Source organism: Bacteroides stercorirosoris (genome assembly GCF_900142015.1).
GTDB classification, from domain to species: Bacteria; Bacteroidota; Bacteroidia; order Bacteroidales; family Bacteroidaceae; genus Bacteroides; species Bacteroides stercorirosoris.
Map to the genome: position 1 here is coordinate 230,686 of NZ_FQZN01000001.1, position 115,343 is coordinate 346,028.

69 protein-coding genes and 1 pseudogene (2 of these 70 only partly in view) are annotated in these 115,343 nt (G+C 45.3%); 48 read left to right on the top strand and 22 right to left on the bottom strand.

Features of this window, described 5'->3' with window-relative positions; all coding sequences use genetic code 11:
- On the bottom strand, positions 1 to 829 hold the start of the coding sequence (locus BUC01_RS00785; RefSeq protein WP_007660848.1) for a SusC/RagA family TonB-linked outer membrane protein. The gene continues 2,426 nt to the left of window position 1, outside the view; only the first 829 of its 3,255 coding nucleotides appear in the window; it begins with the start codon at positions 827 to 829; its stop codon lies off the left edge, out of view.
- A 173-nt stretch (positions 830 to 1,002) separates the two neighbouring features.
- Positions 1,003 to 3,537, bottom strand: a complete 2,535-nt coding sequence (locus tag BUC01_RS00790) for a glycoside hydrolase family protein (protein WP_025830529.1) — start codon at positions 3,535 to 3,537, stop codon at positions 1,003 to 1,005.
- A 624-nt stretch (positions 3,538 to 4,161) separates the two neighbouring features.
- Between BUC01_RS00790 and BUC01_RS00795 the strand changes: the two genes are divergently transcribed.
- The gene (locus BUC01_RS00795; protein WP_007660853.1) at positions 4,162 to 5,223 is read left to right on the top strand and encodes a glycoside hydrolase family 2 TIM barrel-domain containing protein; all 1,062 of its coding nucleotides are present in this window, start codon (positions 4,162 to 4,164) and stop codon (positions 5,221 to 5,223) included.
- Between the two features lie 71 nt (positions 5,224 to 5,294).
- Here BUC01_RS00795 and BUC01_RS00800 read toward each other — a convergent pair whose 3' ends face one another.
- Positions 5,295 to 9,287, bottom strand: a complete 3,993-nt coding sequence (locus tag BUC01_RS00800; RefSeq protein ID WP_007660855.1) for a hybrid sensor histidine kinase/response regulator transcription factor — start codon at positions 9,285 to 9,287, stop codon at positions 5,295 to 5,297.
- Between the two features lie 287 nt (positions 9,288 to 9,574).
- On the opposite strand from BUC01_RS00800, the gene BUC01_RS00805 reads away from it, so the two are divergent.
- The 5 genes from BUC01_RS00805 to BUC01_RS00825 are packed head-to-tail and all read left to right on the top strand — an operon-like array spanning position 9,575 to position 16,246.
- A complete protein-coding gene (locus BUC01_RS00805; protein WP_007660857.1) occupies positions 9,575 to 9,991 on the top strand; it encodes a hypothetical protein in 417 nt (138 codons plus the stop codon).
- A gap of 47 nt (positions 9,992 to 10,038) precedes the next feature.
- Complete coding sequence (locus BUC01_RS00810; RefSeq protein ID WP_007660859.1) at positions 10,039 to 10,647, top strand: hypothetical protein; 609 nt, start codon at positions 10,039 to 10,041, stop codon at positions 10,645 to 10,647.
- Between the two features lie 8 nt (positions 10,648 to 10,655).
- Positions 10,656 to 13,523 carry a glycoside hydrolase family 2 gene (locus BUC01_RS00815; RefSeq protein ID WP_021966981.1) on the top strand — a complete coding sequence of 956 codons (2,868 nt, stop codon included), beginning with the start codon at positions 10,656 to 10,658 and terminating at the stop codon, positions 13,521 to 13,523.
- Positions 13,524 to 13,555: 32 nt separating this feature from the next.
- Entirely contained in the window at positions 13,556 to 15,109 is a 1,554-nt protein-coding gene (locus BUC01_RS00820; protein WP_007660862.1) for a glycoside hydrolase family 43 protein, read from the top strand.
- Positions 15,110 to 15,115: 6 nt separating this feature from the next.
- Positions 15,116 to 16,246, top strand: a complete 1,131-nt coding sequence (locus BUC01_RS00825) for an aldose epimerase family protein (RefSeq protein ID WP_021966982.1) — start codon at positions 15,116 to 15,118, stop codon at positions 16,244 to 16,246.
- A 119-nt stretch (positions 16,247 to 16,365) separates the two neighbouring features.
- Here BUC01_RS00825 and BUC01_RS00830 read toward each other — a convergent pair whose 3' ends face one another.
- Entirely contained in the window at positions 16,366 to 17,223 is an 858-nt protein-coding gene (locus BUC01_RS00830; RefSeq protein WP_021966983.1) for a helix-turn-helix domain-containing protein, read from the bottom strand.
- A gap of 219 nt (positions 17,224 to 17,442) precedes the next feature.
- Between BUC01_RS00830 and BUC01_RS00835 the strand changes: the two genes are divergently transcribed.
- From BUC01_RS00835 to BUC01_RS00875, 9 genes are all read left to right on the top strand, one after another.
- Positions 17,443 to 19,083 carry an alpha-L-fucosidase gene (locus tag BUC01_RS00835; RefSeq protein ID WP_007660866.1) on the top strand — a complete coding sequence of 547 codons (1,641 nt, stop codon included), beginning with the start codon at positions 17,443 to 17,445 and terminating at the stop codon, positions 19,081 to 19,083.
- 92 nt (positions 19,084 to 19,175) lie between these two features.
- Entirely contained in the window at positions 19,176 to 22,253 is a 3,078-nt protein-coding gene (locus tag BUC01_RS00840) for a SusC/RagA family TonB-linked outer membrane protein (RefSeq protein ID WP_073312435.1), read from the top strand.
- A 24-nt stretch (positions 22,254 to 22,277) separates the two neighbouring features.
- On the top strand, positions 22,278 to 23,963 hold the full coding sequence (locus tag BUC01_RS00845; RefSeq protein WP_025830527.1) for a RagB/SusD family nutrient uptake outer membrane protein: 1,686 nt from the start codon (positions 22,278 to 22,280) through the stop codon (positions 23,961 to 23,963).
- Positions 23,964 to 24,064: 101 nt separating this feature from the next.
- Positions 24,065 to 24,448, top strand: a complete 384-nt coding sequence (locus tag BUC01_RS00850; RefSeq protein ID WP_007660871.1) for an L-rhamnose mutarotase — start codon at positions 24,065 to 24,067, stop codon at positions 24,446 to 24,448.
- Positions 24,449 to 24,521: 73 nt separating this feature from the next.
- Positions 24,522 to 25,910, top strand: coding sequence for a family 43 glycosylhydrolase (locus BUC01_RS00855; protein WP_025830526.1), 1,389 nt, complete (start codon positions 24,522 to 24,524; stop codon positions 25,908 to 25,910).
- Between the two features lie 12 nt (positions 25,911 to 25,922).
- Positions 25,923 to 27,503: a glycoside hydrolase family 43 protein gene (locus tag BUC01_RS00860; RefSeq protein WP_025830525.1), complete on the top strand. Its 1,581-nt coding sequence runs from the start codon at positions 25,923 to 25,925 to the stop codon at positions 27,501 to 27,503.
- 104 nt (positions 27,504 to 27,607) lie between these two features.
- Entirely contained in the window at positions 27,608 to 30,424 is a 2,817-nt protein-coding gene (locus BUC01_RS00865) for a TonB-dependent receptor (protein WP_073312499.1), read from the top strand.
- Positions 30,425 to 30,443: 19 nt separating this feature from the next.
- Entirely contained in the window at positions 30,444 to 31,376 is a 933-nt protein-coding gene (locus BUC01_RS00870; RefSeq protein WP_034523877.1) for a metallophosphoesterase, read from the top strand.
- A 96-nt stretch (positions 31,377 to 31,472) separates the two neighbouring features.
- On the top strand, positions 31,473 to 32,762 hold the full coding sequence (locus BUC01_RS00875) for a WD40-like domain containing protein (protein WP_073312437.1): 1,290 nt from the start codon (positions 31,473 to 31,475) through the stop codon (positions 32,760 to 32,762).
- A 936-nt stretch (positions 32,763 to 33,698) separates the two neighbouring features.
- Here BUC01_RS00875 and BUC01_RS00880 read toward each other — a convergent pair.
- Positions 33,699 to 35,501 carry a mechanosensitive ion channel family protein gene (locus tag BUC01_RS00880; RefSeq protein ID WP_025830519.1) on the bottom strand — a complete coding sequence of 601 codons (1,803 nt, stop codon included), beginning with the start codon at positions 35,499 to 35,501 and terminating at the stop codon, positions 33,699 to 33,701.
- Positions 35,502 to 35,753: 252 nt separating this feature from the next.
- Between BUC01_RS00880 and BUC01_RS00885 the strand changes: the two genes are divergently transcribed.
- The 6 genes from BUC01_RS00885 (at position 35,754) to BUC01_RS00910 (ending at position 43,168) form a co-directional block, all read left to right on the top strand.
- A complete protein-coding gene (locus BUC01_RS00885) occupies positions 35,754 to 36,713 on the top strand; it encodes a calcium/sodium antiporter (RefSeq protein WP_073312438.1) in 960 nt (319 codons plus the stop codon).
- Between the two features lie 89 nt (positions 36,714 to 36,802).
- Positions 36,803 to 37,882 carry a helix-turn-helix domain-containing protein gene (locus BUC01_RS00890; RefSeq protein ID WP_025830518.1) on the top strand — a complete coding sequence of 360 codons (1,080 nt, stop codon included), beginning with the start codon at positions 36,803 to 36,805 and terminating at the stop codon, positions 37,880 to 37,882.
- Between the two features lie 74 nt (positions 37,883 to 37,956).
- Positions 37,957 to 39,096, top strand: a complete 1,140-nt coding sequence (locus BUC01_RS00895) for an N-acetyltransferase (protein WP_073312439.1) — start codon at positions 37,957 to 37,959, stop codon at positions 39,094 to 39,096.
- 94 nt (positions 39,097 to 39,190) lie between these two features.
- A complete protein-coding gene (locus BUC01_RS00900; protein ID WP_073312440.1) occupies positions 39,191 to 41,062 on the top strand; it encodes a DNA topoisomerase IV subunit B in 1,872 nt (623 codons plus the stop codon).
- Positions 41,059 to 41,514, top strand: a complete 456-nt coding sequence (gene coaD / locus BUC01_RS00905; protein ID WP_025830517.1) for a pantetheine-phosphate adenylyltransferase — start codon at positions 41,059 to 41,061, stop codon at positions 41,512 to 41,514. The genes BUC01_RS00900 and coaD overlap by 4 nt, the downstream gene beginning before the upstream one ends.
- A 31-nt stretch (positions 41,515 to 41,545) precedes the next feature.
- A complete protein-coding gene (locus BUC01_RS00910; RefSeq protein WP_025830516.1) occupies positions 41,546 to 43,168 on the top strand; it encodes a S41 family peptidase in 1,623 nt (540 codons plus the stop codon).
- Here BUC01_RS00910 and BUC01_RS00915 read toward each other — a convergent pair.
- Positions 43,165 to 43,767, bottom strand: coding sequence for a phosphatase PAP2 family protein (locus BUC01_RS00915; protein WP_073312501.1), 603 nt, complete (start codon positions 43,765 to 43,767; stop codon positions 43,165 to 43,167). The genes BUC01_RS00910 and BUC01_RS00915 overlap by 4 nt on opposite strands.
- A 105-nt stretch (positions 43,768 to 43,872) precedes the next feature.
- Here BUC01_RS00915 and BUC01_RS00920 point away from each other — a divergent pair, with 105 nt between their 5' ends.
- The 4 genes from BUC01_RS00920 (at position 43,873) to BUC01_RS00935 (ending at position 48,508) form a co-directional block, all read left to right on the top strand.
- Positions 43,873 to 44,790, top strand: a complete 918-nt coding sequence (locus BUC01_RS00920) for a helix-turn-helix domain-containing protein (RefSeq protein WP_025830515.1) — start codon at positions 43,873 to 43,875, stop codon at positions 44,788 to 44,790.
- A gap of 207 nt (positions 44,791 to 44,997) precedes the next feature.
- Positions 44,998 to 45,702, top strand: a complete 705-nt coding sequence (locus BUC01_RS00925) for a fumarate reductase (protein WP_025830514.1) — start codon at positions 44,998 to 45,000, stop codon at positions 45,700 to 45,702.
- 37 nt (positions 45,703 to 45,739) lie between these two features.
- A complete protein-coding gene (locus BUC01_RS00930) occupies positions 45,740 to 47,719 on the top strand; it encodes a fumarate reductase/succinate dehydrogenase flavoprotein subunit (protein ID WP_025830513.1) in 1,980 nt (659 codons plus the stop codon).
- A 33-nt stretch (positions 47,720 to 47,752) separates the two neighbouring features.
- Positions 47,753 to 48,508, top strand: coding sequence for a succinate dehydrogenase/fumarate reductase iron-sulfur subunit (locus tag BUC01_RS00935; RefSeq protein ID WP_025830512.1), 756 nt, complete (start codon positions 47,753 to 47,755; stop codon positions 48,506 to 48,508).
- Between the two features lie 164 nt (positions 48,509 to 48,672).
- Here BUC01_RS00935 and bglX read toward each other — a convergent pair whose 3' ends face one another.
- From bglX to BUC01_RS00965, 6 genes are all read right to left on the bottom strand, one after another.
- Positions 48,673 to 50,859, bottom strand: coding sequence for a beta-glucosidase BglX (gene bglX / locus BUC01_RS00940; RefSeq protein WP_139261777.1), 2,187 nt, complete (start codon positions 50,857 to 50,859; stop codon positions 48,673 to 48,675).
- A gap of 158 nt (positions 50,860 to 51,017) precedes the next feature.
- Positions 51,018 to 52,427, bottom strand: coding sequence for a hypothetical protein (locus tag BUC01_RS00945; protein WP_073312503.1), 1,410 nt, complete (start codon positions 52,425 to 52,427; stop codon positions 51,018 to 51,020).
- A gap of 6 nt (positions 52,428 to 52,433) precedes the next feature.
- Positions 52,434 to 53,981 (bottom strand): RagB/SusD family nutrient uptake outer membrane protein, encoded by a 1,548-nt coding sequence (locus BUC01_RS00950; protein ID WP_025830510.1) that lies wholly within the window; start codon positions 53,979 to 53,981, stop codon positions 52,434 to 52,436.
- Positions 53,982 to 54,039: 58 nt separating this feature from the next.
- On the bottom strand, positions 54,040 to 57,060 hold the full coding sequence (locus tag BUC01_RS00955) for a SusC/RagA family TonB-linked outer membrane protein (RefSeq protein WP_139261778.1): 3,021 nt from the start codon (positions 57,058 to 57,060) through the stop codon (positions 54,040 to 54,042).
- A 151-nt stretch (positions 57,061 to 57,211) separates the two neighbouring features.
- Positions 57,212 to 59,629 (bottom strand): glycoside hydrolase family 3 N-terminal domain-containing protein, encoded by a 2,418-nt coding sequence (locus BUC01_RS00960; RefSeq protein ID WP_025830509.1) that lies wholly within the window; start codon positions 59,627 to 59,629, stop codon positions 57,212 to 57,214.
- A gap of 90 nt (positions 59,630 to 59,719) precedes the next feature.
- Positions 59,720 to 62,026 (bottom strand): glycoside hydrolase family 3 N-terminal domain-containing protein, encoded by a 2,307-nt coding sequence (locus tag BUC01_RS00965; RefSeq protein WP_025830508.1) that lies wholly within the window; start codon positions 62,024 to 62,026, stop codon positions 59,720 to 59,722.
- 905 nt (positions 62,027 to 62,931) lie between these two features.
- Between BUC01_RS00965 and BUC01_RS00970 the strand changes: the two genes are divergently transcribed.
- The 5 genes from BUC01_RS00970 to BUC01_RS00990 all read left to right on the top strand — a co-directional run bounded on the left by BUC01_RS00970 (position 62,932) and on the right by BUC01_RS00990 (position 66,576).
- Positions 62,932 to 63,897 (top strand): IS1595-like element ISBun2 family transposase, encoded by a 966-nt coding sequence (locus BUC01_RS00970; protein WP_005825559.1) that lies wholly within the window; start codon positions 62,932 to 62,934, stop codon positions 63,895 to 63,897.
- A gap of 357 nt (positions 63,898 to 64,254) precedes the next feature.
- Positions 64,255 to 65,067 carry a uracil-DNA glycosylase family protein gene (locus BUC01_RS00975; protein WP_025830506.1) on the top strand — a complete coding sequence of 271 codons (813 nt, stop codon included), beginning with the start codon at positions 64,255 to 64,257 and terminating at the stop codon, positions 65,065 to 65,067.
- 7 nt (positions 65,068 to 65,074) lie between these two features.
- Positions 65,075 to 65,347: a hypothetical protein gene (locus tag BUC01_RS00980; protein ID WP_005825562.1), complete on the top strand. Its 273-nt coding sequence runs from the start codon at positions 65,075 to 65,077 to the stop codon at positions 65,345 to 65,347.
- A gap of 20 nt (positions 65,348 to 65,367) precedes the next feature.
- The gene (locus BUC01_RS00985; RefSeq protein ID WP_025830505.1) at positions 65,368 to 66,150 is read left to right on the top strand and encodes a hypothetical protein; all 783 of its coding nucleotides are present in this window, start codon (positions 65,368 to 65,370) and stop codon (positions 66,148 to 66,150) included.
- 183 nt (positions 66,151 to 66,333) lie between these two features.
- Positions 66,334 to 66,576 carry a hypothetical protein gene (locus tag BUC01_RS00990; protein ID WP_025830504.1) on the top strand — a complete coding sequence of 81 codons (243 nt, stop codon included), beginning with the start codon at positions 66,334 to 66,336 and terminating at the stop codon, positions 66,574 to 66,576.
- A gap of 138 nt (positions 66,577 to 66,714) precedes the next feature.
- Here the strand turns inward: BUC01_RS00990 and BUC01_RS00995 are convergent, their stop codons facing one another.
- Positions 66,715 to 70,617, bottom strand: coding sequence for a hybrid sensor histidine kinase/response regulator transcription factor (locus BUC01_RS00995; protein ID WP_083595418.1), 3,903 nt, complete (start codon positions 70,615 to 70,617; stop codon positions 66,715 to 66,717).
- An 87-nt stretch (positions 70,618 to 70,704) separates the two neighbouring features.
- Positions 70,705 to 73,056, bottom strand: coding sequence for a PAS domain-containing sensor histidine kinase (locus BUC01_RS01000; protein ID WP_073312442.1), 2,352 nt, complete (start codon positions 73,054 to 73,056; stop codon positions 70,705 to 70,707).
- 100 nt (positions 73,057 to 73,156) lie between these two features.
- Between BUC01_RS01000 and BUC01_RS01005 the strand changes: the two genes are divergently transcribed.
- The gene (locus BUC01_RS01005; protein WP_073312443.1) at positions 73,157 to 75,931 is read left to right on the top strand and encodes an outer membrane beta-barrel protein; all 2,775 of its coding nucleotides are present in this window, start codon (positions 73,157 to 73,159) and stop codon (positions 75,929 to 75,931) included.
- 18 nt (positions 75,932 to 75,949) lie between these two features.
- Here the strand turns inward: BUC01_RS01005 and BUC01_RS01010 are convergent, their stop codons facing one another.
- The 4 genes from BUC01_RS01010 to BUC01_RS01025 form a co-directional block, all read right to left on the bottom strand.
- Positions 75,950 to 76,795 carry a helix-turn-helix transcriptional regulator gene (locus BUC01_RS01010; protein WP_025830501.1) on the bottom strand — a complete coding sequence of 282 codons (846 nt, stop codon included), beginning with the start codon at positions 76,793 to 76,795 and terminating at the stop codon, positions 75,950 to 75,952.
- 129 nt (positions 76,796 to 76,924) lie between these two features.
- Positions 76,925 to 77,899, bottom strand: coding sequence for a fimbrillin family protein (locus tag BUC01_RS01015; RefSeq protein WP_025830500.1), 975 nt, complete (start codon positions 77,897 to 77,899; stop codon positions 76,925 to 76,927).
- Positions 77,900 to 77,938: 39 nt separating this feature from the next.
- A complete protein-coding gene (locus BUC01_RS01020; RefSeq protein ID WP_073312444.1) occupies positions 77,939 to 78,892 on the bottom strand; it encodes a DUF5119 domain-containing protein in 954 nt (317 codons plus the stop codon).
- A gap of 5 nt (positions 78,893 to 78,897) precedes the next feature.
- Positions 78,898 to 79,863: a DUF3575 domain-containing protein gene (locus BUC01_RS01025; protein WP_025830499.1), complete on the bottom strand. Its 966-nt coding sequence runs from the start codon at positions 79,861 to 79,863 to the stop codon at positions 78,898 to 78,900.
- 700 nt (positions 79,864 to 80,563) lie between these two features.
- Between BUC01_RS01025 and BUC01_RS01030 the strand changes: the two genes are divergently transcribed.
- The 17 genes and pseudogenes from BUC01_RS01030 to BUC01_RS01110 all read left to right on the top strand — a co-directional run.
- A complete protein-coding gene (locus tag BUC01_RS01030) occupies positions 80,564 to 81,163 on the top strand; it encodes an RNA polymerase sigma-70 factor (protein WP_025830498.1) in 600 nt (199 codons plus the stop codon).
- A 65-nt stretch (positions 81,164 to 81,228) separates the two neighbouring features.
- Positions 81,229 to 82,281 carry a FecR family protein gene (locus BUC01_RS01035; protein WP_025830497.1) on the top strand — a complete coding sequence of 351 codons (1,053 nt, stop codon included), beginning with the start codon at positions 81,229 to 81,231 and terminating at the stop codon, positions 82,279 to 82,281.
- A gap of 96 nt (positions 82,282 to 82,377) precedes the next feature.
- The gene (locus BUC01_RS01040) at positions 82,378 to 85,881 is read left to right on the top strand and encodes a TonB-dependent receptor (protein ID WP_034523874.1); all 3,504 of its coding nucleotides are present in this window, start codon (positions 82,378 to 82,380) and stop codon (positions 85,879 to 85,881) included.
- An 18-nt stretch (positions 85,882 to 85,899) separates the two neighbouring features.
- Positions 85,900 to 87,633: a RagB/SusD family nutrient uptake outer membrane protein gene (locus BUC01_RS01045; RefSeq protein ID WP_025830495.1), complete on the top strand. Its 1,734-nt coding sequence runs from the start codon at positions 85,900 to 85,902 to the stop codon at positions 87,631 to 87,633.
- Between the two features lie 75 nt (positions 87,634 to 87,708).
- Entirely contained in the window at positions 87,709 to 88,536 is an 828-nt protein-coding gene (locus BUC01_RS01050) for a glycerophosphodiester phosphodiesterase family protein (RefSeq protein ID WP_244895721.1), read from the top strand.
- A gap of 16 nt (positions 88,537 to 88,552) precedes the next feature.
- Complete coding sequence (locus BUC01_RS01055; RefSeq protein ID WP_073312446.1) at positions 88,553 to 89,449, top strand: glycerophosphodiester phosphodiesterase family protein; 897 nt, start codon at positions 88,553 to 88,555, stop codon at positions 89,447 to 89,449.
- Between the two features lie 79 nt (positions 89,450 to 89,528).
- Positions 89,529 to 91,034: a sulfatase gene (locus tag BUC01_RS01060; protein WP_025830494.1), complete on the top strand. Its 1,506-nt coding sequence runs from the start codon at positions 89,529 to 89,531 to the stop codon at positions 91,032 to 91,034.
- A complete protein-coding gene (locus tag BUC01_RS01065) occupies positions 91,027 to 92,373 on the top strand; it encodes an MFS transporter (RefSeq protein WP_073312447.1) in 1,347 nt (448 codons plus the stop codon). Before BUC01_RS01060 ends, BUC01_RS01065 begins: the two co-directional genes overlap by 8 nt.
- 138 nt (positions 92,374 to 92,511) lie before the next feature.
- Positions 92,512 to 93,828, top strand: coding sequence for an ATP-binding protein (locus tag BUC01_RS01070; protein WP_025830493.1), 1,317 nt, complete (start codon positions 92,512 to 92,514; stop codon positions 93,826 to 93,828).
- 554 nt (positions 93,829 to 94,382) lie between these two features.
- Positions 94,383 to 95,999, top strand: coding sequence for a DUF6377 domain-containing protein (locus BUC01_RS01075; RefSeq protein ID WP_025830491.1), 1,617 nt, complete (start codon positions 94,383 to 94,385; stop codon positions 95,997 to 95,999).
- A 378-nt stretch (positions 96,000 to 96,377) separates the two neighbouring features.
- On the top strand, positions 96,378 to 96,896 hold the full coding sequence (locus tag BUC01_RS01080; RefSeq protein ID WP_025830490.1) for a DUF5004 domain-containing protein: 519 nt from the start codon (positions 96,378 to 96,380) through the stop codon (positions 96,894 to 96,896).
- A gap of 14 nt (positions 96,897 to 96,910) precedes the next feature.
- Entirely contained in the window at positions 96,911 to 98,077 is a 1,167-nt protein-coding gene (locus tag BUC01_RS01085) for a hypothetical protein (RefSeq protein ID WP_025830489.1), read from the top strand.
- 21 nt (positions 98,078 to 98,098) lie between these two features.
- Entirely contained in the window at positions 98,099 to 101,032 is a 2,934-nt protein-coding gene (locus BUC01_RS01090; RefSeq protein WP_073312448.1) for a SusC/RagA family TonB-linked outer membrane protein, read from the top strand.
- 46 nt (positions 101,033 to 101,078) lie between these two features.
- The gene (locus BUC01_RS01095) at positions 101,079 to 102,599 is read left to right on the top strand and encodes a RagB/SusD family nutrient uptake outer membrane protein (protein ID WP_139261779.1); all 1,521 of its coding nucleotides are present in this window, start codon (positions 101,079 to 101,081) and stop codon (positions 102,597 to 102,599) included.
- Between the two features lie 25 nt (positions 102,600 to 102,624).
- Positions 102,625 to 103,854, top strand: a complete 1,230-nt coding sequence (locus BUC01_RS01100; protein ID WP_025830487.1) for a glycoside hydrolase family 99 protein — start codon at positions 102,625 to 102,627, stop codon at positions 103,852 to 103,854.
- Positions 103,855 to 103,914: 60 nt separating this feature from the next.
- Entirely contained in the window at positions 103,915 to 105,936 is a 2,022-nt protein-coding gene (locus tag BUC01_RS01105) for a glycoside hydrolase family 97 protein (protein WP_025830486.1), read from the top strand.
- A gap of 172 nt (positions 105,937 to 106,108) precedes the next feature.
- Positions 106,109 to 106,603: pseudogene (locus BUC01_RS01110) on the top strand (cupin domain-containing protein); the annotation flags it as partial.
- Between the two features lie 109 nt (positions 106,604 to 106,712).
- On the opposite strand, the gene BUC01_RS01115 reads toward BUC01_RS01110, so the two are convergent.
- The 4 genes from BUC01_RS01115 to BUC01_RS01140 form a co-directional block, all read right to left on the bottom strand.
- A complete protein-coding gene (locus BUC01_RS01115; protein WP_073312449.1) occupies positions 106,713 to 110,300 on the bottom strand; it encodes an alpha-L-rhamnosidase in 3,588 nt (1,195 codons plus the stop codon).
- Positions 110,301 to 110,881: 581 nt separating this feature from the next.
- Positions 110,882 to 113,401 (bottom strand): alpha-L-arabinofuranosidase C-terminal domain-containing protein, encoded by a 2,520-nt coding sequence (locus tag BUC01_RS01130; protein ID WP_025830482.1) that lies wholly within the window; start codon positions 113,399 to 113,401, stop codon positions 110,882 to 110,884.
- Between the two features lie 184 nt (positions 113,402 to 113,585).
- Positions 113,586 to 114,932, bottom strand: coding sequence for a BT_3987 domain-containing protein (locus tag BUC01_RS01135; protein WP_025830481.1), 1,347 nt, complete (start codon positions 114,930 to 114,932; stop codon positions 113,586 to 113,588).
- Between the two features lie 25 nt (positions 114,933 to 114,957).
- Positions 114,958 to 115,343, bottom strand: partial view of a RagB/SusD family nutrient uptake outer membrane protein gene (locus BUC01_RS01140; RefSeq protein WP_073312450.1) — the end only. Its footprint extends 1,630 nt past the window's final position; only the last 386 of its 2,016 coding nucleotides appear in the window; its start codon lies beyond the right edge, outside the window — the gene reads right to left on this strand; the stop codon is at positions 114,958 to 114,960.

Below are 115,343 nucleotides of genomic sequence, written 5' to 3' on the forward strand. Positions count from 1 at the left end.
TGGCTTGCTTCATGTAGTTACCCCATTTCCATTGGTAAGCATTCAGCAGTTCAGGATACTTTGTCCATCCTTGCCATCCCATGTGAGCATTCAGATTTATCTGAGGCTTCTGTCCTTTTTTACCGGTTTTTGTAGTAATCAAAACCACACCGTTGGCAGCCTTCACACCATAAATAGCAGCAGCACCATCCTTCAGAATAGATACATTCTCAATATCGTGAATATCCAAGGCATTGAATGCTGTCTCATCTTTCATGATACCGTCGATAACATAGAGAGGAGTACCCATGTTACGAATCTCAAGGTTAGTCGAAGTTCCCGGTTGACCAGACTTCTGACGTGCCGTAATACCTGATACTTTACCTACCAAAGCATTGGCAGCCGATGTTGATGTAGAACGGGTCAAATCTTTATTGTTCACCGAACTTACCGCTGCAGCCACTGTAGCTTTCTTCTGAGTGGCATATCCCACTACCACAACTTCGTCAAGCAACTCTGTATCTTCCTTCAGTGTAACATCCAGGTTTCGTTTTCCCTTTACGCTGATCTCCTGCGGTGCATAGCCCACAAAAGAAACTGTCAGAACTGCATTAGTTCCCTTAACAGAAAGTGTAAACTTACCATCGACATCAGTAATCGTTCCGTTGGTAGTTCCTTTCTCCATAATGTTTACTCCAGGCAAAGGTTCACCTGTAACATCTTTCACTATACCTGACACAGCTATGTTTTGTGCCTGAAGCATTGCGGAAGACACTAAAACAACTAATAATAAGAAGAAATTCTTCCTTCTATTACCAGCCGAGATTAACTCATTTAAAAAGTGCTTCATAAGTTATTATTTAAAATTAAACATAAATTAGTTCATCTGTATATTATTGAAAACTGAAAAATGAGAACTTATCTGAAAACTTATCATTTTACCTTAACTATGAATATCTTATATCATGCTTGTTTCAATGTTTTTTTTAACGCCCTCCTTTCTTGATCCTTAAAAGTGAATACTCATTTATTTTTATAAACTTTAAATGCTTTTTGTTCTCCTGAAACTAAACACACATTCAAAATATAAAACCCTGAAAACGTTCCATGCATCGGGAATGTGTATTCCTCATCTGTTACCTTCATATCTTCGGTCCATAACCGTCTTCCTGCCAAATCTGTAAGCTCTACCTTTGAAATATCTTCTTTACCTTTATTTACCAGAAAAAGCTGATCCCCTGAAATATATGCCGAAAGTGAATTTCCATCAATCGTTTCGATTCCGGTCTCCGGATCCTGCCCATAATCGGAAGACTGATATTTCGAATATCTATTATTCAATTCCTCTACCTTGGATTTCGGCATAGCTTCTACTTCCTCCAGATCATAAGTACCAAAAGCATCCTTAAAACGAATCATCGGATCCAAGTGAGCAGCAAAGTTCCACGTCAATGCTTCCATAATAGAATTCATTCTTCGACCCGCACCATTGCTTACCCTTACTTGGAAAGCTTCTTGCTGCAAGCCTTCAGGTTGTCCGGGATAAAGTTCCTGTCCCAGATTCATAGACTGTTTCGTATTGTGAGCACTGATACGTGCAACCTGGAGATAATGTTCTTTACCCGTCAACAGATACAGGCGATAGTACACAAATGAAGACCATGCAAAACCTAAATCCGTAGCAGAATGGCCAATAGCTATAATATGCTGTCCGACAATACTTCTGTCTTTAGGCCAATCTGTTCTAGCTGTCTGATCCTTTTCTACCGGTACTTCAAACATATAGCTCCAACTTTCGGTGTATGTAGCAGCTTGTTCTGCAGCAGCCAACCATTTCGGATCTTTTGTAAGGTCATAGATAGCAAGAAAACCATTGATAGCTTGCTGACCGGATTCACTGTCGATAGTCTGCGGATTGTCTACCACACAAGCCACATAGAGATATCTTTCATGAATATTAGCATAAGAAAACTCTGCAGCTTTCAAAGCAGCTGTCTTATAACGTTCATCATTGGTGGCGATATAAAGCTCTACCAGATAACGAACAGCGCAAATAGTCAGAAACTTATTCTGATTACCTGCCGGATGTTTACCACCTACAACACTGAAAGGGTCATATTCCAGATAGTAACTACCATCCGCATTCTGATTAGTCACCAGGAATTCACCAAACTTCTTACAGGCATTCAGCCATGAAGGGATATCTATTCCATTACGTTTGGCATAACACCATGCATTCAGCAATCCGGCCATTCCGTTACAAGCTTGGCGCATAGAAGTCTTTGCCCAGTTGTCCCATGTACCCCATAGTGCAGCATAACGTGTCTTGGGAAGTCCTAAATCTGTCAATCCTTGAGAAGCCCATAAATTCAGTACATTGCTTCCTCTTACCTTATATTCCTCATTACCAGTCTCCACACCTGCACGAAACAATGCATAGCCAGCTGTAGGTTGTGAGCCAACAAAACCGATCTCATAAGTATTCTTATTTAAGGAGAAATCTGTCAGTTTCACACTCCATGGGAATCCGGGACCTTTTATATCCTTATCAACCGAACTGTCCAGATAATAATGATTAACAGTTTCAATCAATCCCCGATAAGCAGAATTCAAGTTAACATCATAAATCTTTGGATTATACAGATTGAAAGCCAGTTTCCAAGCTTCATTTACAGCATTAGCATAGTCGGAAGTTTTATCTATTTTGAAATAGACATTATAAGTATGTTTATCAAATCCTTTTGTTATGGGATGCATACGTCTGCCCATTCCTCCGGTACGCAAGTCAGAACCTGGATAAGTAACTACAGCAGCAAAAGAGTCAGACTTCTTCCAGTTGACAACACCCACGCCACCAAACTGATAATTTTCGTCGACTACTACACCACGTGAATCATTCAGTACAGTTTCACATTTTGAATCTTTATGTACTAAAGTGAAAGTCAATCCACTTTCTTTTTGACGCATCATCACCACCGGAAGGGGAATGCGGTCTTCTCTATAAAGAAAACTCAAATCAGTAGCGACCGGAATGCCTGCAGGAATATTTCCATCTTTCTCAAAGTTACCTTTATACCAAACAGCAGGAATAAAGTATTCGCTATTTGCCAATACATCTTCCGGTGCAAACTGTAAGCCGAAAGAAGAAGAGAAGCCTTCATCATAAGGATTATCTCCCAACTCAACAACTTTCACGTTGCGTTTCAGTTCAAACTCACCGTTTCCCTTCGCTGTATATACGTCATTTATTTCAAAGACGGTGGTGCGAGGAGTGGTAGTCAGGCGTGCCATCAACTCTACTTTATCACCATCCTTTGTATAAGATGTATAAGTCGGGTAGAAAGTATTCATCTTGACGTCAATCAGTAAAGCAGGATTATGCTCTGTACCCGCATTAAATTCTTTGCCATAAGCAGAGAATGTAACACCATACGTGTTATCTTTCTGACGGGTAATATTCAGTGTTACTTCACCGGATGACAAAGTTGCTTCTTGTGAAAAAGCAAAAGAGGTATAAAGTAAGCAACTTAACAGGAAAAGAAGTTTTAGCGTTTTCATAATAGTACTTCGATTACAATGTAACATTCGTTTTGATGGTGCAAATCTAACGTGAAATAATATAAGAGGATATCCCTTGCGTACCAAAAAATTGCTCTAATTTGTCTATTTACAAAATTGCCTCAAACGGCCTCCAGAAAGGGGAAAAGAACAAAAATGCTCTATTCTTCCAAAAAAATGCTATTTCTGTTCAAAGAGGAAAAATTAGAGTTCATATCCACGTATTGTACGTATAGAAATAAATCAAAGATTGCTGATGGACATTTGTTAGTTTTCTGATAATCAGCTAATAGTATTTACCAATGGCTTACTGCAAAATGTAAACGCATTTACTGCCGTATGTAACGGCCTTTACTCCTTATTGTAACACCATTTACCTCGGCATGTAACGAGCTTTACCTCGGTGTGTAAATGGAGTTACCGTGTGGGGTTAACAAAGTTATCATTTGGGATAAATAGAATCTCCATGAAATGAAACAACGATATACTTATCGTTCACCTCACATAAGTAAAAATCGGCTTGCTCTTACAGATTGGTCAAATGCTGTTGTTTTCTGAAAAATTAGCATCATTCCAAAAGGAAAGTTTCGCCTACATTTGCATCGAACTTAAATATATAATATCATGAATATACAACGATTATTAATCTGCATCTGTGTGGTACTAACTGCCGCCATCTCCGCTACTGCTCAAAGCAAAGTATGGAGTACAGAACAAGCCCAGAAATGGGGCAAAGAAAATCCGTGGTATTGCGGAGTAAACTACATTCCCGCCACTGCCATCAACTACACTGCCATGTGGGATAAAACGTCCTTCTCACCCGAAGTGATAGAAAAAGAAATGAAGTTAATGAAGAGTTTAGGTATGAACTGCGCGCGCATAGTGATGCAATATGCGGTATATGAAGAAGATCCCGCATACTTCATACGTACACTCGACCGCTTTCTAAGTATCTGTGATAAGTACGGTGTAAAAGTAATGCCTATTTTCTTTGATGATTGCGCCTTCGGTGTCAATACAGACCCGACAGTAGGAAAACAACCCGAACCGCTGGAAGGCTGGTACGCCTGGGTCTGGTCTCCATCTCCCGGCTACTCAATGGTAGTAGATGAACGGACTCACGGTAAACTGGAAAAGTATGTAAAAGAAGTAATGAACCACTTCAAGAATGACCCGCGTATCTTTGTATGGGACTTATACAACGAGCCTACCAATACCACCATGCCGGAAAGAAGCTGGCCACTCCTCCGTAAAGTCTTCACATGGGCGCGTGAAGTGAATCCGAAGCAACCCATCACATCAGGACTCTGGAACGAAAACAAAGAGCTAAATGACTTCCTGGCATCAAATTCAGACATCATCACTTTCCATTGCTATGCTTCGAAAGAAGAAACTGAAAAAGTGATGAAAGAGCATCTTAAACTAGGTCGTCCTACCATCTGTACCGAGTGGATGAACCGTGTAGCTCACTCCACTATCCCGGAAATCCTCCCAATGTTGAAAGAAGCACATGTAGGCAGCATGATGTGGGGACTGGTAAATGGAAAGACGCAGACCCATCTATGCTGGGGACACCGTCCTGAACAATTGCCTTACACTGGAGTATGGCAACATGACATTTACAAAGGAGATTATACCCCGTATTCTGCTAAAGAAATTGAAATAATCAAGAAAACAACCAAGTAGATAGAAAGATTGTTTTTAAACTACGCAGGTCATTGAAAAGTTCTATTTTTCAATGACCTGCGTTTCTTTTATCACTGCTTCACATGACTCTTAGCAAAGTCTTTCGGCAGCACCCCAAACTGTTTTTGGAAGCTCTTTGAGAAGTACGACAACGAGCGTATTCCCACAATCATACAGATTTCATTAATCCTGTACTCCCCTTCCAGCAACAACTCAGCAGCTTTTTTCAAGCGGATAATACGAATAAAGTCACCGGGAGTCAATTCCGTAATCCCCTTTAGTTTCCGGTGCAGACTGGTACGGCTCATATTCACCTCCCGTGCCAAATCATCAATATTAAACGTATCATCATCCAGATTCTGCCTGATAACTTCCGTCAGTTTATTCAGGAAGTCCTCATCCGCTTTATTCTGTACCATACTATTGGTAGCAATATACGGGCTATTAGCAAAGTTCTGCCGGAGTTTACTTCTGTTTTCCAATAAGTTCTTAATCTGCACCAACAGATGAGGCATCGCAAATGGCTTCTCCATATACGCATCCGCCCCACTATTCAACCCTTCAATCTTATTGTTCAGTGTAGTCTTCGCCGTCAGCAGAATAATAGGAATATGGCAGGTTTCAAGATTCGATTTAATCTCATTACACAGTTCCAGTCCATCCTTCAACGGCATCATGATATCCGAAACAATGAGGTTTACAATATCTCCCTTGAGTACCTCCATTGCCTCCTCTCCATTATTGGCAGTGAGTACCTTGTAATATCTGCTCAACTGGACAGACAAGAAAGATTGGAGTTCTTCATTATCCTCAACCACCAGTATGGTTTCCTTAGCAGAGAAAGAGTCTTCAAGTACCACAGTCGAAATATTATCTTCGTCAGTTATTGCATCTTCAATCAAAACATCTTCCTCGGCCTGTTGAGCATCAGCCGATGCATTGGTAGGTATTTCCACCACAAAGGAAGTATCTTCCGCTTCTTCATCCAGATACAACTGTCCGTTATGCAGCTGCACCAACGAAGATGCCAACGTAAGTCCGATACCCGAACCCGGTTGCGTAGGATGAGCGCCTTTTATCTGGAAGAAAGCTTCGAAAATACGCTCCCGCATATCCGGTGGAATAGGCGTACCGTCATTCTTCACGGTAATCCGGAAAATACGACCATCCTCACTCACCGACAGTATGGCTTTAATGTATGTAGACGAATATTTAATAGCATTATTAAAGAGATTACTACATACCTTCGTTATAGCTTCTTCGTCCACCAGTGCCATCACTGCATGATCGGGACATTCCAGTATCATCTCCAGCTTCTTCCGCTTACCTGTCGGGACGAAGCGATTGAATGTATTAGCCACCAATACATTGATATTCCGTATCTTCAGAGACAACGTAAACGCTTTAGACTCTATCTTACGGAAATCCAGCAACTGATTCACCAATACCAGCAAACGGTCTGTATTCCGTTCCATTGTTATCAGGTTCTCCTTCGTTTCGTGCTCATCCGGATGGGAAGTCAGAATATAATCGAGAGGTGCCTTAATCAATGTTATCGGAGTTCGTATCTCATGTGCAACATTCGTAAAGAAGTCTATTTTAGCCTTATATATTTCCTCTTTCTTCTGCTGTTCCTGATGGGCCATTTTCTCATCTACCTGCCTCTTCTTCTTCCGTACATAGAATCGGATGACACCGAAAGACATACCCAGAATCAGCAAGGTATATAGTGCGTAAGCCCAAGAGGTCCGCCACAGCGGAGGAATGATATTGATATTCACTACAGTATTCGTATCACTCCAATCATGGCCATCCCTCGAGTATTTGATATGAAGTATATAATCACCGGGAGGAATACTATTATACGCTATTCTAAAGATATTGTCCACGTAATTCCATTTCTTATCAATCCCCTCCAGCATATAAGCATACTTCCCGTTTCCTTCGGTAGAATAATTCAATGCAGAGAAGCTGAAGCTGAAAGTAGCCTGGTCATAATTCAGGTTAATCGTATTTGCATACGGTATAGCCTTGTCTAATACATGATCAGAAGTTCCCACCTGAACTTCCTGATTGAATATGTAGAATCCTGTCAGGACAACGGAATACTTGTTTTCATTCGGATGGAAGTTTTTAGGATTGAAAGCTACAAAACCATCTATACTGCCAAAATACAGTGTACCATCTTCTGTCTTGATGCCAGAATTGTAATTGAACTGCTTACTCCGCAATCCATTAGGAAGATTATACAGCGCCTCAACACTCATCGTTTCAGGATTGAAGTTCGCCAACCCGTTACTGGTACTCAACCAGAAATGCTGATGATCATCTTCCAGAATCTTGTAGACCACATTGCTGGGAAGTCCTTGTTTCGTAGTGATACGCGTAAAAGTATCATCCGTCTCATTGTAACGGCAGAATCCACCGTCCTCGGATGCAAACCACAGGCGCTTTTTACTATCTTCAAAAGCACAGGTAATCCGGTCGTAACAGAGACTGTTAGGGTTCTTCACATCATGACGGAATCTCTTTATTTCCTTGGTATCCGGATTATATCTAGCTACTCCAAGGTTATAAGTTGTGAACCAGATATTTCCGTTCTTATCTTCCAGGATATCGCTGATGAACATGCCATTCATAGGCATGAATACCTTGAAACCATCTATTTCGGGCACATACGTATAAAGTTCCGTAGTCGAACTCACCCAAGTAGTATTCCGGCTATCTGTATAAATGGCAAATATATCATTATTGAGGATCGAATTTGGATGTCCGTCCTTCTCGTAATGTCTGCAATGATTTGTTTTTAAATCCAGTACATCTACTCCTTTAGTAAAGGTTCCGATCCACAACTTATCACCTACCAGATTCAGACATTGAATATTCGTAAAAGAAATATTCACCGGTTTAGTCTTATCGGATATATGTGTAAATAGCCCGGTATGGGTATCGTAGTAGTTCAACCCGTTATCTTCCGTAGCAATCCACAAATAGCCTTTCCGGTCACTCACAAATTCTCTGACTCTGTAACCGCTAATAGAGTTTTTATAGGCAATGGGATAGAAGTTCTCAAAATAAGAATATTGCTTAGGAATATAGTCCACACCGCCGAAGTAACTTCCAACCCAAATCCCCCCTTCCCTATCTTTAAAGAGGGCATAAATGGCATTATCAGAAATAGACAAATCATTGTATGCTTCATAAGTGATATGCTGAACCGCCCCATCTTTCAAGACGTAAATGCCGCTTTCCGCACCTACCCAATACTCATCTTTCGAGATCTTTTCAATATGCCGCACATAAATATCAGAATTTCGCGATTCGTCAATCTGGAGTTTCTTAGATTCTCCGGTTTCTTTATTGATAAGAAACAATCCCTTGTCCAGAGTACCCAGAAGAATATACTGTTCCTTATAAGCACAGATAGCGGTAGGAGTATTATCATTCCGCGCTAAAAAGGTTGTTTTATCTCCATCGATATCATATTTGATAACCCCTATATCGGGAAAGGCAAGATAAGCGGTTCCATCTTCATCCAGAAATAACGCCCGGGGGGCATAAGCTGTGTAGGGTGCAAACCTATCATGCATATTATAAAGTTTATCCTCCGATGGCTGGTAAATGAATAGTCCGTCACCGGAAAGTATCCATACCCTATCCGACTTATCAATATAAATCTTATTGATAAATCCGTCTACCCTTTCCTGCTTATCTGTTTGCTTATTGAAATTCGAGAAAGTCTCCGTAAAAGGATCATAAAGAGAAATCCCTTTATCCGTGGCAATCCACAAGGTTTTGTCCTTATCTTCAGTGATGCAGTATATCATACTGTTCCGAAGTTCATTAATAGAGTCACCACGTTGGTAGACCTTAAAGTCATGTCCATCGAACCTGTTCAGACCGTTCTTAGTTCCCACCCAGATAAACCCTTTGCTGTCCTGAAACAAGCACATTACCGTATTATGTGACAAACCGGAATTATTATTATAATGTTTAATCTGTTGTGCCCAAAGGTTCCCCAAACAGAATATCCCCAAGAATAATATTAGTATAATCTTTCTCATAAGAATATGTTTTTCATATAGCTCGAACTACTGATGCAAATTTAGGAATTAAAATCAATTCCGGCATAAGAAGAGCATAGAATAAAGCCCAAAAGGCCCATTCTGGTCGAAAAACGCTAAAAATGGCAAAATAGTATCTTTTCAACACCTCCTGACCCTTCTCATTAATATATAGAATGAGTGAAAAGTGTCATTTTTTGGTGTTGTATTGCCAAGGCTTTGGGCTAATCTTCAGTATGTTTGCAGCAGGCAGAGTTAGATTTGTTAATCACTAAATTTATGTAGTTATGCAAAACTGTAAAACCAAAAGAGAAGTAATAAAAATGGTGCTGGATGGTCAAAAACCTCCTTATGTACCTTGGTCTTTCAAATTCACGCAGGAGCCCAAAGAACAACTGCAAAAGTACTACGGTGTAGAAGATCTGGACGTAGTATTAGGCAACCATGTTCTTCAGTTAGGTAGCGATATCGGTTTCTTCGAATACCTGGGCAATGACCTGTATCAAGATGTATTTAAAGTAGTATGGGATCGCAGCATCGACAAAGACATCGGTGACGTAAAAAGTATCGTGTTGCCGGAACCCACCTTGGAGAGATATACATTCCCCGACCCACTGGATCCCCGCTTCTTTGCAAACATCGAATCGGAAATAACAGCCAAACCGGATATGTTCCCTTACAGGACAGAATCACAGTATCCGTAGATTGGAACAAGGTACCTCAAGGTGACGATGTTGTAGGTGTCATCGAGTTGACTTTCGGTAATCAGACAAAGGAAGTATTCGTTCCTGTCTTCAATCCGGCAAACCCCACAGTTGAGGAATTGAGAGGAATGTATGTAGAAGACAACGGATGTGTTTCCATCAATGCCGGTAAATTCCACCGAAAAGTGGAAAATAGCGGTATAAAAATCAGAACTATCAAGGGATTGGGATACGAGAACGATTGTGTTCTATTGGGAGAAGCTACCCAGAATGTGCCCAATATGTGGTTCACTAACAAAAGCCCTAAAGCCGAATATGACTTCTATACATTCAATGGTGGTAATGCAACCGTACATGTTTATGCCCTACCCTTGTTCCCTATCAACTCCAAACATGATACCCGTTACGGTATCATGATCGATGACGGCATGGTACAATGGATGACTACTTCGGCTAAAGAATACTCCAGCCAATGGAGACTGAATGTGTTCCGTAACAGTACCATCAGCACTATCAATGTAAATGTCGACAAGCCCGGCAAACACACCTTGAAACTAATCTGTGCCGACCCGGGTATGATTATCCAGAAAGTAGTTATCGACTTCGGTGGAATGAAGCGCTCTTACTTAGGTCCTAACGTAACATACATAAAATAATAATAATTATGGAATTAAAGAAAATCTTGATTGCAGCCGTATTGGCTGCCGGCATGGCATTTCAGACAAATGCCGCAGATATTCCGCGCAAGGAATATCCCCGCCCTCAGTTTGAACGGACAGCATGGGTGAATTTGAACGGTGAATGGGATTACACATTCGATTTCTCCAATTCGGGTATGGAGCAGGAGTATCACAAAGCTACTTCCTTCTCAGGAAAGATAACAGTACCTTTCTGTCCGGAAAGCAGTTTATCCGGTGTAGGGCATAAGGACTTTATCAATCATATCTGGTATCATCGGGAGATAAGTATTCCGCAGGATTGGAGCGGCAAGAATGTATTGCTGAATTTCGGAGCTGTCTACTACAATTCTGAGATTTACATTGACGGAGCTTTGGCAGGACGTCACTTCGGCGGTAGTTCTTCTTTCAGCATCGATATCACCAAGTTAGTGACTCCGGGTAAGGTACACCACCTAGTAGTACGCGCATCCAGTGATTTGCGTTCGGGCATGCAGAGTGCCGGTAAGCAGAGCCTGCAATTTGGTTCTTACGGCTGTAACTATACCCGTACTACAGGTATCTGGCAGACTGTATGGATGGAAGCGATCAATCCTTCCGGCTTAAAATCCGTACAAGCCGTTGCAGACGTCGATCAGGAGCAATTGGTCGTATGGCCTACATTCTACAGTGACAGTAACAACAAGCTGAAGATTACGCTGAAAGATGGTAATAAAGTCGTTGCTGCTGCCACAGTGAAAGGTACCAACAGTTCTGTGGCCGTACTTCCGGTAAAGAAAGCCAAACTCTGGTCACCGGAATCACCTTTCCTATACGACATTACTTATCAGATGATTGATCCGGCAGGAAAGGTTATCGATGAAGTATCATCTTACATAGGTATGCGCAAAGTGCATATTGAAGGAAATAAGATTTATCTGAATAACAAGCCTTACTATCAACGCCTGGTACTGGATCAGGGTTTCTATCCCGATGGCATCTGGACAGCTCCTACCGATGAAGCATTGAAACGCGACATCGAGTTATCGATGGCTGCCGGCTTCAACGGAGCACGCCTGCATCAGAAGGCATTCGAAGAACGCTTCTATTATTGGGCAGATAAACTGGGTTATATTACTTGGGGAGAGGCTCCAAGCTGGGGTATGGATGCCAATAACATAGAGGTGGCACGCAATTTCCAGGTTGAATGGTCGGAACTGGTACTTCGTGACCGGAACCATCCTTCTCTATTGATCTGGACACCGATGAACGAAGAATGGTGGCCTGATTTGGTTCAGTACCCACGTTTTACGACCGATTTATACAATCTGACGAAGTCACTCGACCCTACCCGCCCGGTGAACGATGCCAGCGGTGGTTGCCACATCAAAACAGATATATGGACTGTACACAACTACGAACAGGATCCTGCCAAGCTGAAAGATATCATCTACAAAGATGGTAAATTCTTCCAGGCTCCCAACTATAAGATTGGAGTACCTGCAGCCAATATTGGCTTCAACGGTTTACGCCAGAATGCAGTATATGACTTCCCGGTATATGATGGCAAAATGCCATATCTGATTGATGAAGTAGGGGGTATTAAATGGGTGAAAGACCAGGATAAGACCAACTCAAGCACACAATCATGGGGTTACGGCACACCTCCGAAAACTGAAAAGGAATTCCTGGAACGACTGGAAGGTCAGATGAATGGCATTCTCGAATTGAAAGATCAGGTTTGGGGATATTGCTATACTCAGCTGACGGATGTGGAACAGGAACAAAACGGTATTTATTACTATGACCGTACTCCTAAGTTTGATACGAAACTTATTCACAGTATCTTCAGTAAGAATCCTGAAGATCTGGAAGGCACTTATACCAATCCATTATGCAATTATGGTCCGGATCCCTGGGCTATCTGGCACGATGGTTCCTACTATTACATGCATACCATGGTCGACAGCCTCGTGTTGTGGAAGACGCAGGATGTGACCGACATTCGTAATGCAGAGAAGAAAACAATCTGGATTCCGACAGACCCGTCTAATAAGCATAACCTGTGGGCACCCGAGATTCACAATATTGATGGAAAGTGGTACATCTATTATGCAGCCGATGACGGTAACTCCGACAATCACCAGATGTATGTACTGGAAAATACAAACAAAGATCCGTTCAAGGGAGAGTTCGTGATGAAAGGCCGCATCAGTACGGATAAAGATAACAACTGGGCTATTGATGGATCAGTATTCGAAAACAAAGGCAAATTATACATGGTTTGGTCCGGTTGGCAAACCCGTCGTGTGGATACCGAAACCCAATGTATCTACATTGCCGAGATGAAGAATCCCTGGACACTGGGTTCCGAAAGAGTCCTGATCTCTAAACCGGAACTGGAATGGGAACGCCACTACATTAACGAAACCGGTTGGAATCCTCCACACAAAGTATTTGTGAACGAAGGACCTCAACCGTTGAAGAGCCCGAAGGGTAAATATATTCACGTTGCTTATTCGGCAAGCGGTGTATGGACTCCGTACTATGCTTTGGGCATGCTGACAGCAGATACGAATGCAGACTTGTTGGATCCGGCATCCTGGAAGAAAGCTCCCCAGCCTCTGTTCCGCCAGTCTCCTGAAAATGGAGTATACGGTACAGGACACAACAGCTTCTTCAAATCACCTGATGGCAAAGAATGGTATATCCTGTATCATGCTCGCGACACTCAGGTAGATCCTCCGGGCATGGGCGATACAAGATCTCCCCGTGCTCAGAAGATAGAATGGAAAGCTGACGATTACCCTGTATTAGGTACCCCTTATCCAAAGACGATGCGGTTGAAAAAACCGTCAGGGACAAAGGTTAAATGATTAAACTGAAACTCTGAAATCAACAAACAATAATGAACAAAGCATCTTTATGGATAAGTTGCCTTGTGCTGTTTCTCCTTGCCGGCTGTACGAATGCCGGCAAGCAGGCAGCTGAGGAAGAAACAACTTTCACCAATCCGGTCATCTATGCTGATGTACCGGATGTTGACGTTATACGCGTAGGTAGTGATTACTATATGATTAGCACTACCGCACACATGTCACCCGGAGCGCCTATCATGCACTCCAAAGACATGGTTAACTGGAAAATCATCAGCTATGTGTTTGATGAACTCAAAGAGAGCCCATACAATGATCTGGAAGGCGGTAATATCTACAGCCGCGGACAATGGGCTGCTTCCTTACGCTATCACGACGGGCTTTTCTATGTATTCTTCGGTACAGGAAACAAATCCTACATTTATACGGCAAAAGATCCGGCAGGAAAATGGGAACAGAAGCTTGTGATTGATGAGTATCTGCACGATGCTTCCATGTTGTTCGACGATGATGGACGCATTTATCTGGCTTATGGTGCACGCCATATCCGTATCATTGAATTCAATAAGGATTTGTCTGGAATCAATCCTAACGGCTTACAGGTAGAAGTTATCCCCGGTGAGCCACAAGGGTTACTGGAAGGCACTCACTTCTATAAATTCAATGGTAAATATTACCTCACTCTGATCTGGTGGCCGGAAGGCGGCATACGCACACAACTCTGCTTCCGTTCCGATAAAGTGTCCGGACCTTATGAGATGAAAACCATTCTTTCGGATGATCTCGGATATGCCAATCACGGTGTAGCACAAGGATGCTTCATCGATACAGAAGCAGGCGAATGGTATGCTATGTTGTTTCAGGACCACGAAGCCGTAGGCCGTGTACCTGTGCTGATGCCTTGCCGTTGGGAAAATGGTTGGCCCATGCTGGGGGACGAAAATGGCAAAGTGCCTCCGGTAATGAAAGTACCCGTACAAGGATATGATGAAAAGACGGAACTGGTAGTCAGCGACAACTTCGACGAAGCTCCCAAGCTGGGACTGACCTGGCAATGGAATCATAATCCGGATAATTTGCTATGGACTCTCACCGAACGCCCGGGCTATCTGAGACTGAAAACCGGAAAAGTAGTAAAGAACCTCTTCGAAGCCCGCAACACACTGACGCAACGCACTGAAGGTCCCAAATGTAGTGGTGTCGTTTCCTTAGACCTCACCTTCATGAACGATGGTGACTATGCAGGATTGGCAGCATTCTGTTCTGAACCGGGAATCCTCTCTGTCGTGAAAGAGTATGGAAAAAAGTATCTGGTGATGACCGACCGCAATGTAGAAAAAGCACGGCGCGAACTGAATCAGGATATCGTCTTCCTGAAAATGGAGTGTGATTTTACCACTGACTATGCCCAATTCTCCTATAGCCTGGATGACACTAACTGGACTCCGATAGGCGACAAATTCCACATGATATTCAGTATGGCGCACTTCACTGGTAATAAATTCGCTATATTCAATTATGCCACAAAGGCTGCCGGTGGATACGTGGATGTTGATTTCTTCCGTTACGAAAAGCAATCTAATTAATAGAATATGAATAAACTGATGATTTTGGTATGTGCCATCCTAGTGGTTGGATGTACCGCAACAACAAAAGAAGAACTGACTGAATCCGGATTGAAGCGAAGCGATTTCCAGACAGAAGTCGATGGTGAAAAGACAGACCTGTTTGTGTTGAAGAACAAAAACAACATGGAAGTTTGCATCACTAATTTCGGAGGCCGTATTGTATCGGTCATGGTTCCCGATAAAGATGGTAACATGAAGGATGTGGTTCTGGGATTCGACTCTATACAGGACTATATCAAATATCCGTCCGACTTCGGAGCAAGCATTGGACGATATGCCAACCGCATCAACCAAGGGCGCTTCACACTGGATGGTGTGGAGTACCAGTTGCCACAAAATAACTATGGTCATTGTCTGCATGGTGGACCGAAAGGTTTCCAGTACCGTGTATACAAAGGAGTACAAAAGAACGATCAGGAGGTACAACTGACTTATCTGGCAAAGGACGGAGAAGAAGGATTTCCCGGTAACCTGCAGTGTACGGTTACTATGAAGTTGACGGATGATAACGCCATCGATATTCAATATGAAGCCGAAACGGATAAGCCGACTATTGTCAATATGACCAATCATTCTTACTTCAATCTGGATGGTGATCCCACAACTGATAACTCTGCCTATCTGTTAACGTTGAATGCCGATAACTACACCCCGATAGACAGCACTTTCATGACAACAGGCGAGATTGCAACGGTAGAAGGAACTCCCATGGATTTCAGAAAGCCTACAGCAATCGGTGCAAATATCAATCAGGAGTTTGAACAGCTGAAGAGTGGAAACGGAATAGACCATAACTGGGTACTGAACACTCAAGGGGATGTAACTAAAGTATGCGCTACTCTTGAATCACCCAAAACCGGTATAGTTCTGGATGTTTATACCAATGAACCTGGCATACAGGTATATTGTGGAAACTTCCTAGATGGTACTCTGACGGGGAAGAAAGGCATTGTTTATAACTTCCGTGCAGCAGTTTGCCTGGAGACGGATAAATATCCCGATACGCCTAATAAACCGGAATGGCCGTCGGCAGTGTTAAGACCGGGAGAAAAGTACCAAAGCCAATGCATCTATAAATTCTCGGTACATAAGTAATACAAAGAGAATCTGGTCTCTATTATCCTGATATAAAAGAAGAATCTGCTTTCCCTGTGTATGAAAAAGAAGCAGATTCTTCTTTTTGTTTCGTAGAAGAGAGTGTATGGTGAACCGGATTAATGGTAGGAGTTCCGATACTCCTGCGGAGTAAGTCCTGTTGTCTTTTTAAAGAGCCGATTAAAATAAGAATAGTCATCAAAAGAAAGGGAAAAAGCCACGTTCTTTACAGACATCTCATCTGTTACCAGGATGAGTTGTGCTTTTTCTATTTTCTTCTGATTGATATATTTTGAAGGAGTCACACCAGTCTCTTTTTTGAATAAACGGATAAAATGATCTTTTGACAAACATGAGTTCTCAGACAGAGTTGTCAGGTCTATAGCCTCATAGATATGTTTGCGTATATAAAGAATAGCTTTCTCTATTCGATCGTCTTTCGTCTCTACTTTAACTTGCGCACGCTTTAAGAAATGTGCCAGTAACTGATATACAATACCACGTGATTCAACCTTATCACATAACGCACGCTGCTTGTTCTTCAGAAGATTCTCCATCAACGTTGAGTTATTATCATAAGTCGAAGGGTCCGACTTAGGCAAACTCATGTGAGGGTTTATTGCACATAGACGCTGAAATAGAGCCAAATCTAAATCACCGGCAGGTATCTCTACCGGAAATTCCCACTCATCTAATAAATTGGAATCTGACTGATGCTCTTCATAAATGTGCAGGTAGTAATGGCAAAAATAGGAATTGCATATATAACTATGTATAGTAAAAGCTGGAATAAAATACAGATAGTTTGGTTTTAAAATTTGTACGCTCCCCGATAACTGTATTTGGGCAGTCCCTTCCGTTATATAATATAAGCGCGTAAACGGACTATTTACATTCTTCCAGTTCCAATCTGCATTATGCACAGCTAAACCGACATTCAACACAAGAGGGTGTAACTTATCAACCAATGAAACCATAGTATATAGTATTTAGTAACTCGATAAAGGTAGGTGAATTTCTTTATCATTCAAAACGATTATCGATATTCTCAATATAAAAATCGTTTTTATCCTATCATATCAGATATATCCTATTTATATAATCGATATTTTCCAATACAAACACTTTTTAATCCTATTATAACTATTAATTAATCCATATCTTTGCAATGTACAATAGAAACAAAATTAATACCTATGAGAACCAGAATTTTATTAGCCTCTTTAGTTCTTTCAATAGGAACCTTATCTGCCCAGAACTATCAGGTTCCGGTTTCAGAAAAGAACGAACCTATGATGAAAGGTAAATTCCAACCTACATGGGAGTCTTTGGAGAATTACCAAGTTCCCGAATGGTTTAGGAACGCAAAATTCGGAATATGGGCGCATTGGGGACCTCAGTGTGTAGAAGGCTCGGGCGACTGGATGGCACGCTCCATGTATATGGAAGGAACATCAGAATATAAGCATCATGTAGAGCACTACGGTCATCCTTCTGAAGTGGGATTCAAAGACATCATCCCTTTATTTAAAGCAGAAAAATGGAATCCGGATGAACTGGTTGCATTCTATAAGAAAATAGGAGCGCAGTATTTCTTTGCTTTAGGTAACCATCACGATAACTTTGACCTTTGGGATAGTAAATATCAACCATGGAATTCAAAGAACATGGGTCCGAAACGTGATATCTTGGCAGAATGGGAAAAAGCGGCACGCAAATACGAGCTTCCATTTGGTATCAGTTTCCATGCTGACCATGCCTGGACCTGGTATGAACCCTCCCAACGTTATGACAGACACGGACCTAAAGCCGGTGTCCCTTACGATGGCACTTTAACAAAAGCGGATGGTAAAGGCAAATGGTGGGAAGGATACGACCCTCAGGATTTATATGCACAAAATCATCCGATGAGTAAAGGTAGCTGGGCGGATGGCATGATTCATAGCCAATGGGCTTGGGGAAACGGGGCATGTTTGCCTACTCAGGAATACTGCACAAACTTCTATGACCGTACCGTAGATGCCATCAACCGCTATAATCCCGATCTGATTTATTTTGATGTGACTGTAGCTCCATTCTATCCAATCAGTGATGCCGGACTGAAGATTGCGGCTCACTTCTATAACCACAATATGGCGACCCACAAAGGCAAGTTGGAAGCCGTCATGTTGAGTAAGATATTGGATGAAAACCAACGCAAAGCCATCGTCTGGGATGTAGAACGCGGTGCACCCAATGAAATAATGGAGCGACCCTGGCAGTCCTGTTCATGCATTGGCGGATGGCATTACACTACATCTGTCTATGAGAATAACTGGTATAAATCAGCCTCGGATGTCGCAAAACTGTTGATTGACATCGTAAGTAAGAATGGTAATCTGCTTCTCAGTGTTCCATTGCGGGCCGACGGTACGTTTGATGAAAAAGAAGAAAAGATACTGAATGAATTCGGCGAATGGATGAATATTAATAAAGAAGCTATCTACAGCACCCGACCTTGGGAAGTGTTCGGCGAAGGTCCGATAGCCGAAGCCGATATTAAAATCAATGCACAAGGATTCAACGAAGGAGCATATAGCAAAGCTACGGCACAAGAGATCCGTTTCACCCAAACCAAGAAGGATTTATATGCCACGGTTCTGGCTTGGCCGGAAAATGGAAATGTAATCATCAAATCATTAGCTGCCGACAGCAAACTATTTCCGCAAAAGATAAGGAAGGTAGAACTGCTCGGATATGGCCCGGTACGATTCAACCGCACAGCAGAAGGGCTTTCCATTAATCTGCCGGAGAAAAAGCTCAACAACATAGCTCCCGTCTTTAAAATAAAGAAATAAAATCATAAGGAATAAGAGAGTATTTATCGGCTTTTTTTAAGTCGATAAGCTCTCGCTATACCTTAAAAATAACCCAATAATCAATTAAAATTATGAGAAACAGATTAACGTATGGACTTATGCAACCAATGAGATTCATAATGATCCTATTGGTTTGTCATCTTAGCAACGCTACTTGGGCACAAGTGCAAAGCAATGTGAAAGGCTTAGTTACCGATTCTTCTGGCGAACCCCTGATTGGGGTAAGCATATTGGTTAAAAGTACCAATAATGGAACTGTCAGCGATCTGGATGGTAAATTTACCGTAACAGCTAAAACCGGAGATATTCTCCATATCAGTTATGTAGGTTATATTTCTCAGGAGATAAAGGCAGAAGAGAATAAGCAGCTTCGCATCATTATGGAAGAAGATACGAAGAAGCTGGAAGAAGTTGTAATCGTAGGTTATGGTACACAAAAGAAGGTGAATCTGACAGGATCTGTATCTTCCATATCGGCCGAAGACTTAGCCAGCAAACCTGTGATGAGTACTGCACAAGCATTGGCAGGTTTAGCACCGGGACTGAGTGTTTTACAAACTTCCGGTCGTCCGGGAACAGGAGCAACGGTCAAAATACGTGGTACAGGTACCTTCTCCAATGCCGGAACAGATCCGTTAGTATTGATTGACGGTTTATCCGGGAATATAGACGATATAGACCCCAACGACATTCAGAGTATTTCTTTCCTGAAAGATGCCGCCTCAGCCTCTATTTACGGTAACCGTGCCGCTAATGGTGTCATCCTGGTTGAAACCAAAAAGGGAGTACAAGGAAAGACCACCATCACATACAGCAATTCTTTTGGTTGGCAACGTCCCACAGAGTTACCGGATTTCCTACCATCATGGGAGTATGCAGAATACTACAATATGGCTATGCACAATATGGATAAGCAAGATGCCTACCTTCCTGAAGAGATACAGAAATTCAAAGACGGCTCAGACCCCGATAATTATCCTAATGTAAATCATCTGAAATGGTTATTGGAGTCAGGTTCCGGTTTCCAACATCAGCATAATATCAGCATACAAGGCGGTAATGCTACAACCAACTACAACTTATCTATAGGATACCGCAACCAGGAAGGTATGACGGCAAATACTTCTAACGAACGTATGACAGCATTATTCACGATGAAAAGTGAAATAGCCAAAGGACTTACCCTCAACCTGAATATCAATGCCTATAATAATAAATACAATGCTCCCAATGGAGAGCCTCAAAGTATTGATGGGATGATAGGATATGCCGTGCGCCAGGGTCCTATCTATGCAGGCCAGAAGTCTGACGGCAGTTTTGGGTATCAGGACAATTACAGCCCGGAGGCATGGCTGGCAAGTGAATCTTTCGTGCAAAACATCAATAGAAATATCAGTGCTTCCGGTCAGTTGAAATGGGACACTCCCATTGAGGGACTCTCTTTCATCGGAAAAGCAGGGGTTAATTACTGGACTAAGTATGATAAAGCTTATCGTGCGGATACTTATTTTGACGAAAGCAAGACTGTGGGACCGGCTTCTTTGAATGTCTGGACAGCCAACAATACATACACTACTTTCGAAGCATTGGCTACTTATGAAAAGCGGATAAAAGATCATAGTTTTAAGTTACTGGCAGGTACATCTGTAGAGCAATCAGCCAATAGAGGGTTAGAAGGTTACAGAAATACATTCCCCAATAACTATCTGTATGAATTAGGTTCAGGTGACAAAGCAACAGCTACGAATAACAGTTCACTGGAAGAATACGCATTATTATCTTTCTTCGGACGTATCAATTACTCACTGAAAGACCGTTATCTGTTGGAAGCCAATTTGCGATATGATGGTTCTTCCCGTTTTGCAGACGGACATCGTTGGGGAATCTTCCCATCTGTATCTGCCGGATGGAGAATCTCAGAAGAAGACTTCTGGAAAAACAGTTCCGTTTCTAATATATTCGATAATCTGAAGGTTCGTGCTTCCTACGGTGTATTGGGAAATCAAAACATCGGTGTCTATCCGTATCAACAAACTTACAGCCTTGGACAAGATTATCCCTTTGGCAATCCTGCCGCCCTGCAACCCGGTGCTGCCGCAGGAACTTATAATAATCCGGAAATAACCTGGGAGAAGACAGCTATCACGGATATCGGTTTGGATTTCAGTCTGTTTAACGGACGCTTTACCGGTACTTTGGATTACTTCTATAAATATACCTCAGACATTCTGGCACCGGTAGAAGTATCCAGCATAATGGGACGCGGGGTTGGACAGTCAAACATTGGTGCTGTATCCAATAAGGGTATCGAGGTGAATCTTACTTATAACGGACAAATCGGACGTAACTTCCGCTTTAGCATCTCCCCTAACTTTACCTGGGTAAAGAATGCCGTAGAGAAACTGGCAAATGGTGCTACTGAAGAAATCAATAATAACCGTATTGTGGGACAACCTATCGGAATAATTTATGGTTACGAGACAGATGGTTTATTCGTAGACCAGGCTGAAATAGATGCAGCCCCTGAACAATTGGTTGGTAAATCAAGCCTAAAACCAGGCTATGTGAAATACAAAGACATCAGCGGTCCTGACGGAGTGCCTGATGGCAAAGTGGATGCACAATATGACCGCACCGTATTAGGAAGCACCACCCCTAAATTCTATTATGGTCTGAATCTGTCAGCATCTTACAAAGGACTCGATTTCTCCGCTTTACTGCAAGGTTTGGGAGGACACAAACGCCTCATCGGTTCTTATATGGCTTATGCATTTTACAATGGGGGACAAATCCAGAGATGGCAGGCAGATAATTGCTGGACAGAAGCAAATCCCAATAAATGGGCAGAATATCCACGTTTGGAAACTCTGAATATGAATAATACAAACCTTCAGACCTCTGATTACTGGGTACGTAATGCCAGTTTCCTGCGTGTGAAGAATATGCAAATAGGATATACCTTCCCAAAAACATGGACAAAGAAAATAGGAATGGAAAATGTACGTGTCTATGTGAGCGGGCAGAATCTGTTCTCTTTCAACAGTTTCTATAAAGGTTGGGACCCGGAAAATGAAATTGCTACAGGAGATGGTCCATCCTATTATCCTATCAATAGCATCTATTCATTTGGATTTAATATCAAGTTCTAAGTTAACGATTCAATCAAGAACAATATGAAAAATATATATCATACATTAGAAATAACAAAAGCCTGTTTAGTTACTTTGGCTTTATCATTGGTAACAGTAAGTTGTTCAGACTTATTAGATAAAGAACCTCCTTCATCTATTTCTGATGGTAGCTTTTGGACAGGTGAAGGAGATGCTATGCTGGCATTGACCGGGTGCTATCGTTTCCAGACCGGCTGGTCGCATGATGATTTTGCCACCCCACAAGGATTGCTCTATCTGGATTTTGCCGGAGGAAATGGTACGGAAAAAGAAAACTTTTCCACATTGATGGCAAGTTCCAACACAGTTGCCACCAATGGTAATCTGCGTTGGTATTGGGGAAACGCCTATACCCAGATAGCCAAATACAATGTCTTCCTAGAAAATATAACGGACTGTCCTATGGATGGAGATAAAAAAGAAATCTGGTCAGCCGAAGTGAAATGCCTGCGTGCCTATTTCTTATTCAATCTTGCATTTTATTATAAAGATGTACCGATGCCATTGAAAACATTGTCAGTAGAAGAAGCTAACACCATCTCACAAACTCCACAAGCGGACGTCTATGCTCAGGTGGAAACTGATTTGAAAGCAGCCATCAATCTATTGCCAACCAAATACTCGTCGGAAGAATATGGACGTTTCACGAAAGGAGCAGCACAAGTATTGTTAAGCCGTCTCTATCTGGCACAAGAGAAATGGTCGGAAGCCGCTGCTGTTTTGCGTAGCGTCATTGATTCCGGAACATATGAACTAGATCGCCGTTATGGTGAAGATAGTTATGAAAAGCTATTCCAGATAGGCGGAGAATATAGTCCTGAAACAATATTCTGCATCATGGGAGTAAAGGACTTATATACAAATTCACGTTATCAATATTTGTATCCTGAGGCTGCTTACGGTGGTTGGCACCAATTTGCCCCTTATAATGAACTGGTCAAAGAGTACTTTTGTACAGACGGTAAGGATATAAAAACATCTGAAGTATATGATGAAAATGACCCCTATGCAAATCGTGATTTACGTTTATATGCGTCCGTCTTCTTGCCGCCATTGGGAAGTTATCCCGGAAGTACATATAACGACATAACCTACGATTGTTTCAAAGGTGCCAACACTTCAGATTACTATAACAAGTTTGCCCTGTTTAATGGTTATTGCCCCAAGAAAGGATGTGATCCTTCCATAATCAACAATTTGGGAGCTACTCCCACTTATACGCCGATAATGCGTTATGCAGAAGTCTTGTTAAGCTATCTGGAAGCTTTGAACGAAGCTCAGCCAAGTGCCGTAGACCAAGACATTCTCGACCTTACAATAAACGACATTCGTGACCGTGTAAAATTAACAAAGCTTGAAAAAGCCAATATGTCTCAGGAACTAATCCGTGAAGCTGTCCGCAAAGAAAGGCGGGTTGAACTGGCTTTTGAAGGCCTGCGTTATTATGATGTACTGCGTTGGGGCATTGCCGAAAAAGAGTTGAACCATACATTCACAGGCGTTAAACTATCAGACGATCCCAAAGCCCGGAATTATCGGGGAAGCGGAACTGCAGCTTCTCCGGTTGATGAAGACATGTATTATCAGTTTGAAAAGCGCACCTGGTCACCTCATAACCGTTATTTCCCAATACCACAGAATGATCTGAATGTCAATAAGAACCTCAAACAGAATACAGGATACAATTAGTTTTTATTTAATGGACAAGTAATTAATAGGTATGGTTAAGTATCCGGAACTTTGTCTCCGGATACTTATATTATTATATAGTTTTTTAATGCAATAAGATTATGACAAATAAAGGATATCAAGTAAAGGAATACCATTGCCCGGTAAAAAGATATTGCCAGACTATGGATTTAAAAGACAATCCAAAACTAATTAAGGAGTACATCAGGTGCCACAGCAAACCTGAAGCCTGGCCGGAAATAAGAGCCGGCATTCGTTCAGTAGGTATTTTAGAGATGGAAATCTATATATTAGGTTCCCGGTTATTCATGATTATAGAAACACCGCTTGACTTCGATTGGGAAACAGCTATGGACAAGCTTTCTCATTTACCCAGACAAGCAGAATGGGAAGAGTATGTATCCAAATTTCAGGAGTGTGTACCTACAAGCACCTCTGCAGAGAAATGGAAACTGATGGAGCGAATGTTTCATCTATATGAATAGTAAGAATTCTGATAGAAAAGCTTTACTTTGCTTTTTCTTAAAGTAGGTGTAACCTTAAAACGATTATAATATTATGAAGAAAAGTCTTTTTACCAGTTTAATGTTAGGGATTCTGATTTCAGAGCCAATAACAGCGCAGACAGGAGCAGACAATCCTTTCGGTAACGCTTTGATACCTGATATGATTGCAGATGCAAGCATTCAGGAAATAAACGGAACGTTCTATTGCTACGCTACCACTGACGGATATGGCCGGGGATTGAAAACTTCGGGACCGCCTGTGGTATGGAAATCAAAGGACTTTGTTCATTGGAGCTTTGACGGTACTTATTTCCCTTCTGCCGCGAAAGAAAAGTACTGGGCACCCAGTAAGGCTGTCGCTGCCAATGGTAAATACTACATTTATCCGACAATAAACGGATATATGTATCCCGCAGTAGCGGATAGTCCGGATGGTCCTTTCAGGCTGGCCCGTGGAAAAGATGAGTTTCATAAACCTTTCACGACTTCCACCTTATTACAAACAGAAGATCCCGGAGGCATTGATGCTGAGGTGTTTATTGATGACGACGGTCAGGCTTATGTGTTCTGGGGACGCAGGCATGTGGCTAAACTTAATAAAGACATGATAACGGTGGATTCGGACATCCAAATGATCTCCACTCCCCGCAAAGAATATTCCGAAGGACCCATTTTCTTTAAAAGAAAAGGAATATACTATTATTTATACACCATTGGAGGAGACGAAAAGTATCAGTATGCTTATGTGATGAGCAAAGTTTCTCCAATGGGGCCGTTTGAATTTCCTAAGCAGGACATAGTTTCCACGACTGATTATAAAAAGGGAGTTTTCGGCCCGGGACATGGTTGTGTATTCAGTCCGGAAGGAACGGATGATTATTATTTCGCTTATCTGGAGTTTGGACGGCGTAGTACAAACCGGCAAACTTATGTAAACCGATTGGAGTTTAATGATGACGGCACCATCCGGCCTGTCGAACTTACTCTGGATGGAGTGGGCGCCTTGCGGAAGGTAAAGCGGGAGAAGAAAATAAAGGTAGACACCATTTATGCGTCCAGTATAGCAGAGCCTTTACACATCAAACCGATGAAGGATACTTTGTGCCGCCGAACAGAATATTTCGTTCCCGCTTTTGCAGCAGATGGGGCCAATGGCTCGCGGTGGATGGCGGCTGACAGGGATAATGAAAGCTGGATTGTTGCAGATTTGGGAACAACCAGGAAGGTGCGCCGCAGTGAAGTCTACTTTGTGCGTCCCACAGCCGGACATGCCTATCTGCTTGAAGGTTCGAACGATGGAAAGGTATGGGAAGCTTGTGGAGGACATGAAGATATAAGAATACAGTCGCCGCATACGGATGCACCAGGCAAGAAATACCGGTATCTCAGGATAAAGATATCAGAGGGCGTAAAAGGAATTTGGGAATGGAATATTTACTAATAAGAAGTTATTATGAAACACCTATTAGCACTAATCTTTTGCGTATATTTTAGCGGCTACCTGATGGGGCAGCAACAAACCGAATGGGGAAACTGGAAAAACTGGGGCGACCAGGAAGACGGTACCTACCTGAACCCCATCATTCCGTCAGATTATAGCGATATTGATTGTATCCGAGTTGGTGAAGACTATTACGCGATATCCTCCACCTTCCAGTTCTCTCCGGGAATGACGCTGCTACATTCCAAAGACCTGGTGAACTGGGAAATATGCAGCAATATTATAGATGACCTGACCCAAATAAGTGAATCCCTGAACTGGACCCGCATGGACCGCTATGGCCGTGGCGTGTGGGCCGGAACCCTCCGCCATCATAACGGGCGTTTCTACTTATTCTTCGGTACACCCGACGAAGGGTACTTCATGACCTCTGCCGCTCACCCCGAAGGTCCGTGGGAACCACTGACACCGCTTCTTGCCGAAGCAGGCTGGGACGATTGTACTGCAATGTGGGATGACAACGGGAAAGCCTACTTTGTCGGCACCCATTTTGCCGACGGATATAAGACCTATCTCTTTAAGATGGCTGAAGATGGGAAAAGCATCGACCGGAAATCTGCGGTACTCATCAATTCGGGCAGTGGCAGGGAAGCCAGTAAATTGATTAAGGTGAACGGCTGGTATTATCTGATTTTCAGTGAGCATAAGCCGGGAGTGGGCCGTTACGTCATGGCAAAGCGTTCCAGGAAGTTGACAGGGCCCTATAAAGAGGAGAGACAATTGGCACTGCCCGGTTGTGAAGCCATGGAACCGAACCAGGGAGGCATCATCTTGGGAAAAGATAATAACTGGTATTTCCTGACCCACCACGGCACGGGAGACTGGAGCGGGCGAATTGTCAGTCTGCTACCTGTTGCGTGGGTAGATGGCTGGCCCATACTGGGTGAAGTGCTGCCCCAGAACATCGGTGCAATGAAATGGAGTGGAAAGATGCCTTTCAAATATACTGAGAAACTATCTATCAAGCGTAGTGATGATTTCGACGATGAACGGCTTGCCCCGCAGTGGCAGTGGAACTATCAGCCGAGGAAGGAATACTTTTCACTCACCGAACGTCCGGGCTGGTTACGCCTGAAAGCTTACCGACCTTTAGAGACCGATAAACTGCTGAAAGCCGGCAATATACTTACGCAGAGGACTTTCAGAAAGCAAGATAATGAGGTCGTGATAAAGATGGATATTTCCAATATGAAAGACGGGCAAAAGAACGGGCTTTGCCACTTCTCCTCACAACATTCGGCCATTGGCATAGTAAAAGAAGAGGGTACCTGCTATCTGGAATATAGAAAGAATGATGACATAACGAGAGGAATACCCATCCGGTCGCAATATGTATGGCTTAGGACGCAGTGGGGGTTAGATGGTAAATCCCACTATTATTATAGTCTGGACGGGGATAACTTCCTGCCGTTTGGAGAACCTTATCAATTGGTATGGGGAAATTACAGGGGTGACCGCGTAGGCATTTATTGTTTTAATGATAAGGGAGAGGCCGGTTTCGTAGATGTGGATTATTTCCATTACCGATTGTAACCGGAATGTATCATATTTGTTACTGATTCTTAAATTTGCCGCAAAACGTATGAAACGCCACGTCTCTACTTTTGCGGCAAATTAATCAACGAATGACAACAGGTATGAAACACATTGTTAAAGTATTCACGCTCTTATTCTTATTTCTAACAGTCGGCAGCACGGCAAAAGCCGACGAGAAAGTAAACGTAGTGAAACAGGGCACCGTACGCGGCCGCATCATTGATGCCACAAAACAAACCCTTCCGGGTGCCTCCATCTACATCGAGAAACTGCATGCCGGAGTGACGAGCGACGTCAATGGCTTCTACACTTTCCCCAATCTGGAACCGGGGACGTATACCGTAAAAGTAAGTTATGTGGGCTATTCACCCGTAGAACTGAAAATAACCATTCCCGAAGGACGCACTTTAGAAAAAGACGTAGTGATGAATGAAGGAGTGGAACTACAGGAAGTAGTGGTAGGCGGCGCCTTTCAGGGACAACGCCGCGCCGTCAATTCGCAGAAGAACAGCCTCGGCATCAAGAATGTAGTGTCTGCCGACCAGGTAGGCAAGTTCCCCGACTCCAACATAGGTGATGCACTGAAACGCATCTCGGGTATCAACGTACAGTACGACCAGGGTGAAGCCCGCTTCGGACAAGTACGCGGCACCTCTGCCGACATGAGTTCCGTCACTATCAACGGCAACCGCGTTCCTTCTGCCGAAGGTGATACGCGCAACGTGCAACTGGACCTCATCCCGGCAGATATGATACAGACCATCGAAGTGAACAAAGTAGTCACCCCAGATATGGATGCCGACGCCATCGGTGGTTCCATCAATCTGATTACGAAGAACTCTCCTTATAAACGCTTCATCAGTGCCACCGCCGGAACAGGCTACAACTGGATTAGCGACAAAGCACAACTGAACCTGGGTTTCACCTATGGTGACCGCTTCTTCAACGACAAACTGGGACTCATTCTTTCCGCTTCCTATCAGAACTCCCCCTCCGGCTCGGATGACATCGAATTTGTATGGGACAAGGACGTAGAAACCGGAGAACTTTGCATCACCGACTATCAGGTGCGCCAATACTACGTCACCCGCGAACGCCAAAGCTACTCCGCCGCACTGGACTGGAACATCAACGAAAACCACAAGCTGACTTTCAAAGGCATCTTCAACAACCGCAACGACTGGGAAAACCGTTACCGCCTCAACGTGAAAGGTATCAATCTGGAAGAAGACGACAATGGCAACGAATATTGTTCCATCAACAACAAAGGCGCCGTGCGCGTGCAGACCAAAGGCGGCACACCCGACAACCGCAACGCCCGTCTGGAACGTCAGCGCACGATGGACTTCACCCTCGGCGGCGAGCACCTCTTCGGCAAACTGGATACAAAGTGGAGCGTCAACTACGCCAAAGCCAGCGAAGAACGTCCCAATGAACGCTACATCGACTATCAACTGAAGAAACAGAAGTTCACAATGGATTTGAGCGATGAGCGCAAGCCGTTGCTTACTCCGCAGGAAGGTTCGGCTATGTATCTGAACGACGATTTCAGCCTGAAAGAGGTGACGGAGCAACAGGAAGATATTCAAGAGAAGGACTTCAAGTTCAAGCTCGATTTCAGCTTGCCGCTCACAAAAGGAAAGTTCGGCAATCATCTGCGCTTCGGAACCAAGGTGGTGCATAAGACTAAAGATAAAGAGATTGATTTCTACGAATACACCCCGCTGGATGAAGACGGTTTCGACAAAGCCAGTCTGGCGGCTGCCGTAGACCAGAACCGGGACGGATACATGCCGGGCAAGCAATATAAAGCCGGTAGCTTCATAAGCAAGGAGTATCTGGGAGAACTTGACTTGAACAATGCAAGTCTGTTTGAAAAGAACCAGGTGCAGGAAGAGCTTGCCACCAACTTCAACGCCAAAGAAACCGTTGCGGCAGGTTATCTGCGTTTCGACCAGAAACTGGGTGAGAAGTGGGACTTGATGCTGGGCCTGCGTCTGGAGAATACACATGTGAAATATTCGGGTAGCCAGTATGATGCGGACGAAGACAAGACCACCCGCACAGCCTACGAGTCGGACAGTTATCTGAATGTGCTTCCTTCCGTTCTTGTGAAGTATGATGTAAACGATGACTTCAAGGTGCGTGCCTCGTTCACCAATACAATTGCACGACCTAAGTATGCGGCCTTGGCACCGAATATTACGATTAAGCGTAGCGACAACTCCATCTCTTTGGGTAATCCGGGCCTGAAACCCACCATTTCTTATAACTTCGACCTGAGCGGTGAGTATTACTTCAAGAGCATCGGTCTTGTCAGTGCCGGTGTCTTCTACAAGAAAATCAATGATTTCATCGTAGACCAGACTATGCGCAACTACAATTACAACGGAACCACGTATACCAAGTTCAGCCAGCCGCGCAACTCGGGCAACGCCGACCTGCTGGGTGTGGAGGTAGCTTATCAGCGCGACTTCAGTTTCATAGCCCCGGCCTTGAAATGCATCGGCTTCTACGGAACATACACTTACTCTTACTCCCGCGTGGATAACTTCAACTTCGAGGGACGTGAGAATGAAAGCGGTCTGCGCCTGCCGGGTTCTCCGGAGCACACGGCCAATGCTTCGCTCTTCTTTGAGAAATCCGGCGTGAGCCTCCGCCTTTCTTACAACTATGCATCGGCATTTATCGACGAGATGGGAGCGGATAAGTTCTACGACCGCTATTACGACGCAGTGAATTATATGGATGCCAACGCCAGCTATACTTTCGGAAAGAAACTGAAAACAACGTTCTATGCCGAAGCCACCAATTTGCTGAACCAGCCCTTGCGATACTATCAAGGAACGAAGGAGCGGACGATGCAGAGCGAACATTACGGAGTGAAAGTGAATGCAGGTGTGAAAATCAACTTCTAACAATCAAATCAATATAATAATGAAAAAAGTATTCTTTCTCCTTTTAGTTGTCCTCCTCAGCAACTGGGCAACCGCACAGATAACGGATTATTCCATCTTCGACAAGAAATTCAACTTCTACGTCGCCAACGACCTCGGCCGCAATGGCTATTACGACCAGAAGCCCATAGCCGAACTGATGGGAACCATAGCCGAAGAAGTCGGTCCCGAATTCGTAGTCGCCACCGGAGACATCCACCATTTTGAAGGCGTACGCAGCGTGAACGACCCTCTGTGGATGACCAACTACGAGCTCATCTACTCCCACCCGGAACTGATGATAGACTGGTTTCCCGTACTTGGCAACCACGAATACCGCGGCAACACGCAAGCCGTAATGGACTACACCAACGTCAGCCGCCGCTGGACCATGCCCGCCCGCTACTATACCAAAGCATTCGAAGACGACGGCATCACCCTCCGCATCGTCTGGGTGGACACCGCCCCCATGATGGACAAATACCGCAACGACTCCGCCACCTATCCCGACGCCCGCAAGCAGGACTTACAGCAACAACTCGCCTGGATAGACTCCGTACTGACCGCCGCAAAAGAAGACTGGGTCATCGTTGCCGGACACCACCCCATCTACGCCGAAACTCCGAAGGACGACAGCGAACGCCTGGATATGCAAGCCCGCCTCGACCCGATACTCCGCAAGCATAAAGTAGATATGTACGTCTGCGGACATATCCACAACTTCCAGCACATCCGCAAGGCGGGAAGCAATATTGATTACATCGTCAACTCCTCCGGCTCCCTCTCCCGCAAAGTGAAACCCACGGAAGGAACAGTGTTTTGCAGTCCGGAACCGGGTTTCTCCATCATTTCGGCAGACAAGAAGGAACTGACGTTGCGGATGATTGACAAGAAAGGGAATGTGCTGCATACCGTGACACGCACCTCACGGTAATTCCTTTTTTACTATCCGACGCAAAATACACAGTGAAGAGAAGAGAGTATATCGCTAAAAATAATACCTTTGTATCGTTCAAACATAAAAAACGCTATGAAGAAGATATACCTCTTCCTGTTATTCGGCCTGCTGCTTGCGGCCTGTGCAAAAGATGACGACAAACAGCCCATCTTAGTAACCGACATCGTAATGCCTGCCGCAGGCACCGTATTCAATCCCGGAGATAAAGTAACCATCAAAGCGCAAGGCTTCCAGCTTGATGACGATGTCATGTTCGAAATCTATTGGCCGCTTCCCGACGAGCCCGCACTCAACTATCAGGGACATGCCCGTGGCGTATTGCCCGTCATGTTGGAACAGACTGCCACAAGCATCACCTTCCTGGCACCCGGGCACTATCCCGCTTCAACTACCAAAATACTTCTGCGCCGCGCCGGCGACATAATGACGCTTGGCGAAATCGCAGTCTCCAACGGCCAGGCGCCCGAAGAGTTCCAACTCTACGGCATCACCAACTCCCATTCCGACACGGGCTATAAAAACTGCATCCAACACGTAGACCTCGCCAAAGCGAACCCAACGGACATCGTGGAACTGGCAGAAGACCAGAAAGACTTCTCCTGCGTAGTGAACGCCCCCGAAAGCCAACGTCTCTGCGGAATACAAACGAAGGACGGAATCCGCAAGGTATACTGTTACGACCTCTCCATGCGCTACTGGCAGGATACGGGACTTGAAAACATATTAACCCTTTGCAACAATACCGATGGCTCCATAACAGCCGTGAGGCAGATATCTCCCAATGAAGTGGTGTTCGCATCCGTCACAACCTCGGGTTACACCCGAAGCCAGATGCCCCCCATGGCTCACCGCTACGAACTACCTGCAACCATAAAGCCCGAAGCCTTGACACGCTACCCCGGCGTACAGAGCGGCGCCAGTCAGCTATTGCTCTCAGCCGATAACGGCAACAACAGCTTTGCGCCCGTCGTACTAGATTTACAAAGTAGCAAAGTACATGTCGGCGAGCAGATACAGGCCACCGCACTCATTCCCTTCTGGACAATAACCGATAAAAAAGATAACGGAACCACCAAGTACGTGCGCACCGGAGGATACGTCATAGTGAAAACCGACGGTCAGACCGAACTGCGCCTGTGGGACCAGACTACGTTGACCCTGAAAGAACCATTTGCCACATTCCCCAACCCGGCACGTTCCATAACCATGCTCGCTGAAGATACAGAGACACTGAAGCTCTACGTATTGTTCGACACTAACCGGGGCGGCAGGCTGATTTATGCATACGATTTAGTAAGTAAAGACTGGCAATCGGTTCCCGGCAGCGGCTATCCCTATTCGGAGATTGTGATGGCACGGTAAAGCAAGAAGAGACATCCCTTCTTTACTGAAAAATGATGTCTCTATTGTCGGCTTTCTTCTTGATATGCCTTTCGGATCGACATTTGCAACCTTTGCCGGACTACTGAAGTATGGCATCTTGTTGATGCTTACGATTAGTGCTTTTTGATCATATTTCCAAGCCATTCATATATAAGAGTTTGCAGTTTCCCACCGGCAGGGAACTGCCGTTCCCGCCCCAAGGAACAACCGTTCCAATTAAGAGAAACAGTCGTTCCAATTAAGAGAGACTCTTGTTCCCATTAAGAGAAACTGCCGTTCCCATTAAGGGGAACGACAGTTCCCACGGTAGGGAACGGGAAGCCGCATGGTGATTTATCTTGCCCGGAAGGCTACACTATTTGCTCAAAAGGGTGTAGTTATCCGCCCAAAAAGGTGTAGCTATCTGCTCTAAAGGGTGTAGTCTTGTGATATGAAAGGGCGTTTTCCGGTAAAATGAAGGTGAGAATCTTCCTTTGAGAGCTGTTTTATCCGCCATTTACAAGGTTCTTCTCTATTCTTTCGCAGGAGCTGTTTGATACGAGTCACCCTTTTTACGAAACAATTTGATTGGTTCTATCAGTACAACGCATACAAATAAGTCCAGAACCAAGTCAATAGCTTTCTTTCCAAACATTTGCGATATCATTTCCTTGCATTCTTTCCTACTATCATCGGGACGGTCGGCAGATTTTCAATTCAGACCGTTCGCCCCGTCTTTCCACATGAAACGAGCAATGACAATAATATTCATAATAAAGCAATAAGATTAACGGACTTAAGTGCATACTTATAGAACAATGATTTCATTTAAATATATTGCAACTACTCAGACTGCCTGTCATCGAAAGAGTACTTATTGTACCGGATTCGGTACAATTAAAAGTAGAGGCTCGTAAACTGAGTTCGATAAGAAAATTACTTCTTCCCTCGCAAATCATCCTTCGGTATCGTCGTCTCACTACCGTCGCGCGTAGCGATATAGTGCGGCGACATAATCTCGATGCCCTCTTCGTTGAAGCGGTCCTGTATATTCTGATGCAGGTCGGAGTAAACCTGTGCCAACTGGTTGGCATCCTTTATATAAGCATTCACCTGATAGACCGGATAATAATCCTGTAGAGACGTTTCCAGTACAAACGGGCGCGGGTCGTCCACTACACCGGGGGTATTCAACGCGGCCTCAATCAGAAGTTGATGTGTTTTCCGCCAGGGTACATCGTATCCTATGCTGACCTCCGAATGGATAATCAACCCGTAATCGCGTGCCGACTGACTGAAATTCACCGTATGCGAAGACATGATGAAAGAGTTCGGGATGGTCACGACTTCATTCTTCGGTGTACGGATGCGCGTCACCAACGGAGTCTTCTCTATTACATTTCCCGTAGTGTCATTCAGCTTGATGCGGTCGCCCAACTTGAACGGACGCATATACGTAATCACCAGTCCCGCTATGATATTCCCGATCACCGTACTCGAACCCAGCGAAACAATCAAGCCGACAAAGACCGATATCCCCTGGAAAACGCCCGACTTGGAACCCGGCAGATAGGGATAAATCATTGCAATCATAAACGCATAAAGCAGGAAGCGCACAATGTGGAACGTCGGCATAGCCCAATCGGCATAGAAACCGCCTATCTTCAACCGCTCCGACTGTATCTCACTGGCAAGATAGCGCACCAGCCTCACCAGATACTTCACGGCAAGCCATATCACAAAGATGGTGAACAGATTGGGAATATATTCCACTATGCCCAGGAAGATACTTTTTATAGGGTCCCATATATACGAGAACAACTTATAGGCAAGGTCTTTGGTCTGAGGAAATATGGAGAAAAGCAGCGGCACCGTCAGCACCAATTGAAGCAGCATCACCGCATATCGCAACAGGTTTGCCAGGAAAACAAGCAGATTCACCTGCTTCTGTGTATCCAGCAATTCATAGTCCTGAATGGAGATAGGCTTCAGTTTGGTATCTTTCAACCGCTGAATACGGACTTTCAGCTTATTGAACAGCCAGATGGTGAGTTTAAACAGCAGATACTGGCCGACAATGACAAGAATAAAATAGAGAATACGTTTGCCAAGCTGCCACAGACTATGCTCGTCTTTCATCACTTTGAGCTTATCCACTACCACCTTCCGCTTGGCAACGGCCAGTTCATCGCGCGTGCAGCCTTCCCACAATCCGTCCTGGTCGGTGAATGAAGTCAGCACCTTATTTCCATACATCAGGTCGGTAACAATATCGCTGCGATCTATATACACCGAATCCGGTCGTAGGTTGAACTGCTTGCCCAGTTCCGTAATGGCCGCCGCGTTCATCTTGGCACGCTGCTGGGGAGTGTGCCCGCCACGCTTGACAAACAGGTAATACAGCGTATCACCTTCCACCACCACGGGAACACCCGGAGTCACTCTCCGGAGTGAGTCGATGCGCTGGCGTTGCTGTGCCAGCTTAAGGGAATCCGCCGCATCATACTTCAGCTTCATCTGCTCGATCTCCATCCTGAGATTGGCTTCACTCAGCCGCGCAGCTTCCAGTTCCTGCCGTATCTTCAGCTTATACACCGAATCGGTATCTGATTTGAGAGGTGCAACCGCCCCTAACGTATCTTCATTAAAAATATCCCTTACCTTCTCCACCAACTGGGCAGATACCCCACACACGGGCAGAAGCAACAGACAGATGCATATTGCGCTAATTCTTTTCATAAATACTCAATAATACTCAATTAAAATCAGTTTGCACTATCATAACTGTAGTATCCGTCATCCTGAACGTAGCCGAAGGAGCTACTCTCCCGGCACAAGGCTGCGTTATACAAGTAGGAGAAGATATCCTTCGGCTACGCTCAGGATGACAGCTACTCCGGACCTTAAGTTTAATTAAAGCGCCAAACATACGGAATGTTTTTCACTTTTCATGAAAGGAATTAATTATATTTGCACACAAATCAGAAATTTATGGATATTCTCTTTCTTATCGGAGGTCTCCTCCTCATCCTTTTAGGTGCCAATGGGCTGACAGACGGCGCGGCATCCATTGCCAAACGTTTTCATATTCCGTCCATCGTCATCGGACTTACCATCGTTGCTTTCGGAACCTCCGCCCCGGAACTGACGGTCAGTGTATCTTCCGCCCTGAAAGGAAGTGCGGACATCGCCATAGGCAACGTAGTGGGCAGCAATATATTCAACACGCTGATGATTGTGGGTTGCACGGCACTCTTTGCTCCTATCGTCATCTCTCAAAACACATTGCGCAAGGAGATTCCCCTCTGCATCCTATCTTCCATCGTACTGCTGATTTGTGCCAATGATGTGCTGCTGGACCACAGCCCGGAAAACATACTCAGCACCACGGACGGACTACTCTTGCTCTGTTTCTTCATCATCTTCCTCGGATATACATTCGCCATCGCCTTTCAGGGAAAGAAGGAAGGGGAAGCGGAAGAGGAAATCAAGCAGCTTCCCATGTGGCGCTCCATACTATATATAATAGGTGGACTGGGTGCGCTGATTGCCGGCGGCAGTTTCTTTGTGGACGGTGCCAGCGGCATTGCCCGCAGCCTGGGAGTCAGTGAATCGGTCATCGGGCTGACGCTTGTGGCAGGTGGTACGTCTCTGCCCGAACTTGCCACTTCCATCGTAGCCGCCCTGAAGAAGAATCCGGAGATTGCCATCGGAAACGTAATCGGAAGCAATCTTTTCAATATATTCTTCGTGCTGGGTTGCAGCGCTTCCATCACACCGCTACATCTGACGGGTATCACCAACCTGGATTTACTGGTGCTGGTGGGTTCGAGCATCCTGCTGTGGATATTCGGCCTGTTCTTCGCCAAACGGACTATTACGCGCATTGAAGGCAGCATATTAATACTTTGTTACATAGCTTACACCGCCGTATTAATTTACAACGTCTGAAATATAAGTCAGAGCAACAGCAAGGTTAATCCGTATTTCTTTTGAAAATTCTCTCATTTTCCTATATTTGCATTTTTAAATAAAAAGGAATGGAAGGATTTAATGTATCGTACTTTATGAACGGAGCGGCATTCATGTTCTTCGGATATGCCAGTTTCCGTTTGCTTGCCAATAAACCACGCTCCCGCATACAGAGTATTTTAGGGATGACCCTTGCTTTCTGGGCATTGCTGGAGTTCAAAGATATACTGCTTTACTTCCCTTCGCTGAAAACCGAACGGTTAGTCAATTCCCTGCTGTTTGTTGACGGTTGGGCAGTTGCCGCCTGCTCGTTCTATCTGCTGGAACTGATAGCCCCACGATGGCTCAACTGGAGAAGAGTTGCGGTTCTTTTCAGTCCCTACATTGCGTTTACCATCGTCTATCTGTGCACTTTTTATTCACCTGTCTTCCCGTTCTATTTCGGCTTCATCCTGGTTTACAGCCTTGTCATTGTGCTGATAGTCACTTTCGGAGCCCGGCGCTACCAACGTTATATACGCAACAACTACTCTTATTCGGAACATATTGACGTTGCCTGGCTGAAAAAAGCCACGCTCATTCTTGCCATCTGTCTGATGACGTGGATATACACCAGCATGCACATCACGGGGTGGGGAGATGCCATCTATTATCTTTCGTCCATAGTTCTGTGGTTTGTCATCATCTATTATTCGGCTTACCAGATCACCGTCCCCATGCCGAACAACCTGAGCGGTAACCTGCTTGCCACAGCCCCCCAAGAAGAAAACGAAAATGACTGCTACACAGAGCAGGATAACGGTTTCAGTCACGCCTTTAAAGAAGAATTGCAGAAGGTGATGGAAGAACAGCAACTCTATCTGAATCCCAAGCTGACCATCGGAGATGTAGCCAACGCCATCGGCACCAACCGGACTTACCTGTCCTCTTACTTCAACCACCAGTTGAACACCACTTTCTATGACTATATCAACAACCTGCGCATCGAAAAAGCAAGCAAGAAACTACTGTCCGTCTACCCCTATACCATGAACATCGATGAGATAGCCGAATGTTCCGGATTTAATTCCACTTCCACCTTCCGCCGTGCTTTCCTCAAGAATACGGGCATGACGCCTTTACAGTATCGCAAAAGCATACAGGAATGAATTAGTTTTTATCCTTGCCACGTGGTATTTTAAAGATTATCATGTATCTTTGCCACCTCATTAGACATAAAATTATGGCAATAACAATCAAAAAAGTTTCCACAACTAAAGAGTTGAAACGGTTCATCCGCTTCAATTACCGGCTATACAAAGGCAACCCTTACTCCGTCCCCGACCTTTACGACGATATGCTCAACACGTTCAGCAAGAAGAAGAATGCGGCATTCGAATTCTGCGAGGCAGAGTATTTCTTGGCTTACAAGGACAACCAGATAGTAGGACGCGTAGCCGCCATCATCAACCACAAAGCCAACCAGACTTGGGAAAAGAAGAATGTTCGCTTCGGCTGGATTGACTTTATCGATGACCCGGAAGTTGCCGACACCCTTATCCGCACCGTGGAAGAATGGGGAAAAGAGCGTGGAATGACTCACATACAAGGCCCGCTGGGCTTCACCGACTTCGATGCCGAGGGTATGCTTATCGAAGGTTACGACCAGCTCAGCACCATGGCAACCATCTACAACTATCCTTACTATCCGCAGCACATGGAGCGCATGGGCTTCGAAAAGGATGCCGACTGGGTGGAATTCAAAATCTATATTCCGGATGCCATACCGGACAAGCACAAGCGCATCTCCGACCTTATCCAACGAAAATATAACCTCAAGATAAAGAAATATACATCAGCCAAGAAGATTGCCCGCGAATACGGACAGGCCATCTTTGAACTGATGAACGAAGCGTATAAACCCCTGTTCGGCTATTCGGCCCTGTCGCAACGGCAGATTGACCAATACGTGAAGATGTACCTCCCCATCGTGGACCTCCGCATGGTGACACTTATCACGGATGCCGACGACCAACTGATTGCCGTAGGTATTTCCATGCCATCCCTGTCCGAAGCTTTACAGAAAGCCCACGGACGGTTATTGCCTTTCGGATGGTATTATCTGCTGAAAGCACTGTTCATGAAACGGCGTGCCAAGATGTTGGATTTATTGCTCGTAGCCGTGAAGCCGGAGTACCAGAACAAAGGTGTTAACGCATTGTTATTTTCCGATTTAATTCCGGTTTATCAAAAATTAGGTTTTATATTTGCAGAGAGCAATCCTGAGCTGGAAATGAATGGCAAGGTACAAGCGCAATGGGAGTACTTCAAGACCGAACAGCATAAACGGCGCAGGGCGTTCATTAAGGAGATTAATCATTAGTGATTAACGGTTAGTGATTAGTGATTAGTGGTTAACTATCACGCCGCATGGCACTAATCACTAATCACCAATCACTAAACACTATATTAAACTTATGGAAGAAATCAACGGACTGATGCCCGAAGGTAATGTAGAATATACGGAAGACAACATTCGTCATCTTGACGACATGGAGCACATCCGTGTCCGTTCGGGCATGTATATCGGCCGTCTGGGCGACGGTACGCAGAACGACGACGGTATCTATGTATTGCTGAAAGAGGTAATGGACAACAGCATCGATGAATTCAAAATGGGTGCGGGTAAACGGATTGAGATAAACATTGAGGAGAATCTCCGCGTCAGTGTGCGCGACTACGGTCGTGGCATTCCGCAAGGAAAGCTGATTGAAGCGGTGAGCAAACTCAACACCGGAGGTAAGTACGACAGCAAAGCTTTTAAGAAGAGCGTCGGACTGAACGGTGTGGGTATCAAAGCCGTGAACGCGCTGAGCAGCCGTTTTGAAGTACGCAGTTACCGTGAAGGTAAGGTCCGTATTGCCATTTTCGAAAAAGGTAACCTCCAAAGCGACGTCACGGAAAGCTGCGACGAAGAAAGCGGAACCTACATCTTCTTCGAACCGGACAGCACGTTGTTCCTGAACTATTCCTTCCAAGCCAATTTCGTGGAAATGTTGCTGCGTAATTATACGTACCTGAATACGGGACTTTCCATCATCTACAACGGTCAGCGCATCATTTCACGCCACGGTCTGGAAGATTTGCTGAACGACAACATGACCGCACAGGGCTTATACAACATCATCCATCTGAAAGGAGAGGATATTGAGATAGCCTTTACACATACCAACCAATACGGCGAAGAATATTATTCCTTCGTCAACGGCCAGCATACCACCCAGGGCGGAACGCACCAGAGCGCGCTCAAAGAGCACATCGCCCGCACCATCAAAGAGTTCTACAACAAGAACCAGGAGTATGCCGACATCCGCAACGGTATCGTTGCCGCCATCGCCATCAATGTGGAAGAACCTCAGTTCGAGGGACAGACGAAAACCAAGCTCGGTTCTCCTTCCATGTCTCCCGGCGGTGTTAGCGTGAATAAATATGTAGGTGACTTCATCAAGACGGAAGTGGACAACTATCTCCACAAGAACCCGTTGGTATCGGAAGTTATGCTGCAAAAGATACAAGACTCCGAAAAGGAGCGCAAAGCCATTGCCGGCGTGACCAAGCTGGCGCGCGAACGTGCCAAGAAAGCCAACCTGCACAACCGCAAGTTGCGCGACTGCCGTTATCACCTCAACGACGGCAAAGGAAAGGATCAGGAAGCAGAGTCCTGCATCTTCATCACCGAGGGTGACTCCGCCAGCGGTTCCATCACCAAGAGCCGTGATGTGAATACGCAAGCCGTGTTCAGCCTCCGCGGTAAACCGTTGAACTCATTCGGGCTGACCAAGAAGGTGGTATATGAGAACGAAGAATTCAACCTGCTGCAAGCCGCCCTGAACATTGAGGACGGCATTGAAGGGCTGCGCTACAACAAGGTGATTGCCGCTACCGATGCCGATGTGGACGGTATGCATATCCGCCTGCTACTCATCACATTCTTCCTGCAATTCTTCCCGGACTTGATAAAGAAAGGGCATGTATATATATTGCAAACCCCGCTGTTCCGCGTGCGCAATAAGAAAAAGACCACTTATTGTTATACGGAAGAAGAACGGCAGAAAGCCATTGAGGAACTGGGGCCGAATCCCGAAATCACCCGCTTTAAGGGCTTGGGAGAAATCTCACCGGATGAATTCAGGCATTTCATCGGCAAAGATATGCGTCTGGAACAGGTCACCCTGCGCAAGACGGACCTCGTGAAAGAGCTATTGGAATTCTACATGGGTAAGAATACCATGGAACGGCAAAACTTTATTATCAACAATCTGGTTATAGAAGAAGATCTGGCATCATGAGAAGAGCAATCTTTCCGGGAACATTCGACCCGTTCACCATCGGCCATTCCTCAGTAGTGGCGCGCGCGCTGACTTTTATGGATGAAGTCGTTATCGGAATCGGTATCAACGAGAACAAGAACACCTATTTCCCCATCGAGAAGCGCGTGGAAATGATACAGGATTTCTACCGGAACGAGCCGCGCATCAAAGTATATTCTTATGATTGCCTGACGATTGATTTTGCCCAACAGGTGGATGCGCAGTTCATAGTCCGCGGCATCCGTACCGTGAAAGACTTCGAATACGAAGAAACCATTGCAGACATCAACCGCAAGCTGGCAGGTATCGAAACCATCCTGCTCTTTACCGAGCCTGAACTGACATGTATCAGTTCGACTACCGTCCGCGAACTGTTGCAGTTCGGCAAGGACATCAGCCAGTTTATCCCCGAAGGGATGGAAATTAAGTGATAGAGTGATTAAGTGATAAATGAAGAGAATAATGAAGAAACTTCTTATCTTGATGATATGTGTAAGTGCCATGGCTTCCATGCAGGCGCAAAAGATGGGCAATACAGCTGCCCGCAAGTTACAAATGGCCGAATTCGCTATTGCCAACCTCTACGTTGACTCGGTGGATGAGAATAAACTGGTGGAAGAAGCGATTATACGCATGCTGGCACAACTCGACCCGCACTCCACATACAACGATGCCGAGGAAGTGAAAAAGATGAACGAACCCCTGCAAGGTAACTTCGAGGGTATCGGCGTGCAGTTCCAGATGATAGAAGACACTTTATTAATCATACAACCCGTCAGCAATGGCCCTTCCGAAAAGGTGGGTATCCTGGCAGGCGACCGCATCATTGCCGTAAACGACAGCGCCATTGCCGGTGTGAAAATGTCTACAGAAGATATTATGGCACGCCTGCGCGGCCCGAAGGATTCGGAAGTGAAACTGACCATTGTCCGCCGCGGAGTGGACGATCCTTTGCTTTTCACCGTAAAGCGTGATAAAATACCCATTCTCAGCTTGGACGCTTCTTATATGATACAGCCGAAGACAGGCTATATCCGCATCAACCGCTTCGGTGCTACCACCGCCGAAGAGTTCACGGCTGCCCTCAAAGCATTGCAGAAACAAGGAATGAAAGACCTGATACTCGACCTGCAAGGCAACGGTGGCGGTTATCTGAACGCAGCCATCGACCTTGCCAACGAGTTCCTGCAACAGAAAGAACTTATCGTATATACTGAAGGAAGAACCTCACAGCGCAGCAATTTCTACGCCAGAGGTACGGGTAATTTCAAAAACGGACGTCTCATTGTGTTGGTTGACGAATATTCCGCTTCTGCAAGCGAAATCGTGACTGGTGCCATACAGGACTGGGACAGAGGAGTAGTTGTAGGCCGCCGGACTTTCGGTAAAGGCTTGGTTCAACGTCCCATCGACCTTCCCGACGGTTCCATGATACGACTGACTATCGCCCGCTATTATACCCCTTCCGGCCGTTGCATACAGAAGCCCTATGACCATACCGCCAATCTCGACGGCAGAGGCCTTAGGAAAGATGACGGGCAGGAGAAATACAATATGGAGCTGGTAGACCGCTTTAACCGCGGAGAGATGATGCATGCCGACAGTATTCACTTCCCCGACTCTCTGAAGAATTCCACCAAGAAACTGAAACGCACCGTATACGGCGGCGGCGGTATCATGCCCGACTACTTCGTGCCGATTGACACCACCCAATACACCGATTATCACCGCAATCTTGTAGCCAAAGGTGTAGTCATCAAAGCCACAACGAAGTATATCGAAAACCACCGGAAAGAATTGCAGGAAAAATACAAGAAGTTCGACTCCTTCAACAATAAGTTCGAGATAGACGAACAGATGCTTGCAGACATACGCGCTGCCGCTGACAAAGAGAAGATCGAGTTCAATGAAGAGCAATACAACAAATCATTGCCTCTGATAAAGACACAGCTGAAAGCCTTGATTGCCCGTGACCTGTGGGACATGAACGAATACTTCCAGGTGATGAACACCACGAACAACAGCGTCCAGCAAGCTCTCAAGATATTGAACGAGAAGATTTACGAGCAGAAACTACCGCTTTAATTGCCGAACAACCACTTGTTCAGCCAACGGTTCACATAGATATTTACTACTGCACATCCTGCCCCGATGGCTGCACCCGCCAGCACATCGGACGGATAGTGTACACCTTCGTTCATGCGCGATACCCCGACAGAACATGCCCATAGGGCAGATGGAGCGATTACATACCATTTCGGGTACTTCACGCAAAGCGAAGTTGCCAAAGCAAAAGTGGTAGCCGTATGTCCCGAAGGGAAAGAAGGACTGGTTTCATGACTATAAGCATGAACCCGGTCGGGATAACGGTCGAACGGACGTTCGCGGTCTATAAGATACTTCATGCCATAAGTCACCACAAAAGCACCGGCGACACTGGTTCCCACATATATGGCATCTTTCAATAATTCACGATCTTTCTTCACCCAGGCAGCCAGCGCCATTGCCACAGGAACCCCCACGGCAATGTAAGGTTCGGAACGCGAAATTATTTTATTATAATTACGAATGAATTTACCATCCCAACTATTTATTTTATGTAAAGTATTAATGTCCCAGTTCTGTGCGGAAATACTGAATACAACTAACGATGCAAAAAATACAAAAAAAATAGTCCTTTTCATGCAGTCTTTCTTATAGTTTGCTGCAAAGATAGCCGATTTTGTTAGAGTATTCATAAAAAAATTCTATCTTTGTTGCCATAATTTTAGTAATTTGCCATATATTTCATGACAAAAGACACTCTTTGCACACGGCAAGTAGATTGTAGTCTGTGCCCGAAAGTTTCTGAGGGGACGTTGGCATACCGCCAATATCCTCAAGGGCAGCATTTCTCTGCGGAGAAGTGTACACAAAACTGCATGATCTTTGTATTAAAGGGTGAGTTGCTGATAAATAGTAACGAATACCCTGGTACTACACTTCAAAGCAGACAATGTGTTTTGCAAGCTATCGGCTCGAAAATGGAGCTATTGGCATTGACCGATGTAGAATATATCGCTTATTGGTTTACGGAACTCCCTGTTCTATGCGAGGACCGCTATAAGGAGATTCTGGAACGCTCCGAAGCTCCATTGACCTACACACCCTTGATAGCCAACGCAAAACTGGAACGCTTGCTGCACGATATCGTCGATTATTTCAAAGAACAACCCACCGCTTGTGGAAAATACCTTGACCTAAAGCGTCAGGAACTGGTTTATATATTAACCTGCTATTATCCAATACGCCAGATAAGTACCTTCTTCTACCCCATCAGTACTTATACTGAAAGTTTCCATTATTTCATTATGCAGAACTACGACAAGGTGAAGAATGTGGAAGAATTTGCCCATTTGGGAGGTTATACCACCACTACATTCCGCCGCTTGTTTAAAAATATGTATAATGTACCTGTATACGAATGGATATTGGACAAGAAGCGTGAAGGCATCCTGAACGACTTGCAATTCACCAAACAACGTGTTTCAGTAATCAGTGCGCGATATGGTTTCGACTCTTTGTCCCACTTCGCCCATTTCTGCAAAGATTCCTTTGGAGACACGCCCCGATCCCTGCGGAAACGTGCCGCCAGCGGGGAGAAAATCACCATCATAAAGGAGAAAGGAGACGAGGGAGGAAGGGAACAAGGAGACAAGGAAGATTAATCGGCTCTTGCCCCCTTGTCTCCTTATCCCCTTACCAACTTGTTCCCTTGTTGCCTTGTCAACTTCTATCTCCTGTTTTAATTACGGAATTATTTCTTTAATTCCTTGTTTAATCAATGTATTTCTTCTATTTTTGCGGGAAATTAGCGGGAAACTCTAAGGAAAAGCAAATTTTCGAACTATTAAATAATTTAAATTCAATCATTTATGTGGTTAAGTAATTCATCTGTAGGAAGGAAAGTGGTGATGAGCGTTACCGGTATCGCCCTTGTCCTGTTTCTGACGTTTCACATGGCGATGAACCTGGTTGCATTAATCTCGGCAGAGGGATACAACATGGTTTGTGAGTTCCTGGGAGCAAACTGGTATGCCTTGGTGGCTACGGTAGGTTTGGCTGCCCTTTTCATCATTCACATCATCTACGCTTTCTGGCTGACGATGCAAAACCGCAAAGCGCGCGGTAACGAACGCTATGCTGTAGTAGACAAACCTAAGACTGTGGAATGGGCTTCTCAGAACATGCTCGTGCTGGGTCTTATCGTAATCGTAGGCTTGGGTCTTCACCTGGTTAACTTCTGGGCAAAGATGCAGCTCCCCGAGTTGATGCACAACATGGGTATGTATGCCGATGCAACTGCACTGGAATTTGCCGCTAACGGTGTTCATCACATTGAAAACACATTCAGCAATCCGGTATACGTAGTGCTTTACCTCATTTGGCTCGGCGCACTGTGGTTCCACCTGACTCACGGTTTCTGGAGCTCCATGCAATCCTTGGGTTGGAACAACAAAGTATGGATTAACCGTTGGAAATGCATTTCTAACATCTACTCCACTATCGTTGTTGTATGCTTCGCTCTGGTAGTTGTCGTATTCTTTGCAAAATCATTGATGTGCGGCGGTGCTTGCTAATTTGTAAATTGTAAAACGATTAAAATGTAATAGCATTATGACTAAGATAGATTCAAAAATTCCGGAAGGACCGGTGGCTGAGAAATGGACCAACTATAAAGCTCACCAGAAATTAGTTAACCCCGCCAATAAGCGTCGTTTGGATATCATCGTGGTAGGTACGGGATTGGCAGGTGCTTCTGCCGCCGCTTCACTCGGTGAAATGGGTTTCAGAGTATTCAACTTCTGTATTCAAGATTCTCCGCGCCGTGCACACTCCATCGCTGCACAGGGCGGTATCAACGCTGCTAAGAATTACCAAAACGACGGTGACTCTGTTTACCGTTTGTTCTATGATACTGTAAAAGGTGGTGACTACCGTGCCCGCGAAGCTAACGTTTATCGTTTGGCAGAGGTATCTAACGCCATCATCGACCAATGTGTGGCACAAGGTGTTCCCTTCGCCCGCGAATACGGTGGTTTGCTGGATAACCGTTCTTTCGGTGGTGCTCAGGTATCGCGTACGTTCTATGCCCGCGGTCAAACCGGACAGCAGTTGTTGCTGGGTGCATACTCTGCACTGAGCCGCCAGGTAAACGCAGGTACTGTGAAACTGTACACCCGTTATGAAATGCAGGACGTTGTCCTCATCGACGGACGTGCACGCGGTATCATTGCCAAAGACCTCGTTTCCGGTAAACTGGAACGTTTCGCTGCCCACGCAGTAGTGATCGCTACCGGTGGTTACGGAAATGCATACTTCCTGTCTACCAACGCTATGACTTGTAACTGTACGGCTGCCATATCTTGCTACCGCAAGGGTGCATGGATGGCTAACCCGGCTATGGTACAGATTCACCCCACTTGTATTCCTGTTCACGGTGACAAGCAGTCTAAACTGACTTTGATGTCAGAGTCTCTGCGTAACGACGGTCGTATCTGGGTTCCGAAGAAGAAAGAAGATGCCGTAAAACTCCAGAAGGGTGAAATCAAGGGAAGCGATATTCCTGAAGAAGACCGCGACTACTACTTGGAACGCCGCTATCCGGCATTCGGTAACTTGGTTCCGCGTGACGTTGCCAGCCGTGCCGCTAAAGAACGTTGCGATGCAGGTTTCGGTGTGAACAATACAGGCCTGGCAGTATTCCTCGACTTCTCTGAGGCTATCAGCCGCTTAGGTATTGACATCGTTCTTCAACGCTATGGTAACCTCTTCGATATGTATGAGGAAATCACTGACGTTAATCCGGGCGAACTGGCAAAAGAAATTGCCGGTGTGAAATATTATAATCCGATGATGATTTATCCGGCTATCCACTACACAATGGGTGGTATCTGGGTTGACTACGAACTGATGACTTCTATCAAGGGTCTGTTCGCTATCGGCGAATGTAACTTCTCCGACCACGGTGCAAACCGCCTCGGTGCTTCTGCATTGATGCAAGGTCTGGCTGACGGTTACTTCGTATTGCCTTACACTATTCAGAACTATCTGGCCGACCAGATTACAGTTCCTCGTTTCTCTACCGACCTGCCTGAATTCGCAGCAGCAGAGAAAGCTATCCAGGATAAGATTAACTGGATGATGAACATCAAGGGTAAGAAGTCTGTAGACTCTATCCACAAGGAACTGGGCCACGTGATGTGGGAATATGTAGGTATGGGTCGTACTGCAGAAGGCCTGAAGACCGGTATTGCCAAACTGAAAGAAATCCGTAAGACATTCGAGAAAGACTTGTTCATCCCCGGAGATAAAGAAGGTATGAACGTAGAGCTGGATAAAGCTATCCGCCTGTACGACTTCATTATCATGGGTGAGTTGGTTGCTTACGACGCTCTGAACCGTAACGAAAGCTGCGGTGGTCACTTCCGTGAAGAATACCAGACTGAAGAAGGCGAAGCAAAACGTGACGATGAAAACTTCTTCTACGTTGCTTGTTGGGAATATCAAGGTTCCGACGAAAAAGCTCCTGAGTTGCTGAAAGAACCGTTGGTTTACGAAGCAATCAAGGTACAGACTCGTAACTATAAGAGCTAATCGGGAAGTTGAACATTTAAAGAATTAAAGAAAATGGATAAAAATATAAGTTTCACACTGAAAGTATGGCGCCAGAAAGGCCCAAAGGCAAAAGGCGCTTTTGAAACATACCAAATGAAAGATATCCCCGGTGATACTTCATTCCTCGAAATGCTGGATATCTTGAATGAACAACTGATTTCTGAAGGTAAAGAACCGGTTGTATTCGATCATGACTGTCGCGAAGGTATCTGCGGTATGTGTTCGCTCTACATCAACGGACATCCGCACGGTCCTGCAACAGGTGCTACTACTTGTCAGATTTACATGCGCCGTTTCAATGATGGCGATACTATTACTGTTGAGCCGTGGCGTTCTGCCGGCTTCCCGGTAATCAAAGATTTGATGGTAGACCGTACAGCTTACGATAAGATTATGCAAGCCGGTGGTTATGTCAGCATACGTACAGGTTCTCCTCAGGATGCCAACGCCATCCTGATTCCGAAGCAGATTGCTGACGAAGCTATGGACGCTGCTGCATGTATCGGTTGCGGCGCTTGCGTAGCTGCATGTAAGAATGGTTCTGCCATGTTGTTTGTTTCTGCCAAAGTTAGCCAGTTGAACTTGCTGCCGCAAGGTAAACCGGAAGCATTGCGCCGTGCAAAAGCTATGTTGAGCAAGATGGACGAACTCGGATTCGGTAACTGTACCAACACCCGCGCTTGCGAAGCCGAATGTCCGAAAAACATTTCTATCAGCAACATCGCGCGTTTGAACCGCGACTTCATCATCGCAAAACTGAAAGACTAAATAGCCCTTTCTACATTTGATTAATAGCACAAGAACTCCTCTACCGGGAAACTGGTAGGGGAGTTCTTTTTATGCAAGCCTGGGAAGTTACTTTCGCTTCTCCTTATATTCAGTCTGTTTCATCCTGCTGAAAATCTCCTGAGACCTTGCTATCTGTTCCAGATTCATTTCAATGATATAATTGCCTTCTTCACCTCCTTCGAATTAGTCCCTATCATTATCTCAAATTTACCAGGCTCCGTAACATATTTCAAGTTTCTGTCCATAAAGCTAAAATCTGATGATGAAAGAATAAACGTCACTTCTTTTTCTTCACCCGGATTTAGTTCTATCTGCTGAAATCCCTTCAACTCTTTAACAGGACGTGTTACGGAGGCCACCAGATCGCGGATATAAAGCTGTACAGTCTCCTTTCCTCTACATGTTCCGGTGTTTTTCAATTTCGCAGACACCCGGATCGTATCCTCCATTGCATATACATTGGCAGAAGTCTTAGGCTCCGACAACTGAAATGTAGTGTAGCTCAACCCGTAGCCAAACGGATAAGCAGGTTCAAAATCAATATCCTGATACCGGCAAGAATAAGCAACCGTTTTACTTTCCGGCCTTCCGGTACTTTTATAATTATAATAGACAGGAATCTGTCCCACATGTGCAGGGAAAGTCATAGGCAGTTTACCGGAAGGATTATAATCACCCGAGATGATATCAGCTATGGCGTTCCCACTTTCGGTTCCCAACCACCAGGTCAAGAGAATTGCATCGGCATGAGGCTCCATATCATTAAAAATCATTGGCCTACCGCCCATCAGTAAAACAATAACCGTCTTACCCGTCTTCTTCAACTCTTTCACCAGCAATTGCTGATTGGCATTAATGGCAATGTCAGCCCTTGACTTTGCCTCTCCACTCTGATTAAATCTTTCGCCAACAGCCACTACTATAACATCGGCGCGATTGGCAGCCGCACGGGCTTCAGAAAGCCGTAAATCATTTGTTTCCAAATCATATCCATCAGCATAATTGACCGTTACATTGGGAAAACGTCTTTTCAAGCCCTCATACACGGTCACGACTTCTTTCTCTACACCTTCATTCGCCCAAAAGCCCATCATATCCTTTTGAGAATTAGCCAAAGCTCCTATCAATGCAATTCTTCTGCAAGACAGAGATAAAGGAAGTGCTTGCCTCTCATTCTTCAATAGGACAACGGACTTTCTTCCGGATTCCCGGGACAAATCCCTGAGACGGGTGCTCAATACGGTTTTCTTTTCCCGTTCTTCGTCACAATAACGGTATGGATCATCAAAAAGTCCGAGTTGAAACTTCTTCAACAAAATACGCTTTACCGCTTCATCAACATATTTAATGTCCACAACGCCCTCTTCCACCAACTCTTTCAGATGTTTATGATAAGCTCTCGACTCCATATCCATATCACATCCTGCATGAATAGCAATCTCTGCCGATGCCTTCAGGTCGGATGCATATCCATGGGCAACCATTTCTTTGACCGATCCCCAATCGGAAACAATAAACCCGCTGAAAGCCCATCCTTCTTTAAGGATATCGCGTTGTATATATGCATTTCCCGTAGCCGGAATACCGTTTATGTCATTAAAGCTATTCATAAAAGTAGCCACACCGGCATTTGCCGCTGCCCGAAAAGGAGGCAGATAAGTATCGTGTAGCGTCAGATCAGAAATGTCTACTGTATTGTAGTCTTTACCTGCAATGGCCGCCCCGTAAGCCGCAAAATGCTTGGCACAAGCCATTACCGTATGAGTATCCGCCAGATCATCTCCCTGAAAACCCCTTACCCGTGCTTCGGCCACTCTGCTACCATACCAGGTATCTTCACCCGCTCCTTCCATAACACGCCCCCAGCGTGCATCACGGGTTATATCTACCATCGGAGCAAAAGTCCAGTGAATACCTTGTGCAGAAGCTTCCTCCGCAGCACCGGCTGCTGTTCTTTCCATCAAATCCAAATCAAAGCTTGCCGCTTCACCTAAGGGAATAGGATAGATGGTGCGCAGACCATGAATAACATCCTGCCCGAATAACAATGGAATACGGAGGCGGGACTGCATGGCATAATTCTGCATCTCGCGCGTATATTTCACCCCCTTAATATTGAGCATGGCTCCGACTCTGCCCGCCTTGATCTGCTCTATTTTAGTAGAATCCTCCACCACCGGCCCTGTTGCCTGCCAGTTGCCGGTATATTGGTTTAACTGCCCGATTTTCTCATCCAGTGTCATCAGACTGAGTACAGAATCGACCTTCGAGCTATAGTCGTACATAGAGTTATTTCCCGACTGGGCACTACATGCCGGCCAACACATCATTAATACAAAGAATACTCCTGTATTTCTGTATAAGCAAACTCTTTTATTCGTAATAAACGCCATAGATAAAAATGATTTATTGAATAGAACCGTTTCAACTTTAATTTGTCCTAAAGCCGAAACGGTTCTTATATGAATACCTATCAAAATCCAACTATTTACTTCTGCGAATCAAAGTAACGAGTGAGCGTGTAAGCCTGCTTGTTTACTTTCTCCATTCGTCGCAATAAAGGTAACCAGGGAGAATATTCGCTGTCTACAATTCCTTTGTTGGAATCCCTGTTGGAAGGGTCTGTTGTCAAATCCTCCGGATCATTATCCTGATACCTGAACCAGTGCCACCCTACCGAGTATGGATTGCGGAGCAACTGCAAACAGAAGTTTTCGTAAAAGATCCCCCGGTCATCCTGAGTCGGTACATTCCATCCCGCACCGGTTGCATTGGGCAAACCGGAATCTTCTCCTTTCACATACCATTCGGTAATCAGAAAAGGTTTGCCCGACCATTCTCCCCAGTTATTCATCCGTTCCTGTTCCGGCTGCCACTGGCGGTAATGATTAATAGAAATAATATCCATATACTTACCTGCTACCTTAAAGATAGCCGGATTGGTAAGTTCCTGATTCTTATCCTGATTAAACCGGCATCCGAGATACATGTGATTAGGATCTATACGGCGCAGCACCGAAGTCACTTTCTGCATATACGTCTCGAAGAAGAAGGCGGAAAATGCAAGACGGTCTTCCTCGGTAATATCCGCCACGGTTGCTTCCTTCCCTTTTCGCTCATCCAGCCATTTCCGTGCTGCCAGGTACCCCGGTTCATCTTTAGCCAGAAAGTTAAGATGGCGGTCCAGTGCGTCAGTATACCAAGGCAATTCATTGTCTGTAAAATAGCCTAACAGGTAAGGATCGTCTTTATACCGTGCCAATGGAGCAAGGGCCTGCTCTACATATTTGTCAAACTCATCATCGAATACCATAGGCAGATTGAACCGGTAGCCCTGCCAGCTAGCCACCTTATAAGTACCTCCATATTTCTTCACATGCTCATGCTTGTAGTTTCCCATAGGGTTGACAATCAGTGTATAAACCAATGGAGTTTGACTGGTACGGATATCTTCCACTGCCGACCAGGCTCCGGCGCCATTAAATCCATACGAACGTAACATTTCCGTCTCTGCCTTCACCCACTGGGCACGCGTACCGAATTTTTCCTGAAATGCAAGCTGTTGCTTCTTCGAAGTTCCAGGCCCAAATGCTACCACTGCCCGGTGATGGAACAGATACCCTTCGGGATCAATAATCCACCATCGCCCATTAATCTTCTCTGTGCGGAAAAAGCCGGTTGCCTCCTGGCGGTCCGTCTTATATCCTCCGAACACAGACAGGGCCGGTTCCTTTTTCTTTTTGAATCCTTTCAGGTTATCCACAGTATGCGCCTCGTAAGGTGTCCAGTTCTCTACAGTGCTGTTGGCACGTGTCTGTACCCGGACAGTTTTACCAGACTGGGCAAACAGCACTGAAGAAGCAAAAAGAGATAACAAGAGTGTGGTTACTATTTTCATACTCATTTAATATTGCGGATTCTGCGGGAAAGTTCCCATTGCATCTATCTGTGCCTGCGGAATCGGCCAACGCACCATATAATCTTTCATTGTCGTACCCTGAATACTACTGGTTGTACTGCCGAAACGATGGTATTTATTCACCTGTTCCACCAACTTGCCAATACGCTTGAGGAAGAACCAACGCTTGCCTTCAAAGCACAACTCACGCGCATATTCATCCATGATGGCCTGAAGATCAATGGTAGTAGCCTCTTCAAGTCCGGCACGCAGACGTATGGCATTGAGATATTCCAGTGCTTTTTCCGTATTTCCTTTCCGCCAATGTGCTTCGGCACCCAAAATATAGGTATCCGCCAGACGATAAGCAATGAACGGCTTGTAGGACAAGGCACGTTTGGCGGGTTTGCTCAAATCCCGGTATTTCATCAGGCTCCATGTGTACTGGCGCAGCTGAGTAGAATACGGGGGATCACCCGGTAATTTCTTTTCATAATAGGCAGAAGCGGGATTGTTTCCGTACAGCGTATCCGGATAGAAATAGAACTGTAAGCGCTTATCTTTATCCTTGTCATACAATGAACGGAGATACCCATTCGGATACGTCCATCCATAAGCGTTTCCACCATAGTTGGCTTCCTCAATGATAGGTGCTACAGGATCTCCCGGAATGGTGATTTCATAGAAACGGGCTTGGAAACAAGCTCCCAACACATGACCATCACCTCCAGCCAGTGTATGGCTGCCTCCGGATACCTCGTCGAACTGCCACGCCATCAGGCTCTCGCTATGGTTTACATTATTGCCGAATATTTCGCTGATACCTACCAGCTTATGGTGTCCGCCTGTAATTATCGCATCAGCCTGCGCTGCTGCCATAGTGTAATCTTCCTGCCACATAGCCGACTCAGCACGCAACTGACGAGCAAGGCCCAATCCGATAATTCCCGGATCTACTTTATATTGCAAGTGCTTGATGGCATAATCAAGGTCGCGGTCAATAAAGGCATATACATCCTTCTGGCTGGCCGGTTTATATTCTACTTCGTCAAACGCATTGTCCGGAGTAGTCGGTATGCTATCCAACAAAATATTGTCATAAGTAGAAATCAGCCTGAGGTACGCCCAGGCACGAATCACACGAGCTTCCGAAACGATTCGCTCACGGGTTTCAGTCTGCATACTGATGCCGGGTGCGGCATCAATAATGGCGGAAGCACGATCAATCATCTGATAGGGACGGTTCCACATCTCGACCGGCATAGCGTTCGCACGCATATTGGAACGATACATTTCCGCTTCATTCCACGTACGCACCATAGCCAGGTCGGTGGCGCAATAAAACCAGTAAGCTCCGCGTGCATCCGAATCATTGAAACGGAAAAAGCGGCGAGAGAGGCCATATAGTCCATTCAGACCGATTTCCAGTCCTTCTTCGCTCTCATAGAGCGTTGAACTATTAATCTTGTCGAACTGTGTTTCTTCCAGCCAGGAATCACAAGAGGTATTGACTACCAGTAATCCGATGATAAGAAATAATATATAATTTTTCATTATGGTTATATCATTAAAATGTTGAATGTATGAAATTATATCTCTGATTGCCTTCCGATCAGAAACCAAGCTGCAAACCGAAAGTCAATGTACGGGCTTCGGGATACTTATCAGCGGGCTGTTCGGGACTGTACGACTCATAATCTGTCAATGTTAACAGGTTTTGTCCGGTAAAGTAGAACCTTACATTGCTCAAACGCATTTTTGCAAGCCATGCCTTCGGCAGGGTATATCCTATCGTTATGTTCTGCATACGTACATAAGAGGCATCCTGACGGGCTATACTTCCCATTTCGAGAGCTCCATTGGTTGTGGGCCGCGGGAAGTTACCGGTAGGATTTTCCGGTGTCCAGTAATTCACCTTCACACCGTTGAATACTGCACGCATATTACCACCATAATTATAATCTGCCAGGAACGGATTGTATTTGGTTATTCCCTGTACAGTATAGATATCCATGGAGAAGTCAACATTCTTATATCTTACCGATGCATTGAAAGAACCATTCCACTTAGGGAATTGTGAAACCAGTATTTTGTCATCATCGTCCAGCTTGCCGTCGCCCGTGCGGTCTACTATTTTAATGTCGCCGGGTTGAGCATTGGGTTGTGCTGATTTAGGAATCTCATCAATCTCGTCCTCCTGCCAGATACCGGCTACTTCGTATATTTTGGAGACATTGATAGGCTGTCCGATATACCAGTTATTGATAGGATAATCATCTTCTTTGCCATCACCATCCAGGTCACCGAACAGTTTTATGATTTTATTACGGTTGCGTGCAAAAGTCATTCCCAATTGTACATCCCAATCCTGACTCTTTACCACAACACCTTCCAACTGTATTTCAAGACCTCTGTTCTGAATCTCTCCGATATTGTCCTTGATGGTGGAATATCCGGTAACCGAACTGATAGACCGGTCTATCAGCAAATCTTTTGTACGGGTATTATACCATTCCACAGTACCGGACAAACGATTATTGAAGAATCCAAAGTCCACAGCCAGGTTCAAGGTTGTAGAAGTTTCCCACTTCAGCTTAGGATTCGAGAGAACAGCTCCCGGCGTATATCCTGTCAGTTTCTTCGTGGTGTAATAATCCCACTGGTCGGCAGATGCAATACTACCATAAGGCTGTATAGCTTCATTTCCTACACTACCATAGCTACCGCGTAACTTCAGGTTCGTAAGTTGTTCGAAGTTTTGCATAAACTCTTCCTGATACACATTCCATCCCAATGCCATGGCAGGAAAAACAGCCCATTTGTTTTGAGCGCCGAACACAGATGAACCGTCACGGCGTCCGCTTATGGTTACATAGTATTTCGAAGCGAAATCATATTGCATACGCAGAGCGGTAGAAACAAGACGGCGTTGAGACGCGCTTAAAGTAGGTATAACTTTCCCGGCCGCTTCAATGCCATAGACACCCAATAAGTCATTCGGAATTAGCGATCCATCCATCTGATTGGAATGTTTGTTACGCTCATTCCAGCTCTGAATCAACGTACCGGATACGTGATGTTTGCCAAACTGATTATCATACGAAAGGATGTTATCAAGCGTCCACTCATTCTCATCCTGATTTTTAATAGTGCCACTTCCCATACCAGTGTAACTTCCTGCCTTCGAATTGGCTGTACTATAAGTTTCTACTTTTGCATTCCAGCTACGACGGCTCACATTCAGTCGATAGGTCAGTCCCTTAAAAATCTTGAAGTCGAAGAAAAGATTTACCAGGTCATTACGGCTTTTGGTGGTTGATGTTTTTTCCTGCAAGTCAATCAGCGGATTCCAGTTCTCCTGCAATCCGGTAGGGTGCATATTAAGGTTACCCTCAGCATCATAAACCGAGCCTAAAGGTGAACAGGTTACAGCATCACGCAACAGGCCGGCTACCCCCGGATCATTCTTGGTCGAAATGCTCAGGCTGGTATTTAAACCGACTTTAAGCCAACGGGTAATCTCCTGATCGAGATTAAAGCGAAGCTGCCCCTTTATAAAATCCGTAGCAGGCACCACACCGGTTTGCTTCATAAAGTTACCACTCACAAATACCTTTGTTTTCTCACCCCCTCCGGTCACCGTAAGGTCATGATTCTGAATAGTACCGGTACGCATCAACTCTTTCTGCCAGTCAATGAACTGTCCATTCTGGATAGATTCGAGCTCCAATTGGCTGAATACATCAGAATCGGCACCATACTGGTTATTATTGGTGGTGCGGTAAGCCTCACGTTTATACTGTATAAATTCTTCAGGTGTATAAACATCAAAGTTACGGTCGACGTTTTGGATACCGTAATACCCCTGATAACTTACACGCGCCTTTCCCGCTTCTCCTCTTTTGGTAGTAAGCAATATGACACCATTTGCTGCACGTGCACCATAGATAGCCTGAGCGGCAGCATCCTTCAGAATTTCCACAGATGCAATATCATTCGGATTCACATCATTAATGGAACCGATCACCACTCCGTCAGCTACGACAATAGGAGTAGTTCCTCCCGAAATAGAGTTTGTACCACGTATCTGTATATTCGAACTACCACCGGGGCCGGCATTTTCTGAAGTTGTAATTTTCAAGCCGGCAGCTCGTCCGCGAAGCATTTCACCAATATCCAGGGTGGCGGCTTTCGTCATTTTATCTGTCTTTATCGTGGTTACAGAGCTGATCACATCACTCTTCTTCATCACTCCATATCCCACTACCACCACATCATCAAGGGTATTTGAATCTTCCTGCAATTTTACAGTGAAATGGTTCTTTCCGTTTATCGCAATCTCTTGTGCATGAAAGCCGATGTAAGAAATCTGTAAGGTTCCTTGCAAAGGTGCATTCAGTGAGAATTTACCGTCAAGATCCGTAATCACACCTATAGACGAGGATCCTTTCAGTACTACATTCGCGCCAATCAGTGGTTCGCCTTTATCATCGGTCACCAGACCGGTGATCTGCTGGTTGGCCGTTCCGGATGAAATGTTCTGTGCAGAGAGTGGCATCGCAACGATGACCAACACAGCACACATAAGAAGATAAACATAAGTTCTCTTCACAAATGTAAAAAGTGTATTCATAATTAATTGTGTATTAATCAAATTTTCAGTATTAGTTTCTCTACTCATAAACTCAAACGAGCTTTTTAATCAGTTTCATTGTTTCTCATGGTTATAAATTTAAGATAAATAATGGGATTAATTTATAGTATTGAACGTTCATTATACAGTTTCAGGGTTGCATCATTTCAAACTTTCCTTTCAGTCGGATGTCTTCGGAACTGCTACCAATCAGGACTTCAAACTCACCCGGCTCTACGATCCAGTGCATATCCTTGTCAAGCATTTCCAGATCTTCGGGAAGAAGGGTGAAATGAATACGCCTGGTTTCCCCCGATTGCAAGGTAACCCGTTGGAAACCTCTCAACTGAGAATCATAGGTAATCACGGAACTTAACTTATCACGCACATACAACTGCACTACTTCATCACCCGCCCGCTGTCCGGTATTTGTCAGATCCATAGATATTTCTATCTTCCCCTGCACTCCCTGTCTGTCAGGAGTAATATGCAAATTCTTATATTCGAAAGTGGTATAACTCAATCCATATCCGAAAGGATAAAGAGAACCTACTACCGCTGTTTTGCCATAGCCGTTGGGACCGTCACCCGGTTGCCCGGCATGTGAACCCGGCTTGAAGGGAAAGTTCAGTTCAATCTGTCCCAGAGTCTTAGGAAACGTTACCGGCAACTTTCCTCCGGGATTATATTCTCCGAAAAGAGTTTCTGCTATCGTCTGTCCGCCGATGGAATTTGGGAACCAGGCTTCAAGAATAGCAGGTATGTAGCGATTCTCCCAATTAATGGTAAGCGGTTGTCCGTTAATAAGCACCAGAACAATAGGTTTCCCGGTTTCGTACAAAGCCTGCAAAAGTTGTAGCTGGCGTCCGGGCAAACCCAATCCTGTGCGCGATTTACTTTCGCCTACTCGGTGTTCGTCCTCACCCAATACGGCAATTACCACATCACTCCGGCGAGCTTTCTCCACAGCTTCCTGAATTTCCAGGCGTTCTTCCTCCGTCAAAGGAGTCGGAATGATTTCACTTTCCGGCCAAGTGGCATCCACTACTTCGCATCCTTTGGCATAATGTACGGTTGCCGCCTGTCCGACGTAATCTCTGACACCCTGCAACACGTGGATTACCTGCAAATTCTGCGGCCCATAGCGGCTGACATAAGCGGTAGTATCCGTAGCTAAAGGACCGGTAACCAAAATGTTCCGAAGATTACTCAATTGAAGAGGCAAGAGATTGGCTTCATTTTTCAATAGCACCAGTGATTCTCTGCCCATCTGTTTCTCAAACTCTCTGGTATCAGGTGAAGCTACAATCTTGTCAGCAGCTTTCGTATCCGTGACATACGGACTGTCAAAAAGCCCTAAGCGGAATTTAACCCGCAACACATCTGCTACATTCCGATCCAGTGTCTGCATGGACACACTTCCTTCTGCAACCAGTTCACGCAAGGGCAATACGAAATCGGAAGGTTGCGTAAAATTCGTTTTCACGTTGAGTCCTGCTTCTACCACTTGTTTCACTGCTCCTTTCATGTCCTGAGCCACACGGTGCTTGCTATAGACAAACTCAACTGCTTCACTGTCGGAAACGACATAACCGTCGAAACCATATTTTTCTCTCAGCAACTCAGTCAGGAAATAATAACTGCCGGATACGGGAATACCGTCCCAATCATTATAACTGCTCATCACTCCCATCGGATGAACCTCGCGTATAATCTTCCTATAAGGATAAAGATGCAACTGGTGCATTTCGCGGGGAGCGACATGCGGGTCGGTACGTGCATGCCCATCACGTCCACCTTTGGGGACACTGTACACAGCAAAATGCTTCAACGTTGCAGCAACTCCCTGCGACTGGATGCCAGCCACCATTTCCTTGCCCAATGTGGCTACATGAAAAGGTTCTTCACCGTAACATTCCAGTACGCGCCCCCAGCGCGGATCGCGTGCCAAGTCCAGAATAGGAGCATATACATTGGTGTACCCCAAAGCTTTAGCTTCACGACCTACAATCTCTCCCGCCTGTCTGACAAGAGCAGCATTCCAGGTGGAACCGATGGAAATGGGAGCAGGAAGCGGAGTCGCGCGGTCGTGATTGAGTCCATGAATCCCTTCGTTGCTGAAATCAACGGGAATACCAAGGCGTGTTTCTTCAATAAACCAGCGTTGCACTGTATTAATGGCTTCAGCATGCTTACTGAAAGGGTACGAATATTGAGTCTTTACAAGCCCATTGAGATGTTCGTCGATATTGGCAATACCATCTTTCCATAATTCCTGTTTCCAAGCAGGGGTAGGCAGTTCGTCTTTAGCAACTCTCTTATATCCATATAAGGTAGCTAATTGACAGGTTTTCTCCTCAACGGTCATCTGCGAAAGCAAATCGACAATGCGGGCTTCGATGGGAGCCGTCGGAGTTTCGTAGATGTCTTTCTTCCCGTTTTTATTCAGATCTATCCAGTCTTTATGATAGATCGTTTTAGACTTTTGCGCCAGTACCGGTTGAGATACAAAGGCACTTAGAAAACAAGCGATACTTATTATAATCAGTTTTTCAGTAGGTGTTCTCATAGACTTATTTATTGTTTTTATTTTCGGCAAAGATATGGGGGGAGAGGGACTTGCTACTCCCCCAATTCATCTAAAAAGGTGCACTATTCATCATTTTATGGTAAACAACTCCCTTTGCAGGTCAATATCACGGGAAGAATTCCCGATCATAACCTCGAACTCACCTTTTTCCACACCATAGTTCATATCGATATCGTAAAAACTAAGTTCTTTGGCGGTGATATTAAAAGTGACTGTCTGGCTTTCTCCGGGTTGCAAAGTAATTTTATGAAAGCCTTTGAGCTCTTTCAATGGACGTACTACCGAACTGTAGCAATCGCGTATATACATCTGTACCACTTCCGTTCCGGCTCTTTCACCTATATTCCGGACTTCAACAGAAGCACACAGGGTATCCTGTTCGTTTATCGACTTGGCAGATAACTTCACAGGGCTAAATTCAAAAGAAGAATAATTCAATCCATATCCAAACTCAAACAGATTAGTACTTTTTCCCGTACCGTACGGGAACCATTTGCTCGTTTGCTTGTGGTTATAATAAGTCTGAACCTGACCGGCAGAACGGGGAATAGTGATGGGAAGCTTTGCTTCAGGGTTCACTTTCCCGTATAAGATTTCCGCAACAGCCTGTCCGCCGAAGGGACCAGGCTCCCAAGCCTCAACCAATGCAGGAATATTTTCAGCAATCCACTCAGTGCTTAACGGACGACCGTTGACCAATACAACAATAGTGGGAACTCCAGTTGCATAAATTTCTTCCACCAACTGTTGTTGCAAACCTACCAACGACAATTCATAACGGTCCACATTCTCACCGCAAGTTTTGTCTTTCCACATATAGCGCATGGAGTTCTCACCCACCACTACAATAGCCAGATCGGCTTTTCGGGCTCTGTCTTTCGCTTGCAAGACACGAGATATTTCCATAGTACGCAAATTGGTGGCAAAAGGGAAGAAATCAAAGTCAGTCTGGGGAGAAACCATTCGCAATCCCTCAATGACTGTAGTCACACAGGAGTCCGGCTGTTCAAAAGCCCAGTCACCCAAAATAGTCTGGTTGTCAGCATTGGGACCGGTTACAAAAACCTTTTTATAACGGTCGCCATCCAAAGGAAGCAGATTATTATCATTCTTCAGAAGCACAATACTTTTTCTCGCCATTTCGAGTGCTGTTTCACGATGTTCGGCACTGAACAGAACTTGGGAGACTTTCTTTTCATCTATATAAGGATTCTCAAACAAGCCCAGTTTGAATTTGGCAGTTAGTATCTTGCTGACGGCATCATCTACGCGGCTCATGGGGAGTTCCTTTTCATTAACCAGTTCTATAATGGCATCCGCAAACTCAGGACCATGCATGTGCATATCCATCCCGTTCTTCACGCTTTGCAGATATGCGTCTTTCAGCGTAGCGGCGGTGCGATGCTTTTCGTGCACCTGCTCAATATCCATCCAGTCGCTCACTATGAACCCGTTGAATTTCCAGGTATCTCTCAGGATATCCTTCATCAGGTATTTACTGGTATGGCAGGGCACTCCGTTAAGTTCATTATGTGCCATCATGAAAGTATATGCGCCGGCATCCAAACAGTCTTTAAAAGGAGGCATGAACACTTCGTGCAATGTACGGTCGGAGATATCGCAAGGAGCACCATTGATGCCATTGACAGGTTGGCTTCCACCGATAAAGTGTTTGGTACAGGCCAGTACTTTATCCTGTCCGGTAAAGTCACTTGTCTGAAGTCCTCTGACAGTAGCCGCTCCCATCTGTCCTACAAGAAAAGGGTCTTCACCAAAGGTCTCTCCCACCCGTCCCCAACGGGCATCACGAGCCACTTCTACATTGGGAGTAAATGCCCAATGAGTACCGGTGGCACGCATTTCAAGGGCAGTCTGTCGAGAGGCTTTTTCAGCCAGTTCCGGTTCGAAGGTTGCAGCCTGTCCGATGGGAGTAGGATAAATGGTAGCTCCTCTGTAGAGTCCGGTACCATGAATGGCATCAATGCCGATGAGTAAAGGGATTTTAAGGCGCGATTGCATGGCATACGATTGTAATCGATTGGCTTCTTCACTGGTAATTACATGCAGAAAAGATCCGATAAGCCCTTGTTTGGTCATTTCAATCAGTTCGGTAGAATGCAGATCAGGATAAAATCCTTTGGCATGGCTTTTCTTCATTTCCTCCACCGTCATGTCTTTTTCGGCAGCTTTCATGTGTTCTATACCTACGTATTGTGACATCTGTGCTACTTTCTCCTGCAATGTCATACGGTTCATCAAATCATTTACCCTTTTCTCCACAGGTTGGGAAGCATCCAGATAAAGCGGATCTTTATTCTTATCGGAGCACGCTGAAAAGAAAATCGGCAGCATCATAACTAATAAATAAATTCTCATATATAATAAAGGTATTAAATTTATCCGACCTTACATAAGCCATTCGATTTACAGTTGCAAATGTAGCGGGAAGGGAAAAGAAAGAGGTACATTATACGTCATTCCAGGTGCACAGATGTTCATATATTGCCTTCTACAAGGCTTATATGATACAAAATGCGGTGTAACCATTAAGATCACACCGCATTTTTATTTTTTCCCAATTATATACTTTAATGTACTAATTTTAATTCTATCTGTTTATATCTTATTTCAATAGGGAAATCTTTTGGGTTTCCCTATTTTTATGCCCGTTTTCAAGTGAATCAAAGAATTTTGTTAAAGAATCCTAAGTGGATAACACTTGAGATTGGATTTGGGTATAATTCGCCAAAGTAGTTTTCATGGTAGTAAAAACCAAGTGTTCCAAGTATCGTACTGGAGACACTTGGTTAATGTTTAAATGAGCAATATTAATTTGTCTTAAATAAAGGTCAAATACCCAAGTTGAATTGAAGTATTTGACCATAAAGATAAATGTTTCATAATAATTGTTATATCAACCTTGATTTGTAAGGGCACTCTGATATATAATTTTGATAGTTCATAAAAGGACTATCAAAAATAAAATGAAAAATAGAATCATATTCATTATTAAACTATTAGAGATAGTCCTAATAGTTTTAGAAATGTTCCATGAAATACTTGAAATATTGGAACATCTTAATGCCCTGTAATATACAGGAGATATGTAACAAGAACCCGACTCAGCCAAGTCGGGTTTATTTTTTATGTAACATTTTATCTTTAAATATGTATATGATAATTATACTCAATTGTTTTATTTAAGTATCTAATTTTTAATCACTTATGTTTTATATATTAGGATTTTTTATTATATTTATATAATAAAAATAACATGTCAATTGGAAACAGAAATAATCAATATTGTAGAAATAATAAAGAAGAATAAACAAATGCGAGAAGTAAAGTCATTTATTGATTTGATGAAATCCTTTTATGATGAAAAATCATGCAGAGAATTTCTTGAAGATATTAAATGGCGTGGAGAACCGATTTGCCCACACTGTAATTGTCAAACGAAAGAGCATTATAAGTTAAAGTCTAATGGAGAATTTAAAGGACTATATAAATGTAAACGATGTAAGAAAAGATTTACGGTTACTATTGGTACAATGTTTGAAGGTAGTCATGTATCATTAAAGAAGTGGTTCTATGCATTGTATATATTCTTAGCCCATAAGAAAGGAATAAGTAGCATACAATTATCTAAGGATATAGATGTAACACAGAAAACAGCTTGGTTTATGTTGGAACGAATAAGACATAATTTGAAAGACAAGCTTGTAGTTCAATTTAATGATATGACACAAGTTGATGAAACCTATGTCGGTGGTAAGAATAAAGGTAGAGTAAAGAATGCACAAGGAAGAAGCCTTAAAGTTAAGACTCCCGTAGTAGGTCTGTTATCTAATGGAATGGCATATACAGCCGTTGTTCCAAATACCGGTGGAAAGGTTTTGAAAACGATAATCAATACTTTAGTCAAGGAAGGTTCTACCGTTATAACAGATGGATGGAAAGGTTATACTGGAATATCGAAAAATTATATTCATAAAGTAGTTGAACATAGTACTGGTGAATATGTAAAAGATGGATTCCATACCAATAGTATTGAGGGATTTTGGTCACACTTGAAACGTGGAATATTAGGAATATATCATAAAGTAAGTCCAAAGCATTTGGATAAATACTGTGATGAATTTGCATTTAGATATAATACGAGAGGACTAACAGATGTTGAAAGATTTACTTATTTTACGATGTCAGCATATAAAAGATTAAAGTATCAAAGTTTGATTTCCCCATAAGAATAGGTAAATTTGAATTGAAAATAGAAAAAGAGCAGTTCGCGAAGTAGCATTTTTGCTAAATAGTTCCTATATTTGCATTGTCCCAAGTGGACAGACATAGTTTAGGAAGCGTTTAGCTTATTCCTTGTCAATGAATCTGGACAATTCACCTGCACTGAGGAATATGAAAGAATGCTCCCTTTGGTTTGCATATATAGCACTGATGTGTTGATATACAGCCAAAGGCGTGAGCTGTTTTCATTTTTCGGTGCAGAGGTAGTCCAGAACCCATTGACGGAATTTGATAACAGTCTTGCGCCTTCCCTATTTTAGAAAATGCTTTCTTTGAGACTGGGGAGCGCAAAGTGATTGTGTATGAGAACAGTCTTCTGCAATGATTGTCATTTGTCGGATGATATTCCAAAGTTAGTTGCTGATGAATTGTTAGGTATTCAGCAATTAGATATGTTAAAGGCTCGTTATAAGCAAATGAGAAAGTGCTATGACTTCTCGTATGCAGAATGGCAAAAAGAGTTTTCCGATGATTTGAAGCCTTTTAATGGATATACAGATACTACATCTGTTTGTATTCCCATTTTGAATCCATTGTTTAGAAAAGATTTTGCGGATAAAGGTGCAATAGGTTTAGATTTGCCGACTTGGTTTAATGTTCAAGTCGATAATGTCCGAATTATGCTTATTGCGCAAGACCCGTTACGTGATGCGAAATGGTATGAAGAATGCCATGATGCGATAGTGTCAAGTCCATTTGGGATGCATGATGCAACCCATAGAAAAAGTGGAAGTGGTGGCAAAATGGCTGACTTGTTGATTAATGGTTTGATTAAGAAAGGGTTTGCAATATATCTGACTGATGCGAATAAGTATTTTGTACATGATAGAGAAATGTCTAAAACCTATTCAGAAAGTAAGTTAAAGGTATATACTGATATATTGCAAAAAGAATTAGACTTGGTGAGACCAAATCTTTGTGTTTGTTTAGGCAAGAAAGCGAAAGAGGTTTTAGATAAATGTGTGGTAAATGCCAAATCAATAGTGTTGCCACATTTGTCGGGAACTGCACGAGGAGCGATAGTCAAAAGGTTTCCAATATTAGAAGACATTAAAGCAACAGCCGAAAATGTTGCAAATGTATATGTAGATGAAATTGTTGAATCATTAAAATAGTAGAATTATGGGTTGTATAACATTCGTATTGTTAGTATTGAATATCATTGCATTAGTTGCAATAGATATTATGTTTTGGGCTGAAAGTGCAGCTTCGGGACTTGCTGGAGTATTTGGTATTATAGCATTCTTTATAGGATATGCTTTGAGTGTGGAAGTAACGATTGCTCCAAGAGATTTTTGGGTAAATTCTGCATTTGGTATCTTTATAAAGAAACTTGGTGTAGCCAATATGACAGCTTTTGCAGTGTGGTTTATTGGAAATTTGATAATTGGGTAAAAACATTAAAATGAGAAGATATGAGCAATAATGAAAATTCAGTTTTAGAGTATTTGAAAGCAAACAATGAAGTATTGTTTGATAAAATCGTGAATGCTTTGCGTAAAGGAAAGCAAGTTAATTTTACGGATATTAATCAAAGTGATATTATCATTTTGAGTCCACAGAAAGCATTTGAATATGCAGGAGAAGAAGGCGATAAGTATTTTAAAGTTTGGATGGTAGGGAGTACTATTGCTTGGTGTACTTGGGCTAATTCAATGGTTGATAGTGATTTCCGTTGGAATGCTAAGGCGAGAAATGAAAACAAAAGAGATAATAAGGACATTTTGGGTAATGAACCTTATGTTTCTGCTTATTTGAAGTCTAATTCTGCCATTGAACAATGTTCAGTAGTTTATATGTTCCCGTTTGAAGCCTTTTCCAAAAAGAAGGTAGAAGTTGTGAAGAAGGTGGAAGAAAAAGAAAGTAAAACAGAAAAGGTCGTTAAAAAGACGACAAGTGAATCAGAAGATAAAAAGATTGAAAAGATTATTGATGAACTTTCAGATTTAACGAAAGATATTTCAGAAAAATTTGCACCTAGTCCTACAATGCCCGGATTAGGTATGATTACAAGGGCTATGGATAAACAAGAACTTCTTGGAGAACGTGCTGAATTTGATACTAAATTAATGCGTTTGAAATGTTTGGATGAGCATAATAAGATGATACCGTATTTCGAGAAGAAAGCTCAAGAATGGGATGAAAAGAAAGCTGGAGTGTTTGAAAAGATAGCGAAAGTGTTAAAAAATAATAAGTAGTATAATAATAAAAGCCAACCGCTTTATAATTAAGTGGTTGGCTTTTGTTTTTTTCGGAAAACATTCATTGATATAAATGTTTTCCGAAAGCATTTTAAAATTAGAACTTTTTTTGTATTTTTGTATTTGAAAATCGTGCTTTAATGACCCGCAAAGTTAAAAAGCACCTAAAATACGATAAATATGGATGAAAAGTTTCAAAAATTTAAAAGCTATATTAGTAGTTTTTTTAATAATGGTGATTGTGCAATATCACAGTGTATATCAGTTGTCAAGCTTCTTGATGAATGTGTAATAAAAGGCGATTGTGGTCACGGGTATGGACATAAAGAAGTTCGTAGATGTATATTAGAATTATACAATGAAAAGAAGTTTAATTGTTATACTACCGAAGATGATACATTAGTATTAGTACTTCCTATGTAATTTATTTGAATATGTATTTTGCAAAAGATTTTAAAATAAAAGCCGCACATAAGTTTGAATTTGGGTGCGGCTTTTATTTTTGTGTGATTGGTGTATTAAAGTATATAATTGGGTATTTTTTTTATTCAGTAGCGTTGCTTATTCTCTTTTTGCCAGATACTCTTTGGGAGACACACCATAAAATTCCTTGAAAATACGACTAAAGTATTTCGGATTGTCAATTCCCACCTTAAAAGCAACATCCGTCACCGAGTACTCTCCCGAAAGGAGAAGCGCAGCCGCCTGCTTGAGCCGGAAAATACGGATAAATTCAGTGGGAGACTTACCGGTCAGTTGGGTAATCTTATTATATAGCAACGTACGGCTCATGGCGAGTTCACTGCACATCATCTGAATATTTAATTCCGGATTATCTATATTAGTCTCTATCAGCTTCAGAAGCTTTTCCATAAATTCATTGTCCGCCTTGTTCGACAATTCCACGGCATTGTTATTTTTCAGTTCTTCCAGACATTGCCTTTGGGCGGCTTGCCGCAATTCAAAGATATTGGCTATCTTGCTTCGCAATACTTCTTTGTCGAAGGGCTTGGCAATATAGTCGATAGCTCCCAGACGCATACCTTCCAATATGCTTTTCTTATCCGTAACTCCCGTAAGCAGCAGGAATGGAATATGAGAAGTCTTTATATTACCTTTCACCTTCTGGCAGAACTCAAACCCCGTCATTCCCGGCATCAACACATCCGAAATAATAAGTTGAGGTGAAAAAGCATCTATGCCGTCCAAAGCTTCAACGGCATTATTGAAGGTCTTTACATGATAGACATCACTCAGCGACATCTCAATGTAGCGGGACATTTCGGGATCGTCTTCCACCACCATAACGCGATTTACGTGAGGATCGCTGACAGAGACGTCATGGCCGAGTGGAACATTCTCACTATTTTCCGAATGATTCACTGCATTCTCGTACGTCAAAGGAAAGGAAAGGAAGAATTCCGTACCTTCATCCACTTTGCTTCGGAAGGAAATTTTCCCCTGATGCAGTTTAACAAGCGCTCCTACCAACTTCAATCCAATACCACTGCCTATTTCACCGGAATTTATTGCATTATCCGCTCTGAAGATATGTTTGAAGATATGCCTCTGTTCGCGGGCGGAGATTCCGATACCGGTATCCTTGATACGCAAATACCACTTATGCTCGTCTACCGATGCTTCGATACTAATCTTTCCTCCATAAGGAGTATATTTGATTGCATTGGATAGAAGATTATCCAATATACGCGTTATCTTCTCCTTGTCGAACCAGATTTCCTGCCGGGTAGAATCTTCCAGTTTATTTTCTATATGAATATACTTGTTTCCTGCTACTAATTTAAAGGAATCCAGTCGATGACGCAGGAAAACCTCAAGCATTTGTTTGGAAACGACCAATCGGCTTGCATTCAGTGATACACGCTGAAAGTCCAGTAGTTTCTCCACATAATGCGCCAGCTTGGATGAATTATTCAGGGCCATTTGCAACAACTGAGAGCCTTGTCCCGAAGGCGGAATCTCATTCTCCAAGTCCTTCAATGGAGCCTGTATCAGGTTGAGCGGTGTCAACAGATCATGAGCCGTGGTGACAAAGAAATCTATTTTGACTTCTGTATTCCTCTTCTCCTGCTTCTGTTTGATCATCCTGTAAATATAGAAAAGAAACAGGGAAAACAAAGCCAGATAGACTAGTCGCGCCCAAATTGTATTCCACCACGGTTCAGCCACTGTTACATAAATTATTCGCTCTTTCTGATCCACTCCATCTATCACCGATTTTACATGGAAGACGTAACTGCCCGGTGCCACCTTAGAATACGTAGCCACATGGGTCGAAGCCGGAACCGACCACGAAATATCATGCCCTTCCAGATAATAAGAATACTGTGTCTTTTGCGGTGTCTGATAATTAGGCGTAACAAAATGGAAAGAGAAAAAATTCCTGTTGTAAGGCAGTTCTATCTGGTCTGTCTTATAAATCGGTTCACGCAGCAAATTTGATGCATCCGTACAATATACCGGTTCGTTGAACACATCAAACTGATAAACAATCGTCTCATAATCTGTAGGAAGTTTCGTCTTTCTTATCTCATCCGGTTTGAACAGAATAGCCCCGTCGGTACTTCCCAACAGTATATCTCCGTTACGGCAAACCCAACAAGCCGACTTATTGAACTGATTGGATGGCAAACCATCCTGTTTGTCGAACACTTCGACGCCCCCCGTAGCAGGAGACAACTTATTCAGACCATTTTCCGTGGCAATCCACAAATGACCTTCCGCATCGGGAGCTATCCCATAAATATAGTTAGATGAAAGATGGTCGTCCACTGTGTACTGGCGTATGGAATCGTTTTCCATATCATAATAATACAGTCCATAGTTTCTTGTTCCCACCCAATAGGCTCCATCCCTGATCCGATAGATAGTTGTTACTTCTTTGGTGATAGCCGTTGATTTTATCTCACTTGTTTCTTTGTTGAGAATAAAAAGTCCGCTATACAATCCCATCACCAGCAACCGGTCCGACTGTCTTTCAAACTGGTTCACCTTACTTATATTATACTTACTTACCAGCCCGGTCTTTATATTCAGTGAAGTGATATCTCCCATAATTCCTCCAAACCACAGCAGATCACCATCCGGATAAATGGAGTAAATATAATTGGTGGAGATAATAGGATTCCGGTCCTCAACGTGATATCTTTTCACATCTCCCCTTTTCCAGTCGATGCAGGCAACACCGAAAGAGTATCCTCCCGCCCATATACGTCCTTGCGAATCTTCGGCAATGGTGAGTATCGCGTTTCCTTTTTCACCGGAAATATTCCTGTTAAAGTAATGTGTCCAGGTATGCGTGTGCACTGAGAGCATACTGACACCACTATTCGTTCCAAACCAGAAATTGCCTGAAGAATCTTCCAGCACCGCATTCACCACATCATTTCCAATGCTTTGCGAATCACCTGTCCGATGCTGGAAATAGTCAAAGTTCAATTTGTAAGAGTCTTGAAAAGAGATTCCTCCATGATAAGTTGCCACCCACAGATTGAACTGGTTGTCGACAAAAAGCCCCCGCACATTATTCGTAAAAATGGAGGTGGAAGAAGCTTCATTGTAGGCATACTGTTTATCTATTGTCAGATTAGCCTTATCTATGACAAAGACACCTTCTAAATCCACTCCTACGGCAATTTTATCCGGTGTATAGGAAACAATGGAGCGTATGGGCTTCGTAATTGGCAGAGGCAATCTCTGTAAGTCCTCCATTTCTAAGGAACGGCTATACAGCCCTGCATCCAGTGTACCGATCAGTATTCTGCGATTTTCCATATCCACATAGGTCGATAATACATTTTTCCCTTCCAGACAGCGGAAGCGTACTTCCATAGGGCCGGTCTTGGGGAAGATGCTTATATAAAGCCCGTCACGGGTAGAAATATAATATCGGTCATCATTCTTGTTCACCTGATTTACAGACAGCTCTTCGGTTCCGGGGAGCAAGGAAGCCATTCTATCCTGTAAGTTCAACTTCAAAACGCCTTTGGAAGTTGACAGTAAAACTGTTTCAGGGGAATCGAACATAACATCATTCAGAATAATAGAATGATTATTGAAGAAGTCGCGCACAGCATATATCAGTTCAAACTCATCCTTCCGTTCATCATATTGAAAAAGAAGCCCCGCTTCACTAAATACCCAAAGTGTACTATCCGGTGAACAACGCAGGTAATTTACCCCTATTCGGTTATACCCCTGGTCGGGAAATAGATTCAAAGGATAATGCCTGAAATTTTTTCCATCAAACCGGTCTACCCCCAGTTTGGTGGAAATCCACATAAAACCATGCTTATCTTGCTGGACAGAGAAACACCTTCTATTACTCAGACCATCATCCTCTGCTATCCGGTGAAAAAAATCAGAAGAAAAGACAGAGGTAATGCAGGATAGGAGTAGAATAAGTAGAATGAATCGTTGCGTTCTGATTTTGTATGTTCTCATATTTAAAGATTAATGCCGCAAATATACAATACCCTGAGAGCGATATCAAATGTTTCGGCTATTATTTTAAAGAACCCGTCAGAAGTCCTATACCTTATCCGCCAAAGATAGAACAACCGTAAAACGGCTTCCTTTTCCTACTTCAGACCATACCTCTATATGTCCGCAAAGCTTCTCAATAATGACTTTACAGATAGAAAGCCCAAGCCCGCTTCCTTGTTCAAACTCGTCAGTCTTATAAAAACGGTCAAAGATCATCATGAGTTCTTTCTCATCAATTCCCTTCCCCGTATCCTGTACATACACACTAACCTTCCGATCTTTTTTATCCACTTTGCATCCTAATGTAATAGAACCACTCTGGGTAAACTTATCCGCATTGCACAGGAAATTGGAAATAACCTGGATAAAACGCATACGATCTATATTGACAGGCAAAGAGAGGTTGTCATCCAAAGCCAGATGGAACTGCAACGCGGGCTTGATTAATGCCTGGTAAGCCATATAAATCTCTTTCACAACCGTTGTCATATCCCATTCTTTTATTTCAAAATCCATGCTGCCGGAATCCAGACGTGATATTTCCACCACATCATTGACCAGTTTCAGAAGTAATTCATTGTTACGGTTAATGATCTCAAGCATAGCTTTCTTCTCATCCGGTTCAATCTCATCAGCCCCCTCGCCAATCAGCAAATTAGTGAAACCGACGATGGCATTCAGCGGAGTACGGATTTCATGGCTCATATTATTCAGGAAAGATTGTTTCAACTCAGCATTTTCAGCCATCTGCTTAGCCTGAATGAGTTGTTCTTCACGCTCTACCTGTATCTGAATATCCTGCATAATGCCCGCCAGCATTATCCTTCCTTCCGCATCTTTCAGACTGCGGCACCGAAGTTCATACCAGCGATAATCCTCTTCACCGAAAGAGAAACGTACACGCCTAACCTGCATATCTGTAGATTGATGCAGTGTTTCGTACAATGAATTCAATAGAAATACATCATCGGGATACGCATATTTCAGGAAATCAGTCCGCACAAATATCCTCTGCTCCATTCCTACCAAACGCGTATAGTTCTCATCAAATTCAATATTATCCCCCTGTATATTCCAAAGCGAAATGCGTCCTCCATCCATAGAAAGTGTCAGCCGCTTATGAGTCTCCTCAAGCATCTCCATATTCTTACGTTCCACACGCGAACGCCGACGCATACGCAGCAAGCTGATCAATACCAGAATAAAAGCAAGGATAAACAATCCGGTCAGGAAATAAAGTTCCTTCCGATAACGGTCATAGAAGGAATAATTGATAATACGGACATCTTCAGGTACATTTTTCACGTCAAAGTCCGTATAGGATGAGAAATAAGTCCAATCCAGTACATACTCCTTTTCCATATCCCTGATTTTCGGCATACCAATTTTCTCTTTATTCATCAGACGAACAGAAAAATCAGCCGCAGTACGCGCAGAAATCTCATCAGTAGCCATGTAGCCGCCCACAATCCTGGCACCCTCCCCAAAACCCTGGCGGATGCAGCTGAAAGAAGGAATATTTAAGGCTTTAGTTATCGGAAGCGACATCTGGTCGAACTTATCCAACAGAAAAACCTCTTTCCCCTGTCCGTTTTTTGATTTCTCCATGTCGACAAGCAAAGAAGTCCCTTTGGTATAACGGAAAGGGCAAAGACTAATGGTTAACTCATCCTTTTCAACATGGTGGTTTGCTCTGGCAGGCATCAGATTATAATGCTCAATCATTTCCTGCAATTTTCTGTATTCAGATTCCACGGAGAAAGCAGCTTCGCAGCCTAAAAGCCGCATTTCCTTTCTATCAGCAAACCGGGTTAACAAATCAAATGATTTATATCCGAGAGGAGTCAGATCAATATTATAAATAAGATCTATCCCCACATGTGGTTGCAAGGCCCTTATGAAATCAATGTTACGTTTAAAGTCCGGTGCATCACGCAACACATAGACCTTTCTGCGCTCATATTCTTTTATAAGCTTCTCATCGGGAAAGTGTACGTTACAGGCCACTACAGGAGTGGAAGAAAGTAGCCGATGACGGGTAGAAAACAGGACAGACGCAGCTTGATCGCCCACAGCGAGGATCAGTGCCATCGGTTTGTCTTTAATCACCTCAAGATACATCTCCATATTCTTTATCCCATCTTCCGGTGTGACCGTATTAAAATCCAGATAAAACTTTTCAAATATCGGTTCTATTCCCTGTTTCCTGAATTCCTGTACCAAAAGTTCTTCAAAGTTTCCATAACAATCATGCTGGGAAGAGGAAGAATAGATAAGAGAAATCAGTTTTTCCATCCGATGGTTAATAGTATACCACCGTTTAAAATTGACTCCGCACAAGAAAGCACACAGCAAAAGAATGAAGGCTAAAGCATATTTTAGTTTGTCGTTTTTCATTGCATCACTTATATTGAGCAAAAGTAGCATAATATCTATAAAAAAAGAAGATTTTATGACGAAAACTCTCTAATTTTGTAACTGCCATAAAAAGACTGACATGAAGGTGCACAAAATCTGGTTACTATTGCTATTCTTGCTGATTCCGACTATTCTATTCGCCCAAAAAACAAGGACAGTCAAAGGGCAGGTGTGCACTGTATCAGAGACTAAGAAAGGAGAAGAACCTCTGCCCTATGCAAGTCTTGTTATTCTGGAAGGCAAGGACTCCACCTTTGTAAAAGGAGTTGCAAGCGGTGCAGACGGTCATTTCAATCTCCAGTTCACCCCTCAGAAAGGAACACAATATTTACTGAAAGCCTCTTATACAGGAATGCAATCTGTCTTCCGCAAACTGGACAGCAACGCTTCAACAATCAATCTGGGCAGCATCTTACTGGAAGAAGGTATCGAATTGGGCGAAGTGACAGTAAACGCCCGGATGCGCGATGTAGATCAGGTGGGAGATACCACCGTCATCAATGCGGCAGCTTACAAAACACCGGAAGGCTCGTATCTGGAGACACTTATCAAACGTATTCCCGGAATGGAATACGACAGCGAAACCAAAACACTGAAATACAACGGACTACCCATTAATGAAATCAATGTAAACGGTGAAGCTTTCTTCTCAGGTGACAACAAGATGGCACTGGAAAACCTTCCCGTGGAGTTAATCAGCAAGATAAAAGTGTACGATAAGAAAAGCAAGCTGGAAAAGCTGACGGGTGTCAGCACTGGGAAAGAGAACTATGTGCTTGACCTGCAAACTAAAGAAGAATTCAACGGTACCCTCCTTGCATCGGGAAAAGCCGGATACGGCAATAACCACAAAAAGGATTTCAACCTGCAAGGCAACTACTTTAAAAATAACGGAAATAATTTCTCTGTTATCGCCAATTCCGGTAACCTTCATATGCGGACCAGCTACAAAGATAATATACAGGAGAACGTCGCCGTAAATTTCACCCAAAAGTACAATAAGAAACTAACCCTCAACGGGAATGTATCCTATCACCACAACGAGCAGGGCAATATTTCGACATCCTACAACGAACAATATCTGACAAGTGGCAATAAGTACCAGTATTCTGTCGGCAACAATACGAACCGTAGCCGCAATATGAATTCATTATTGGGCTTAAACTGGCAGATCGACACCCTGACCTTCGTCAATTTCTTCGGTAATTTCAGCCTTGTCCGGAATAATAATGCCAATAATAACCGCCAGGCCACGTTCAATAAAAATCCCCATCTGGATATACTCGATCCTTTCAGTCATATCAACGATGTACCCGATGAGCTGAAAATCAATGATATCGCCATGGGGTCGCTAATGCAAGGAGAACAACACCGGTATTCCTTCCATGGAAGCATCATGCACCGGATCAATAAAAAAGGAAGCTCTATCGGTCTGACTGCACAATACAATGATAGCAAGAATGACAACAATAACTTCTCTATCTCATCAACCACGTATTATCAGTTGAAGAACAGTGCAGGAAACGACTCTATACTCTATCGTAACCAATACTCGTCGAGCCTGTCCCCCAACCGTCAACAAGGCATCGGGCTGATGTTCAGCCACCCTTTTTCCAAGAAACTGCACGCACAGATTTCATATAACCTCAACTACAGTAAGCAGAAAAATGACCGCAATACCTACGACCTGTCCGGCTTTATGGAAGAAACGGCAGTACAACCCGGATATCTGCCCGAAGGATATGAAGCGAGCTACATCGACAGCCTGAGCAACCGGAGCCATAGCAGTACCCTGCAACACGGCATCAACCTGCACTTTAATTATTCCGACACCATTTGGAACATCAATGCCGGAGTATCCGTGCAACCTGAGCGACGCAGCCTGAACCAGAAAACAGGCCTGCATAGAGCTGATACCACCCTCCATTCAGTCGGCTTCCAGCCTATGCTTTTCATCTCATGGCAGAAAAAGAAAAACAGGATAACCTTGAATTATTATGGAAATACCTGGCAACCATCATTATATGATCTGATTTCACCAACCAACAACAGTGATCCGCTCAACATCACGCGAAGCAATCCTAACTTGAAGCCTACTTATAATCAGTCTGTCCGATTGGAAGCACAAAATATGAAGGAAGGACTCTTTGCCACGCTGAACTGGAACAACAGAATCAATAGTCAGACCCGTGCAGTGATCTACAACCAGCAAACCGGTGGACGTGAAACTTATCCGGTGAATATTAACGGCAACTGGAACATAAGCGGCGTCTTCCGGTATCAGAAGCGCATCAAAAACTTTAATCTGAGTGCAAATGCCGGAGGCTCCTTTGCACAGGATGTCAACCTCATCAACGAAAACCAGAGTGAACAACCCGAACGCAGTGCCACGCATAACACCGGCCTCAACAGTGACCTGCGCCTATCCTACCAACCTAAATGGGGTAATCTGGACCTAAACGGAAGGTGGAACTTCCAGCATTCTTCCAACTCGCTGTTAGAAACAAATACATATACCCGCAATTATACCTTCGGGCTAAATACCTTTGCCGACATCCCGGGAAACATACAACTGAGAACGGACGCCAATTACTCTTTCCGAAACGGCACGAACATCAACAAGGGAGACGACGACCAACTCGTCTGGAATGCAAGCGTCACATGGCGCTTCCTGAAAAAGAAACAGGCCGAATTGTCAGCCAACTGGGTGGATATACTCAGCCAGCAGAAGAATTACTACCGCGGCACAATGGCAGACGGATTGTATGAACGCCACACTCAGCAGATAGGCAGCTATTTCGTTATCTCAATGAAGTACCGTTTTAATCAGCCACTAGGCAAACGCAAACACTAACAGCGCTCATCCGAAGATCTATGCAGGTTGTTCGTGCCGCAATCCACGGGGAGAAGAGCCGAAGTTCTTCTTACAAAAGTTGGAGAAGTGGGGCAAAGACTCGAAACCATATTTATAGCAGATTTCGGAAATGGTGGCTTCTGTGTAACGGAGGTCATAGGCTATACTTTCTTTGCGTTTCTCCATCATCCATTCATAAACAGGTTTGTGGAAAACTGAGTTGAAGATGCGCCGGAAGGTGGTGGTGGTGTATCCGCCTAATTGGGCAAGTTCTTCCACAGTCTTCACCTTGGCATGGTTTTGCAGGACGAAATACTGGAAAGAGGAAGTGTACTTGGAAAGCGGGTGCACCAACATAGAGAGGTCGTAGTCCGAATAAAACTGTCCGAGGATGAAGGCAAGTTCTTTCCTCTTAAAGGAAAGCAGTTCGCGGCAAATTCTTTTTTCCGTCAGATAGGACTTCGAAGCTTCCAGAAAGAAATTCAGTTCAGGGATTATCTTTAAAGGTGAGAAAATGAGCGGAGGGGTTACCTCTGCCATAATATGCTTATAACGCTTTTCACAGAATTGTTCCGGCTGATTGAAACGATAGCAAACACATTCGGCATCTGTCAGAGCAAGGACTTCATACTTTGAACCAATGGCTTGAAGAATAAATTCTCCGGCACGCAATACGGTTCCGGCATACTCCTGACTGTTGATAAGTATTTCTCCTTTCAACAGGAAAATCATGATGTTTTCTTCGCATTGTTGAACAGGGAGATGAAAGCCTCTGGGATGAGAAGCATACATTATGGCATTGTCCACAGCCCTCGGACATTCCTGGCACAGTATGGTCGCCCCGCAAGAGGAGTAATCATGCATTGTAGATTGAATGTTTTTGTTTGTTATTGTGCCGCAAAAATATGAATATTTTGCTGAGATACAAAAAAATCCCCTAAGACTTTTTAAGGGAAAGTCTTAGGGGAAGGAGAATTATGAGATTATAAAGGATTATTCAGCGGGAGGAGTGACAGGGGTATCATCAACTGTGCTCCAAGGTCCAACTTCAGGAGCAAAGCTAACAGTAGCTGCAGTATTTGATAAAGTTAAAGTATAGCGCACTTTCTTACCTGCTTCCCAAGCAGCTGTGTTATTCAAATCAATAGTTGTATTAGTTACTACATCAACTTTTACACCATTTTTATAAACGTCATAACTGAGCTTTATTTTAGCCGCTGCAGTCATTTGTTGAGGCATTAGCATTAAAGCACCATCTACTTGATCAAGTTGAACAGCATCAGTACCTGTTACAGAAGCATCTTGTGCAATAGGATAAGAATAAGAAGCATCTGTTGTCCCAGTAGCATTCCAAGTATCATTTTCAAATGAGTAAGTACCTGTCTTTGCTATTCCCTCAAGAGCAAGTGCAGTAACTTTATAAGTTAAAGCATCAGCACCTTTCACAGAGAAGTTGACTTGAGTTAACGCATGAGCAAATTTAAGTGTAACAGCAGTACTTTTTTTAACCTCATCTGTCACTTTTGCTACAACAAAATCTTTCTGTTCAGATGCAAGTGCTTTTATTGTATAGTTAAGAGTTGGATATTTAGCATTTTCAGCTACACTATAATTCGTTGCGTTATCATCTACTGCATAAGCAAAAAACTGAACTTTACCTTCATAAGGCCAATAATATGTACCATCAATAGTCCATGTTCCTGAAGGACAAGTTACTTTCACCCCCTTCATAAAAGCATCACCAAGTTTAACACCTTCAACACCAATAGCATCTGCTGTATTATACGCATATACAATAAAACCACTATTTTGCAAATCTACATTTTCTGTCACAGCAGCTCTTGTAGTCTTACTCACCACTGTCCCAAAGTTAATCTCCGCTTTGTTACCAACATTCTCAATCTCTTCATTCTGCGTGCAACCTACGATTGCCAAAGCAGCAACGGCTGCCAATAAAATCTTCTTCATAATCATTTGTATTATAAGTTAATATATTATTCTTTATTTTCATTCTACGGGCAATTCCACATTCGTCTCATCGTCCCAGTCTCCCACATCACCTCCGATACCTCCGCCACCTCCGGGAGGGACTTCCACATCATCCACCTCAATCTCTTCATCAATTGGTATCTCTATATCTGTCTCCGGTTCCGGCTCTTCTTCCCCACCCGAAGGAGGAGGAGGTGGAGCCACAGCTTTTGTAATATCAACCTTAACCTCCTGAACCGTATTATCCACTTTTATCAGCAATAACTTCATCGTCACCTCTCCACCTGCGCGGGTACTTGTGAACGTCGATGCAGAGAAAGCCGAGAAACTGCCACGTAACACATCATCCCCCCTATTGGCCTCTACATAAATCGGTGCAACGCTGGACGTACAAGTGCCATCACTTATAAAATAAGAACCATTCATCCCATCCACATTGCAGACAATGCTTGCCACATTCTTCAATCCCTTCACCTTTATTTCAAAAGAGTAGTGCTTGACTACCAACTTCGGTTGAAACTCCATCAACAACACATCGTCACTCTTTTCTATTCTCATATCATTCATACTTACTACATACAAAGGGTCGGGTGCCCACACCATCTTCTCGCTTGTGTCAAGACCCGAACAGTATCCCGTATAAGCCTCAATCGTTTCATACGCTCCATCGCCACGAATCTGTACACACTCCGTATTATAATTGTAAATCACCATGTCATAATATCCCGGAGGCACTTTCACTTCGCCCCCTTCAACCGACAAGTAACTCTCTACCTTTCTTCCTTCTTCGCTCTTCGGATAGAAGATAACCCGCATACCTTCGGGCAGCTCATCTGCCACTCCTTTCCAATTGAACTTTATCTGTACCCCACTGACGGGATAATCGTCCAGCATATCTCTGAAACTGCATCCTGCAAAGAGTACCGATAGCCCGGACAGAAGTAAGAGCAATATATATATCACATTCCTCATAGCTTTCACCTCCTTCCCTTAATGAGCCACACCAAAGAGACTTTAGCTTTTGTAGGCCCAATAAAATGATAGCGTCCGCTACTTGTCCAAATCAAATCACCTTCATAAGTGGTGTACTTGCGATATTCCGTCTCCAGATAACCAATGCCCACGCTGAACTCAATAGCCAGGTGCCGGGCCAGTTGGCGACTATAACCATAAGTCAGACCGGAAGCTGCGTAGTGATCGCCCCGATACCCCTTATCTTCGTCAAACTGAAAATCGTACACTCCCCCTTCGGCATATACTCCCAGAAAATGTCCTGTCAGGCAGTCACGCTTTTTACGGTTTCCCAGCCAAAGGCGAGCCTCAACACCCCCCGAAAGAAGCTGATAACAAAAGCCACGCGCATTGTCCGACCACCAGGGACACTTATATTCAACATTCAAAGACCACCGCCGTCCTACCGGCAACTCTACTTCCAAATTTGGAGCCAGTGCCAAATCATACAGTAAATTGTTTTTTATAGCTAATACCGTCCTATTTTTAAATTCTCTCTTTTTCTTATTTTCTATTGCAACGGGAGTAGGCACTGGCTCCATTTTCAGTATCGGCAGACTATCTGCAGGTAACGACAATTCTATTATGAACAAATCATTTTCTATCTTTCTCACCTTATCTATCTTCGGAAAGATGTGTTCCGATAAATAAACCCAGGCTTTACCTTCATTCAACCGGCGCAGCAACTTCATCAACTTCCCGAAATCTCCGTAATGATATCTTATCAGCATCAAAACTTCTTCCCGGTCCGGAACCTGCGGGTCGTCCGTTATCCATTGATAAACTCTCCCCCACGTTTCGGGTTGCACCATCCGGTCTCGTACTTTGCAAGTATCAGCGTCCGCCGCGTATCTTTCAGCGCGCGCCTCTTCTTTTCCTAATATCAAAAAAGAGAGTATTAAGAGTATGTATGAAACGACGCGAACCCTCATATCTTTGCTTTGTATAGAGGCAAAAGTATATCATATAATTTTAAATAAATACAGATTCTATAACTCTTTTCAGTGTGTGAAAGGTTCTGTGAAACGAATGAAACAGATTTGCAACTTTGCGACAAACATTCCCTGATTGTAGCTGCATATACCTCCCTGAATGCAAGATTTACAGATAATAACGAAACCCTTGCAAGTGAATAATTATACTATTTATTTACTCCATTAAAGTATCAGGTATATACCCGAACCGTGTCAAGCCCGTACCAAGTCCGTACCTAAGCACATCGGCATACTATCAAAAAGACAACTCGTGTGCGAAAACAGTGAATATCCGTGAAAGAATTTTAAAAGAAACAGTAAACAGAAGCTGCGATTTGGAGGCAATACAGCAAACTGTTATATTTGCATTGTGATTTTTTTCATAGTATTAGATTTAAGGTTAACAAAGGTTGGAGTACAGCGGTACTCCTTTTTTTATGCCCTATCGTCAGATATACTGTTCTGACCCAAGTAAATGTCTACCCTCACTCACATTCGCCCGTTTCTTTTTCAGTATTCGGAAAGGCTCAAGAACTCGTCCAGCATAACTGCGGCAGAAAAAGCACATTCAGTATTCGGTTATTCCGGAAATTATTAATAATATTGTAACCTGTTACGTAAGCACAAGGCATACCTTTGAAGCCTAAATCAATAATATATGATTGCAAACGAAAATAGAAGTGAATTGCTACAATTACTGAAGGAGGGTTCTTTTTCTGCATTCGAGAAGCTATACAATCTGTATAGCGGTAAACTCTACAACTTTATGATGCGTCTTTCTTCCGGCAATCAGTATATGGCCGAAGAGGTAGTGCAACAGACATTTATCCGCCTGTGGGAAGTGCGTGAGAAGGTGAATCCTACCGAAAATTTCGTTTCCTACCTCTGCACCATAGCCCGTAATCTGTCGATGAATATGTACCAGCATCAGACTGTGGAATACATCTATGCCGAATACCTGCTGAAAAGTAATCCCGACCGGGACCATCAGACAGAGGAAAGCACAGACCTGCGTTTCTTGAACGATTATATTGATTCGCTGGCCGAAGAACTGCCCCCCTCGCGCAAGAAAATCTTTCTGCTCAGCAAACGTCAAGGCTATACCAATAAAGAAATAGCTGAAAAGATGGGTATTTCAGAGAGCACCGTTGCCACCCAATTGTCGCTGGCCGTGAAGTTCATGCGCGAACAATTCATTAAGCATTATGATAAGCTGATTCTCATCCTATGGGCCTTTTTTGTTAACGAAATGCAATAATAACGGCACAATTGGATAAGAGAATGAAAGTAACTGTATACACATATAGAAATAAGTAAGAGAAGATGGAAAAAGGATATTATAAGAACTTAGCCGAAAAATACTTCGCAGGAGACATCACAGAAGCGGAAATCAGCGAACTGGCAGGATGGATACGCAACAATGCCCAACTGACAGGATGGTGGGAGAAAGAATTTGAGAAGTCCGCCGCCGACATCAGCCCCGCCCTGCGCGATAAGATGTTTGCCAAGATTAAGACGGAAGTTCTTAAAGAGGCTCCCGGAACTTCCGAGGTCTCCGGGCTTTCCGACAAAGACGCGGCTGCCACACATACACCGCAACAACCTGCCGTGAAGCGTACACCGGGCAAAGCACTGGTTCCCGCCTGGGCAAGATGGGCAGCCATGATTTGTATTCCCATCTGCATCGCCTTCTTCACTTACAATATTCTGAGTATCTCCAATACCGATAAAGCCCGTTCACCCTTCATTGTGAAAGCCGACAAGGGCGATAAAGCCACTGTAGTTTTGCCCGACGGTACAGACGTCATCCTGAATTCCGCCTCCCAACTCAGCTATCTGAGCGACTTCGGAAGAAACGAACGCCGCGTGCAACTAGAAGGAGAAGGTTACTTCAAAGTGGCACATGATACCCGCCGCACCTTCATCGTGCAGGTGGACGAACTGGAAGTGAAAGTAATGGGTACGGTGTTCAACGTCTGCGCCTACAGTAACGACCAGGATGTGACTGTCGTCTTGCTGGAAGGAAAAGTCGGTGTCTATACGCCATCCACTTCTACCACCCTAAGCCCCGGAGAGAAGATAAACTACAACAAGTCCACCCGCAAACTGAGTACCGAGAAAGTCTATCCCGACGACTACGTAAGCTGGACAAAAGGCAGTCTCTACTTCCAGAACGAATCTTTGGAAAACATCATGAAAGCCCTTTCACGTGTGTATGACGTCACAATACGTATCGACTCACCCAAGATATCCGAAGAACGTTTTACCGGCACTATCCCCGGTGGAGGTATACAGAACGCTTTAAACATCATCATGCTGACCTCTCCGTTCCGTTATGAAATGGAAGATTCAGTTATTATATTAAAGGAGAAATAGCTGTTGGTTTGTTAATGTGAGTTAAAAGAAGGAAGCCGCTTGGACGGCGATATAAGGAAGCCTGTATACCTATCAAACCAACTTAATTTATTTGATATGAAAAACAGGAAACCAAAGAATCTAAGAACTATGCGGGCGCTTTGCCTCACCTTGTTCTTGAGTGTATCACTCAGCCTTTTCTCGCAGATCACCGTCACTGTGGAAAACACGCCATTGCGTGCCGCACTGAAAAAGATTGAGCAGGTAAGCAACTACAAGTTCTTCTACAATGAGAAGCTGGCAGGCCTCGACCAGCCCATTTCTTTCAAAGTAAGCAACGCCACCATTGAGCAGACTTTGCAAAAAGTGCTGGCGGGGAAGGAGCTTACTTACAGAATGGAGAAAGACAATGTAGTAGTGCTGTTGCAGAAGGAGGCTGTGAATCAGAAAACTAAGACGATCACTGGAACGATTGTCGATGAAAAGGGAGAAACGGTAATCGGAGCAAGTATTGCCGTGAAAGGAACTACTCTGGGCACCATCACCAATGTAGATGGCGAGTATACACTGGCCAATGTTCCGGAAGATGCAGAAATCACCATCTCTTTCATCGGTTACAAGACTTTGGAGTTCAAAGCAAGTGACAAAGCTTTATCCAAAGTAACCTTGAAGGAAGATAGTGAGATGTTGGATGAAGTGGTAGTCGTAGGGTACGGCTCTCAAAAGAAAGCAAATCTAACAGGTGCAGTCGTTACGATTTCTGCCGAAGACATCAACAACCGACCTGTAACTTCCGCCGCCGGAGCCTTGCAAGGCGCAGACCCTTCCGTGAATCTTACCTTCAACTCCGGTTCCTTGGACTCCGGTTATAGTGTAGATATTCGAGGTGTCGCCTCTATTAATGGTGGAAATCCTTTGGTCCTTGCAGATGGAATGGAAGTGAACTTAAGCCAAATAAACCCAAATGACATCGAGTCTGTTTCAGTGCTGAAAGATGCATCCGCAGCAGCTATCTATGGAGCCAAAGCTTCCTCGGGCGTCATCCTCATCACTACAAAGAACGGAAAGAACACGAACGGAAAAGCAACCATTTCATACAATGGTCGTTTAGGATGGCAACAAAACACCACTTCAACAGATTTCATATCAACAGGCTACGATCACGTAAATATCGTAAACAATTTCTACGAATCCTATCAAGGCAAGTTAATGGCAAACTATACCGAAGACGACTTGCAAATGCTCTACGACCGCAGGAACGACAAGACGGAAGATCCCAGTCGCCCTTGGACTGTGACAGGCGATGACGGCAAGTATTATTATTATGCCAACTTCGACTGGTACAACTACTTCTACAGAAAAACCCGTCCCGAGCAAGAACATAATGTCTCCTTCACGGGAGGCAATGAAAAAATGAATTATTTCATAAGCGGCCGATACTTATCGCAGGATGGCATCTTCAACATCTATGATGATAACTATAAGAACTACTCTTTCCGTGCCAAGCTCAACGTCAACCTGACTTCACGCCTACGCTACTCTGCAAACGTAAACTATAACTCAACAAGTTACAAATATGCAGGTTATTATGATGAACAACAAACAATTCACAGCCTGCAATCCAACATTTTATCGTCATTCATGCCGCGCAACCCCGACGGTTCTGTAGTGCAATACGTCAACCAATTGACTGCAAATTCTCCGTTAGGTGCCGGTCATGGGGGCTTCCTCACTGCCAACGAAGCACGCAACTCACGGGATAATAAATACTGGATACTCTCCAACCAGCTCGATTTTAAAGTAACCGAAGACCTCATTTTAACCGCCTCTTACGCATACAAGAACCGCAATCGATTGAATAAAAGGCGGAGTATGCCATTCGATTACTCCCGCCAAGAAGGAGTATTCTCAACGTTCACCTCCGGTACAATTACCGATTTCTACCAAGAGATACACCATGATATCGACGACCATAATGTGAATGCCTATGCCACTTATGAACATACTTGGAAAAACAAACATAACTTCAAAGCTGTAGCCGGCACTCAATTTGAAGATTATCGCACTACCGAACTATCCGTAAAGAAAGATGATTTATTGAGTAAAGACCTTAGCTCCATGAGTATCGCAACAGGAGAGTCCACCGTTACGCAGACTATTTCCGCATTCCGTACTTTAGGTTTCTTCGGTCGTGTCAATTATGATTTTGAAGGTAAATATCTTGCAGAAATCAGTGGCCGTTGGGATGGCACCTCCCGTTTTGCCTCCAAAGACCGTTGGGGATTCTTCCCTTCGGCATCCATAGGATGGCGCATGAGTCAGGAGAGCTTCTGGGAACCGTTGCGCTCCTTCTGGAACAACAGCAAATTCCGCTTCTCCGTGGGTAGTTTAGGCAACCAACAAGTCAGCAACTATGCCTACATAGACAAAATTTCAACAGATAACCTGATGCAATATACGTTCGACGGGACGAAACGAGCCAATTATGCCAGCATATCAGATCCCATATCCTCTTCGTTAACCTGGGAAACTGTGACGACCTATAACTGGGGGCTAGACTTCGGCTTCTTCAACAACCGCCTGAATGTAACCGCTGATGTATTTATGCGCGACACCAAAGATATGTTGACCACTTCCCTGACCCTGCCCTCTGTATATGGGGCAAAAACCCCGAAAGAGAATTGTGCTGACTTGCGTACAAAAGGCTGGGAATTGTATGTGGCATGGAATGACCAGTTCAATTTGGCTGGTAAACCCTTCAAGTATAATGTTTCGGCCACTATCGGCGATTATACTTCCAAGATAACCAGATACAATAATCCGGACAAGCTGATATCTGACTACTATGAAGGGATGACTTTAGGCGAAATCTGGGGATACAAAGTAGACGGCTTATTTGCGACAGATGAAGAAGCCGCCGCCTATCAGGCTGAATATAATGATAAAGCCGTCAATGGACGTGTATATAGCTCAAAAAAAGACAACTATTTAAGAGCCGGAGATGTACGGTTCAGAGACTTGGATGATGACAAGGTTATATCAGAAGGTTCCGGCACAGTTTCCGATCCGGGTGATAAAAGAATTATTGGTAACAGTTTGCCCCGTTATTCATATACATTCCGTTTGGGAGCCAACTGGTTAGGCTTCGATGTTTCAGCTTTCTTCCAGGGAGTTGGCAAACAGGACTGGTATCCCACCACCTATGCTTATAACTTCTGGGGACCTTACTCCTTTCCCTCACTGTCTTTCATCCACAAAGACTTCCTGCAAGATTGCTGGAGTGAAGAAAATCCCGGCGCATACTTCCCACGGCAGAGAGGATATGCCTCTTATAGTGGCGGTGCACTGGGAGTAACTAACGACCGTTACCTGCAAGATGTCTCCTATCTTCGCCTCAAAAACCTGACGATAGGTTACACCATTCCTATCAATAAGAAGATACTTAATTCGGTACGCGTATATGCCACCGGTGAAAACCTGTTCTACTGGTCGGCTCTGAAGAAACATAATAAAACGGTAGATCCGGAACTGACTAATACTTCTTCCACCTACAACGCAGGCTCAGGAGTGGGATATGGTTATTCCAAATCTTTCTCCGTAGGTATAGACGTTACATTTTAATCTTAAATAGAATTGAAGATGAAAACAATAAATAAACTATGCATTGCCCTCCTGGCAATAATGAATTTAACAGCTTGTGACGGTTTACTCAACATGACTCCGGAAGACACCCTGAGTCCGGGAACATTCTTCTCTTCCGCAACCGAACTGCAATTGTGGACAGACGGATTTTATACCCAACTGGAGAACGCAGACGATGTGGTGGCTACTAATGCAGACGACAATATCGACAACGAACTGGGCGCCGTGTTGCAAGGCCAACGTTCGGCAGCAGACGAAAACGGCTGGAACTGGGATAAACTACGCACTATCAATTACTATCTGCAAAACTCTTACAGGTGTAAGGACCTGGCTGCCAAAAACGAGTATGACGGCGTTGCATACTTCATGCGGGCCTATTTCTATTACGTAAAGGTGCGCCGCTACGGAGATGTACCCTGGTATAATCAGGTTTTGACATCAGTAGATCAGGAATTATTATTCAAGCCGCGTGATGACCGGGGGTTGGTGATGGACTCAGTAATGAGTGACCTGGATAAAGCCATCCGCTTATTGCCCGCCAAGAAAAGTACCGCAAGAGTAACCAAATGGACGGCATTGGCCCTGAAAACCAGAGTGGCACTGTACGAAGGTACTTACCGCAAATACCGTGGCATGAACGATGCCGACAAATACTTAAAGCAAGTGGCGGAAGCTGGCGAGACTTTCATTAAAGAAAGCGGATATAAACTGTATACAACAGGGGAAACGCCCTATCGTTCCCTGTTCAACAGCATAGATGCATGCACGGACGAAGTGATATTGGCGCGTCTGTACAGCCAAACGGCGAACGTAATGCACGGTGCTCCCTTTGCTATCAAGAACGGACGTCAGGGATTTACCAGACGCTTCATGAACCATTACCTGATGGCAGACGGAACACGCTATTCGGACAAGGCAGGCTGGCAAACAGACGACTTTGTAACGGAAACCGCAAACCGTGACCCTCGTATGCAACAAACCGTTCTGTGTCCGGGATACATTCAAACCGGTGCTTCCAAAGTTACGGCTAATGATCTGACTGCATTAACCGGTTACCAACCCATCAAATTTATAGGAGAATCCAAATACGACGGTGCCAACAAAGCATTCACAGACTGGCCTTTATTCCGTACAGCCGAAGTCTACCTGAATTATGCGGAAGCAAAAGCGGAATTAGGTACACTCACTCAAAACGATTTGGACATCTCTATCAATAAACTGCGCGCCCGTGCCAAGATGCCCGACCTGAACATGGATGAAGCAAACTCAGACATCGACCCTCTGATGGCAGAATATTATCCCAATGTAACTCAAAGTGCAAACACAGGCGTCATCCTTGAAATACGCCGGGAACGCACCATAGAGTTGACAATGGAAGGTTTCCGCCTATGGGACATCTTCCGCTGGAAAGAAGGGCAGCAACTGACGAAACCTTTCTACGGATGTTATTTCCCCTCCGAAGGTGAATACGACATGGATGCGAACGGAACCAATGACCTCTTGCTTTATTCTACAGATAAAGGTAACTTTAAAGGTACTGCAAAAAAACTGGGCAAAGATGTCATATTATCCAATGAAACTTCCGGCTACATCTATGCACTGGATAAAATAAAAATAACCTGGGATGAAACCAGAGACTACTTATGGCCGATACCGGCAAGTGAGCGCGTCGTAACCGGAGGTGTACTGACACAGAATCCGGGCTGGACAGACAGTACTAACTTTGATTAAAATTTCACGATGAATAGGTATATTATTTATATATTACTTCTTTTTGCTGCCCCGTCCTACGGGCAGCAAAACAGAATGAGCTTCCTTCTGAATAAACTGAATGACGGTGGCAAATCGGACTATGTGATGATTTTCGCTCACCGTGGCGACTGGCGCAATGCACCGGAAAACTCTCTCCAAGCTTACCAAAGCTGCATTGATGCAGGCTTTGACGGCATTGAAATCGATGTGCAAATGACGAAAGACAGCGTTATCGTAATGATGCATGATAAAACAATAGACCGGACTACCACCGGAAAAGGGAGAGTGTCCGATTACACTTTGGCTGAATTAAAGAAGTTGTATTTGCGAAGCCCCATCGGCGTTGTAACCCGTCAGCGTATTCCAACGCTGGATGAAGTGCTGGAACTTACTAAAGGGAAGATGCTGATTCAAGTCGACAAATGGCAACCGGTTAAAGAGAAAGTCGTAGAGGTAGCCAGACAACACGGATGCCTCAACCAAATCATTCTACGTGGCACCAAGAACAGTAAAGAAGTAGCGGATAACTATGGAAAATTATTGGAAGGACTCATTTACATTCCTGTATTAGTCTGCAAAGGTGAAGGAGATAATGAGAAGCTGGATGACTTTATGGAGCATATAAAGACACCTGTTATCAGTCTCTCCTTCAAACGGGACGACTTCCCCGCCATAGACCGTGCAAAGGAGATAAAAGACCGTGGTTTCCGTATCTGGTACAATTCCTTATGGGCAGAATTCAATGGAGGACATGATGACGAACTGGCAATGGACGACCCGGACAACAGCTACGGCTGGCTCTTGCGAAAAGGCGCAAACATCATTTTCAGCGACCACCCATTCTTATTGGATGCATATTTAAAGAAAATCGGTAGAAGATAATTAAAATCAAATAGACATGAAAAAGATATTTTTTATACTCGTTTCCCTATTGGCAACTCTCCAACTCTGCGCACAAGACAGAGTCAGCCAAATCCGTGAAAAACTATTGAACCGTGACCAAAGTTCTGTTATCGTAGCTTCACACCGCGGCGACTGGCGCAACTTCCCTGAGAATTCTCTGGCGGCAATAGACAATGCCATTAAAATGGGAGTGGATATTGTGGAACTGGATGTACAACGCACCAAAGACGGACAGTTGATACTAATGCACGACCCGACATTAGACCGCACTACTACGGGAAAAGGGAAAATTGCAGAGGTAACACTGGACTCCATCAGAAAACTAAAACTGAAAAATGGCTGTGCTATCCGCACAATTCACAATGTGCCGACTCTGGAAGAAGCATTAATGCATGCCAAAGGGAAAATAATGTTGAATCTTGATAAGGCGGACCGATACTTTGAACAGGTATATGCCCTGATGGAAAAGACAGGAACCACCAAACAGATTATCATGAAAGGCAATAAATCGGCAGAAGAAGTAAAGAAACAATTTGGCGATTATCTGAATGACGTGATTTATATGCCAATCGTCAACCTGGACAAGGTAAATGCGGAACAGCAAATAGAAACTTTCATCAAGGATATGAACCCCGTAGCCTTTGAGCTATTATATGTAAAAGATACCAATCCTCTCCCTGCCAAATTGAAATCATCCCTCGACGGACGGGCACTTATCTGGTATAATACGCTTTGGGATACAATGGCAGGCGGACACGACGATGACATGTCATTGGAGAATCCGGATGCAGGTTACGGATATCTGATTGACAAGCTGGGAGCAAGAATCATCCAGACCGACCGTCCCCAATATCTGCTCGACTATCTGAGAAACAGGAAATTACACGATTAATATCAGGGTAACAAAAGAAGATGTATTCCGGGCTTTTTAGCCTGGAATACCCTTCTGCATCCCTATAACATGACTATTTATGAATGGAAAACAGATTATTTCCGGATTAGCCGCAACAATAACAGGCATACTTCCTGCCGGGGCACAAACAGACAAAGAAGCTGTAAAACCTAACGTTATCTTTATCTTGGCTGATGATTTGGGATGGACGGATTTAGGTTGTTATGGCAGCTCATTCTATGAAACTCCCAATATTGACCGGTTGGCCCAAGAAGGGGTACGTTTCACAAATGCCTATGCCGCCTGCCCGGTCAGTTCACCCACGCGTGCAAGTTTCCAAACAGGAAAATATCCGGCAAGGCTTCATCTGACGGATTACATTCCAGGTGGATATGCCGTAGCTTCACGCAAAAAGATAATAGATACATCTTGCCCCATATTGCCCGTTGGATTTGTACAGAATATGCCATTAAGTGAATTAACCATTGCCGAAGCATTAAAAGCGGAGGACTATCAGACAGCCCATATCGGAAAATGGAATTGTTCTGTCGATTCTCTGACTTATCCGCAATACCAGGGTTATGATATAAATATAGCCGGATGTAATAAAGGTGGACCGGGTAAAGGCGGCTATTTTTCTCCTTATCACAATCCTTATTTAAGTGACGGACCGGAGGGAGAGTACCTGACCGACCGTTTAGGGGATGAGTGCATTCAGATTATCCGTCGGTTCAAAGACAAACCTTTCTTTATCAATCTACCTTTTTACCAAGTCCACACGCCCCTGTTAGCAAAACCTGAGAAAGTGAAACACTTTGAAGAAAAAGCCCAAAGAATGGGATTGGAGTCGCTAAGGGCATTTGAAGAGAAACCGGAATGGAAAGACAAACAACCTTTCCAGGATGCTACACACATTGAGAGAGTCATTCAGAGTAATGCGATATATGCTGCCATGATTGCCAGTATGGACGAAAACATAGGCAAGATTATCAATGAACTGAAACGCCTGGGGCTCTATGAAAACACCATTATCATATTTACTTCCGACAATGGCGGTCTCTCTACTTCCGAAGGTTCTCCTACATCCAATCGACCGTTGAGGGGTGGAAAAGGGTTCACGTATGAAGGAGGTATAAGAGAACCTCTTATCGTAAGGATGCCCGGTATGAGAAATGCAGGGATATTATGCGACAGCATCGTGATTTCTACGGATTACTATCCTACAATATTGGAAATGACGGGAAGCGAGTTGCATCCCGAACAGCATGTGGACGGCATCAGTCTACTTCCACTTTTGGAGAATAAGAAACGCACGGAACGGGATGCTGTGTACTGGCATTATCCTCATTACTCTAATCAGGGAGGACGACCTTCGGGTGCTATTCGCATGGGAAACTACAAATTACTTCAATTTTATGATACCGGAGAAGTCGAGTTGTACGATTTATCGATAGATTTATCTGAAAAGAAGAACCTGAAAGATGAGAAACCGGAAGTTACACAAGAATTATTAAAGAAGTTGAATGATTGGCGTAAAAGCGTAGATGCGGATATGCCTGTAAAGAATACTAAGATATATGATTAAAAGAATACTTGATTTCTATAAAATATCATTTCCGGCTGCGGAACCCCGCCATGATGAAGATGCCCGCCGGTTCAAGTCAATCCGCCTGGCCACTTTCCTCTCTGCAACCATGGGCTACGGCATTTATTATGTCTGCCGCCTCAGCATGAATATCGTCCGCAAACCCATTGTTGAAGAAGGGGTATTCACAGAGACGGAATTAGGTATCATCGGCTCATGTCTTTTCTTTGTCTATGCTGTAGGAAAACTGACCAATGGTTTTTTGGCCGACCGTAGCAACGTAAAACGTTTCATGTCTACCGGATTGCTTTGTTCGGCAGTGATAAACCTTGTGCTGGGTTTTACAAACTCTTTTTATGCTTTTGTCCTTCTCTGGGGACTGAATGGCTGGTTTCAGTCAATGGGGGCAGCCTCGGGAGTTGTTTCCTTGAGCCGTTGGTACAGTAGTAAAGAACGAGGAACTTATTATGGATTCTGGTCGGCTAGCCACAACATAGGCGAGGCATTGACATTCATATCCATCGCATTGGTAGTCAGTTGGGTGGGGTGGCGATATGGAATGATAGGAGCTGGAATTATTGGTTTATCAGGTTTTCTCATGATGTCCGTCTTTATGCGTGATACTCCTCAAAGTCAAGGCTTCTTATTGAATGAGGAAACAATACAGAATAGCGTTGACAAAAGGAAACAGTCAGAAGAATTCAGCCGGGCACAAAAAGCAGTTCTCCGTAATCCGGCTATCTGGATACTGGCACTTTCAAGTGCTTTCATGTATATCAGCCGCTATGCGGTAAATAGCTGGGGAGTATTTTATCTGCAAGCTCAAAAGGGATATGATACGTTGGATGCGAGCTTTATCATCTCTATCAGTTCCATTTGCGGCATCATAGGTACAGTCCTGTCCGGTATCATTTCCGATAAGCTGTTTTCCGGTAGCCGGAATATTCCCGCACTGTTTTTCGGACTGATGAATGTGGTAGCCTTATGCCTGTTTTTACTTGTGCCCGGTGTGCATTTCTGGCTGGATGCCTTGGCAATGGTATTATTTGGGTTAGGCATCGGAGTGCTGATTTGTTTCCTTGGCGGACTGATGGCCGTCGATATTGCCCCGCGCAATGCTTCGGGAGCCGCTCTCGGAGTGGTAGGCATTGCAAGTTACATCGGTGCAGGGTTGCAGGATATAATGAGTGGTGTACTGATAGAAGGGCAAAAGACCGTAGTGAACGGAACAGATGTGTATGATTTCACCTATATCAACTGGTTCTGGATTGGCGCGGCGCTGTTGTCAGTAGTGCTGGCGTTGCTGGTATGGAATGCAAAGTCGGCAGATACAGAATAAGAATATTCAGAAAAAACGCCACTCATTTGGTTAATCTCATTATTCTCTGTATTTTTGTTCCGTAACCGTCAGTTCCGTAATGCGCATTACGGAACTGACGGTTACGGAACTTATTTATAATCACATAAACCACTGATTATGAAATTCTACGATAGAGAACAAGAAACGGCTAAATTGCAGGAGATACAGCAAAAATCACTCCTGCAATCTCAAATGACTATCATTACAGGACGGAGACGTATCGGTAAAACCCAGCTACTACTGAATGTCACGGCGGAGCAACCCACGCTATATTTCTTTGTGGCACGCAAAGCAGAAGCCGACCTCATCGCCGACTTTCAAGCCATCATAGCCCGCAATCTGAACATCCCCGTCTTCGGACAAGTAACTTCTTTTGCAGAACTGTTCCGCTTTCTCATGGAATACTCCGCCACTCATCCCTTCAATCTCATTATTGATGAGTTTCAGGAATTCTTCAATATCAATCCAGCCATTTACAGCGAAATGCAACACTATTGGGATGTCAACAAAGACAAGAGCCGAATAAACCTGCTACTCAGCGGTTCTGTTTATTCATTGATGCAAAAGATATTCCAGAACAGCAAGGAACCGCTATTCGGCAGAGCCACAGCGTATATCCGGCTGAAACCTTTCCGCACAGACGTGCTGAAGCTAATTCTATCCGACCACCACGCCCGCTATACGAACGAGGATTTACTCGCTCTATACGCTTTTACCGGAGGCGTGGCAAAGTATGTACAACTCTTTATGGACAACGGCATTTTTACCAAAAAGAAGATGTTGGACTATATGATACAGGAAGACTCACTCTTCATTGCCGAAGGGAAAAATATGCTCGTTGAAGAATTCGGAAAAGATTACGCCGTCTATTTTTCTATTCTGGCCGCTATTGCAAGGGGAGAAAACACACGTGCCAAAATAGAAGCTGCCGTTCAGAAAGAACTCGGCGGTTACTTGTCCCGATTGGAAAAAGACTTTAGCCTTATTGAAAAGAGTATCCCGCTGCTGGCCAAGGTAGAGACCAAAAACGTACGCTATCGACTATGCGACAACTTCTTGTCATTCTGGTTCCGCTTCATCTTCAAGTATTACTATATGGTTGAGATCGGCTCCTACACTATGCTACGTGAGATTATAGAACGCGATTATGAAATATTCAGTGGTCTGGCATTAGAGAAATATTTCACGGCACGCTTCATGGAAGAGCAACGCAGCACCCGCATAGGCGGTTTCTGGGATCGGAAAGGAGAGAACGAAATAGACCTTATCACATTGAACGAGTTAGAGAAGTCCGCGCGCATCATTGAAGTGAAGCGCCAGAAACGAAAAATAGATATGGAACGTTTACGGACAAAAGGCAGTTTCTTCATTGAAAGTTCCGACTTAACGAATTATCAAGTAGAATATATGGGATTATCCATGGAAGACATGTAATCTGCCATACAAATAAACAGCCATTACGCAGTTTTAACATCATAAAGACAACCATTTAGCCTTTTAGGCTACATCCCTTTTATACAAAAGAGATGAAACAGAAGAAATCCTGCATATAGCGCAGCATCCATATGCAGGATTTCCGTATAATATACCTCCTTTATGCACTAATCCGGCAGAAAAAGCCAATATCTTGCCGACAGACTCTTAACTTCCTGCCGACAAGAAGTTAACTTCTTGCGAACAAAGAGTCAACTTCATCGTAGAGGAACACACTTTTTATCGTAGAAGAGCGCCACCTTCCTTATAAAGGAACAAACAGAGAAGGGTATTCCGATTTATTAGACTTGTAAAGAATCTGATATTCCACTGATTCTATTGCATTTACAGTTTTCCATTCCCATCTTTTCCAACATTCCGAAAGAGAGGCGGAAAGAACACATCCTGAAACTATTAAAAATACAAAGTGTCAGAATGATATTGATTTTTCAATTTATTCTCCTACATTTGCAAAACCCCGTTAGGAAAAAAGACATGAACCTATACGTAATACAATGAAAAAAAGCCTCTTTCTCCTCTTCCTGTTATCCGTTACCGGTTGCCTCAGAGGGTATTCCGCCTCCCTGCCTTTAGATACTATGCTCGTACAACTGGACACCCACCTGGCAAACAGTAAGCAATATATCGACCGGAAAGAGAAACAAATAGCCGAATGGCGACGGAAACTCGGGGAAGCCGTATCCGACGAGAAACGTTACGAAGCCTCCATCCACCTGTTCGACGAATACAAATCCTATAAATACGACTCAGCCTACACCTACGCCAACAGATCCCTGCACCTGGCAGAGAAACTGCACAACCGGGGATACGTAGCAGAAGCAAATGGAGGAATCGTATTCTGCCTGTTGTCCTCGGGACTGTTCAAAGAAGCCTTCGATGTGATAAGCAGAATTGATATTACAGACGTATCCCTCTCCAGCCGGATAGCCTACTACTCTCTGTACAGCCGGTTGTACTACGACATTGCCGACTACAACCACGAAGCCCCTTTCCAAAACGAATATATAGAAAAGGGAAGTCTCTATACCGATTCATTGCTAAGGCTGCTTCCCGAAAAATCACTGAAATGGTGGTACTCCGTAGGCCAAAAGCAAATGAAAGAGCGGCAATATGATGCCTCCATTTCCTCGTTCAGCACCCTATTGCAGAGGAAAGACCTCGATCCGCATACGGAAGCAATCGTTTCATCCAGCCTGGGCTGGATGTATTACGGCCGTAATGATAAGGAACTTGCCATGACCTACCTGATACGGGCCGCCATCGGAGACATCCGTTCCGCCACCAAAGAAACCACCGCCCTGCGTGTATTGGCCGGACTGCTTTATGAACGGGGCGACATCAACCGCGCCAACAATTATGTACGTCTGGCACTGGAGGACGCCAATTTCTACAACGCCCGCCATCGTAAGATTGAGGTAGGCTCCATCCTGCCCATCATCGAGCAAGACCGCTTCGACATCGTAAAGAAACAACGGAATGTACTGATAGGGTTCGTCTCCCTCGTATCCTTATTATTCATCCTGTTGCTGATTGCCACCCTCATCATCTACAAGCAGGTGAAGAAACTGCGTACCGCCCGCCACACCATCGAAGAGCGCAACCAACAGTTACAGCAGACCAACAACCAGTTGTCCGAGGCCAATAACATCAAAGATGAATACATCGGCTATTCCTTCTATCTGAATTCCGAATACATCGACAAGATGGAAACCCTCTACAAGATGATTAACCGGAAGATAGCCGCACGCCAATACGACGACCTGCGCACCTCCTTCAAAGAAGCCGACCTGAACAAAGAACGGGATAACATGTACGCCTCCTTCGACGAAACCTTTCTGAAATTATTCCCCGGTTTCATCGCCGCTTACAACAAACTATTCCCCGCCGAAGAGCATACACGCAGCGAAAACGAGAAATCGCTCACTTCCGAAATGCGCATCTTTGCCCTGATACGCCTGGGCATCTGCGAAACAGAACGTATCGCCAAATTCCTGAATTATTCCATCCACACCATCAACACCTACAAAACCCGCGTTAAAAACAAGTCGCTGGTGTCAAACGAACAGTTTGAAGCAAAGATTATGGAAATAGCCGCCGTTGCCCCTCAATAAACGTCGTGTCCGGCATATAGATCCAACGCATCCGATATATAGATCCAAGCCGCAGCATCTATATATCCAACACGCTGCATCTATATATCCAGCACATCCGATATATAGATGCTGCAAACAGGGCATAAATTAGAAGAAAACAGCCTGTTACAAGGCTATATTTCCTTTATACAAATCGGATATTCAGCAAAACACTAACCACTGATAATAAGCATATTAGCAGCATACCAACGCAAAAAAGCATTATACAATACATAGATATTTTTTCTTTTCCCTCCAAACCCCGTAGCTTTGCAATGTCGGTCGGAAGAAAACCTTCCCGCGACCAATGCATTGTTTAAGAGTTAACCGATTTATTCATTAAAAAAACTACAACCTATGAAAGCATTGAAATCCTTGTATGCTTTACTACTACTGTCATTGATGACCGGTGTATTTTTCACCGCCTGCAATGATACCGACGACGGTTCTTATGTAGCTCCCATCACCTTAGGCGAGAAAATCCAGGGAAAGTGGACGCTCAAATCAATCCGGCAAGTGGACGAGACCAACGGGCAGGCACTCGACCTGACCGGGAAGTTCAACTTCACCTCGTTCACCATCGACCTGAAAGTGGATGCGGACAACGTCCCCACCTCTTTCAATATAGAAGGCAGCGCCCCCGCCCTTCTGCCCACTACAGGCACATGGAACATGGAAAAACCGTTTACCAACGCCGACGGAACAGCCAGCAAGATATTGCTCTATTCCGATGCTTCCCAGTCGAAGAAAGCGGGAGAACTCACCGTCACCGCCACACCGGGTGCCAACCGCGTGCTGGAGTTCAAGATGACGCGCAAAGTAAAAGGCCAGCCTTTCGTATCGTATGTGTATAACCTGGTACCCGTTACCGAATAATGGAGGAAAGAATCATGAAAAACATATTCACAGCATTACTGGGCATCGTTCTGATGCTTCTGCCCAACATCGCATTTGCAGGCAAATTCCCCGGTGTTCCCAAAGTATGGACAGTGCCTGCCGTCTATCAGTTTGATGAAGAAGTCACTTTCTTTTTCGATGTAACCGACATTGGCTTCCAGGAAGGGGTGGATCTCTACCTTTGGGCATGGGAACCTACCGAGCCTGATGCGGGAAACCGTGACAACTCTTCCGACTTTGCCAAACTGGAATATACCGGAAACGGCATCTACAAGAAGACCATGACCCCGACCCAATACTTCAACTGCGGACTGGAAAAGTTTGACAGCTTTGCCGGACTCTGGATGCAACTCAAGGTAAAGAACGACGGAGACTGCACCACGGAATTTTCCGCCCCCGACTCACGCCAGGTATTCAAGGATTTCGCCGAATCGGGCAAAGACATCCTGTTCTACCCCGACAAATTCCTGCTGAAAGATCCTCTCTCCATCCTGGTGAATGCCAACGAACTGGAAATAGGCGGAAAGAAAGGCGGATTATACGACCTGGACTTTACATCGCTCAACCTGCACAGTGGTCTGAACAACTGGGAAGTGATGCAAGGCATCAAAGTGTGGCTGCCCAACGTTATGGAAAAGACAGCCTTCAAAGACCTGGGCAACGGTCTGTACAAGTTCGATATGACTCCCTTCGAGTACTACAACAGCACCATAGCCGACGACGGTTCGATAGAAGCCCCGGCAGTGCCCGACGACTATGAACTGGAGAACATGACCTACATCATCGTCCCCATCGTAAACGGAGACTGGGGTCCCGGCAGTGGCGACCGCTTGCAGAAAGCCGGCAACGCCCCCATTTATCCCGACCCTGCATTCTCCTACTTCCCCCAGAAAATCTGTGCACTGGACATCGTGACACTGACACGCCAATGGAACGAAAAGAATGCCGGTACGCTGAAATACACCATCACCGCAGGCAGCAGAACCATCACGGGCGACATGGAAGGAAACCGCGACAAACGCGAAGCCTCCGTCAATCTGTTGAAGGAATTGGAAGGACTGACCAACCTAAGCAAAATCAGCCTGAAGATAGAGACTGCCAATGGAATCACGGTAGTCAACACCGACATTCCACTGATATCATTATCGGAAATCGAATAATCCTCTAATCTACCGAAGAATATGAAACGTAAAGCTATATATACCCTTTGTTCCCTTTTCATCCTATTCATGATGACGGGACTCTGCGAAACCGCAACGGCGCAGAACATCACAGCTACCGGAAAGGTAGTGGACAAGAACCAGGAACCGCTGATTGGCGCCACCGTACGGATAGTAGGGGCACAAGGCGGCACCATCACCGGAATGGACGGAGACTTCAGCCTCAGCTGCCCGTCGAACAGCACGCTCGAAATCTCCTTCGTAGGCTACATCAGCCAGAAAGTAAACGCAGGCACCCGCCTCAGCATCGTATTGCAGGAAGACGCCATCGCCCTGGAAGAAACCGTGATTGTCGGTGTGGGATACGGAACAATGCGCAAATCGGACCTGACCGGCGCCATCACTTCCGTCAACGCCAAAGACATGAAACAAGGTATCATCACCAGTGCCGAACAGTTGCTGCAAGGCAAAGTAGCTGGTTTGTCCGTTGTGCAAAGTTCCGGCGCTCCCGAAGCAGGCGCTTCCATCCGTTTACGTGGTGGTACGTCACTTTCAGCCAGCAACGGCCCCCTGGTGGTGGTGGATGGAATTCCCGGAGTGGACTTCAACTCCGTGCAACCTTCCGAAATTGTATCCATCGACGTACTGAAAGATGCCTCGGCGGCAGCTATCTACGGTTCGCGGGGTGCTAACGGCGTCATCATCGTAACAACCAACCGTGCTGCCAGCGATACGGAGCAGAAAAGTATACAGTACAACGGTTACGTAGCCATCGGCCAGGTAGCCAAACACATGGACTTGCTCAGTGCCGACCAGTGGAGAGCATACGTCCGCGAGAACAACGTGGGACAGGCCATCGACTACGGAGCCGATACCGACTGGCAGAAAGAACTGGAACGCACAGCCATCTCACACTCCCACAACGTAGCCATCAGCAATTCGCGCAAAGACAACGGTTACCGTGCCTCCATCACCTATCAGAACAACCAGGGCGTGATAGTCCGCAACAGCATGAACCGCCTTGCCGGTAGCCTCGCCGCTTACCAGACCGGATGGAACGGGCGCCTCCGCATCGAGGCAGGCATCAACGCCAACTTCGACAGCTGGCATCCCATCGACAACCGCATCTTCGAGCGTATGACCAACCTCAATCCCACCTTCCCGGTATATGACCAGAACGGCGACTTCGCCCAAATAGGCGGTACCAACACCGAGAATCCGGTGGAAATCAACGCCAACCGTGCCGACGACCGGAAACGCCACCGCTTCCTGGGCTACGGTAAAGTGGAACTCGACCTGGTGAAAGGACTGAAAGCCGTAGCAAACGGTTCATACGAATATCAGTCTACCGAAGGCGGTCTTTACAAACCCACCTACGCCATGATGGAAGGAAAGAGTGAAAAAGGCTGGGGACAACGCACCTATGCCAAATATACCAACAAACAGATAGAAACCTATCTGAACTACGACCTGGAACTGGCCCGGATTCACCGGATGAACTTCATGGCCGGTTATTCTTATCTGATTAACGTATACGATGGCTTCGGCTCCAGCCGCAGCGGCTTCGACACGGATGCTTTCCTGTACAACAACCTGGCTGCCGGCTCCGACTTCCGTGCCGGTGACGTGTACTCTTACAAAGGAGAAGCCAAACTCGCCTCTTTCTTCGGACGTATCAACTACAACCTCATGGGCAAATATATGCTGACTGCCACCCTGCGAAGAGACGGTTCCTCCCGCTTCGGGGCAAACCACAAATGGGGTACATTCCCCTCTGTCTCCCTGGCATGGCGCATCTCGGACGAAACCTTTATGGAAAGTACCACAAGTTGGCTGAACAACCTGAAACTGCGTGCCGGATATGGTGTAACGGGTAACCAGGCGGGTATCGGCGAATACAAATCACTGGCCGTGCTCAGTGCAGACGGTGCTTCTTATTATGACGCTGCCTCCGGTACGTGGAAGAAATCATACGTACAGGCACAAAACGTAAATCCCAATCTGAAATGGGAATCTACGGCACAGCTGAACATCGGCCTTGACTTCGGGATATTCAACCGCATCAATGGTACAATCGAGTTCTACCACAAGAAGACCAGCGATTTACTCTGGACATACCCCGTTCCGCAACCGCCTTATCAAGTGGGCACCATGCTGGCAAATGTGGGTGACCTAGTAAATAAAGGGATTGAAGTCAGTCTGAGCGCCAACATCCTTCGACAGAAAGACCTGACACTGGACGCTAACGTAACCTTTGCCTACAACGACCAGGAAATCACCAAACTGTCAAACGACGCCTATCAGGCAGTAGGACTCCAGGCCGGTTCACTGCACGGACTACGTGGTATGTCGGGCATGTACTCCCAGATTATCAAAGAGGGATATCCCTCCGGTGCTTTCTACGGCCCGAAGTGCAGTGGCATCGACTCCGACGGCAATTACATCATCAACCGTGATGAAGACGGTAAGCCGATCAACGAATACCTGGGCAGCGCGCAACCCAAGTTCAACCTGGGCTTCGGCATGAACCTCACCTATCGGGACTTCGACTTCAGCTTTGCCGGTTATGGCATGTTTGGGCAGAAGGTGCTGAACGCCACCCGCATGGCCATGTTCGACCCTACCCGTCTGCCTGCACAGAATGTACCCGATGACTTTCTGGAAAGTGGCATCAAGAGCGACCCGGTATTCTCAAGCTATTTCGTAGAGAACGGTTCTTTCTTCCGTCTGCAATCCGTAACCCTGGGTTACACGCTTCCGGGAGTCAAGAAAATCGGTCTGGAAAAGATACGCTTCTACCTGACAGGCGAGAATCTCTTCTGTATCACCGGCTACAGTGGCATCGATCCTGAAGTCAGCCTGCCGGACAACGTTCTGGAAGGTCCCGGCATCGACCGTTTCAACAGCTACCCGCGGCCACGGACTTTCTCACTGGGAGTGAATATATCGTTCTAAATGAAGAACGAAGGATGAAGAATTAATAATGAAAGATTTGAAGATTATGAATAAAAAACTAATATCAGCTTTACTCGGCGCATCGTTGATGCTCGGTGCATGTACCGACCTGAACGAGACCTTATATGATAAAGTTTCCATGGACGACTATGGACAGACTTCCAATGAAGTGCAGACCATCGTTGCAGGCGCTTACGCCACCCTGCGCGGTTATGGTGCCGACACCGACGAAGGCAACGGAGCCAACTGTTACCCCACTTGCGAATATGTATTCTTTCTGAGTGCCTGTGCCTCTGATGAAGCCTGCATCCCTACCCGCGGCACGGACTGGTATGACGGCGGACGTTACCAACAGGTGCAATATCACACCTGGGATGCACAGAACCAGATGATTCTGAGTGCCTGGCGTTATCCCTTCATCGGCATCTCCAAAATCAATGCCATCATCTATCAAGTGGACCAGTCGGAACTGACCGAAGCAGCCAAAGACAAGGTGAAAGCTGAGTTGCGCGGCTTGCGTGCTTACTATTATTATCAGTTGCTCGACCAGTTCGGTGCCGTACCCATCACAACGGACTTCACCGCATCGGGATTGCCTCAGAAATCCAGCCGCCAGGAAGTATTCAACTTCGTGGAAAAGGAACTGACCGATATTATGGAACTTCTCCCCTCAGGCGTGCAATATGCCCGCTTCACCCAGAATGTGGCAAACACTTTGCTTGCCCGCCTCTATCTGAATGCGGAAGTATATACCGGCACTCCGCGCTGGCAGGACTGTCTGGATGCCTGCGAGAAGGTAAGCGGTTATGCGTTGACTGCCAACTATTTCGACAGCTTCAAAATAGTAAATGAAACATCGTCCGAAATCATCTTCGCCATTCCTTATGACCACAAACAGGGAACGGTAGGCAATTATCTGGCATCCATGACTTACCACTACAACCAGAAGAAGGCATTCACTGCCGATGAGTCTTATCCCTGGTGCGGCAACGGCATCTGTGCACAACCGGGACTTTACTCCTCGTTCGATGAAACGGATGTGCGCCGGGGTTCGCTCCTGATCGGGCAGCAGAAAAGTGCCAAAGACGGCAGCGACGTATTAATGGATGATGGCGAACCGCTGAACTACACCGAAGAGATAGAGAATTATGAGAAAGCGAAACAGAACGAAGGTGCCCGTCTGGATAAATATGAATGGAGCTCAACGGACATCTGGGAACGTGACAACGACTGGGTATTGATGCGTTACGCCGAAGTACTGATGATGAAAGCGGAGGCTAACTTCCGCCTGGGCTTTACGGCAACCGCACTGCCTTTTGTCAATCAGCTCCGCGTCCGTGCCGGTTTAGCCGAACTGACCGCCTTGACAGAGAACGACCTGGATAAAGAATGGCAGCACGAATTTGTATTCGAAGGACTGCGCCGCACAACGAATATCCGCTTCGGAACTTTCTTCAAGCCCTGGTGGAATAAAGGGGAAACACCCAAATACAGAGGTGTATTTCCTATCCCGGCCGAGGAACTGGCAAAGAACCCGAATTTGGAACAGAATCCGGATTATAAGTAAATTAAGTTTCATAACTCAGAATACAATGAAGCGAATTACATCTATATGTTTCCTGCTTGCAGCCCTCCTCACCGGGGGGGCTTGCAGCAACGGGAATGATGATTCCGGCAACGGCGGCGGCAAGGAATTGCCCGGAGCGCTCGACCCGGTAACCGTCACCAAAACCAACCCGATGAAGGTATATGCCCACTACATGCCCTGGTTTGAGACTCCTGCAACCAACAATGACAAGTGGGGGCAGCACTGGACTATGGCTACCTGTAACCCCGACCGTCAGAACTCCAATGGCCGGCGTGAGATTGCCGCCCACTACTATCCGCAGATAGGCCCGTATGCATCCAGCGACGCAGTCGTACTGAATTATCACGCCCTCCTGATGAAGTATTCCGGCATAGACGGAGTAATGATCGACTGGTACGGCATCCAGGACAAACATGACTACGCCGCCAACAAGCGAAATACGGAAGAGCTGGTGAAAGCCGTCGAACGCGTCGGCCTCGACTTTGCCATCGTTTATGAAGATGCAACCCTGAGCGACCTGAGTGATGCCGGCAAAGTGACGCAAGCCCAAGCCGACCTAAAGTATCTGGAAAGCCAATTCTTCAAGAAGAGTAATTATATCCGGGTAAACAACCAACCGCTCCTGATGATTTTTGGCCCGCAGCAAGTGAACACTCCCAAAGACTGGACAACCATCTTCAGTGCCCTCGAAGCAAAGCCCGCCTTCGTGGTACTGAACGGATTTTCCGGCAAAGCGAACAACAGCCTGGAACAAAATGCCATCGGTGAGTTCCTTTGGGTAAATCCCGCTCCCAACTACTCCGATACCGGAAACTTCGGCTGCTACATCGGCGGAGCCATGCCCGGCTTTCACGACTATTACCGGGAAGGCGGCTGGGGCGACGGCTACACCACCTACGATGCAGAGAACGGCGTCCTCTTCAGCCGCCAGCTGGATGCCGCCCGAAAAGCGGGGTTGAAGTATCTCCAGATAAGCACCTGGAACGACTTCGGCGAAGGCACCACCATAGAGCCCACCCTGGAATACGGCAACCGTTATCTGACCGCCTTGCAGCAATTCACCGGCATCTCTTATCAGGAGAAAGCGTTACAGGAAATATACCGCTGGTACACACTGAAGCAGAAATACGCCAACGATAAGGATAAGGCTTCCAAATATCTGACACAGGCTTTCTACTACTTCATCTCCCTGCAACCGGACAAGGCCGGAGAACTAATGGACGAATTAGAATAATAACACTATCTTCCTTGTCAACTGAAACCTTGTCAACTAATAACTAAAAAAAGAATAGGTATGAATAAATATAGCATAAAAAGATTACTCGGCGTATGCCTGTCCTTCGCATTGCTGGCAGCCTGCACCAACGGAGAACGGACAGAAACGTTACAGTCGCCCGACGGACAGCTCAGCCTGACCACCGGGGTGAAGGACGGAAAGGCTTACTACTCGCTGGCGCGGGGCACCGAAGCACTTATCCATCCCTCAAACCTGGGATTCACTCTGAAAGACGGCCCCCTGAACGGAGACTTTCGTGTGAAGGATGTGAAACGGACATCCTCCGATGAAACCTGGATGCAGCCCTGGGGTGAAGAGATTGAAGTACGCAACCACTACAACGAGCTGACACTGAACCTGGAAGAACGCAGCGGACTCCGGCGCAACCTTTCCGTTGTCTTCCGCCTCTTCGATGACGGACTGGGTTTCCGTTATTTCTTCCCCGAACAGGAAAACCTGAAAGAGTTCGTCATCATGGACGAGGAGACGGAATACGCATTACCCTGGGATGCCCGTACATGGAGTATTCCGACAAACGGCACCAAGTATTACGAGGGTGTTTACACCGCCGCTCCCATCAGCCGGAAAGATACCGTCTCCACTCCCATCACCCTGGAAGTGAACGACAGTCTTTACATGACGCTGCATGAGGCGAATCTGACAGACTACGCCAGCCTGAATCTGACACCGAAGGGAGAAGGGGAGACTGCTGTAACCATTCGCGCAGCCCTCACGCCGTGGAGTACCGGTGAAAAGGTATTCGCCACCGCCCCTTTCGTCACCCCCTGGCGCACGGTTATCGTCGCACGTAAACCCGGTGACCTGATCCTCTCCCGCCTGATGCTGAACCTGAATGAACCGTGCCGGATAGAAGATACCTCCTGGATAGAACCGGGACGCTACATCGGCATCTGGTGGGGTATGCACATGGAGAAATATACCTGGGCACAAGGCCCCAAACACGGTGCCACCACTGCCAACACCATGCGCTACATCGACTTCGCCGCCCGTCATGGTTTCAGCGGAGTACTGGTAGAGGGCTGGAACTACGGCTGGGACGGTGACTGGACACGTGATGGCGACAAATTCAGCTTCACCCGTGCCTACCCCGACTACGACCTGAAAAAGCTGGCCGACTACGCCCGTCAGAAAGGTCTCCGCCTCATCGCCCACAACGAAACAGGCGGTGCCGCCGTCAACTACGAACAACAGCTGGACAGTGCCTATACCCTCTACCGCTCACTCGGCATCAATGCCGTAAAGACAGGATACGTCAACCCCATGCTCGACCACAAAGAGTTGCAACACAGCCAGTACGGTGTACGCCATTACCGCAAGGTTATCGAGACGGCCGCCCGCTACGGCATCATGGTCGATAACCACGAGCCCGCCATGCCCAGCGGTCTGCAACGCACCTACCCCAACCTGATGACCCAGGAAGGAGTACGCGGACAGGAGTATGATGCCTGGTCCGCCGATGGCGGCAACCAACCCGAACATACCTGCATCATCCCCTTCACCCGCGGACTTGCCGGGCCGATGGACTTCACACCGGGAACGTTCAACTTCACCAACCCCGTCTATCCGGGCACACGGGTACAGACCACGATTGCCAAACAACTGGCTCTAAACGTAGTTCTGTTCAGCCCGTTGCAAATGGCATCGGATATGATAGAGAATTATGAAGGAAGACCGGAGTTCTCATTCATCACCTCCTGCCCCACCACCTGGGCAAAGACGGTGGTGCCCGACGCAAAGATAGGCGAATATGTAGTCATAGCCCGCAAAGACCGCAACAGCGAAAACTGGTTCGTGGGTTGCATCACCAACCGGGAATCACGGGAGATAAAGTTAGCCCTGGATTTCCTTGATGCCGATGCGTCCTACAAGGCTACGCTCTACCGCGACAGCAAGGATGCGGACTACGAAAACAATCCTTATCCGGTAGTCATCAGTGAGCAGGAAGTAAATGCCGGCACAGTACTGAATCTCCCTCTTGCACGGGGCGGAGGAGCCGCCATACGGATAGAGAAGATATAATCAATCTTACCATAAAAGATGGCATAAGGAGTTTTACCGTAAAATAGGTATGATAATCAGTAATCTGTATACAGCGTGCTAACGTCAGACGCCGTAACTTTGTAACCGGAAGAAGGAAACCAAACGATCCTTCTTCCGGTTAAGTTTTTTAATACCTCAAAGCAATACGGATATGAAGAAGTTAATACTTATTTTTATGGCTGTGGCAATGATATTGCCCAACTATTACAACTCATTAAATGCACAGAACATGGAAAAGAAATCTCCTGAACAAACCAGTGCATTTCCCACAGGTGACAAACTGCCGGAAATGTTTTCACAGTATTTCATAGGGCAAGCCTATCTGGCCCGGCTGACGCAGAACAAGGACCTGAACTGTCCTATCTCTAACGTAACTTTCGAACCGGGTTGCCGCAACAACTGGCACAGCCACACGGGCGGACAAATTCTGGTAGCCGTAGGCGGCAAAGGTTATTATCAGGCACGTGGTGAAGCTGCCCGCCTGCTGTTGCCGGGCGATGTCGTGGAAATCCCCGCCAACGTGGAGCACTGGCACGGTGCGGCTCCCGATAGTTGGTTCTCCCACCTTGCCATCGAATGTAACCCGCAAACCAACGAGAACACCTGGCTCGAACCGGTGGATGACAAACAGTATGCCGAGGCAACCGGTTGTCAGAATGAGGTGGTACAGGAATGAGTTGGATTCAGTTGTACAAGCGAGAGGCTACACTCCTACAAGTGTCAGCCTCCGCAAGCGTCAATTGCCCGGATTACTTTCACTTTTTAGCCACCCTCTTCTCCCGCACCTCAAACGAATACTTTCCGGATTGGAGTTTCAGCAACAACTTTCCATTCTCTTCACCTGCATACTCCATTCCCTTGCATTTTTTAGTGATAATCCTTCCATTCTCCCTGACATATCTTGCCGACGAAGCAGGCAGATAAAGCAGAGCTGTGGTATTGCCGGGAACGGTAAACTCATAATGAACCGCTCCATGCTCCACTTTCCAGCTACTTTCAATGCGCCCGTACATGGAATCATAATGCCCTTTTGCAAACCTCATCTGCCCCGTCGGGTCTATCTCCGGTTTAAGCAGGAAGTGCTTGAAGGCTGGATTGTTTTCATCCCGTTGTATGCCCAGAGAGTGACCGCACATCCAGGCACCCACCGCACCAAAGGAGTAGTGATTGAAAGAATTCATCCGGTTGTTTCCTCCGAAGCCGTCAGTATGGGTATAAGAGTTCAGACGCTCCCAAATGGTAGTGGCTCCCTGGTCTACGGAGTAGAGCCATGAGGGATAGCTGGTCTGTTGCAACAGCTTATACGCCAGATCGGTGTACCCGTTATCAGACAGCGCCTTGCCTATCCATGCCGTGCCGATGAAACCGGTCATCAACGAGTAGGCAGGACATTGCTTCCCGCTATCGGTGGTATTCTCGCGGACAACGGTCTTCGCCAGGTTCGTCACCACCTTGCTCTTATTCTCCTTATCGATGATGTCAAAAGCCAGTGGCAATACGTAGGAAGTCTGTATATCTACAAATGTCCCTTTCTTCTCGGGTATGAAGGCTGAAAAGATAGTTTTCCCTGTTCCCGGTTGTATATAGGTCTTATTGAAGAAATCCTTCCTCGCTGCATGAAGTTCCTTGTACCACTCCGCCTCAACGGTCTTGCCCAAGGCAGCGGCCATTTTGCTCATCAACTCCAGATCATAGATGAAGTAGGCTTCCCAAACGAGCGACTTGTCATTCTTTTCGTCTTCCAGCCCCAGCCAGTCGCATAAGTCTCCCCACGCTCTGTTTTGCACTATCAGGTTCGTTTTCGTCTCGATTGTGTTTTCAATAATGTAGGAGATATAGCGCTTCATGGCATCATAGTGTTCGGCGAGTAGAGCCTTGTCTCCGTATTGCTGATAACATTCCCAGGGCACCGTTATCCCCGCACTTCCCCACAACAGGCCGCCAAAGCCGATGCCGAGAGGCGCTATGTCCGGGAAACGTCCGTCCGCGTGCTGCGAATCGCGTGCCGAACGCAGATACCTCCTCAGAAACTGCGGCACATCCGCCAGATAGGTTGCCGTGCGCGAGAATACCGAGATATCCCCCATCCACCCCAAACGCTCGTTGCGCTGCGGGCAGTCGGTAGGAATAGAAACGAAGTTGCCGTATGAAGACCAGGTGATATTCTTCCACAGCTTATTCACCTTCGCATTAGAAGTTTCGTAGTGGGAGGCCAACTGATGGATGGAACTGAGCACCACCCCTTTTACGGATTCCAGCGGCAAAGGCCGGTCGATACCCGTTATCTCCAGGAGACGATAACCGTGGTAAGTGAAGCGGGGATGAATGGTTTCCCGCCCGCCCCGGGCGATATAAATGTCCTGTGCCATAGCCGCACGGATATTCTCAAGCATAATCATGCCGGTATTTCCCGCATATTCGGGCAAAGCGGGATATTTCACTTCGGCAAAGCGAAGGTTGATCTTCGTTCCGGGCTTCATGCCCGAAAGAGTGATTTTGGGCACACCTACCATGTTCTGTCCCATATCATACACAAACACGCCGGGGCGGACTTCTTCAACCGAAACAGCCGTCAGCTCGTCAATCTCCTTCACCGTCTGCCCGAACTGGCCGAGGAGTGCAAAGCCGGAGTAGTCGTTCACGCCGGGAGATCCTTCCCGGCAGATATTGCTTTCCAGCGCTACTTCCTTAGCGGGTTTCCAGCCCGATGCGTTATAGGCGGCCGTACTCCAACCTTCCACCTTCGATTCTTTCCGGGCGTCGTACACTTCGCCCTGGAAGAAACTGCCATAAGCCACAGGCCCGTTGTTGAAGTACTGCCAGGTGGAAGGGTCAGTGACTATCACCTTTTCCTGGCCGTCCGCATAAGTAATGACCAGCTTTGCCAACAACGACTGGCGGTCTCCGAAGAAGTTCCAGTAACCGCCCATGAAAGTAGAGCCACCACTCCACCAACCTTCCGCCAGCAAAGCGCCGAGGGCGTTCGTGCCGGAATGCAGATAGTCCGTCACATCGAACGTCTGATATAGATGAGTCTTATTGTACTGGGTGATTCCGGGATTGAAATAGTCGTCTCCCACCCGCTTGCCATTCAGATAGATTTCATAAATGCCGCGTGCGGTGACGTACAGACGCGCTTTGGCAACTGCCGCACCGGAAGAGGTAAAGACAGTCCGAAGCATCGGGGCGGAGTTCCCTTTCGGGGTGAACGTTTCAAAAGCAGCGGAGGCATCGCCAACCACTCGGTAATCCTTGTCCTTCACCGTTGCTATCACATGCGCAGGACTTCTGAGATTGGCAATCTCCACTTTTGAGAAGGAAGCTGCTTGTCCGGCGGGAACGGCAAAGCCGAGGTCTCCCACTACCGGGAAGGCGATGAAGTCGCCGCCTTGTCCCAGAGGATTCAGATTGACAGAGCCGATTTCAGACTTTGCGTTGTCAGCTCCTGCCTTTGCCTGATTGCTCCCCGCCTGTGCATGGTTAATCTCTCCTTTCGCGCTATTGATATAGAATTTCGTAAAACCCAGTTCGGATGTAAGGCTTATCGTGTGCCGGGCATATTGATTGTCTTTATTAATCAAGTGTTGCGGAACAGGGAAACTCTTGAAAGGAGTATCCTGTTTGTCGTCCGGATGATAGCCCACCCTGTAAACGTTCAGCAGGGCTTCTTTGCCCTCAGTCAGTGGGGCGATATCCAGTTCTATCTTGATATAAGATTCATTCGGGCGGTTTTCCAGATGATACAGGTTCTTGTTCTTATCCATCAGGCGTTCGTCATTGGCACCGTAGATAAGAGCTGCACGGGTAGTTGCGGATGCCTCATCCAGTTGGAGGGAAAAGTTCAGCTTAAACACAGGAAGATAATGCGAATACAGCACCATGTCCTCATCTCCCCCGCCAATCCACTTGGCGCCGCTCCATCCCTGATAGGCGGAGTCGCTGCTCATCAGCCCGGTTTCAAACCAGGAACTTGCGGAGGTTTGCTCACCTTTCTGGTTCCAGACATTCACGCGCCAGGCATAACGGGTGGCAGGTTGCTGGGGTTCACCGCCGTATTCGACATTCAATGAAAGTTCACTTTTTATCCTGCCACTGTCCCACACCAGTTTCCCCTTCTCGGTGGCAACCAGAATCTGATAACCTGTCTGGAAGTACCCTCTTTCATGGTCCGCCACTTCCATCTGCCAGCTGAAACGGGGTTTCTCCACATCTATTCCCAACGGGGTTTCGGCATATTCCACTTTCAGCTTTCCGATGGAGACGGGGTTGGCGGCGGCATGCAGCAAAGTGAAGCCGGAAAAGCAGAAAAGAACAAGCAAGATAAAGGATTTGTAATTTCTCATATCAAACAGTGATTCATAGGTTTATTGGTTACAAAGATAGACTTTATCAGCAAAAATAAGGTTATCCCATTGATATAAATCAGTTGTAAAATGATTCATTGTGACACTTTGTATTTTCAGTCCTGCGAGAATCCATTCTTTAAGTACAGAGACACATGACGCCCGAAATACGCAAGTGAAATTCCATATCCCCTTATCAAGCAGTGCAATATAAAAATACATACAACTCTAATAATCCGAAACAACCGGCATTCTGCCGCTAAAGAACAAGCAATCTGCCCGAATAGTATATGCAATCTGTCCGATATAGACATGCAATCCGTCCGATATACATATGCAACCTGTCCGATATAGATGTGCAATCCGTCCGGAATAGATATGCAATCTGCAGGAAGTATATATCCAATGAATAAAGTCTGTATAAATAGGGGGAATAATGCAAATCTGCCGCATGTATATGCAATATAACGTGCGGCAGATTTCTATTTCAAGCTTTTCGCAAAGAGTATATGTAAGCGAATCGGTCATTTTGATGACTTTCTGTAAGAATAGCGTTTATATTCTTAAGTACTCAATCAAAATCAATTCGCTTTCACCCTCAGAATAGTATAAGAGAAAGGCGGGAACGTATAATCGAAGCTCTTTCCAAAGCCTTTGAACTCGCTTTCCTGCGGGTAAATCTTCTTGGGCTCTTCAAAAGAGTTCTCGTCCATATCGCTGGCGGCAGAGAGGGAGATGACTTTACCCGTTTTCTCCACCTGGCTCACACCGTCCAACTTCACTCTCAACGGATAGGCCTCAGCCTCAGCGTTCACCACTTTCACAATCAGCTCGCCCGTAGCCTCATCATAGCCCGACGAGAAGAATTGAAGCGGAGTCGTTTCGGGCGCATATGCCACTATCAGCTTGCCATCCATATAAAGCTCGCTCTTCTGCGGAGTAACCACAAGTTTCACGTCATACCACTTGTTGTTTTCAAGACTCTGGGACACTCTGTCGCCGACCACGCCCGTCGTCTGACCGTCTGAAACACCCTCCACAGCCGTAGACTGATTGTTCCATCCGGCAACGTTATAGACAAAGCCTTTCTTATCATCCTGCGACAAACCGAAATAAAGGAAGAAACCTTCGTGACCACCCACCTTGCGAACCTGACATTCCAACGTGTACCGGTTGCCGCTAAAGCCGTCCACAATATAGCGGGTAGGCGTTTCCAGGGAAGCCTGGCTCAACACACCGTTTTCCAGCATCCATGCTCCCTTTTTGTCCGCAACACTATTCAGATCCAGATTGACAGCCGTTCCGTCTTCCTCCGTCACCTTCACATCCTTGAATTCCACCTGTGTATTCCAGGAGCCGAATCCGAAACGTCCCGCCTCATATTCCAGCGGTTGAGGAGTGCCCATCGTGAGATTACTCTTCACATTGTACGTCGGACGGTTTTCAGCCGCCATCTGCTGCACATAGTACGAACTGCGTCCCAGCACCTGGTCCGTATCCAGCCAGATGAGGTTGACAGCCCAGGAACGGTCGTTGCGATTCTCCAGAAGCGGAGCATACGAGGCCATCTTCACCAGGTCGCCGTTGCGCTCCATACCGGAGATAAAGGCAGCTTCGGAAAGAGCCGCCCTCATGTTGCCACCGCCTACATCGGCGTTGCAGGCATATTCGCCCACATATGCATCGTATTTGCCACGCGGATGGCTGTCGAAAATCGTCGTGTTCTGGAAGAAGAACTCAGGGTTGACGTACCAGTGCGGGTCAATCATATCCGTCTTGGCAATCTTGCCCGTTCCGCCCAGACCGTGATTGGAGATGAGAATCAGTTCGGGATATTTCTCCTTAATCGCCTGATAGAAGATGTCGAAACGCTTGTCGTATTCGTCGCCCCAGTTCTCATTACCTATCTCCACATATTTCAGCGGGAAAGCCTGCGGATGTCCTTGTGCGGCACGTTTAGCCCCCCATTCGGTGGTGACGTCGCCAAGGGCATACTCTATGGCGTCCATACAGTCGTCCAGATAATAAGCTATCTTGCTTTCGGGCGAAGCGTCGCCCATACGGTACTGGCAACCCAGACCCACGTTGCAGACGAACATGGCATCGGCATTGATGTCTTCGCAGAACTGCAACATCTCATGATAACCGAAACCGTAGGAACAACGGTAGCCCCATGTGCTATACTCTCCCGAACGTGAAGCCGGGTCACCCAATGTTTTCTTCCACTCAAAGCGGTTCTCCAGCGAGATGCCTTCCACCACGCAGCCACCGGGCCAACGGACAAAGGCGGGATGCAGCCCGTTCAGCATTTCGGCCACGTCATTGCGCAGACCATTCGGACGGTCGCGGAAAGTCTTTTCGGGGAAGAGTGATACATAGTCCAGGCTGACCGTTCCCGTACCGTCGAATTCCAACGCCAGTTTGCCTTTTGCGGCGGTTGCCGAGGGACGCAACGTCTGACGAACATCGTTCCAAGAGCCACTGCCATCCACCTCAACAGGAGCCAAAGCCAGCACTTCGTCTGTATCGGACAGCAAGAGGGCGGTTATTTTACCTTTATAATCGGCCGAAGTACGAAGGATGGCACGCAGCAAATAGGAGTCGTCTTTCACCAGATTCATTCCCCAATATCCACCGTTTACCAGACGGACAGGAGTAGAAGCGTCCTTGATGGTCACTTTCAGACTGTTCGGGGCGGACTGGAATTTCGGATTCTCTTTCGTCAGTTTCATTTCGGCAGACGAGTTTTCCCCGGTTTGCAGGGTCCATCCGGGCACCGGTTCGGTAGTCCAGCGGAAACTACCGTGTCTCACCTCACCCGTCAGGTGGTTGCAGACTTCCTTCGGATGAAGTATGTCTCCTTCGGCATAGTAACCTTCGGGCATCTCAAGTTCTTCAAAACTACGGTTCTTCACCAGTTCGGCATACAAGCCGCCATCACCCGCATGATTGATTTCTTCGAAGAAGATGCCATACATGGACGGCGCAACTTCGGCGCCTTTCTCTTGTAAATTGATTACAAGTTCTTCTTCCGGCACAATGCCACCGCACGAACTCATCAACAGTGCGGCTGCCGCAAAGCATAAAAGATTTTGCTTCATAAAGTCATTTGTTTGGTATTAGATACAACTGTTTAATCACAAAGATAGGCGATGTCACGCAAAGGTATGGGGCAGAATCTTGCCAAAAAATGCCGTTTTTAAGTCAAAAGCAAGAATCAATAGAAAAAGGAGAGTGCAGCATTTCTGATACACTCTCCTTCTGTCAGATTTCCAAGTCAGTCAGTTATTCCAGACCGTAAGCGTAAACCTCGGTCAAAGAGCAATAACCGTCTCTGAAACTTTCCGTCATCTTGATCTTGACGTAACGGCCCTTCGTCGGAGTAACGCCGAACGTCTGGGCTTCAAGTATCTGCTGCATGTTGAAGCTGCCCACCTTTGTCCAGTTCTCCTTATCGGAGCTGATATAGAATTCGCCTGCTCTCGTATCTCTGTTGCTGTCATGTTGCCGCTGCATCAGGGCAAGCTGGGTGAAAGTATATTCTTTCTTGGTGTCGATAATCAGCTCGTAAGGGAGAGGAATCCTGTTACCGGTCTGCCAGGTAGAGTGCCAGAAAGTGCCCAGATTATCATCCAATACACATCCTGCCACACCGTTGCCGGCACCTTCGCCCGTCAGTTCCTCCGTATCGGCTTCGGCTGTCCAGCCCGTGCGGTCCAGCTTATTTCCCATGATGCGGATAGCCAGCGGATACACAGCTCTCGCCTCAGATATCTCAAACTGGGAAACTTCCGCAACCTTGACAGGCAACATATAGTCACCCGGCGTCAGTTGGCTGCCGTTCACCGATACTTCCAGTTCAAGAGTAGTGGTTCCGGAAGGCAATACCGCTGTTTCCGGCACGGTATAAGAGCCTTCGGGCAAAGTCTTATAATTCGTTCCGTTGTCCCGGTTATATTCCTGAACATAGTCGTTATCCACCACCAATTTGGCCGTCAGATCCCACAAGTTGTCCGTATCGAGGCCGAACTTCACCTTCTGCGTGATGGTGGAGACAGAACCGTATTGGTACTGCTGCACTACGAGCGTCGGATCGGTGAATCCTACGGCAGGCGTAATCACCGCTTTCAGTTGCAGAAACAATTCATTCTTTTCGGCATTGATGGAGTCCGTTTCGCTGGTGACCTTCAGAGGCAACACCCAGACAGCATCCGGATTACTCTCTATAGCCGCTTTCACAACTTGGGGTTTCAAGGAGATAGTGACCAGCTTATAGCGGTCGGCGGATGAGAAGTCGACACTGCTCGCAGCCAGCGAATAGGCATCGGCACCTATCAGTTGGTAGTTCACCGCTTCCGGTTCGCTATATTTCGCATCAAGCTCGGCCTGCGTCAGTACGAGGATGTTTGCGGCGGCTGTCAGACTGGGATCGCTTCCCGACTTGATAACCGAAAGTGTATACAAGTTGTCAGCATCCGTATCATACAGCGTCACTTCCTGCTTGCCGCTGTTGTTCACGTACAATATTTTATGGTACTCTTCAGGGACCAGTTGGTCTATATCATATTTTGATTCGCTGCAGGCGGCCAGCAATACCAAGCCTCCTGTCAACAAGATTGTTCTTATCTTCATAACGTGTTGTTTTTTTAGAGATTGATTAATATCCGGGTGCCTGTACTAATTGCGGGTTACTGTAAAGCTCGTCCATACCGCTGCGCGACCACACAGGGAGCAGATACAGCCTGTCGTCCCACTTGAACGGCTGGTTAATCAGCGTCGGCTTGTTGAATTCCTCGAAGCTCGGATTCACACGGTGTCCATCCAGACCATAGCGTGTACCTGCCTTCAGCATTTCAGGAGCAATCACCCAGCGGCGCAGGTCGTAGTAACGGTGTCCCTCTTCAAAGAGTTCGACGAAACGTTCGTTGCGCACCCAGTCCGTCAGGGTCATATCGCTTGTGATGTCACTCTCGGTCAAATCATCGAAACCTGCGCGACGGCGGATCTCATTCAGATTGCTGAGGGCTTCGCCTGTGTTGTCCA

Bases quoted from the DNA above. Each gene is read 5' to 3' on its own strand.
- BUC01_RS01100 (WP_025830487.1), top strand. From the start codon at position 102,625: ATGAAGCGAATTACATCTATATGTTTCCTGCTTGCAGCCCTCCTCACC.
- BUC01_RS01030 (WP_025830498.1), top strand. From the start codon at position 80,564: ATGATTGCAAACGAAAATAGAAGTGAATTGCTACAATTACTGAAGGAG.
- BUC01_RS00980 (WP_005825562.1), top strand. From the start codon at position 65,075: ATGGGTTGTATAACATTCGTATTGTTAGTATTGAATATCATTGCATTA.
- BUC01_RS00960 (WP_025830509.1), bottom strand. From the start codon at position 59,629: ATGAGAACACCTACTGAAAAACTGATTATAATAAGTATCGCTTGTTTT.
- BUC01_RS00925 (WP_025830514.1), top strand. From the start codon at position 44,998: ATGTGGTTAAGTAATTCATCTGTAGGAAGGAAAGTGGTGATGAGCGTT.
- BUC01_RS01080 (WP_025830490.1), top strand. From the start codon at position 96,378: ATGAAAGCATTGAAATCCTTGTATGCTTTACTACTACTGTCATTGATG.
- BUC01_RS01075 (WP_025830491.1), top strand. From the start codon at position 94,383: ATGAAAAAAAGCCTCTTTCTCCTCTTCCTGTTATCCGTTACCGGTTGC.
- BUC01_RS01070 (WP_025830493.1), top strand. From the start codon at position 92,512: ATGAAATTCTACGATAGAGAACAAGAAACGGCTAAATTGCAGGAGATA.
- BUC01_RS00845 (WP_025830527.1), top strand. From the start codon at position 22,278: ATGAAAAATATATATCATACATTAGAAATAACAAAAGCCTGTTTAGTT.
- BUC01_RS00975 (WP_025830506.1), top strand. From the start codon at position 64,255: ATGAGAACAGTCTTCTGCAATGATTGTCATTTGTCGGATGATATTCCA.
- BUC01_RS00945 (WP_073312503.1), bottom strand. From the start codon at position 52,427: ATGAAAATAGTAACCACACTCTTGTTATCTCTTTTTGCTTCTTCAGTG.
- BUC01_RS00955 (WP_139261778.1), bottom strand. From the start codon at position 57,060: ATGAATACACTTTTTACATTTGTGAAGAGAACTTATGTTTATCTTCTT.
- BUC01_RS01095 (WP_139261779.1), top strand. From the start codon at position 101,079: ATGAATAAAAAACTAATATCAGCTTTACTCGGCGCATCGTTGATGCTC.
- BUC01_RS01010 (WP_025830501.1), bottom strand. From the start codon at position 76,795: ATGCATGATTACTCCTCTTGCGGGGCGACCATACTGTGCCAGGAATGT.
- BUC01_RS01065 (WP_073312447.1), top strand. From the start codon at position 91,027: ATGATTAAAAGAATACTTGATTTCTATAAAATATCATTTCCGGCTGCG.
- BUC01_RS00950 (WP_025830510.1), bottom strand. From the start codon at position 53,981: ATGAAAAATTATATATTATTTCTTATCATCGGATTACTGGTAGTCAAT.
- BUC01_RS00880 (WP_025830519.1), bottom strand. From the start codon at position 35,501: ATGAAAAGAATTAGCGCAATATGCATCTGTCTGTTGCTTCTGCCCGTG.
- BUC01_RS01035 (WP_025830497.1), top strand. From the start codon at position 81,229: ATGGAAAAAGGATATTATAAGAACTTAGCCGAAAAATACTTCGCAGGA.
- BUC01_RS00825 (WP_021966982.1), top strand. From the start codon at position 15,116: ATGAATAAACTGATGATTTTGGTATGTGCCATCCTAGTGGTTGGATGT.
- BUC01_RS00920 (WP_025830515.1), top strand. From the start codon at position 43,873: ATGACAAAAGACACTCTTTGCACACGGCAAGTAGATTGTAGTCTGTGC.
- BUC01_RS00885 (WP_073312438.1), top strand. From the start codon at position 35,754: ATGGATATTCTCTTTCTTATCGGAGGTCTCCTCCTCATCCTTTTAGGT.
- BUC01_RS00815 (WP_021966981.1), top strand. From the start codon at position 10,656: ATGGAATTAAAGAAAATCTTGATTGCAGCCGTATTGGCTGCCGGCATG.
- BUC01_RS01000 (WP_073312442.1), bottom strand. From the start codon at position 73,056: ATGAAAAACGACAAACTAAAATATGCTTTAGCCTTCATTCTTTTGCTG.
- BUC01_RS00850 (WP_007660871.1), top strand. From the start codon at position 24,065: ATGACAAATAAAGGATATCAAGTAAAGGAATACCATTGCCCGGTAAAA.
- BUC01_RS01015 (WP_025830500.1), bottom strand. From the start codon at position 77,899: ATGAAGAAGATTTTATTGGCAGCCGTTGCTGCTTTGGCAATCGTAGGT.
- BUC01_RS00830 (WP_021966983.1), bottom strand. From the start codon at position 17,223: ATGGTTTCATTGGTTGATAAGTTACACCCTCTTGTGTTGAATGTCGGT.
- BUC01_RS00820 (WP_007660862.1), top strand. From the start codon at position 13,556: ATGAACAAAGCATCTTTATGGATAAGTTGCCTTGTGCTGTTTCTCCTT.
- BUC01_RS01025 (WP_025830499.1), bottom strand. From the start codon at position 79,863: ATGAGGGTTCGCGTCGTTTCATACATACTCTTAATACTCTCTTTTTTG.
- BUC01_RS01060 (WP_025830494.1), top strand. From the start codon at position 89,529: ATGAATGGAAAACAGATTATTTCCGGATTAGCCGCAACAATAACAGGC.
- BUC01_RS00965 (WP_025830508.1), bottom strand. From the start codon at position 62,026: ATGAGAATTTATTTATTAGTTATGATGCTGCCGATTTTCTTTTCAGCG.
- BUC01_RS00995 (WP_083595418.1), bottom strand. From the start codon at position 70,617: ATGAGAACATACAAAATCAGAACGCAACGATTCATTCTACTTATTCTA.
- coaD (WP_025830517.1), top strand. From the start codon at position 41,059: ATGAGAAGAGCAATCTTTCCGGGAACATTCGACCCGTTCACCATCGGC.
- BUC01_RS01105 (WP_025830486.1), top strand. From the start codon at position 103,915: ATGAATAAATATAGCATAAAAAGATTACTCGGCGTATGCCTGTCCTTC.
- BUC01_RS00910 (WP_025830516.1), top strand. From the start codon at position 41,546: ATGAAGAAACTTCTTATCTTGATGATATGTGTAAGTGCCATGGCTTCC.
- BUC01_RS00985 (WP_025830505.1), top strand. From the start codon at position 65,368: ATGAGCAATAATGAAAATTCAGTTTTAGAGTATTTGAAAGCAAACAAT.
- BUC01_RS01050 (WP_244895721.1), top strand. From the start codon at position 87,709: ATGAGCTTCCTTCTGAATAAACTGAATGACGGTGGCAAATCGGACTAT.
- BUC01_RS01130 (WP_025830482.1), bottom strand. From the start codon at position 113,401: ATGAAGCAAAATCTTTTATGCTTTGCGGCAGCCGCACTGTTGATGAGT.
- bglX (WP_139261777.1), bottom strand. From the start codon at position 50,859: ATGATGTGTTGGCCGGCATGTAGTGCCCAGTCGGGAAATAACTCTATG.
- BUC01_RS00805 (WP_007660857.1), top strand. From the start codon at position 9,575: ATGCAAAACTGTAAAACCAAAAGAGAAGTAATAAAAATGGTGCTGGAT.
- BUC01_RS00875 (WP_073312437.1), top strand. From the start codon at position 31,473: ATGAAGAAGATATACCTCTTCCTGTTATTCGGCCTGCTGCTTGCGGCC.
- BUC01_RS01040 (WP_034523874.1), top strand. From the start codon at position 82,378: ATGAAAAACAGGAAACCAAAGAATCTAAGAACTATGCGGGCGCTTTGC.
- BUC01_RS00865 (WP_073312499.1), top strand. From the start codon at position 27,608: ATGAAACACATTGTTAAAGTATTCACGCTCTTATTCTTATTTCTAACA.
- BUC01_RS00915 (WP_073312501.1), bottom strand. From the start codon at position 43,767: ATGAAAAGGACTATTTTTTTTGTATTTTTTGCATCGTTAGTTGTATTC.
- BUC01_RS01020 (WP_073312444.1), bottom strand. From the start codon at position 78,892: ATGAGGAATGTGATATATATATTGCTCTTACTTCTGTCCGGGCTATCG.
- BUC01_RS01055 (WP_073312446.1), top strand. From the start codon at position 88,553: ATGAAAAAGATATTTTTTATACTCGTTTCCCTATTGGCAACTCTCCAA.
- BUC01_RS00840 (WP_073312435.1), top strand. From the start codon at position 19,176: ATGAGAAACAGATTAACGTATGGACTTATGCAACCAATGAGATTCATA.
- BUC01_RS01085 (WP_025830489.1), top strand. From the start codon at position 96,911: ATGAAAAACATATTCACAGCATTACTGGGCATCGTTCTGATGCTTCTG.
- BUC01_RS00890 (WP_025830518.1), top strand. From the start codon at position 36,803: ATGGAAGGATTTAATGTATCGTACTTTATGAACGGAGCGGCATTCATG.
- BUC01_RS01090 (WP_073312448.1), top strand. From the start codon at position 98,099: ATGAAACGTAAAGCTATATATACCCTTTGTTCCCTTTTCATCCTATTC.
- BUC01_RS00990 (WP_025830504.1), top strand. From the start codon at position 66,334: ATGGATGAAAAGTTTCAAAAATTTAAAAGCTATATTAGTAGTTTTTTT.
- BUC01_RS01045 (WP_025830495.1), top strand. From the start codon at position 85,900: ATGAAAACAATAAATAAACTATGCATTGCCCTCCTGGCAATAATGAAT.
- BUC01_RS00930 (WP_025830513.1), top strand. From the start codon at position 45,740: ATGACTAAGATAGATTCAAAAATTCCGGAAGGACCGGTGGCTGAGAAA.
- BUC01_RS00860 (WP_025830525.1), top strand. From the start codon at position 25,923: ATGAAACACCTATTAGCACTAATCTTTTGCGTATATTTTAGCGGCTAC.
- BUC01_RS01005 (WP_073312443.1), top strand. From the start codon at position 73,157: ATGAAGGTGCACAAAATCTGGTTACTATTGCTATTCTTGCTGATTCCG.
- BUC01_RS00800 (WP_007660855.1), bottom strand. From the start codon at position 9,287: ATGAGAAAGATTATACTAATATTATTCTTGGGGATATTCTGTTTGGGG.
- BUC01_RS00870 (WP_034523877.1), top strand. From the start codon at position 30,444: ATGAAAAAAGTATTCTTTCTCCTTTTAGTTGTCCTCCTCAGCAACTGG.
- BUC01_RS00795 (WP_007660853.1), top strand. From the start codon at position 4,162: ATGAATATACAACGATTATTAATCTGCATCTGTGTGGTACTAACTGCC.
- BUC01_RS01115 (WP_073312449.1), bottom strand. From the start codon at position 110,300: ATGAGAAATTACAAATCCTTTATCTTGCTTGTTCTTTTCTGCTTTTCC.
- BUC01_RS00895 (WP_073312439.1), top strand. From the start codon at position 37,957: ATGGCAATAACAATCAAAAAAGTTTCCACAACTAAAGAGTTGAAACGG.
- BUC01_RS00790 (WP_025830529.1), bottom strand. From the start codon at position 3,537: ATGAAAACGCTAAAACTTCTTTTCCTGTTAAGTTGCTTACTTTATACC.
- BUC01_RS00935 (WP_025830512.1), top strand. From the start codon at position 47,753: ATGGATAAAAATATAAGTTTCACACTGAAAGTATGGCGCCAGAAAGGC.
- BUC01_RS00855 (WP_025830526.1), top strand. From the start codon at position 24,522: ATGAAGAAAAGTCTTTTTACCAGTTTAATGTTAGGGATTCTGATTTCA.
- BUC01_RS00900 (WP_073312440.1), top strand. From the start codon at position 39,191: ATGGAAGAAATCAACGGACTGATGCCCGAAGGTAATGTAGAATATACG.
- BUC01_RS01135 (WP_025830481.1), bottom strand. From the start codon at position 114,932: ATGAAGATAAGAACAATCTTGTTGACAGGAGGCTTGGTATTGCTGGCC.
- BUC01_RS00835 (WP_007660866.1), top strand. From the start codon at position 17,443: ATGAGAACCAGAATTTTATTAGCCTCTTTAGTTCTTTCAATAGGAACC.